The organism is Pseudoalteromonas sp. NEC-BIFX-2020_002 (assembly GCF_013002825.1).
Classification (GTDB): Bacteria; Pseudomonadota; Gammaproteobacteria; order Enterobacterales; family Alteromonadaceae; genus Pseudoalteromonas; species Pseudoalteromonas neustonica.
In genome coordinates this window covers 346,029-459,529 of the sequence record NZ_JABEPJ010000002.1, presented here as the reverse complement: position 1 = coordinate 459,529, position 113,501 = coordinate 346,029, and the positions used below count along the sequence as shown (strand labels likewise).

Below are 113,501 nucleotides of genomic sequence, written 5' to 3'. Positions count from 1 at the left end.
TCTCTGAAGGGCCGTTGGAGACTACAACGTTGATAGGCAAGGTGTGGAAGCATAGTGATATGTTAAGCTAACTTGTACTAATTACCCGTGAGGCTTAACCATACAACGCCAAACGCGTTTTATGTGACTGTTTAAGCGCAGAAGTTAAGATTGTAGGTCGTGATTTATCGCGACAACTAAAGTAGATTTACTGGCAGTTTTAAGCGATAAGCTTGAAGGTGTAAGAAGACAATTATCAGCATTTTCAAATTTTAGTTAGTGCGTAGAGATACGAACTGACACCCAATTTGCTTGGTGACAATAGCGTTTTGGACCCACCTGATCCCATGCCGAACTCAGTAGTGAAACGAAACAGCGCCGATGATAGTGTAGCATTTGTTATGTGAAAGTAGGTCATCGCCAGGCTCCAAATTAAAAGTCGCATTGCGCAAATATAAAAATAAGAAAATAGAAAAGAATTTTCTTGGTGACAATAGCGTTTTGGACCCACCTGATCCCATGCCGAACTCAGTAGTGAAACGAAACAGCGCCGATGATAGTGTAGCATTTGTTATGTGAAAGTAGGTCATCGCCAGGATTTAAATTAGAGAAAGCCGCTTCAGAGATGAAGCGGCTTTTTTTCGTTTGGAAGAAAGTGATGCAACCGGTCAATTAAAAAATAAACAGACTCATACTAATCGGCTTAAATATTTAACCATTCTAGCGGACTAAATAAAGCGCTAACTGCGTTAGTAATTTTTCATGTACGACTGCATGTATGCAGGAGGTAGAGCAATGCAGGAGCAATTGCCGAGAACAACACCATGTCAAAATATCTGCCTTGTTATCACTGTATTTATCTTTCGCTATAAATGGTCATTAACTTAACACGATTGGTATCAGTCGTAGCATGAGGGATTGCGGCCGAACACGAGAGAATTGAAAGGAAGGTTATTATACCAATCTGCATAAATATTTGAACAATTTAACGAATTAAATCAAGACTATAATGTCGTTAAAGATTTTTTATTTAGAACAACTAGATATAAAAATTTTTGTCTAGTTATAGCGCAATTTTCTTGTCATTAAATAGACCCCATATCTACGCTGATTGGTATTACATCAGAGATATACCCTATAACAGGATGAAGGGTGATGTAGCTTTTTAATTTTGAAGAACTTTTTCTTTGTGAAATTTACAATTAGAGTAACAAAGTTACCTCGTTTGAAGTTAACATGATAGAATTTTATCTCTCTTTACAATTCCAGTGAGGGTCAAATTGCCTACCTCTGATTATCAACAAGTATTAAATGACATCACCGCAGATGTACAGCCATTACTCTCACAGGGTAAAGTTGCTGATTATATTCCTGCGTTAGCTGAAGTGGATGCTAATCAATTTTCAATTGCGATTTACACAACTGACGGTCAGACATTCTGTGCTGGTGATTGCTCCAAACGTTTTACAATTCAATCAGTCTCCAAAGTGATGACTTTAACGCTAGCGTTACAACGCTATGGTGACGAGTTATGGGAGAGAGTAGGTAAAGAGCCATCAGGAACTGCATTTAACTCGCTAACGCAGCTTGAGTTTGAAAAAGGTATACCACGTAACCCTTTTATTAATGCAGGTGCGATCGTGACCTGTGATGCGCTATATAGTCGATTATCGGCACCGATGCATTCCATGTTAGAAGCGTTTAGAGCTTTATCAGGAAATAAAATGATTCGTATCGATAAAAAAGTTGCTAGCTCTGAGTATGAGTTTCGTCACCGTAATGCCGCGATGGGGCATTTGATGAAGTCCTTTGGTAACTTTAATAATGAAGTTGATGATGTATTGTGGGCATACTTTAACTTTTGTGCGATAGAGTTAAACTGCATTGAACTAGCTAAAGCGTATAATTTTTTAGCAAATAAGGGGGTTGATAATACTTCAAACCGCCAAGTCCTTTCTAGCCTTCAGAGTAAGCAACTAAATTCATTGTTGTTTACGAGTGGCTTATATGATGCAGCTGGGGACTTTGGTTATAGGGTTGGAATGCCTGGTAAGTCAGGTGTGTCAGGAACAATTTTAGCCGTTTTACCTAATAAATTTACAGTGGCTGTGTGGTCCCCTGGGTTAAATTCATTTGGTAATTCTGTTGCGGGAATAGCAGCATTGGAGCTGCTATCTAATAAGCTTGATATCTCTATATTTTAAATAAATACCAAGGGGGCTATTGTTCCCAATAAACTTGTTCAAGGCAATCTTCTCGCTCCGGTAAGCCACGAGATAGACGAGGGGAGTGCTGAACCAATACTTCAAAGCTAGCTCGGTTAGCATACTTACTTATTTGTGATAATGATGAGTAAGTCATTGCTGGTTGTTGGTGCTTAGCTGAATTACCTACATTGAGTTTATGATAAACATTTGCAGATAAGTCATGTAATACGGCTGCTAATGCGCAATCACCTGCACCATTGGTATTTTTAATCGAGTCTGGGCCACCCATAAATGGTGCTGTGTGGCTATATGCACGGGTAGGCTGTTGACAGTCAACTTTGCGCATAGCACGAGAAAATTCATAGCGATTGAAATCTGGTATTGCGCCAGGTAATAATGGGTACTCAGTTTCTCGTTTAAACTGCTCATCGATATAGCCCGCCATAAATAAGCCTTTCTCACCTGCGGTACAGATCACTAAATCGACCCAATCAAGTGCTTTATCTGCGGCGAGCAGAGGGTCTTCAAAGCCTGTTATTGCAAGCCCTTCTTCCTCATTCATTGCCAAAATATCAACGTGCTTATCGACAAAGTTCGCCCACCAAGTAGGGTCTTGTTCGATTAAGAATTTAGTCCCTAATGTAAGTACTACCGGTACGTCGGCATCATTGGCATATTTGACCGCTTGCATTGTAGCTTCGGTCATAGTTTCATTGCCTTGTGTACGCATAAGGTAAGCACTTATCACTAACGCAGATGAGTTTTCGATGAGGTTTTGATCGATTGATTCAGGACGTAAATGATTCATTAAACCTGCGCTGATCGCAAAGGTACGTTCACCAGTATCGTCAATGAGTGTGAAACAACGACCGATTGGACCATCTACAGGTTGCAGATAATCTAGATCTACGCGACTTGAGGTGTTGCATAAAAAACGATAGGCGTAGCTACCAATTTTAATATTTTCGCTCATCACGCCCAACAGTACAGAGCGATCATCTGCTAGTACTGAGTAGTTGTGCATGGTATTGCCAATGGTACCACCGGCAAACTCATAATCGATCATGTCGTTGAGTTTTAAACGATCATATAATGCATTGGTTATGTCATTATCAATAACCTGCGACATACCTCGGCGCAGTTGAAATTCGTCTAGGAAAGCTTGATCGACTTTAGCTTCTATATCAACTACGATTTGATCTATACCTGTGATGTAGCTGCGGTGCAACCTATCACTGGCATTGAGTTGATTAGTAAGTGGATCTTTTGCTTCCACTGGAAAATAATGTTTATGCCTGCGGCGTCCAGGAAATTTCATTTGCTACCCGTGTGTTGTGAGCTAAATAAAAAAAGCGAGGGATTATATCGCAAGTTGCACTGTATGAGCCATGCTAAAGCGGTTTTAATTTGTTTTATTTTTATCACTAATCAGTATGGTTATGATTTTATATCTCTAAATGAGTATAATTAAACAATAATTAGCAAAAGATTAAGTTAATGAGTGAGCTATTGAACGACCAATACTGGATGACACAGGCCTTAGAGTTCGCAAAAAAAGCTGAGCAGCTAAATGAAATTCCCGTCGGTGCGGTGCTGGTCAAAGACAACCAGTTTATTGCTGCTGGTTATAATCGATCTATTACAGATAATGATCCTTCAGCACATGCTGAAATGATTGCGATACGTGAAGGCGGTAAGGTGCTTAATAATTATCGCCTTATTGACTGTACGTTATACGTAACCTTAGAGCCTTGCTCTATGTGTGCAGGATTATTGGTACACAGTCGGATTAAGCGTTTGGTATTTGGTGCGGCGGATGAAAAAACAGGATCTGCCGGCTCTATAATGAACTTATTGCAAGATTGTAGATTAAACCATCAAGTTGAAGTTGAAGCTGGGGTATTAAGTGATTTATGCGGTCAAACCATTTCAGATTTTTTTAAACGTCGCCGAGGAGAAATAAAAGCTGCAAAGCAGGCATTGCGAGACCTGAAGGTTTAACCTACAGGGGCTGCAACGTTTAATTCCGCCATTTGTTGCATGGCAAACATTCTACGACGCCAAATTACTTTTTTCTGCAGGTTACGCAGCATTATTCTGCGACGGGTAGATGATGAATAAATAACATTCCGTTTAAACGAATGTGTGCGACGACGTTTCAGCATGGTTTCCCCTGAAAATGTGAGAGTGAGAAAGATATAATTTAATTATATACTTGATACTACACATTAGTGATCATTTGGTGACAAGTAAATAGATATTTTAGTTTGTACTGTTTTATCTTATTTAAAGTTGTGTGAGTCGCACTATGCTCTACTTTATTGCTTACTTTTAGTCATTGCAGGTGCTTTTATTTGATCTTTTTTAGGTTCCGCCTTGTCATTATTTAGATCTGTAGGAGCTAGCAGTATTGGTGCTTCATTAATCGCATTATTTTCATCCAACCAAACTAACGCATCATAATAGCGACGAATATTGTCTACATACTTAACTGCAACATCACCGCGAGAATAGCCATACTTGGTTTTTCGGTAATAACGCTTTTTAATGAGTAGCGGCAATCGTTTTTTCACATCAGCCCATTTATCAGGGCTGGCGCCTTGTTGCTCCGTTATTATGCGGGCATCATTTACATGACCCCAACCAATATTGTATGAGGCTAAAGCCAACCAAGTACGATCAGGTTGTGGAACTCTATCTGGAATTCTTTTTACAAGTTTAGCTAAGTACTCAGAGCCTCCTTTTATATTTTGCTCTGGCGCTAGGCGGTTAGTTACACCCACTTGTTTTGCTGTATTACGCGTTAGCATCATAATACCGCGCACACCTGTCGGCGACCTCGCTCGTGGATTCCACATGGACTCTTGATAGCTTAAAGCCGCTAATAAGCGCCAATCTAGGCTGCCAGCATATTGCTCAAACCAAGGTTGATATTTAGGGAGTGTTTCTTTAATTGCCTCTATATAGGCAAGCGTATTCACATAATTGAACTGACGTACATGACCAAAGTATTTCTCTTCTAAAACATATAGTTGATTGTTTTGTTTGGCATCACCAAAAAATGGCACCATTAACGCATATAAGGAATCATCACCATCTTTACGCAATAACCACGCAATAGGATCGTTGCGAGTAACAGAAAAACCAATACTTAGATTGGGGTGGTAACGTCGAAATAGTGAAAGCGTATGAGAATCTGCAAGTGTGTAATCTATTTCGCCATCTATCACTGCTTGTAATAGCTCTTCTTCATCAAGATCTTCAGTTTCTTGCCAACTAATATCTGGGTGCGTGTTTTTTATCTGCTGCAATGCTAATGAATGGCTACTTTTTGAAAGGACAGTTAGGTTACCTGTTAGATCATCAAAGTCACGTGGGCGAACTCGACCTTGTTTATAAACAAGCTTTTGACTTATTGTGCGGTAGGTTGGACCAAATCGATAGTCTTGGGCTCTGACTTTATTATAGGTTAAACCAGAGGCTATTAAATCTAAATCACCACTATCAAGGCGTGAGAACATATCTGATAAATTAAAAAACGGCACCATTTCCAGTTCAACACCAAGGTGATTAGCAAACTCTTGCGCAAGTTCGTATTCAAAGCCTTGCTCACCTTGGACTGCTTGGTAATAGTTACTTGCGCCCGCGAGGGTGCCTACTCTGATTTTATTTTGAGTTTTTATCTGGCTGAGTTGAGATTGTTGCTGCTGCATATCGCATGCACACAAAAACATTACTAACGTAATGATTGTAATTAGCTTTTGTTTGAACATAGCGAGCCCCTTAAATCCAATAATACACTTATATCAAAACTAAGTGATGACGTCACTTGGCGATTGGTTTTATTGCGTTTATTCCCTGTAGTATAAAATTTAGAAGATAATTTGATGAAAAGTGTAATTTTGAGTTAAATATGAACCCTATTTGAACTATAATGGCCGTCTAAAATATCGTTCAATCCCTAACCCCGGATGAAAATACCTATGTTGATCCTTCGTGGTGCACCAGCACTTTCCGATTTTAGAGTTCAGAAAATTTTAGCCCGTTGCCAACAGGCGCAACTTCCAGTCACTAATGTATACGCTGAGTATGCACACTTTGCAGATCTAACTGCAGAGCTTTCAAGTGACGAGCAAATTAAGCTTGAGAAGTTACTTACCTATGGTCCAACGATTGCCGAACATACACCAGCAGGAACATTGGTGTTAGTAACACCTCGTCCTGGCACAATCTCGCCATGGGCTTCAAAAGCGACGGATATTGCACATAATTGTGGGTTAACTCAAGTACACCGTGTTGAGCGTGGCATTGCTTATTATGTTGAAGGCGATTTAAACGCCGAACAATTAAACCAAACTGCCGCTTTATTACACGATCGTATGACTGAGGCAACGCATAGCGCATTTGATGACGCTGCTAAGTTGTTCCGTACCGACGCACCGAGCCAAATGTCATCGGTTGACATTTTAGGTGGTGGACGTGAAGCACTTGCTAAAGCAAACGTTGAGCAAGGTTTTGCGCTTGCTGATGATGAAATTGATTATTTGGTAGAAAACTTCCAAAAGTTAGGGCGTAACCCGAACGACATCGAATTATTTATGTTTGCACAAGCAAACTCAGAGCATTGTCGTCATAAAATATTTAATGCAGATTGGACTATTGATGGTGTAGTACAGCCAAAATCACTGTTTAAGATGATTAAGAACACTTATGAGCTTAACCCTGAAAACGTGTTATCTGCTTATAAAGATAACGCAGCAGTAATGAAAGGTTCTAAAGCAGGTCGTTTCTTCCCAAATGTTGAAGGCGAATACGCGTATCATCAAGAGAATATTGAAATCCTGATGAAAGTTGAAACGCACAATCACCCAACAGCAATAGCCCCATTCTCTGGTGCAGCAACGGGGTCTGGTGGTGAAATTCGTGATGAAGGCGCAACGGGTCGCGGCTCTAAGCCTAAAGCGGGTTTAGTTGGCTTTACTGTATCTAACTTACGTATCCCTGGTTACGAGCAACCGTGGGAAACTGATTTTGGTAAACCTGCGCGTATCGTTACTGCGCTAGACATTATGACAGAGGGGCCATTAGGTGGCGCTGCGTTTAATAATGAATTTGGTCGTCCAAACTTAGTTGGTTACTTCCGTACCTATGAAGAAGAAGTGACAAGTCATAATGGTCTAGAGGTACGTGGTTACCATAAGCCTATTATGCTGGCTGGTGGTTTAGGTAATATTCGTACTGATCATGTGCAAAAAGGTGAAATCCCTGTTGGCGCTAAGCTGATTGCACTCGGTGGCCCTGCGATGAACATTGGTTTAGGTGGCGGTGCTGCTTCATCAATGGCGTCAGGCCAATCAAATGAAGATTTAGATTTTGCTTCAGTACAACGTGAAAATCCAGAAATGGAACGCCGTTGCCAAGAAGTAATCGATAAGTGTTGGCAGTTAGGTGATGATAACCCAATCGCGTTTATCCATGATGTGGGCGCAGGCGGTTTATCGAATGCATTCCCTGAACTTGTAAATGACGGTGGCCGTGGTGGTAAATTCCAGTTACGTGATATTCCGAATGATGAGCCGGGCATGGCACCACATGAAATTTGGTGTAACGAATCTCAAGAGCGCTATGTACTTGCTGTAGGCGTTGAAAACTTTGACCGTTTTGAAGCTATTTGTAAGCGCGAACGTGCACAGTATGCCGTGATTGGTGAAGCCACTGAAGAGCGTCATTTAACTGTTGCTGACAGTCATTTTGATAATAACCCAGTTGATTTACCATTAGATGTATTACTAGGTAAAGCACCTAAAATGCACCGTGAAGCACAATCAAAGCAAGTTGTAGGTCAAGCACTAGACACAACAAGTATTGATGTAAGTGAAGCGGCAACACGTTTATTACGTTTGCCAGCGATTGCTGAAAAAACGTTCTTAATTACCATTGGCGACCGCTCAGTAACAGGTCTAGTAGCACGCGACCAAATGGTTGGTCCGTGGCAAGTACCAGTGGCTAACTGTGCAGTGACAGCTGCTACATATGATACTTACCATGGTGAAGCTATGTCACTTGGTGAGCGCACACCAGCGGCATTACTTAACTACGGTGCATCAGCACGTTTAGCTGTGGCTGAGTCATTAACTAATATTGCGTGTGCTAATATCGGTAGCCTTGAAAACATTAAGCTTTCAGCAAACTGGATGGCTGCAGCAGGTCACCCAGGTGAAGATGCTGGTTTGTATGAAGCAGTCAAAGCTGTGGGCGAAGAACTTTGTCCTGCGCTTGGCTTAACAATTCCAGTGGGTAAAGACTCTATGTCGATGAAAACCCAATGGGATGAAAGTGGTGAGCAAAAATCAGTAACCGCACCATTATCATTGATAATCACTGCATTTGGCCGTGTTGATGATGTGCGTAAAACGGTTACTCCGCAACTACGTACAGATAAAGGCGAAACGTCACTTATCTTAGTTGACTTAGGCGCGGGTAAAAATCGTATGGGCGCATCAAGCCTTGCGCAAGTTTATAAGCAATTGGGTGATGTAACACCTGATGTTGATAGCCCTGAGTTATTAAAAGGCTTCTACAATGCAATGCAAGCGCTAGTCGCCGATAGCAAGCTACTTGCTTATCATGACCGTTCAGACGGTGGTTTATTTACCACTGTAGCTGAAATGGCATTTGCGGGTCACACCGGCGTTACTGTAAACCTTGACGGTTTAACAGGTTCAGATATCGAAGCGCTTTACAACGAAGAGCTTGGTGCTGTTATTCAAGTAGCTAATAGTGATTTAGCTGCTGTGAATGCGGTATTTGCAGAGCATGGTATTACTGCAATCAGTCATGAGATTGGTACGCTAAACAAAGATGATACCGTGGTATTTAATCGAGGTGGCAACGCTGTATTAAGTAATACGCGTACAGAATTACGTACTATTTGGGCTGAAACAACGTACCAAATGCAAGCACGCCGTGATAACCCTGATTGCGCTAAGCAAGAATTTGATGCCAAATTTGACGCAACAGACCCGGGCCTTAACGTTAAACTTAACTTTGACTTAAACGAAGATGTTGCAGCACCCTATATTGCTACAGGCGCTAAGCCTAAAATGGCCATTTTGCGCGAGCAAGGTGTTAACTCGCATTTAGAGATGGCAGCAGCGTTTAACCGTGCTGGTTTTGCAGCCGTTGATGTACACATGAGCGACATTCTTGAAGGGCGTTTAAGTCTTGAAGAGTTTAAAGGTTTAGTGGCATGTGGTGGTTTCTCTTACGGTGATGTACTCGGCGCTGGTGAAGGTTGGGCTAAATCAATCTTGTTTAATGATATGGCACGCGATCAGTTCCAAAGCTTCTTTGAGCGTCAAGACTCATTTAGCTTAGGTGTATGTAATGGTTGTCAGATGCTATCAACACTTAAAGAATTGATCCCTGGTACTGAGCATTGGCCACGTTTTGTGACTAATAAATCAGAGCGTTTTGAAGCACGTTTTAGCTTAGTCGAAGTGCAAGAAAATCCGTCTGTATTCTTTAATGGCATGGCTGGTTCTCGTATGCCAATCGCTGTTTCACACGGTGAAGGTCATGCTGAATTTGCAAACGATGCAGCTGTTAAAGCGGCGCTTGAGTCTGGTACTGTGGCAGTGAAGTTTGTTGATAACCACGGTAAACCAACAACGCAATACCCTAACAACCCGAATGGCTCGCCAGAAGGTATTACAGGTATCACATCAGCGGATGGTCGTGCAACAGTAATGATGCCGCATCCTGAGCGTGTTTTCCGTGCTGTTGCTAACTCTTGGCACCCAGATGAGTGGAAAGAAGATAGCCCGTGGATGCGTATGTTCCGTAACGCACGTAAAAATGTAGGTTAATTTACATTTATACAAGCTAGGTTCATACTTTAGCGATAAAATAAAAGGCTGCATTGTGCAGCCTTTTTTGTTTAACTTGTACAAAGGTCAACGTGACTATTTTAAGGATAATATGCTAAAGCGTGTTGGTTGGGGGTTATTAGTTTTATTGATGAGTGTGATCACACTTGGCTATGTTTTTCGTATGCCGATCACTTTACATTTTATAGCGCCAACATTGAGTGGCTCTGGCGTCGAGCTGCATTGCTTAGACTGGTCATTAACGACTAAATTAGATTTACACGTGCAACGGGCATGTGTGATTTATCAAGGGCAACAGTTAGAGTTAGCAGATATTACAGTAAATACCCAATACATTACGATTGACCGTGCGAATTTAATACTCTCAAATTCTGATACTTCAACAGAGTCATCAACAGCTAAAAAGCTTGTATTGGCGTTACCGCAAAGTCGCCCGTTATTACATATAAACCGATTAGAGATCACGCAAGCTCAGTTACAAAAACCGTTAACTCTCAGTATTAATGAGTCAGTGATCAATGAGTTTTTTGTAGCTGGTGACGTAAAAGCGGATGTTAAAATAACAAAGACTAAAGTATCGGGGCATATTGAGCTTAATGATACGCTACTAACTAAAATGAAAGCGACAACAGCAAATTCACTCGCAGGCCTTAATTTCACGAGTCAACATAGTTTTACTTTTGATGGTATTGAGTTGAAGTTAAAGTCTAAGCTAGATGCTGGTTTCTCCTCTGTCATTGATAGTTGTCCGATGACCGTTAAAAGTAACGGCGATGTAAGTAGTTACTATCACTTAAATACTAAATTAATAAATGTAAATGCTCAGCAATTAACAAGCACATTCAATGTTAAAAACGAGTGCTTACAAGGTTTAAACGGTGTTATTACTAATCCTGCGCAGCAGCAATTTATCGCTGACCAAATACCGTTAAGTTGGCAATTAACTTTACCCAAAAAAATCACTCTGCAAGGCACTCAATTGACAGCGAATGAACTAACTTTGCAGGGAGAGTCACACGTACAGATGCGTATTCAGCAGTTAGCTGTGGACATCAATAGCGCCTTGGAGACTCTATCAGCACAAGTGGATTTACTATTTACCAGCGATGATATTACCCAATTGAAAATAGCCGCGAATACTAGCAACAATCATGTTGATGGTAATTTCCAATTAAAAATGGCTACGCTACCTGATTTTATCGCTGTTGATTTACAAAAAGTGAATACGCAAGGGCATTTTTTAATAAGTAACGCATTGGGCGAACAACCCAAAGTTGAGTTATCAGCAGAGCTGGCGCTAGCGCAACTAAAAGTGGACGATATCCGCCTTGATAATTACCACGCTACATTTAAAGCTAAGTTGCAAAGTGATCAGTATTTAACAGCGAGTTTATCAAGTAAGTTAGATATCGTTAAAGTAGGGAGTATTAAACTGACTCAACTTACTAATCAGTTAACCGCAGCGGGAAGTTTATCTGTTGGGGAGCTGTTTTTTGATTTAACCAGTGAAACTAAGTTGGCCATGTTGCAAAGTGACGAGTTCAAATTTAAAAACATTCGCATTAGTTCACAAGGTTTGCAAAGTAGAGCTTTACAAGCGTCACATCACATATTTATAGACGGCATCGAGTTAGTTGCCAGCCATAATATGAGCAGTACTGCTCACCCTTTTGAAGTTATAATATCGGATCAATTAGTGACTAAGCTTAATCCGCTGCTTCATCAGTTTGAACCGTTAGCAACCTTAACTGATGGGACTATCAGCGGGCGTATTACTGGCGATATAAACCTGCAGCAGGCAGATATCTCCTTACAGGTTACGGGTGTTAGTGGTTTGTACACAGACTACCTTGCTAAGCAGCTAAATACTCAATTTACGGGGCGGTATGATTCAGGGCAGCTTAATGTTGAACCTACTACATTTGAGCTAAATGAATTACGTGCAGGCGCAGTTGTTGAGCAACTTAATGGGTATTGGCAAGTTCAGGAAAGCGTGCCTGCGCTTTTAAATGTCTCTGGCAATGTTATGGGTGGGCATTTTTTACTTGATGAGTATCGTTTAACAAATCAACCCCAACAAGCGTTGGTTAAGTTTGATAATATCGACGCAAGTAAGCTGATCACACTTGATGAAAAATCGGGGATCAGTTTAACAGGTAGAGTCGCAGGTCAACTACCTGTTTACTTTACTGACGCAGGCATTGAAGTGCGAGGCGGTGAACTTGTCAATAAAGGAACAGCAAAGTTGCTGATCACAGATAACGCAGCATTCAATGCGGTTAAAGACCAGCAGCAAGAACTTGGCCCAGTACTGGGCTTGCTGGAAGATTTGGACATTAAAAAAATTAATAGCAGTGTTAATTTAAAGCCTGATGGTTGGATGACTTTGGGAGTAAACTTACAAGGTTATAATCAACAGCAAGCGCAACAAGTTAACTTTAACTACAATCATGAAGAGAACGTTTTTACTTTACTCAGAGCCTTGCGTTTAAGTGACGAAATTACGCAAAAAGTTGAACAAGAGTATTCAACAAAAGGAAGCAAGAATGACTAGATGGTTAGTAATTATATCGGCGTTGGGGCTACTAAGCGCGTGCACACACCGCGTTGAAGTGGCAGCTAAAGAACCAATAACAATTAACTTAAATGTGAAAGTTGATCATGAAATTCGCGTTAAAGTTGATAAAGAACTCGACAGTTTATTTAGTGATGACAGTGAATTATTCTAAGGAGCAATGATGAGTATATTTAAAAATAAAAAGCTAAATTTTATCACACTTTTGAGTGCCGCTTGTTTGTCGTTCTCTGCATGGGCTATTAGTTTAGATGATGCAAAAAGCCAAGGCTTAGTCGGTGAAGATAGCTCTGGTTATTTAGGATTAGTAGTTCAAAACGCTGAAGCTAAAACAGTCGTTGATGAAATTAATGCAAAGCGTAAAGCGCAGTATTTAAAACTCGCTAAAAAGAACAATCTATCACTTGCGCAAGTAGAGGCGTTGGCAGCTGCAAAAACGATTGAAAAAACCCGAGCAGGGCACTTCGTTGAAGTTAATGGTGAATGGGTTAAAAAATAAACTCAGTGATTACTTAAGGGCATTAAAAACCGAGCTCACATGCTCGGTTTTTTACAGTTCTCTAATAAGGTTTGCCAAAAATCGATACCTTTACGACGTGCTAGGTTAATGTTGTGCTCTGGAATTGACTCAGGCTCGTTGTACTCATCTAACGCGGCACTCATACTCGCCTCGCGAATTAAATGTAAGGTTGGGAAGGGCGCGCGGTTAGTATAATTGGCTGCGTCGCTATCATCACTGTCTGCAAATACATAGTCAGGGTGAAAGTTCGCTATTTGGTATTTACCTTCAAACCCTTGAGCGACTAACAGCGCATTAGCTAAATCAACGAGATCTAAAAATTCTTCAAAATCAGTAAAACCTTGTTCAAACATGAGCAATGTAGTTTCACGCTCAGGCAGCTGATCGAGTTCAATACATTGCTCAATCATTTCCATAACAGCATCATCAATGCTAATGGCATTACTTGTTTGATAATGTATGCAGTTACTCTCAACTTCTTTACGGGCAAATGGGCAAAAATTGTATTTAACAATGACGCTTGAAACCCACTCGCGGGTTTGTTGCTCTGGTAAACTTAGGTTTATTAATTCAGTCATTACGTGGCTCTAAATGTTCATTAATGATAGCGGTAGTCTTAGCGATAGCACCTTGGTTATTTGCAACACACTGTGCAGCGCGTTCGCCTAGCTGTATACAAAGTAAAGGTTGCTGACAAAGTGTAATAAGTTGCTGGCTTAATTCCTCGGTACTCGTGATTTTTTTAGCGCCACCCAGTGCAATTAGCTCAGGGTAAACATGATTAAAGTTATAAGTATGAGGGCCAGTTAAAGCGCCAACTGAAAAAGCGGCAGATTCGAGCGGGTTATGCCCGCCGCGCTCAATTAAACTACCGCCAATATAACTTATATCAGCCATACCGTATAAACACTGTAGTTCACCTAGAGTATCAGCAAGAAGTACGTGTTCGCCCTGGTAGTCATTGTTACTACGGCGGCTGAAGCTCAATGCTGAGTCTTCAAGTAATGTAGCTACTTTATCAAACTGCTCTGGGTGGCGTGGTGCAATAACCAGCAATGCATCTGGGGAGTGCTTTAAAAGCTGTTTATGAGCATTCAAAATTAACGCATGCTCTATAGGATGCGTTGAGCCTGCCACCCAAATGAAGCGCTGGTTGTTGTATTGCTTTTTTAAGTGTTTTACCTTATCTAATTGCTCGATTGTTGGGCTAATATCAAACTTAATAGAACCAGTGATATGAATATATTCTGCATTTAAGCCCAGTTTAATAAAACGGTTTGCATCATCTTGGTTGTGGCTTGCTAAAGCGGTTATTGAGTCCATGATAGCTTTACTTAATGGAGCAACCTTTTGATAACCTTGCAGTGATTTTTCTGAAAGGCGAGCATTGAGTACAAGTACGGGAATACCTTGTTGCTTACACTGAGCCATTAAATTAGGCCAAAGCTCGGTTTCTAAAATACACAGCATGGCGGGCTTCGTACGTTTTAAAAAACGGGCTGTTGCGCATGGAAAATCCATCGGTAAGTAAGATAGGTGCACCGATGAATTAAAATTATTCTTTATTTGCTCTCTGCCAGTCGGTGTATTACACGTAATAAGTAAAGGCGTGTTTGGTAATTGCTGTTGTAATTTTTTAATGAGAGGCGATGCGGCAAGTACTTCACCTACTGACGCACAGTGAATCATAACAGGAGGATTAGTGGAGAGATTAGCGTTTATAAAACCAAAGCGCTCCATAAAATGATCACGATAGGCGGAATTTTTTCTACCGCGCAGTATATAGACGTAAAAAACAATAAGTGGGCTTAGTAGGTAAAGAACAAGCGAATAAAAAAAACGTGCCATTTTTAAGCCTCAAATAATAAAGTGTAATGATAACGTGGATAACCGAGAAGCAAAATATGAAATTGTTAAAAAGCGTTATATCAAAGAGTTTTGGGTGTTTAGTTAGCGCTAATTTGGTAATATTTCGTTATCTTTGCAAAAATAATAATAGTGTTGGTATTTAAATTCGCTATAAAAAGCCGAAGCTCGCTTTGAATGCATCATTATAGGGCTCCTAATACGACAAACCATTTTAGTAATAGCCGCAAATAAAATATATAAAACTGCTTCGCACACAGTGATAGTGGTTTAGTGAAGACTATGCTTGTTTATCAGTAGCGCCTTTTTGATAGTAGCTAGTCAGACTAATTTTGAGAGGATTATAAATGTCTAATGTTGATTCAGTAGCAAGCAGCTACCTTGAAAGTCTAGCACGTCACCAAGCATTGTTTGAAACAATGCAAATGTACCATCCACAAGTCATGCAATTGCTTGAAGTGTGTCATAGCGCACTCGAAGCTGGTGGCAAAGTGGTATGGTTTGGTAATGGTGGCAGCGCAGCAGATGCGCAGCATTTAGCCGCAGAATTTGTTGTGCGTTATAAATTAGAGCGTGGGCCATTGGCATCAATGGCACTAACAACCGATACGTCAATTTTAACGGCGCATAGTAACGACTATCATTTTGACACTGTATTTGAGCGCCAAGTTCTTGCACTGTGCAAGCCTGAAGATTTAGTTATAGGTTTAACAACCTCAGGTACTAGTGCCAACATTAATTTAGCGTTAGCGGCTGCAAATGAGATTGGTGCTTACACCGTTGCGTTAACTGGGCGTGATGGCGGTAAAGTAAAAGATATTGCTAAGCTACCGATCATAATTAAAGATGATGAAACCGCCCGTATTCAAGAGGCGCACATGTTTATTGGCCATTGGCTTTGTGAAGCGATTGATATGGTTGTAGCGGGGAAAAGTAAATGGATTTAGCGCTATTTAAACATTTATCAAATGCGAGAATACTGGTTGTTGGCGATGTAATGCTCGATCGCTACTGGCATGGTGATTCAGGACGTATCTCACCTGAGGCTCCAGTTCCCATTGTTAAAGTTAGTAAATTTGAAGACAAAGCGGGTGGCGCTGCCAATGTGGCAAAGAACATTGCTCGTTTAGATGGCAAGGTAGGTCTGCTTGGGTTGATTGGTGAAGACGAAAGCGGTCAAATCCTTGAAAATATACTGGCAGATGAGCGTATTGACTCACAACTTGTGAGTGTATGCGATTTGCCGACTATTTCAAAAATGCGTGTTATTAGCCGTCACCAACAAGTAGTGCGCTTAGACTTAGAAGAAATGTTTACAGAGCAGCATAGCCAGTTGTTGTTGAATCGCCTAGAGTTGGTACTAGATCAGTATGATTTTGTATTGTTCTCTGATTACAACAAAGGCTCACTTTCGTTGATCCAGCAAATGATCACAATGGCAAAAAAAGCAGGTAAAACGGTATTAATTGATCCTAAGTCATCGGATTTAAATCTTTATCGTGGTGCTGATTACATTACTCCTAACTTAAATGAATTTAAGCTAGCTGGTGGTAAAACTGACTCTGAGAAAAACCTTACTGACAGTGCGCGTCAGTTAATCAAAGATGCGGGCGTTGCAGCAATGCTACTGACTCGTTCAGAGCAAGGAATGTCGCTTATTAGTGCTAATGAAAAACATGATTTTGCAGCACAGCAGCTTGAAGTGAGTGATGTAACTGGCGCGGGTGATACTGTAATTGCAACCCTCGCTGTTATGCTTGGTGCGGGCATGAAGCCTAAAGATGCGGTAGAAATAGCGAACCTTGCCGCGGGGATTGCGGTGAGTAAATTAGGCGCTGCAACCGTGTCGCCTGAAGAGCTGAGCCGTAAACTAGGTCAGTATTTACAAAAAACGGGTGAGCATTATCAAACCCCATTTGATGATGTGCTTCAGCATATTGAATTTGCTAAGCAAAATGGCGAAACAATTGTATTTACGAATGGCTGTTTTGATATTTTACACGCAGGTCATGTACGTTATTTAGCACAGGCAAAAGCACGAGGTGATCGTCTCGTTGTTGGTTTAAATAATGACGAATCAATTACTCGCTTAAAAGGCCCTGAGCGCCCAATCAATCCGCTTGATGAGCGCGCAATGGTGTTAAGTGCACTGGCTTCAGTTGATTGGGTTATACCATTTGGTAGCTTAGATGAAAACGACACCCCAGCTAAATTAATCGAACAGATCAGTCCTGATATTTTAGTGAAGGGCGGCGATTACACGGTTGATCAAATTGCAGGTGCGGAGCACGTACTGCGCCATGGCGGAAAAGTAGAGGTGCTTGAATTTTTAAATGGCTGTTCTACATCTAAAGTGATCAGTAAAATTAAAGCTTAACTATTTTAATTAGTTACCTTGGGCAATTAGCTTAAGTTAATCCCTTAAGGCTGACTGGTACGCATATTCAAGATGCTGCCAGTCGTTTTGCTGCCAATGCATCACTTGGTTACGACCTTGCTCTTTATTGAACGAACGAGCAAGGCGGGCCATATTAGCTTGCTGCCATTGTTTTGTCGGTGTTTTTAGTTCGCCGCGATCAAAGTCGATAATATAGACCTCACCAGTTTCATCAAACAGGATGTTATTGATATTTAAATCTGCGTGATACACGCCATGGTTATGAAAGTTAGCAATCGTATCTGCTACTTTTGTTAACTCTTGCTCGGTGAAAGGGCGTTGCTTTAAAACATCAAGTACACTTTGTGCGCCAGCTATAGCTTGGGTAATAATATCACCACGGTAAATTAAACCACATTTTGAAACTTTAGCTGCAATTGGTTTTGGTACATTTAGGCCTAACTCAGTGAGTTTTATCATCAAATTAAACTCTTGATAAACGCGTGTTTTTTCAAGGCCTAAATACAAGTATTGATCGCTCAATACTTTACCTACTAAACCTCCTCGCCAATAGTGCCTGAGTACCGCTGTTAATTTGTCATGACAAAAAAACCATGCTGTTGCGCGGCCTTTTTTTGTACCGACAATTTTTTTTTGCTGCTGCCAATATTCATTATCAAACCAGTTTAAGCTAACTTGGGCGCTGTGCTCTGGATGACTTAAAAGAATGTGTTCATTAATGGTTTGTTGGTTAAACATAGCGTATTTACTTTATAACAACCGATAAGGGTATATTAACCTGTTTTAAAGCGGAGCATAAGTGCTTGCAATAGCGAGTGGTTAATTTAAGATCAAGCCATAGTTTATTGTTAAGTGAAGAGCGCCAGTGAGCCAAATTCCTAGTTATTCAGACATCTGTATTTTAAGACTTTCAGCAATTGGTGATGTGTGCCATGGCGTTTCAGCGGTACAAGCAATTCAAAAAGCACACCCTAATGCCAAAATAACTTGGGTGGTAGGAAAAGTTGAGGCGATGCTCTTAGCTGGTTTACCTGGCGTAGAGCTGGTGGTGTTTGATAAAAAGCAAGGTAAAGTGGCTTATCAGCAGTTAAAGCAACAATTTAAAGGTCGCATGTTTGATGTTTTGCTGCATATGCAAGTTGCATTGCGCGCGAACTTAGTGGCACGTTGTATTCCTGCAAAAACAAAAGTGGGTTTTGATTGGGCGCGGTCAAAAGAGTTACATAGTTTATTTATTAATAAGCGTATAGCACCTGCGCAGCAAGCACATGTATTAGAAGGCTTTAAAGGCTTTACTCACGCCATCGGCGTGCCTGATTATCAGCCTACTTGGAAGATGCCCGTAAGCTGTGAAGATCAGGCTATTGCGGATCAATTACTTGGCGCTGAGCGTTTAGCTGGGCGTATTTTTGTGATATCACCAGCGGCCAGTAAAAAAGAGCGTAATTGGTTGGCAGAGCGTTACGCAAAAATGGCTGAACATGCACATAGTAAAGGGTTTAATGTCGTTATTACGGGCGGACCTACTCCTTTAGAAATTGAGCTTAGCGCGCAAATTATTGCTAATACGCAAACACCTATTTTAAATTTAGTGGGTAAAACGAAGCTCAAAGAACTTTTATGTGTATTAAAACGTGCTGAATTGGTGCTTGCTCCAGATACGGGGCCTGGACATATGGCGGTTACAGTGGGTACTCCAGTGATAGGCTTATATGCACATTCAAACCCAAAACGCACTGGGCCGTATTTATACCAAGACTATGTGGTTGAGGTGTATCATCAAAATTTACTTAAACAAACAGGCAAAACAGCGGAACAATTACCTTGGGGCACGCGCATTAAAGGCAGTGAGTTAATGAGCCAAATACAAGTTGATGATGTGATTGTCATGTTTGAAAGGGTTGTTCTTGAAATAAATAATGATATAGAGCCACCATTATGAATCCCAATAAAGCATTGTTTTTAGACCGTGATGGCGTGGTTAACATTGACCATGGCTATGTTTATGAGCCTGAAAAGTTTGAATTTGTACCCGGCGTTTTTCAAGCCTGTAAAGCATTTGTAGATGCTGGATATAAATTAATTATAGTGACTAATCAGTCAGGTATTGGCCGTGGATATTATAATGAGGCGGACTTCAACGCTTTAACACACTGGATGATTGCACAATTTAATCAGCACAATGTGCGAGTAACCGATGTGTACTTTTGCCCACACCACCCTAAAAACGCACAGCCAAATTATCTTAAAGAGTGCGACTGTCGTAAGCCGGCTCCAGGCATGTTATTACAGGGTATTAAAGAGCATAATATCGACCCTGCGCAAAGTATTATGGTGGGGGATAAGATCAGTGATATGCAAGCGGCAAGTGCCGCGAGTATTGCAACGCGAGTACTTGTACGATCTGGGCAACGTTTTGAGATGAGTGTTATTGAGTCTGCGCACCATGTTTGCGATTCATTAGCTGATTTGCCTCATATATTGTTACCTCAATAATGATCATTAATGGCAGCCTATTTTTTCTGCGACGAACTACAAACAGTGCATTTGTTTAGCTAAACTTTTACAATAGCCACAAAGATGAGCTGCGCGTTATATTATTCGCGCTAACCCCGTTCAATAAATTGGAGACTACAGATGAGAGCATCTGCATTTTTTAGCCAACTTCAACAGCAAATTGAAGATGTTAAAGCCGAAGGCCTATATAAAAACGAACGTATAATTACCTCTCAACAGCAAGCGCAAATTGAAGTTGCTTCTGGAGATAAAGTAATTAACTTTTGTGCAAATAACTACTTAGGCTTAGCCAATAGCCCTGAATTAATTCAAGCTGCGCAAAATGGCTTAAATGATCATGGGTTTGGTGTGGCATCTGTTCGCTTTATTTGTGGTACACAAGATATTCATAAAACGTTAGAGAAAAAAATCAGTGAGTTTTTAGAAACTGAAGATACCATTTTATATTCTTCATGTTTTGATGCTAACACGGGATTATTTGAAACGATTTTGGGTCCTGATGACGCGATTATCTCTGATTCATTAAACCACGCCTCAATTATCGATGGCGTACGTTTGTGTAAAGCTAAGCGTTTTCGTTACGCTAATAACGACATGGTTGACCTTGAAAAACAACTTATTGCAGCAGACGAAGCCGGCGTTAAAAATAAATTAATTGCAACTGATGGCGTGTTTTCAATGGACGGTGTTATTTGTAATTTAGAAGCCGTTTGTGACCTTGCTGATAAATACAATGCATTAGTAATGGTTGATGATTCTCACGCAGTAGGCTTTGTTGGCGAAAACGGCAAAGGAACACCTGAATATTGCAATGTGTTAGATCGTGTTGATATTATTACAGGCACATTAGGTAAAGCGCTTGGTGGCGCATCGGGTGGTTATACATCGGGTAAAAAAGAGATTGTTGAATGGCTACGTCAGCGTTCACGTCCATATTTATTCTCTAATTCACTAGCCCCTTCAATTGTAACGGCCTCAATTAAAGTGCTTGAAATGTTAGCTGATGGCAGTGAGCTTCGTGCTAAATTATGGTCAAATGCTAAGTACTTCCGTGAACAAATGGAAGCCGCAGGTTTTACGTGTGCAGGTAAAGATCACGCGATTATTCCAGTGATGCTAGGTGATGCAAAAGTCGCATCAGCTATGGCTGATAAGTTATTGGCTGAAGGTATTTATGTTACAGGTTTTTCATTCCCTGTTGTGCCAAAAGGCCAAGCACGTATCCGTACGCAAATCTCTGCGGCGCACAGCATTGAACAACTAGACACCGCAATTGCAGCCTTTACCCGCATTGGTAAAGAAATGGGCGTTATCTAATTTATTATTTTAAGCCGCGCTTTTGTCGCGGTTTTTTATTGAGTGTGATTCATGAAAGCATTATCTAAATTAAAAGCAGAACCCGGTATTTGGATGACAGATGCGCCAAAACCTGAAGTTGGCCATAACGATTTATTAATTAAAATCCGTAAAACTGCAATTTGTGGTACCGACGTACATATTTATAAATGGGATGAGTGGGCGCAAAACACCATTCCAACACCTATGGTTGTTGGCCATGAATATGTAGGTGAAGTGGTTGATATGGGCCAAGAAGTCCGTGGTTTTAGTGTTGGTGATCGCGTTTCAGGCGAGGGTCATATTACATGTGGGCATTGTCGTAATTGCCGTGCTGGACGAGTACATTTATGCCGCAACACCACGGGTGTTGGTGTAAACCGTGAAGGTGCGTTTGCCGAGTATTTAGTGATCCCTGCATTTAATGCATTTAAAATACCGGATAATATCAGCGATGAATTAGCCTCTATTTTTGACCCATTTGGTAATGCAGTGCATACCGCATTGTCGTTTGATTTAGTGGGTGAAGATGTTTTGATCACCGGTGCTGGCCCGATCGGCATTATGGCTGCTGCCGTTGCTAAACATGTGGGTGCTCGCCATGTAGTTATTACAGACGTAAACGAATATCGCTTGGATTTAGCACGTAAAATGGGTGCTACTCGCGCCGTTAATGTTGCCAATGAAAAGCTTGAGGATGTAATAAAAGAGCTAGGTATGACAGAAGGCTTTGATATTGGTCTTGAGATGTCAGGTGTACCAGTTGCATTTAATGGTATGTTAAATAACATGAATCATGGCGGTAAAATTGCCATGTTGGGTATTCCTCCATCAGATATGGCTGTTGATTGGAACCAAGTGATCTTTAAAGGCTTGGTGATTAAAGGTATTTACGGCCGTGAAATGTTTGAGACATGGTACAAAATGGCCAGCCTTATTCAGTCTGGTTTAGACCTTAATCCAATTATCACTCATCAGTATTCAATTGATGACTTCCAAGCAGGCTTTGATATGATGATTTCAGGCCAATCAGGTAAAGTTATTTTAAATTGGGATTAGCTCAATTTAGATTTTAAAAAAGGGCGGCTTAGGTCGCCTTTTATATTTAGAGAGTATTATGGCATTTAAGCATATTTCAATTACACAGACGCAAGCACTCCTTAATAAAGAGGATGTAGTGATTGCAGATATTCGTGATCCTAACTCATTCCAAGCAGGGCATATCCCTGGCTCTGAGCATTTATCAAACGCGAGCATTAGCGAATTCATGATGAATAAAGAGTTTGATCAACCTATTATTATCGTGTGTTATCACGGTATGAGCTCACAAGGGGCTGCCAGCTATTTAGCAGAGCAAGGGTTTGAAGATGTGTACAGTATGGATGGTGGTTTTACGCAATGGGAGGCACAATTGCCGGAGAATGTAGAGCGATGATTGAATTAGGCAGTATTAATAATCCCCGCGCGGCACAAGGCTTTATAGATTACGTAAAAAGCAAAGGCCTTGATGCGCAGTTACGTTCTAGCAATGGACAAGCAGTGATTATTTGTATTGCCTCAAGTGATTTTCATCAAGCCCAACCATTATGGGAAGAGTTTGTTGAAAACCCTCATCATGAACGCTACCAGGCTGCTTCATGGCAAGTGGGCAGCACGCAATCTGTTTTAAGTTACCAAGGGCAGTCGCTTAATTTAAAAGCGCGCTTTAAAGCGCTAAGCTGGTTAAATCAGACGGTAACGTTATTATGTGTTGCTATTTATATCGCGTTTACACTCGGTGGATTTGAGCCAATTTATAGTGTGTTGCAGTTTAACCCAAATCAGCCACTAACATGGTTAACGCCTGCTATAGTGCATTTTAGTGCCGTGCATTTGTTGTTTAATATTATTTGGTGGATAACCCTTGGTAATGGTATAGAAAAACTGGCAGGTAAGAGTACTCTAATAGGCCTTTTTCTTATTACAGCGCTATTGAGTAGTTGGGCTGAGTTTATTATGGTTGGCCCTAATTTTGGTGGCTTGAGTGGGGTCGTATACGGTTTACTTGGCTATTGCTGGATTTATCGCGAATTTAATCCTAAACAACCGGAGTTAGTCAGCAATGGTATTATTGGATTTATGCTTGTGTGGCTAGTACTAGGCTTTGAAGATATGTTATTTGTAAGTATGGCCAATTGGGCGCATTTAGGCGGCTTATTAAGCGGTATGGCTTATGCCTTCACCGCTCAATTATTTACAGTAAAAAAATCTAGTGATAAAGATATTTAGTAAAGAGCACTTCGCGAATAACTTCTTGCCCTGTTTCTTGCTTTAATAGGGCTTTTAGTTTTTCAGCACAGCGTTTACGGATCTCTTCACGACCGGTAAGTGACTTTACTTTTTCTTCAGGTTCTTTCGATAAAATCCCTACAATCGCATCACGTAACAGCGGTGTGTGATGTTCGACGATGGCAATGTTTGCCATATCGCTCAGCATTAAATCGACGGTAATACGCACATAACCGAGTTTTTTGTTACTTTGGCCAATATAGTTGGTAATAATGTCTGGTTCAAAGCCAAAATAGCCTACCGTTGTTTCTGCACGACTCGCAAAGCTGCCAAATAAACTAAGCAACAAGGTGCTAATTAATATACTAGCGTAAAGCGTTTTTTTCATATTAAGTAAAGAGTCCCGTATTTAATTACCATTAGTTTATACGTAATACTGGTCAAGATACAGGCTGAAGGGGTTATTATATTCATTAATCATCACTTTTTCCAAACCGCAGGCAGTGGTATCATTTATCTGGTTATTATTAAACAGAGCTATCGTGATCACATACCCACTACCACTCACTGCCAATTGGCAGCGGGGCGCAGCATTAAATTCATTGTCAACAACTGAGCAAAGCTGGTTGCTTGAACCCGGTTCACTGACCGCTAAATTAAAGTCCCATGGGCGTGATTTTTCAGTACAGGTTTTAAGTGAGTTACAGTGTATTTTAACTCTTGAGCAGCAGCAATTATTGGATTGTTCACATGAAAAAATAATAAACCGTGAGGTACTACTGTGGTGTGATGGCCTGCCTATGGTCTATGCACAAAGTTGGTTGCCGGTTACGGATGATATGCAACAGCAGCAATTACTCGTGCTTGGTAATAAACCTCTGGGCGACATTATCTTTCAACACCCAGATTTAAAACGAACAGAAATTGAAGTTGCATGTTTTGATCGTCAGCATTGTATCCAGCAGCTAGTGAGTCAATATTCTTCAACAGCCACGGATTTGTGGGGACGCCGAAGTGTTTTTTCGTTAATGAAAAGCCGATTCTTGGTCTCTGAAATATTCTTACCTGGAGCCTTTATTTACACATGAAATTAGCCGCATTACAGCAAGCCCACATTCCTTATTACAAACAACTAATGCGCACAGATAAGCCAATTGGCACGTTGTTGTTGTTATGGCCAACATATTGGGCTTTATGGTTGGCAAGTAATGGAACGCCTAGCTTGGTTAATCTAATTGTGTTTAGTTTGGGTGTATTTGTAATGCGCAGTGCGGGTTGTGTGATCAATGATTATGCCGACCGCGAAATTGATGGCAGTGTAAAACGTACTGAGCAACGGCCACTTGCCGCAGGACTGGTGTGTAGTGGTGAGGCACTAAGTTTATTTTTGTTATTGATCATTATTGCCTTTGGTTTAGTTTTACTGCTGAGCTGGCCAACAATGCTATTATCCGTAGGGGCGCTGTTATTGGCCTTTAGTTATCCATTTATGAAGCGTTATACGCATTTGCCACAAATGGTTTTAGGTGCTGCGTTTGGTTGGGCAATACCGATGGCATATATGGCGGCCACAGGAGATGTCCCCCTTCAAGCGTGGTTATTATTTACTGCTAATGTCCTGTGGACTATGGCGTACGATACTATGTATGCAATGGTCGACAGAGATGATGATTTAAAGATCGGGGTTAAATCTACCGCTATCTTATTTGGTCATTTTGATAGGTTAATCATCTTTATCCTTAATACGGTGTTTATTGTTTTATTAGCTGTAGTCGGGGTTATTAATGATTTAGATACCCCCTATTGGCTAGGTGTTTTAGTTGCATGTGGCTTTTTAGTCTATCAACAATCTCTAATTCATACTCGTGATAGAGAGCGTTGTTTTAAGGCTTTTTTAAACAACCACTATGTTGGTATGGCTGTTTTTGTAGGCTTAGTGGCATCCTTGCCACTTAATATATAATTTAGCGTGGTGGATCTATAACACCGCTGATTGATGCATTTTTCCTGAACCATCCAGCGATAGAATAGCGATCATTTGCCGTTGGAAGTACTTCATGCATAAAGCGTTCGCTTTCAAACATTACAAGCGTACCCGACTTTGGTTTAAGGGTTATTTCAGTGTCTTTACTTTTAGGTTTATAAATAACTAACTCACCACCTGATTTTGGAGTGTTTAAGTAAAGTACAGTTGTAAATACACGGTTGGAGCGGCCTTTAAACGCATCGTAATGTTTTTTATAAAAATCGCCTTGTTGATACTTTGCATAATGGCACTCGTAATCAAATAAGCCGAGAAAAAAATAACGGTTAAGGTTGTTACGCATCTCTTCCATTGTGTTCAGATATGCTGTTTGTGCTTGACTACTATGATCAAACCAATAGGTCTTATCGGTACGAATAGATTTATCGACTTGTAAATTTTGCTGACGACCAATACCCGCTAATTTAAACTTAGGGTTAATACGGTGACAGTCATCTAATAACGCATTTATAAAAGTACTATCAAAAGCGTCTTCAATGACAGCATAACCTTTGATTTCAATATCATCTAGGTAGCATTGTGAGGGGGATTTTAAAGTCATTATTTACAGAGTGAGCTTAAGGTGCGTAAGTTTAGCGTAAGGGGGAGGATAAGCTAGCTTTTTCGCTTTTAAGTCCCCTAACCAGATAAAGACCCATGGCTGAGTTTTAGTGAGTAGATGTTTAGTTTTACAGGGTGCTATTGTAATAGGGAATGGTTTTTTAAGTTATTGAAAATAAATTAAAATAATCTTATTGCTGTTGAGGTGTTCACTCTGATTTCGATTGTATTACTTCTAGATTGAACAAATTTTAATTCTGAAAAGTCAACACACCCTAAATAATATGTAACTACGGCAGATGTGCTTGTTATTTATAACTAAGCACATCATTTGAAACGCTAAAATACCGCGGTTATAACCAACTAAGATTATGAATTAGCTGACAGCGCTGTCTTTTCGATTAGTGACAGTAATTGATTCACGTGATCGCCAGGTGTTACTTGTTGGCTCGTTTGTACAATTAATTGTTCATGAGCTAAATCTTTATTAGTTTTCAGTTGTACTAAATCGTTGTTTTCAGCAACTGTATTTGCATGTTCGATACTTGCAATCGCAAAATGGTTCGATTTACATAGGCCATCCATAACTTGGTCAATGCTACCGACTTTTATACTGGCGGCTTTATTCATACCATCGATTGCTTCATTGAGCATAGTTTGAATTTGTTTTGACTGTGAAAAGCAGCCAAACATTGGGTAATCGCTTAAGTCTTGTTTACAAATATCACTTTTATTTGCGAGCGGGTGAAATTTAGAAACAAATAAAATAAGCTGATCCGGTAAGTGGATATCGCTACCGATACTGTTTATTGCTTGAGAGCATACGCTAATATCAATTTCGCCCAATTGTAGCTTACGGACTAATTCACTTTGTTCTTGCAGTTGCATTTCAATTTTAACGTGTGGATATTGTGCTAAAAATTGACCACATGAAATAGGAACTATTGCACTGGCTTTGGTCGTATATCCAATAATAAGCTTTTCATTTGAGCAACCATTAAGAGATTTAAATAAGCGCTTTTTTGTATCTTCTAAGCCTGATAGGGTTTGCTGTGCATATTCTAAAAACAGCTCCCCTTCAGACGTTAGTTTTACCGATCTAGTTGAACGCTTGACTAATTCATAGCCAACTTCATCTTCAAGTGTTTGAATGCTGCGAGTTAAGGCTGATGTGCTAATTTTTGTCGTTTCAGCCGCTTGGCGAAAATGTCGTAGCTGGCCCAAAGCTACAAACTGCTCTAATTGTTCAAATCTCACTTTTATAGTCCTTTGTATAAGTAAGCCGCGCTAATGGCGAACATAAATAGTATTATTTTAATAGATAGTAATGCATTGTACCTAATTTGAAAAGTGCATTTTACACAATTGTTACAATATTTAATCAGGGTAACGTTCTTTTATCTCGAGGAAAAGCTCTAAATTGTTAATAAATATGTCGACTAACTTAGGTTCAAACTGTTGACCACTTTGCTGTTTTATTAAACTAAGTACATCATCTAATGGCCATGCTTTTTTATAACAGCGGTCACTGCCCAGCGCATCAAATACATCTGCAAGAGCTGTAATTCTTCCTACAATATGTATATCTTTACCCGAAAGCTGGTTAGGATAGCCACTGCCATCCCATTTTTCATGATGTAAATGCGCGATCATAGAACCGCATCGTAGTACCTCATTAGACGAACCTCTGAGAATTTCATAACCCACTTGCGCATGAGTTTGCATGATCTGCCATTCTTTAGGATCAAGCTTGCCAGGCTTATTTAAAATTTGATCAGGAATACTTATTTTTCCAATATCATGCAGTGGTGAAGCTAGTTTAATTATTTCCGATTCAAAATTATTGAGTCCATATAATTTTGCGAGCAGCTCACTATAAAGCGCAACACGCTTGACGTGTGAACCTGTTTCCTTGGAACGTTTTTCAACAGCTTCACCTAAAATATAGGAAAGTTCTTTTTGTGACTCTTTGACAATTTCACGCAGTTTTAAATTATCGTAGGCTAGGGCAATGTTATTTGCGAAAAATTCCAATAGCTGATGTTCAGTTGGGTCGAGTTGTGACCCTTTGTGAACATAGAGCATCGTTTCAAGGCCTGCTTGTGTTGGAAAGTAGCCAATATAATCATGCGAGGTTGCCTGCGTGGATTTACGATTGTGAGCTTCTACAAATAAATTTTTAACATTTTCAGGGATTGTATTGTTACTAGGTTGAGTCTCTACACCTGAAACCGCAAGTAGTTTAAAATCTGTAGCTGGTGAAGTTTGTTGGTTTACAGCGGCTGCACAATATATTTCAGCATCATCAAGGCCCATTACGCTTGTGACATGGGATAAAATCGTTGATGCGAATTCATGGACACTTTCACACTTTAAAAAAGAGCTTGAGGCATTAATAATTTTTTCCAAGCCTTTTTTATGTCGTTCAATAATTTGAATATCTCGGTGGGCACGAAGAGCGGAATACAATAATGTTTTCATCTTTATGGCTGTTAATTCTGTTTTATTTTTATAGTCATTGATGTCGTACTCACGGATCACTGACTCTTCAGGTGCCTCACCAGGTTGGCCTGTACGAAGTATTAAGCGGATATCGTGGTTATTAATTTCATCACGAATAAATTTAATAAGATCAAGACCAGCATGGCTGGTTTCCATAACTACATCAATTAACCCAACTGAAAAATCGAGATCTTGTTTAAGCAACTGCTTTGCAGCTTTAGCCGAGTAGGCATGATGAAAACGTAGTGCTTTATCTTCAAATGTGAATCCAGAGAGCACTAGTTTGGTTACTTGGTGGATGTCATCTTCGTCATCTACGACTAGTATTTCCCAAAACGCATGCTCAGTCTGGGCAGTCGACTCTTCAGTAACTACATCTTCAGAAAATAAAAAGTCGTTCACATCTACACCCTTAGTTTTATCATTCACCTAAGTAGTATAGTGCTTGTTTTTTAGTCTGCCTTATTGCTTAATGGTTTTTTTTCAATGTTTTTAAGTTCTATTTCAATTGCATCACAAGAAATATGTATTTCATATAACGAAGTCAATAAAGAGAGGGCGAGGCAGGCTAAGCTGGTGCCAAATAAAATGACACCGGTAGTGTCAAACTTTATAAATAATGCAAACATTGAAAACGTACACATTAAAAATGAAGCAACACCATATACTTGCATTGTTCTTATGAGCTTAATGCGTTTCCTTAGGTTTGTAATTTGTGCTACAACGAGAGGGCGAATAGTATCACCTTCGCGGGCGTTTAATTCCCGAATTAATTGTGCTAACACTAAAAACCGGTTGGTGTATGCCAACAGCAGTAAAGAAATAGCAGGAAAAAGTAGTGCAGGTGTAGTGAGGGTCATGATGACTTCCTAGATAATAATTACCTTGCTTAGAGTAGCTTAGGGTCAATTAATCACAAAGTAAAAAGAGGTTCGTATTGCAAAATAAAATAACGAATGACAGCGCAGAACAAGCACCTTTTGAATGGTTAACGGTCTATTCTGCAGCTGATGCTATCGAAGCGAACATAGTTAAAGGGTTATTACTAAATAGCTCCATTGAATGCCAGTTACTCGGTGAGTCTTTGCAAGGAGCTGTTGGAGAAATCCCTTTAGATCAAACTCAGGTGAGGGTACAGGTTTTTGCGATAAAAGAGCGCCAGGCGCGCCAAATATTGGTAAACTACGCACAAGTAAAACAATCCGCTCCTGATTGGGTATGCCCCAATTGTAATGAGCATAATGGACCAACATTTGAAATATGTTGGTCTTGTAGGGCGTTACAGAATGACTAAAGCGAATAATTTTCAGCGTATACGAGAGCTTAACTATTTACAACAAGCGGTATTAGCCGGTGCACTTATTGAGCGTATGCTCCCTAATTACGGTTTGTTCAGTGAGGCAACAGGGTTTGGTGACGAAGCAATATTGCGCAGTGCGCTTAACGTATGTTGGGAAAAAATTCTCTTACCAAAAAGTAAAATCGATTTAGAAAAGCAAATTGAGAAAATAGAGCCTAATGTTCCTGAATTAGCCGATTTTGATATGTTTGGTACTTACCCAGCGATTGATGCAGCTACCGCTTTATTGAGTTTGATGCATGGTTTGATGGCTCAAGATGAGCAAGAATTTATTAGCATTAGTAAAATATCACAAGCGACAGTTGCTCGATTTATTGAGTATCAACTGACAGTAGAAGGTGAGATTGCTGATAATCAAACTATTAGAGAGCATCCGTTAATGCAATATGAAATCGAAGTGCTAGGTGAAATGATCGATTTTGTAGAGCAAATGGGGCGAGTGACATCTGAGAGCACTAAAGCATTAAAGCAGTTGGCAATCGCTGATGGTCAAACCAATATTGGCATAGCTTTATAAAATTAAGCAAAGTATTTGCAAGAGAATAGATTTGGTTTAGGAGAATACAGTCGTGCGAATTTTAGGTATTGAATCATCGTGTGATGAAACTGGTATTGCAATTTACGATGATGAACAGGGTTTACTTGCCCATCAGTTATATAGTCAGGTTAAAGTTCATGCTGATTATGGTGGTGTTGTTCCTGAGCTTGCATCACGCGATCATGTTCGTAAAACGTTACCATTAATAGATGCTGCATTTGAGCAAGCAGGATGCGGCCCTGAAGATATTGATGGTATCGCTTATACCGCAGGTCCTGGGTTGGTAGGGGCATTATTAGTGGGTACTTCTATTGGTCGTTCACTTGCGTACGGCTGGAATATTCCAGCCGTTGCAGTACATCATATGGAAGGGCATTTATTGGCACCAATGTTGGAAGAAAACGTTCCTGAATTCCCATTTATTGCTTTGTTGGTATCTGGTGGGCACACCATGATGGTTAAGGTTGAAGGTATTGGCCAATACGACGTTTTAGGTGAATCAGTAGATGATGCAGCTGGCGAGGCATTTGATAAAACAGCAAAACTACTGGGCCTGGATTATCCAGGTGGCCCAAGGTTAGCTAAGCTTGCAGAGCAAGGTGTTGCAAAGCGATTTGTTTTTCCGCGTCCGATGACAGATAAACCAGGATTGGATTTTAGTTTCAGTGGTTTAAAAACTGCAACAGCAATAGCCATTCGTAATAATGACGATGATGAGCAAACTAAAGCGGATATTGCACATGCGTTTCAAACGGCAGTGATCGATACGTTAGTGATTAAATGTAAGCGAGCGTTAAAGCAAACGGGCATTAAACGTCTTGTGATGGCGGGTGGGGTAAGTGCAAATGTGCAATTACGCGCGCAATTAGCACGTGTGATGCAAGGCATGAAAGGTGAGGTTTACTATCCGCGTACAGAGTTTTGTACTGATAACGGTGCAATGATTGCTTATGCAGGTATGCAGCGTTTAAAAGCAGGGCAGTTTGCAAGCCTTGATATGAAAACTAAACCTCGCTGGCCAATTGATAGTTTAGATCCTATTTAGTCGGTGTATTATTAGGTGGCGACTTTTTCTTGTCGCCAATCTTAGGTTCTTCACCACTAAATAAGCGTTTAATATTTGCGCGGTGGCGAAAAATAATCAAAATAGTTAAAAATGTAACTGGCAGAGTGTAAAGTGGCTTAATCCACCATGTGTAGAGTGGCGCTAAAGAAACAGCGACAAGAGCACCTAAAGATGAGTAACGTGTAATTGCAACTATAACAACCCATGTTGATATTAGTAACCCACCGAGAGATAAGCCAATTGGTAGTAATGTGCCAAAAGCGGTTGCAACAGCCTTACCGCCTTTAAAATGAAAAAACACAGGGTACATGTGGCCTAAACATGCAGCAACACCAATTAAGCCCAGTGTTAATGGATCTAATTGTAAAAAATAAGCACCCCATACCGGAATGGTACCTTTTAGGATATCAAAGACTAAAACTAAACAAGCGGGTAATGTTCCCCCTAGACGGTAAACATTCGTTGCGCCGGGGTTATTTGAACCATGAGTACGAGGATCGGGCAGTTTGAATAGCCGTGACACTAGGATAGCCGATGAAATCGACCCTAGTAAGTAGGCTAAAACTAACATTAAAACGGCTATCACGCGCTTCCTTATTTTTAAATCATTCTTTTTCGGCTATCATTGGCCGCAAAAATAGCCTTGCATATATTTGCGATTTCAATATCCGCGTACTTAATTGTGCCTATAGGCTATTGTATGGTTAATTTTTACATAATAAAACACACTTGAAGTGTATAAGCGTTATAAATACAAAATATAGCGTATGTAAACTCTTAAATAGAGTTTGAATCTTTGTAAGTTGGAGCAGTTATGGATAAGGTTTTTATATCGCAACTACATGTTGACACTATCATAGGTGTATACGATTTTGAAAAAGAAACTAAGCAGAGTTTATATTTTGATATCGAAATGCTGTGTGATATTAAACCCGCGGCAAAAACAGACGATATCAATTTAGCACTTGATTACTCAAAGGTGAGTGAGCGTGTTATTGCTCATACAACAGCAAAACCATTAGAGTTATTAGAAACATTGGTTGAACAATTGGCTGCAATTATTTTGGCTGAGTTTAATACTGATGAAGTAACTATTCGAGTTAGTAAGCCGGCAGCGGTAGCACAGGCAAACACTGTAGGTGTGCAAATTACCCGTCGCAAGGCAAGTTAAGATGGCACAGATTTATATTAGCCTTGGTTCGAATGTTAATAAAGAACATTATATTCAACAAGCGTTACTTGCCCTTAAATCGTATTTTACTCCTATTGAGCATTCTTCAGTGTTTGAAAGCGAAGCTGTTGGCTTTGCTGGTAATAATTTCTTTAACTCTGTAGTTGGCGCGCAAACAGATATGCCGTTATTACAGCTGTGTGAGTTATTAAAAAATATTGAACGAGATAATGGCCGTACTCTAAACGATAAAAAGTTTAGCCCAAGAACACTCGATCTTGATCTACTTTTTTACGATGATATAGTTTGTGATTCGCCAGCTCAGTTGCCTCGTGATGAAATAACAAAAAATGCATTTGTACTTCAGCCGCTGGCTGAGATAGCCCCTGATTTTTATCATCCTGTAGCTAAGCAAACGATCGCGCAGTTATGGGGTACATACAACAACCCCAAGCAAAAACTATGGAAGGTGGAGTTTATTAACCCATGAGCATTATTGAAATTATTGTTTTAGCCCTTATCCAAGGATTGACCGAGTTTTTACCTATATCAAGCTCCGCTCATCTTATTCTTCCTTCACAAATTCTTGGCTGGCAAGATCAAGGCTTGGCCTTTGATGTAGCTGTACATGTTGGAACGCTTATTGCAGTTGTTATTTACTTTAGAAAAGAAGTCGTCGAAATACTCGGCGCATGGTTTAAATCATTTGGTGCGCAAGGCACAACAGACGACAGTAAACTAGGCTGGTGGATTATTTTAGGGACTATACCAGCTGCAGTACTGGGTTTACTTTTTAAAGACTTAATTGAGCTTTATTTACGCAGTGCCTGGGTTATCGCCATCACCACAATTTTATTTGGCTTATTACTGTGGTATGCGGATGCAAAAGGCAAGCAAACCAAAACAATTTACCAGTTAAATTGGAAGTCGGCACTAATGATAGGTATGGCGCAAGCCATGGCCATGATCCCGGGTACATCACGTTCAGGCATAACCATGACGGCAGGCTTGATGCTCGGTATGAATAAGCAAAGCGCAGCGCGTTTTTCATTTTTGCTGGCAATTCCTGTCATCACGATGATGGGGCTTTATTACACAGTAGAGCTTGCATTAGGCGATGAGATAGTTGATTGGACTACGTTAATTTTAGGCGCTGGTTTATCATTTATTTCAGCGTATGCCTGTATTTTCTTATTTTTGAAAATCATCGAGCGTATGGGAATGATGCCGTTTGTGATCTACAGATTACTACTCGGTGTAGGTCTAATTGCTTTTTTGATGATTTAACAGTATTGGAATTGAGATAAAATTAGGCAATTTATCTGAGAAAAAACACCTCGATTTCGTAGGTGTTTTTTTTTACTTTTTTGGCTAAACTGAAGTGGTTTTTAATAATTGATTATAAAAGGGATACAAATGGAATTTAAAAAATCATTGTTAGCATTAAGTGTAGTTGCTGTTCTATCAGGGTGTGGAGGGTCTTCAGACAATAAAAAACCAGAAATAACGGATCCTGTTGTTACCGATCCGGTCACCCCAGTTGTAAGTGAAGCACAAGTAAAAGGCGTGGCCTCTAAAGGGACATTAAAAAATGCACAGCTGACATTTTATAAATATGAAAACGGTGAAGCTATTGAATTGACGGCCGATGAGCTTGGAGATTCTAGTTTAGTTACAGATGAAACGGGTCACTATAGTGTTTCGTTGAAGGGGGGAGCAGGGCTTGTTAAAGTGAAAGTATCAGCCAGTCAAGACACCGCATCACCGACAATTATGGTATGTGATGCCCCCGTAGGTTGTGGGAAAAATGAAGCAGATCAAACGATAGCTTATGGTGATGACGTTAATTTAACGGTTCAAGATCCTGAGTTTTCACTTACATCAATATTAAACCTGCCGCAAGGTGAAAGTAATAGCGAGAACACATCTAACATCACCCCACTAACGCATATTGCCACTGAGCTTGCGCAAAGTCGTGGTGCAATTACTGAGCAAACAGTAAGTGATGCACATTCTCAAATTGCGAATGTATTTGGTCTGATCGGAGCATTAAATTCATTAGCGCCTACCGCAATTGAAAATCCTTCAGCGATTTTAAACGAAGAGAATATCTCTGCAGTACGTTATGCGTTGATCAATGCTGGTATTGCAAACGCATTATACTCTGATGCTGGGACAGATAACGTAAGTGCTAAATTGAGCTCAGCAATTACTGATTTAGTCGCCGCTGATGGCGGTATTTTAGTTACTAATGCAGCAGATGATGATGACGAGTTTGAATTTTCAGTCGAAGATATTTTGTCTGGTGCTGAGCAAGCTACATTGCAATTAATTGAAATAATAAAAAAAGACCCTCAATTAGTTACAGAGTTAAGTGGTTTAGATGCGCTTGAACAGTTAGTAACAAATCTCGTAAACGAAAAAAAGGCTAAGGCCGCAGAAGCGGGCGACAGCGGTCGTATTAAAGGCAAAGTTAGCGATCAAACACAAGGTGATGCTATCGCAAAAGCCGCGGCTATGGTTAATGATATTCGCCTGTTTGCTAATCTATTTGATGTGACTAAATCGTCAGGAGCAGACTTTGAATCTGAAGGTGAAAAGTTTGTTTCTTTAGTTGAGTCTGCAGGAGATATGGTTGCAGAGCAGGGTGATAGCTTTGCGTTATTAAGCGATGTAATAGAGGCAATTACACAAATTAATCAACAACGACAAGAAACTGATAATTCAGCAACTATGTTTGATTTAAAAGATTACTTATCAACAGGTGGCACAGGTACAGTCATACTTGATGAAGAAAATCTAACGTTTAAAGTAACCGCAGCGGCAGGTACAGAGTCACTGACACTTGATATCGCGATCAATGCGTTACAAGATAATCAGCAATATCAATTAGCGCTGTCTGGTATGGCTGAAAATGATGCAGTTAAATTTGAGATTACACAGGGTAGTTATGCAAAAATCAGTTTAGACCGTGCTGTAACACGCGCGCAAATTGAAGCGGGCGATGTGGATGCAGAGCCTACAAAAGGAGAGCTGAGTCTAACTGTGGAGCTTGCACAAAAGTCGACAGAGACAGTAACTAACCCAATTAGTTTTAAAGGGGCGCTCACTGGTGAGCTCTTACCTGTCAATGTTTATAGCGCGGATACTTCTAACTATGATGCAGAAACTGCATGGGATTATACATTAGAGCAAGACACACTTATCTTACCAAAAATGGTTAGCTTAAGTGGCGAGTTTTCATCACAACAAGGTGAAATGATCAAAGCGACCGCAACGGTTAATATTAAAGATTTAGCAACTTATACACCGCCAGAGCTGAAGGGTTTTGGTAAGTTGAAAGAAGATATTGCAGCAGTCACTGTTGATAATGCCGATGCAGAGTTATCACTATCAGTTAATAACGGTGAAACTGTGACTAATTATACTTACAGTAAAACCAATGAGCAGTTAGGTAACTGGCAAGTGAAAGCTCAAAGAACCACTGAAATTGAAGGGTACTTTCAAGGTTCATTTAGCCGTGAAGTATTTGTGTTTGAAGGCACTCAATATTACTTTTATAGTTACGAGAATCAAGTTAATAATTTGACTTATGGCTATGTAGAATACATAGAAAAATCATTAGAAGATGAATATTACCAGCCGTTTGTTATAAAGCGCGTTAACCAATACTTTACTGATTATAATAATGGTTTATTTACCACGCCAAATGGTGAGCAAATAAGTTTAAGTGCACTCAATTTTTATGAGCAACAAGGTGAGTTTTATAGCTACGAAGAAGCCGTTGAAAGCCTCTTTATCGGGATCCAAGTCGACCCAACTACAATTAAAGGTGTGAGTGATTATTTTAATGACGCCTTAAATGGTTGGTTTGGCGTTGCTGTTGGTGGTGAAGGAGATTATCGTTTAATTAATGATGACGTTCAGGTCAGCGCCGGGGCTAACGTAGATTTAGATGCGTACCTTGTATCGCCAATTTTAGATGAATTGTTGACTATAAGTGTTAGCAATAACGCCAATAATCTAGCAGCTACAGTAGAGGGCGGTAGCCAAGATGTTGTTAGCGTAGTGCGCACCGATGAGTTCAATGTTAGCGTTAACAGCACGCGAACCTATTCAGATGGCGGGTCAACTCAATCACAACTTGTGTCATCAAGTAAAGAAAGTGACTTGGGGGATGAATTGTTAGTTGCTTCATGGGACTCTTACAATGATCGAATTAGCCCAAAATTAAGTCGGCTGTATCGCCCAATAGATACCAATACAGATAAAGTTGCTGATTACTATCAATGCTATGACTTAGTATATATGAATGATAATGGTGAATACGTTGATGGTAGCGGCCAAATAATAGATTTTGATACCTATGAATCCTATTGCGGTGAATATGAGTCGTTAGCTTCAGCGATTCGTTATAATAGTGAGATTGGCAGCTTTGGTATTAACAGTAATTTCGCAACGTTTACGGCTGTTGATATTTTTACTGCTCAAATTGGCGGTTTCAGAGGGCAATGGATTTCAGATCCAAATGAACCAGGTGTATTTCAGTGGCGCACTTTTTATGGGTATGTTGATGGTTTAGGAAAAGTTGCAGCTGATTTTACAAGACCTGAACACATGGATTGGGCTGTCGATGGTGAATATAAAATCGATATGTATTTGGCTCAACCTGAACTTGGAACGGTTGTTGAAGATGAAGATACATTCTTAGATATCAATGCTGCACTTAATGTACAGGTCAAGGTCGGTGAATATAATGTTGATTTAAATCTGAGCGGCGAAAGAACGGACCTTGATGATGGTAAGCTGGTTCTTGATGTGAAGTATCAACTTCCTAATAGCGATAAACAAAGAAGCTTCATGGTCAAATATGATACTAAACTTGAAACTTTATCTGCAGTGAACGCTGAAAATGTGACTTTGATGTTAGCTGAATCTGACGGTGGTGATACAGCAGAGCAAGTGTTAGGAACTATTATGGTTGGTGATGAAAAGGCAGCTGAAATAGTTAAGCGAGAAGGGCTTGTTCTGATTGTTTATACTAATGGTACAGTTGAAAGTTTATAGTTAGCTTATTGTGAGTCTGGGCCAGCTTTAGCTGGCCTTTTTTATAAGAAATAAAAAATGAACATTAAGAGTTTTTTTAGTTGTACTTTATTGTTTAGTTCAATGCATGTAATTGCGCAGCATGAAGTATCAACCTATGTATATTCAAATAGCTTTAGCAATATAGCGCCTGTTTTGGAGCTTGCTAAAGATGAATGGCAAACACCACCAAAAACCGACGCAGACAACGGTTTTTCACAAACGCGGATTGGCTTAAGTTATCAGCCGAGTGATTGGCAGCAATTTACTTTTCATATAGAGCAGCGGTTGGACTACTTTGTAAAAAGTAACCCCGACACTGCTTTAGGCTACTATCAAGAAAGTAATAAAACGCCCTTACTGAGCAAAGAAAACTACCAGGCTAAACTAGACTACTTTGCAAACCGCAGTAAAGGGCTTGGTATTACATTTGAACATCAGTTCGAATTATTTCTACTTGGTGTAAAAGGGAGTTACTGGGGGGTTGATTATTTTAGGCACTCATTCGTGAGCGGCAATGTTCAAGGTCGCGAAGATAATAGTTTATTAGGCGAGTTAAATTACCAAGAGTACTACACGCACAATAACTTTTTAAAACGTCCAAATAATGGAGGGTGGGATAACAGTGGCAGTGGTTATTCATTTGATGTATTCACAGAGTTTATGCCATGGGAAAATGTGTTAGTTCGCGCAAGTTTTATTGATATTTATAACCAATTTACAGTTGATAATGTCGGTTTTACGCGTGCCAATATTAATACAAAAGGTAGTTTTGTTGATAACCAAGGGTTTAGTAGTTTTCGCCCACTCCTAAAAGGATTTGAGGGAGAAAGTGAACATGATTTTAGGATCCCAGAACACGTTGCTATTGAGTTGTCATATAAACAGCGAGAGCTGAGTTATGTTGCCAACTTACTCCGTCAAGGTGATATCAATTTTGTACAGCTTGGTGTTCAGCTGCCCTGGGGAGAAAGCCAGATTAAACTACTTATAGACCCTGTTAACTTAGTACCTAAACTGGGTTATGAAAGTGAGTGGTTTGATTTTTCGCTTGCCATGGATAAGTTAAACCCGAATAAAGCGATGCAGTTATCGTTAGCTGCGCGTATAAGCATCTTATTTTAATAAGCTTGCTGTGATTAAAATAAAACGCCTTACTCGACGAGTAAGGCGTTTTTTATTGCTCTAAAACACGTTTAAATTAGAACGTGTATTTAGCACCTAGTGATATACGGCGTCCTTTCACGTCAAAGAACTCACCATCATCGTAAGTGAACGGATTACGTGGTGGTTCACGGTCTAGAATGTTGTTAACACCTACACGTAATTGTAGCTCATCTAAGATGTTTGTTTTATACATAAAATCAAACGTCGTGTAAGATGGGATATCATTATAGTTATTCTGTTCAATGCTCCAGTCGTTGTCATTAACAGTTGCATGACGATAATTCATTGTTAATACGTAAGCTGAGTCATCATGTGAGTACACAGCATTAAAACGACCTTTCCAACGTGGAGAGGCTATTTCACCTACATCACTACGAAAATCTTCAGCACGACCAGTTGAGTTACTGTTGTCGTCAATTAGGTAGGTTGCAGTTAATTTTAGTGCTAAGTCACCAGAGAACAACTCAGTACGGTATGCTGATTCAACATCAACACCTTTTTTATTAATAACAGCGGCATTAATTGGGCGAGTGAAGAAGTTTTCAATTTCACCCGTTTTTTCATTACGCACAACGTTACTACAGAAAGGGTTATCTAAAGATGATGACTCATAACATAGTTCAACACTATTACGGCCAAAATACTCAATGGCGCCTTCCACTTCGAATGACCAATAATCAAGAGTTAGATCTAAACCTTCAACAAACTCAGGAGTATAAATTACACCAACGGTGTAATCGTTAGATGTCTCATTTTTAAGGTTTTGGTTACCCTGAATATAGCCCGGTAAGCTGCCGGCTGCTAGCCATGCGTCCGAAGGTTTCCATCCTTCAGCTAAACCTGCTGCTTGACAGTTTTTAATTACGTTTGCTTTATACTTACTACCTGATGTAGCAATTGAGTCAGCTCTACAGACATCCGCGCGGCCTGAGCTAAATGTTTTTGAGTTAGGTGTAAATAAATCACCTATATTTGGTGCACGTACTGACTTAGAGCGATTTAAACGAACGCGAAGTTCATCTGTTACACCCCAGTTAAGCGCCAATTTCCATGCATTATCTTCACCGGTGACTGAGTAGTCCATGTAACGTAAAGCTGTTTCAAATGTTAAGTCAGTTGCTAGAAATACATCCTCTAGTAACGGGATGGAAATCTCAGCTGATAACTCATTGACATCAATTTCGCCATCCATTGGTAAGCTTGAATTACCAAAGATTAAGCCTTTTTGCATATTCTCAGATGGTGTTGTAGTTGCTGATTCACGACGGTGCTCTGCGGTGAATGCGGCTGCAACGTAACCAGCTGGAAGTTCAAAAAGTGAACCGTCTACAGTTAATGCAAAAACAACTTGGTCGTGTTGTGCAAAGCGGGTTGCGGTAGTACCAATATAATCTACTTGTGCTTGCGTTGCTGATGTAGCCCCCATAGTATTAAATGGTGTACAGCCTTCAATTGCGCCAATTACTTCGCCATCATCATTACGTTTAGCACAAACAACATTACCTTGATATTCAACGGCATCAATAGAGTTTGCTAGATTTTGCGTTAATACTTCACCAGTCCACAGTGTGTCTTGCTCAATACGACCAAACTGCGCATATGTTGAATAGCCCCAATCATCGCTTATGATGCCTTCAACGCCAATAGAGGTACGGAACACTTCACGCTCTTGGTTATATGCGCGGTCGCCCCATAGATTTTCATTGGCTTGACGAAGAGTGACTGATTTTAGTTCGTTATCATCCATTAACTTAGCCATGTCATTTTTTACAAATGCATTATCACGGCGAATAGTATGACGGAAGAAAGCCGGTGTACTTTCAGTAGTCGATTCAGTGTTTGAGTAAGTAAAGTCAAACGTTAATGTATGATCATCATTTAGTTGATAAGTACCGTAAGCAGAAGCAATAAGGCGCTCTAAAGGAGTTTGAAAGTAGCTTTTATAACCATGACCAAATACGCCGTCACCATTGCCGCCTTCAAAATAGCTATTTGATGGATTTGCAAGCTTGTTCTCGTGATCAATCAATGCTTGGTTTGGATTTGGGATGCGACCAGAACCCATCTGAAAAGGACGAATATTTCCATTTTCATCAAAGGTATAGTGGTGGTTGTTGTAACCATCATCTGTAAAGGCACCTTTTGAGAAGAAATCACCGCCTTCAGAATAATAAGCAAGGCCTGTAGGTTTACCTAAAATAATACGCTCAGGAATACCATCTGTACCATTTAAATTGGCAGGATTAATGTATGTGTTAACTGGATTTCGGTAAAAGTCACGACTTAGCTTGCCGTAACTTTTATTCTCAGTGTAGTTAACTGATGCAATGAACGATAATTTATCACCTTCCATACCACCGGTGATAGAGAAGTTATTTTGCTCACCACCACTTTGCTCAGGGCGAACAGTTGAAACGTCAAACTCAATACCATCCATAGATTTTTTAGTGATGATATTTACAACACCGGCAACAGCGTCAGCGCCATATACAGCTGCAGCACCACCGGTTGCAATTTCAATGCGTTCGATCATCGTCGTTGGAATGTTATTTAAATCAACAGCGGTGTCGCCAATAGAGCCTGGAACAAAGCGACGACCATTAACAAGCACTAATGTACGTTCTGAGCCTAAACCACGAAGGTCAGTAGTATTTAAGCCTGACGCGTAAATTGAATCGGTTGTTGTCTCTGGTGAAAAGCCAACAGTCGCTTGCGGCATGTCTGCAAGTAAATCATTTACATTGGTGATACCTTGGTTTTCTAGCTCAACACCGCTTATCACAGTAACAGGAGTCGGAGAGGTCAAATTAAAACGTTTTATTTTTGACCCTGTTACTTGAATGCGCTCAACGGGTTTTACGTCAGTAGTTTCTTGTGCAAATGCACTTGATACGCCAATTGTGCCAGTAATTAATACTGCGTTAACTGCTGCTGTAATAAGATTTAATTTTTTCAACATAACACCTTTTTATTTTGACAAGGTTTGCCCGCAGGGCAATTAAACTTGATTGAACTTGCAAAGGGTCAACATTGTTAGCCATATTAACTTTGACGTTAAATATATGCCTTTCAATGTAACCAAATGTAATTTAGCGCTATGTTTTATCACAGTCCCTAAATGGAGTCTTTTATGTGGCGAATGTGAGTTTTGTTGCTAAAAAGTGCTTTTTGTTTTTATTGTGGGTATATGTTGGTATTGCATTGTTTTTTATTAATATTATTTGTAATCATAGATTTACACATTTACTTTTTGTAATTTCTTAAGTTGTTTTTATATTTTGCAATTAACTATTTTGCAATTGTACGTCAATAACCTTGCTTTAAAATTGAACTGCAATGTTAATTTTGCTCAAAAAGTGACGAGTGATATTTGAGCAGTTGAGCAAGAGTAGGGGAACTTTTTAGTTTATATGCTATTAGTTACCATCTAGCACAAGTGTTGTGTTAGATGATAATGGTAACTGAGCACTATTTTTGGCATTATATCAGCTTCATTTTTTATCTCTTTTTTAGTGCTGCATAAGCTATTTTTAGCGGCAAAGGAATAATATGCATATTCATATTTTAGGTATTTGTGGCACTTTTATGGGCGGTATTGCGGCGATTGCTAAGTCGCTTGGGCATACTGTAACGGGCTCAGATCTAAACGTGTATCCACCAATGAGCACACAACTCGAAGAGCTAGGTATTAAATTAATGCAGGGCTATGATGTCTCTCAGTTAGACCCTGCGCCAGACATGGTTGTGATTGGTAATGCAATGAGTCGCGGTAACCCATGTGTTGAATATGTATTAGATAAAGGGCTACCTTATACCTCAGGCCCTGAATGGTTGAAGCATAATTTGCTGCAAAATTCATGGGTACTGGCTGTTGCAGGTACTCACGGTAAAACCACTACCGCAAGTATGCTGGCCTGGATTTTAGAATATGCAGGTTTAAAGCCGGGTTTTTTAATCGGTGGCATTGTGCAAAATTTTGGCTTGTCTGCCCGAGTTGGCGAAACGCCATTTTTTGTTATTGAAGCCGATGAGTACGACACTGCATTTTTTGATAAACGCAGCAAGTTTGTTCACTACCTACCACGCACGCTTATTTTAAATAACCTTGAATTTGATCATGCGGATATTTTCGACGATTTAAACGCCATTAAAAAACAATTTCATCATTTGATGCGTACACTACCAAGTAGTGGCAAAGTAATTTGGCCCCAGCAAGATAACGCATTGCAAGCTGTGGTAAAGCAAGGCTGTTGGAGTGAAAGTGAAACACTCGGCGCAGATTGGAACTATCAGCTTATCAAGGCTGATGGTAGCGAGTTTACTGTGTTACTTAATGATCAGAGTCAAGGCACTGTAAAATGGCAAGCGTTTGGTGAGCATAATGTGAAAAACGCGATTATGGCAATTGCTGCCGCACGTCATGTAGGTATTGCTATCCCGCATAGTATTGCGGGGTTAGGAGAGTTCATTAGCCCAAAACGCAGAATGGAGCTTAAAGCGGATATTGCCAATATTAAAGTGTATGACGATTTTGCTCATCACCCTACGGCTATCACTACAACACTTGCAGGGCTGCGCGCAAAAGTGGGTGATGAAAAAATTATCGCTATACTCGAGCCGCGTTCAAACACTATGAAAATGGGTGTGCATCAACATACCTTATTAGCGTCGTTAGTCGATGCTAATGATGTGTATCTATTTGAGCCTGACAATTTAGCATGGTCATTAAGCGAACAAGCAAAACAAGCAGAAATGGTATGCTTAAGTAATACCAATGAGATTATTGAGCAAGTCGTTGCAAGCGCTCAGCCACAACAACATATTTTAATCATGAGCAATGGCGGCTTTAACGGCCTTCATGATAAGTTAATTACCGCTTTGCAGCATAAATTTATACAGTAATAAACCGGAGCGACAGTGCAATATAAAGAAACTATTACGCTTGCCTTTAGTGGCGCGTCAGGTGCGCCATATGGCTTACGATTACTTGAAGTATTGCTCGCGCAGCAGTTTCGCGTGTATGTGTTGATCTCAAGTGCTGCTCGTGTAGTACTTGATACTGAATCAAACATAAAGTTATCAGGTAATGAAGATAAGGCGACCGAGCAATTAAGTACATTATTTAATGCACCAGCAGGTCAGTTACAAGTATTTGGTAAAGATAACTGGTTTAGCCCGGTAGCGTCAGGCTCTGCCGCACCGAAAAAAATGGTTGTATGCCCGTGTAGTGCAGGGTCAGTCTCTGCGATTGCAATGGGGGCGTCAGATAATCTATTAGAGCGTGCAGCAGATGTAGTGATTAAAGAGCGCGGTCAGTTAATTTTAGTGCCACGAGAAACACCATTTAGTGAAATTCATCTTGAGAATATGCTAAAACTCGCCAAGCTTGGGGTGACCATAATGCCTGCGGCACCAGGGTTTTATCATCAACCGCAAACCATTAATGACTTAGTTGACTTTATGGTTGCGCGTATTCTAGATCATTTAAATATTGAACATACCCTCACTAAACGTTGGGGTTATGGGGAAGGGAAATCATGAGTAAAGCACTTGCTTTGAATATTGAAGGTCTTACTAAGGTTTATAAAAATGGTGTTGAAGCAGTCAAAGGCATTGATCTGCAAGTGTATGAAGGCGATTTTTTTGCATTACTTGGGCCTAATGGCGCGGGTAAATCAACGACCATAGGCGTGATTTCGTCATTGGTTAATAAAAGCCAAGGCAAAGTGGAAGTATTTGGTCATAACATTGATACCGATTTAGAAGCCGCTAAATCGCAGCTTGGTCTTGTACCGCAAGAATTTAACTTTAGCCAGTTTGAAACCCTTACACAAATATTAGTTAATCAAGCCGGTTACTATGGTGTACCGCGAAAATTAGCCCATCAGCGAGCTGATAAATACTTAGCGCAATTAGGCTTACTCGAGAAAAAAGACAAACAAGCGCGTACTTTATCGGGCGGTATGAAGCGTAGGTTAATGATTGCCCGTGCGTTAATGCATGAACCAAAACTGCTTATTTTAGATGAGCCAACAGCGGGTGTTGATATTGAGCTGCGCCGTTCTATGTGGGATTTTTTACGCCAAATTAATGAGCAAGGTGTAACGATTATCCTTACTACACATTATTTAGAAGAAGCTGAATTATTGTGTAAAAATATCGCTATTATTGACTCAGGTATTATCGTTGAAAATACCACGATTAAAGCATTGCTTGCCAAATTAGATAAAGAAACGTTTATTCTGGATTTAAAACAACCAGTACAGCCGGTTACAGTCACGCTTGATGGCTATAAATTTACAATGGCTGATGATCATACCATTGAAGTAGAAGTGGCAAAATCACAAGGTTTGAATGCGGTATTTACAGCATTAACTGAGCAGGGTAATACCGTACTTAGTATGCGTAATAAAGCGAACAGGTTAGAAGAGTTGTTTGTCGGTTTACTAGAGCAAGGGCGGGGCAAGTAGATGTTTAAATATGGCGTAGCCTTAAAAAGTTTATGGTTTAAAGAATGCATTCGATTTTTACGTATTTGGATTCAAACCTTAGTGCCACCTGCGATTACCATGAGTTTATATTTTGTGATTTTTGGTAATTTAATAGGCTCTCGTATCGGTGATATGGGCGGTTTTAGCTATATGGAGTTTATTGTTCCTGGTCTAATCATGATGTCGGTGATCACTAACTCCTACTCTAATGTGGCTTCAAGTTTTTATTCAACCAAGTTTCAAAAAAGTATTGAAGAGCTATTAGTCGCGCCAGTGCCTAATTATATCATTGTGCTGGGTTACATGGGCGGCGGTATGACGCGTGGTATGCTGGTGGGGTTAATTGTTACGTGTGTATCTTTGTTATTTGTTGATATTCAAATCCATAACGTATTTGTGATCATAGCGACGGTAATATTAACATCAGCGGTATTTGCATTAGGTGGTCTGATTAATGCTATTTACGCGAATAGCTTTGACGATATTAGTATTATTCCTACCTTTGTTCTAACACCGCTGACTTATTTAGGTGGGGTATTTTACTCAATCACGTTATTACCAGAATTTTGGCAGGGGGTATCGCAGATTAACCCAATTATTTATATGGTTAATGCCTTTAGGTATGGCTTTTTAGGCGTATCAGATGTTGATTTATCTGTTGCATTTGGTGTGTTGTTGTTATTTATTACAGCACTATTTACAGTCGCGTTGACGTTAATTAAAAAAGGTGTGGGGTTAAGACACTAATGAGTGATGCAAATTCACGAAGTATTGTATCTAATCAACAAGGCTTGCATGAAAAGCTGGATGAGATAGTTAATAAACATTTAACTGCTGAGTTTAAAAAACCCATTGCAGCGCATACGCAAATGGCATTTGATCAAGTAAATGAAAAAGTGCAGGCTTTTGCTGGACCCATTATTTTAGATTCGTGTTGTGGCGTAGGCGAAAGTACTGCTAATTTAGCAAAGCGTCACCCAGATGCGTTAGTGATAGGTATTGATAAGTCATCACATCGTTTAGATAAGCATGACATTGAATACAAGCAAACAGACTCGGGCCAGTATATTTTAGTGCAAGCTGACCTTAATGATTTTTGGCGTTTAGCTGTTGCTGCCAATTGGCAGCCAACGCACCATTATTTGTTGTATCCAAATCCATGGCCTAAAGCTAAGCATATTCAACGGCGTTGGCACGGCGCTGCTATCTTCCCATTCATCGTTAAGTTAGGCGGGTTACTCGAAGTTCGCAGTAACTGGGATATCTACGTAAAAGAGTTTGCTCAAGCATTACAGTTGACTGGGCAGCATTGTGAAGTAGAACTATTTAGTAGCGATACCGCCATTACTCCGTTTGAGAGAAAGTATTGGGCGAGCTCTCAGCAGAGCCACCGATTAGTGATTGCGCTGTTATAGTCTTTTTTAAACGACTACTTATTTGTGGCGCTGGTTCGGCAAAGTAATAACCTTGCATCAGCGTCACATTTGCCTTTAACAAGGCATCGACAATCGCTTTATTTTCTACCCATTCAGCAATCAGTTGTAAGTTTAGTTGCTTTGAAAAGCTGGCAATGTGCTCAATATAGAGATATATATCTTTATCGTGAATTATTTGTCTGATCAATGTACCGTCTAGTTTAATGCCATCAACTTCTAATTTTAAGACATTAGATATATTAGAATACCCAGTACCAAAATCATCAATGAAGACCTTTACGCCTCGTTGCCTAACCATTGCAATAAACGCTTTAACTTCAGAAAAGTTAGCGATAGCTTCTGTTTCGAGTAACTCTAAGGTGATATTTCTAGGTTGAGGATAACGTTTTAGTTCACTTTCTAAAAACTCACTTAAACCGGGGTCAAGCATATCTTGGGCGGTAATATTTATACTCCAGCATATACTGGTTTTTCGGAATCGTTCAAAGCATTGCGTTAGCATAGATCGCGTTAACATGCCGTCCATGCGCGAGCGGTTTACAACATTTAAAAATGCGTCAGGTTTTAATATTTCACCTTGGCAAGTAATCATCCGAGCTAAGCATTCATATTGGATTATTTTGTTATGCGTACTGTCATAGATTGCTTGAAAATAGGGAACAATGCGGTTGTTTTCAAAGGCCTCTCTAACTTCTTTTGCCATTTCAACATTGTATTGGTATTGGCTTTTTACATCATGTAGAGCTTTTGAGTAATTAACAACAGTATGACGCCCTTGCTTTGCTTGTAGTGCGGCAATGTGGGCATTCTCAAGTAGCATAGATTTATTGCCGTTAGCGATACCAGCGCATAAAGTAATATAAATAAATGGGTTAGTAAGTAGTGGAGTGCTGCAATTATACTCTTCAATAATGTTAACAAAGCTGTTGTTATTATCATCGAATGAAGTAAGTAGAACAATCTTATTCGTTGCTAAACGAAATATTCGGCTGTCGGTTGGCCGACGTTTATTAAAATGCTCTAACAGGTTTTTCATTACTCTGTCGCCAACTTCGGTGCCATAAAAGCTATTTATATCTTCTATTTCATTGACCCAGATAACAGCAAGTTGCATATGGTGAAGTGGTGATTTTTTGATGAAATATTCAAGCGCAATATGATTGGCAAAGCCACTAGCTGAATCAGTCGATATGGCACGTTTTAATAAAAATATATAAATGCCAGCAACCAATAACGCAATGAAAAAGAAAAAGCTAGCCATAGCAGCTGCTTTTGAAGCACTTAACTGTAGACGTTGATTTAGGTCATAAATAGTAATATCGGCACCAGTAATATAAGTAACACCATTACTATCAACAAAAGGAATAAAGATTGTTTTAAAGTGGCCCCATTGATCTTTTGATATTTCGAATATAGGTTCAGTAGAATAAAAAGCGCCTTTATTAGCATCGGTTGCTTCAGGATAGAGGTCAAGAAGCTGTGTTACTTTCCCGGTATTTTGATCCTTTTGGGTATAACTTGAGGCGCTGAAATGGACTTGTCCATCTTTTAAAATCATCGCGTAAACATAGGCAATATCGAGAGTATTGGCAAACTCTGATAGTTGGCGACTTTTTTGTTGATATTCGCTGCGGCTGACATGTAGCCCCGCATTGAGTTGACGATGATAATCATCACCCAATATATGCTTTACACTTAGTGCCGCATTAAGCAAACGAGTATCAACACTTTGCATAATATCATTACGCGTGCTGTGGTATGTGTAGTAAACGTAAGCAAGTAAGCTGATAACAAAAACGACAAAACCGGCCATTATCCATTTGGTTCGTATACTTCCTTTTATCATGTGTGCCTCTTTTGTGGTCGCTACACCATTATACAAAAAATGGCTGTCTCAGCTATAAATAAATTACGGCGCATTTTAGCAGCAAATATTAATCAATTTATCATTAATTTGTCATGCAATTGACTGCTTTTATGGCTTTATACGAGACATTACTACTCTATTGCAGTAAAGTTAACGCATTTCGTAGAATCATTGTAGCTGGCGTTGTTTATGCTAAGGGCCTTTAATTGGGTCTTTGGATAAAAGAAAGCTACATTTACTGGGTATAAAGATGGATCAAAAGCGTTGTGCCGTCGCCTCTAAAGAAACTCTGATGCGTATATTTACCGTGCCTGAAGCACCTGACTCAACTTTGAGTAAAATCGAACTTGAGATCTCGAGCAACTTAGCAGGTTTTTTAAATGAGAACATTGCGGCAATTGAAAAGCCATTGCATGAAATTGAAAAAGATTTTCAATCAGCGGTGATCCCAGAAGATCCAACTTTTGTTTCAGCTTATGCGCAGGACATTATGGAGCAACTTGTTGCTCATTCAGTGCATACAGCCGCGCCAAGCTTTATTGGCCATATGACTTCAGCGCTACCGCATTTTGTGCTGCCACTATCTAAGTTGATGGTGGGCCTTAATCAAAACCTGGTAAAAATTGAAACCTCCAAAGCATTTACTCCCCTTGAACGCCAAGTGCTTGGCATGATGCATCATTTAGCATACGGGCAAGATGACGGTTTTTATAGTAAATGGATGCACAGTGCTAAAACATCACTCGGTGCATTTTGCTCTGGTGGCACAATTGCAAATATTACCGCGTTGTGGATTGCCCGTAACCGTTTGCTTAAAGCGGATGGGGAATTTAAAGGGATTGGTACACAGGGTTTAATTAGTGCCATGCTGCATTATGGTTATAAAGGCTTAGCGGTACTGATTTCTGAGCGTGGCCATTATTCATTGGGTAAATCAGCTGATTTATTAGGTATTGGTCGTGATAACTTTATAGCCATTAAAACGGCTGATAACAATAAGGTCGATGTTGATGCAATGCGCGCGAAAGCACATGAGTTAGAAGCGCAAGGCATAAAAGTGATGGCCATAGTAGGCGTAGCGGGCACTACTGAAACCGGCAATATTGATCCACTTGATGCCATGGCTGATTTAAGTGCAGAGCTTAACTGTCATTTTCATGTAGATGCTGCCTGGGGTGGGGCAACTTTATTATCGCAAACTCACCGATCACTTCTAAAAGGTATTGAGCGAGCAGATTCAATTACTATTGATGCGCATAAACAAATGTATGTGCCAATGGGGGCGGGGCTCGTGTTATTCAAAGACCCCACAGCGACGGATGCTATTGAGCATCATGCTGAATATATTTTACGCAAAGGTTCAAAAGACTTAGGTAGCCATACGCTCGAAGGCAGTCGCCCAGGTATGGCGATGTTAGTGCATGCTTGCTTACGAGTAATTGGCCGTAAAGGCTATGAAATATTGATTGATAAAGGCATAGAAAAAGCACAGTATTTTGCTGAATTAGTTAAAGCGGATGACGATTTTGAGCTGATCTCAGAGCCTGAATTATGTTTGCTAACATACCGTTATGTACCAAAGAAAATTAAGCAAAAAATAGCAGAAGCAGGCGAGCAAACACGGCTAGATATTTTTGCCTCACTAAATCGTTTTACCGCCAGTATGCAAAAACGTCAACGAGAAGCAGGGCGCTCATTCGTTTCGCGTACACGTTTAACACCAGCTCAGTATGATCATCAACCTACCGTGGTATTTAGAGTGGTACTTGCTAACCCACTTACATCACAGAGTATCTTAAAAGATATTTTGGCTGAGCAAAAAGAACTGGCTAAAACAGATCCTGTCTTTAAAAAATACTTATCTAAGTATATGAAGTAATAATTAATGGTGTTAGTTATGTAATTAACACCATTAATGCTTTGTACATTAGCTAAAGCAACTCGCTTTAATCATTTCACTAATAATAGTTTGCGATGGTTTTATTTTTTCCATCGCTAAAAACTCATCCGGCTGGTGAGCTTGATTAATAGAGCCTGGCCCCATAACAATGGTTTCACAGCCTAATTGCTGAATAAACGGTGCTTCAGTACAGTAATTAACTGCGACCGCTTTCTCGCCAGATATTTTTTCTGCCAGTTTAACCAATGCCGAATCAGTGCTGCCGGTGAAAGCGGGAATTGGCTCGTGCATATCGACCACACTCACTGAATCTGGGTATTGATTGTTTATTTCAGCGGCCATTTTTAGCAGCATCATTTGCAATTCTTGTACGCTTAAACCCGGCAATGGGCGCATATCAATGTGCATTTCGCAGCAGCCACAGATACGGTTTGCATTATCGCCACCGTGGATATGACCTAAGTTTAAAGTAGGGTAAGGAATAACAAAATGCTCAACTGCATACTTATTCTTTAATTCTTCTTTTAAAACTAATAATTTTGCAATCACTTTATGCATTACTTCAATGGCGTTTAAGCCGCGCTCAGGATCAGAACTGTGACCTGAACGACCCACTACTCTAATAGCACTGCTCATATGCCCTTTATGCGTGAAAACAGGCGTCATATCAGTAGGCTCACCAATAATACAGCGGGCGGGCTTTAAATTTGAGTGCTTACAAATTTGTTGCGCGCCGGCCATGGTCGTTTCTTCATCGGCGGTGGCTAAAATCAAAATTGGCTGTGTTTGTGCGCCTTTATCTAGTTCATTGATAGCGTGCAATACAAAAGCAAAAAAACCTTTCATATCAATGCTTCCTAATCCATATAATTTATTATCGTGCTCACTTAATTTAAACGGATTATAGTTCCAGCGGCTATCATCAAATGGCACGGTATCAGTATGACCAGCAAGCATTAAACCGCCATCCCCTTGGCCTCGTTTTGCGAGTAAATTAAAACGACCTTTAGCGCCCGACAATTCTGTTATTTCACATTCAAATCCAAGGCTTGTACACCAAGTGGCTAATAAATCAATCACCCCTTTATTACTCATAGACAATGACTCATCCATAGCACTAATTGAAGGCGCAGCGATCAATTGCTGATACATAGATAAAAAAGACGGTAATGACATAAAAAAATCCAAAATAAGTATTCAATCTAATTGCATAACAATATAAAAGTATTTATGATGAATATCAATTCACTTTTTAAGCATAAATATATTAAAGCGACGCAATGAATATAAAACGACGATAACCCAGTTTCATTCCTAAAATAGTGTGTTTATGCACTGTTAAACCCGATTTGAACATAAATGTAGTAATAAAAACCAAAAAGAGTAACGAATGAAAGTAGTGATTATTGGCGCAAGTGGTTATAGCGGCGCAGAATTAGCCAGTTTAGTCGCAAAACACCCACAATTAACCTTAGCTGGTTGCTATGTATCTGAGCAAAGCTTAGATAAAGGTAAATTATTAAGTGACTTGTACCCTGAGCATCTAGGTTTACTAGATTCTCCTTTATTACCGCTGAGCGAAAGTGCGTTTAGCGATATTGACAATACGGCTGACTTTGTTTGTTTATGTACTGATCATAAAGTGAGTGTTGATTTAGCGCCACGTTTTTTAAGCATGGGCAAAAAAGTATTTGATTTATCAGGTGGCTATCGTTTAAGCAGCAATGAAGATTATCAAACCTATTATGGCTTTGAACATCAGCATACAGAGTTATTGAGTGAAGCGGCATACGGATTAGTTGAGTGGAATAGCGAAGCAATTGCAAAAGCAAAGCTTGTGGCTGTGGCGGGTTGTTATCCAACAGCTGCATTAAACGCGTTAAAGCCATTACAACAAGCCGGATTATTGGCTGATCAAACTATTATTATTAATGCCGTATCAGGTGTTACAGGTGCAGGGCGTAAAGCCAGTGTGGGCACGCATTTTTGTGAAGTGTCATTAGCGCCATACGGATTATTTAATCACAGGCACAGCCCTGAAATTGAACAACATTTAGGTCATAAAGTGTTATTTACACCGCATTTAGGTAATTTTCCGCGCGGTATTTTAGAAACCATTTATGTACAACTAAAAGCAGATGTAACGCCAGAGCAAGTTACGCAAGCCTACCAAGTGCTTGTTGATGAGCCACTGATCCGATTACTGGGTAGTAAAATACCATCAATTAAAGGGGTGGCTAAGCAGCCGTTTGTGGATATTGCTTGGCAACAACAAGGGTGCCAACTGATTGTAATGGCTGCCATTGATAACTTATTAAAAGGTGCTGCTGGGCAAGCACTACAATGTATAAATTTAGCGATGGGGATACCTCATAGCACTGGTTTAAAAGGGTAATTAGTAATGCAAACATGGGTCATTAAACTCGGTGGTGCAGTACTCAATACAGAAGACGCGGCAAAAGCGTTATTTGAGGCGCTGGCATCGCAAACTCAAGCGCAATTTGTCATCGTTCATGGCGGTGGCTCACTGGTAGATAATTGGTTGAGCGAGGCGGGGTTTGCCAGTGCGAAACATCAAGGCTTACGCATCAGTCCGAAAGAGCAAATGCCTTATATTGTAGGGGCATTGGCAGGCTGTGCGAATAAACAATTAATGAGCCAAGCAATTATTGCAGGTCATAAACCGGTCGGACTTAGTTTATACGAAGCGGGCATTATTTCGTCACAAAAATTAAAAGCGCTTGGTCAAGTGGGTAATTGTGAAAGTGGTGAGCAAAGCGTGCTCCCTGAGTTGTTAAAGCTCGGACGCTTACCGCTGGTGAGCTCTATTGGCTTTGGTGATGATGGCCTTTGGTATAACGTAAATGCCGATGAAGCTGCTGCGGCAATTGCAAAAGAACTTAATGCAGAAATTATTTTTATGACTGATGTAGAGGCAGTGCTTGATGCAAATAAACAGCCGTTACATCAACTTGACACAAATCAGATCAATACTCTGATTACAGATGGAGTAATTTTGGGTGGGATGGAGGTCAAAGTAAAGACCAGCCTTCTTGCTGCCCAGCACTTACGACGCGGAGTGTATATTTCGAGCTGGCAAAAGCCAGAAAATTTAGTCGCTCTACTTGCCGGTGAGCACGTCGGAACAAAAATTACACCATAGGTTTTTATATGTTTAATCATTTTTTATCGGGTCTTGAACTAGACCAACAAGGCGCACTTAAGTTACTTAATCTTGCGCAAAAAATTAAAGCGAATCCTGCTGATTTTAGTCAAGCCCTAGCGGGTAAATCCGTGGTTACTTTATTTGAAAAGCCGAGCTTACGTACGCGTTTATCATTTGATATTGGTATTAATAAGTTAGGTGGTCATGCGGTGTATCTTGATTCGCAAAATGGTGCCATGGGCGCACGTGAATCAGTGAAAGATTTTGCTTTGAATATCGCCAGTTGGGCAGACGGCATCGTGGCACGGGTATATCAACATAAAACGTTAACTACACTTGCTGAGTTCTCGAGCGTTCCTGTGGTTAATAGCTTGTGTGATTTATATCACCCATGCCAAGCACTTGCTGACTTTTTAACACTGCAAGAAGTGTATGGTGATGTAAGCCAACTAAAACTGGCTTATTTAGGTGAAGGTAACAACGTAACTCATTCACTAATGTTGCTTGCAGCTACTTTAGGTACTGATTTCGTTGCTGTATGCCCTAAAGGCAGCTCACCGGATTCGCAAATTTTAAAGCAAGCAGAACAAATTGCAGCAATGAATGGTGCATCAGTGATGGTCAGCGACCGTGTTGAAGCGGCTGTAGGTGCTAACGCTGTGTATGCAGATACATGGGTATCAATGGGTGATGAAACGCCACTTGATCAAGTAAAAGAAAAGTACATGCCGTATCAATTAAACAAGGCGTTACTTGAACTAACAGGGGCTGACACTGTACTGCATTGCCAGCCTGCACACCGTGAGTTTGAAATTACTTCAGAAGTAATGGATGGTCCGGCGTCAAAAATTATACAACAAGCAGAAAATCGTATGCATGCGCAAAACGCGTTGCTTGTTTCATTATTAAATCCAAATTTTGTGTAAGGTATCACCAATGCGTTCTATTAAAAAAGTTGTATTAGCCTATTCTGGTGGTTTAGATACGTCGGCCATTGTGCCATGGTTAAAAGAGAACTACGGCTGTGAAGTCATTGCTTTTGTGGCCGATGTAGGTCAAGGCGCAGAAGAGCTTGAAGGTGTTGAAGCAAAAGCGATCGCATCAGGTGCATCTGAGTGTTATGTCGTTGACCTAAAAGATGAGATGGTAAGTGACTATATTTATCCAACGCTTAAAACAGGTTCAATCTACGAAGGTACTTATTTATTAGGTACGTCAATGGCACGTCCTATTATTGCAAAAGCGCAGGTTGAAATTGCTCGCAAAGTAGGTGCTGATGCACTTTCTCATGGTTGTACTGGTAAAGGTAATGACCAAGTACGTTTTGAATCGTGTTTTGCCGCGCTTGCTCCAGATCTTCAAGTGATTGCGCCATGGCGTGAGTGGGATTTATCAAGCCGTGAGTCATTACTTGATTACTTAGCAGAGCGTGATATTCCATGTTCAGCGTCTGCAACTAAAATCTACAGTCGTGATGCAAACGCGTGGCATATTTCGCACGAAGGTGGTGAGCTTGAAGATCCGTGGTGCCAACCAAGTGAGCAAGTTTGGACATGGACTAATTCACCAGAGCAAGCGCCGAATGAACCTGAGTTTGTTACCTTAAAGGTAGTTGAAGGTGAAGTAGTTGCGGTAAATGGCGAACAACTTAAACCGTATGACTGTTTAGTTAAACTTAATGATATTGCATCCCCGCATGGCGTTGGTCGTGTTGATATCGTTGAAAACCGCTTAGTGGGCATGAAATCACGTGGTTGTTATGAAACACCAGGTGGGACAGTGATCATGGCTGCATTACAAGCGATTGATGAGCTAGTACTTGATAAAGCAAGTCGTAAATGGAAAGAAGTATTGGGCGGCGAGTTCTCACACCTAGTCTATGACGGTCGTTGGTTTACACCACTTAAAGACTCAATATTAGCGGGCGCAGAAGCATTATCAACTGTTGCTACTGGCGAAGTTATTCTTAAGCTTTATAAAGGCCAAGTAACTGCGGTTCAGAAAAAATCACCAAATAGCTTATACAGCGAAGACTTTGCAACATTTGGTGCAGATGATGTGTACGACCAATCGCATGCAGAAGGTTTTATTCGTTTATTCTCGCTTTCAAGCAGAATTTCAGCACTCGCGAAGAAGTAATTTTACAAAAGCCCCGTACATAAAGCGGGGCAATTTCAGGGTTTGGAGATATTTCATGGCATTATGGGGCGGACGTTTTTCTACGGGTCCAGATGAGGCGTTTAAACAATTTAACGACTCACTTCCCTTCGATTATCAACTCGCAGAGCAGGACATTGTTGGCTCTGTTGCATGGGCTGGTGCCTTAAAGCAAGTTGATGTATTAAGCAGTAGCGAGCATCAATCGCTAGTAGCAGCATTAAATGAATTACTCGACGAAGTAAAAGCTGATCCACAAGCAGTGGCAACTTCGGGCGCTGAGGATATTCATTCTCATGTTGAAGCTGCTTTAATCGAAAAAGTGGGCGATTTAGCTAAAAAACTACACACTGGACGTAGCCGTAACGACCAAGTTGCTACAGATTTTCGTCTATGGTGTCGTGATACCGCCGATCATTTACTTGAAGCGCTAGCGCAGTTAAAAGGTGAATTTATTGCTTTAGCTGAACGTGAGCTAGGAACTATTTTACCGGGTTACACCCATTTACAACGTGCTCAACCATTGCTATTTAGTCATTGGTGTATGGCGTATGTTGAAATGCTTGAGCGTGATGAAAGTCGTTTAGCTGATGCTAAAGCCCGTATGAATTTTTGCCCATTAGGCAGTGGCGCACTTGCCGGTACGGCGTACCCAATAGATAGGCAAACTCTTGCCGCAGGGCTAGGTTTTACCGCTGCGACAAAAAATAGTTTAGATGCTGTGTCAGACCGGGACTTTGTTGTTGAGTTATTAAGCTGTGCGTCAATCTCCATGATCCATTTATCGCGTATGTCAGAAGATTTGATCTTCTACAACTCGGGTGAAGCCGGGTTTATAGAGTTGGCAGATAATGTCACTTCAGGCTCATCATTGATGCCGCAAAAGAAAAACCCCGATGCACTGGAGCTTATTCGTGGTAAAACAGGCCGTGTATTTGGTGCCTTTAGTGCCATGATGATGACCTTAAAAGCCCTGCCACTTGCTTATAATAAAGATATGCAAGAAGACAAAGAAGGCTTATTTGATGCAATGCCTACATGGCTTGCGTGCATTCATATGGCTCAGGCGTGTCTCAAGGGGGTTAAAGTTAACGGCGAACGAACTTTAGCAGCAGCTAAGGGTGGGCACTCAAATGCAACCGAACTTGCAGACTACTTGGTAGCTAAAGGTATACCCTTTAGAGAGGGGCATCATATTGTGGGTGTGCTTGTGCAAATGGCTATCGCACAAGGGAATAACTTAGAGGATTTAAGTTTAGAACAGTTCCAATCAGTGCATAGTATTTTTGAACAAGATGTATATGCTGTATTAGAAATAGACGCATGTATAAAAGCACGTCAAGCATTGGGTGGCACATCGTTAGAGCAAGTTACCATTGCAGTTAAAGATGCCAAAAAAAAACAGCAAATAACGGTACGCGACGCTAATCTTGATGATGTTGAAGGTATTGCGAAGCTAATACAACACTGGGCTACCGTAGGTGAAAATTTACCACGTGCTAAAAGCGATATGGTGCATTCTATTAATGAATTTGCTGTGACACAAGTGAACGGGAAAGTTGCAGGCTGTGCGTCATTGTATATTTATGATACCGGCCTTGCTGAAATACGCTCCTTGGGTATTGACCCTGATACAGGCGTAACTGGACAAGGGCGGCAGCTGGTGGAGCATTTACTAACTAAAGCCAAAAAGTTGGCGCTTAATCGTATTATCGTTTTGACGCGAGTCCCTGATTTTTTTGAAAAACAAGGCTTCACATTCTGTACTAAAGACAGCTTACCAGAGAAGGTAATGAAAGATTGTGAACTGTGTTTACGTAAAGATAATTGCGATGAAGTCGCAATGGAATTTATTTTGAAGCTAAGTAATAGTGCGGAGATCCCGTGTAAAAACGTGGCTTAAAATCCCTGGATATAAAAGACGTACGGTTATCCCTGTGCGTTTTTTTATATTTGACACAAACTGGTATGACCTCACCTCTGAGTTTTCAAGTTGCAAATCGGCTATTTAAATTTACTAGATCAAAAAAGATCAATTTTATAAAAAGTTGGATCGTAAATTGCTATTAGGTACATGAGATGGATAAAAATTGATTCATCTTTACAAAAACGCCAAAAATTTAACAGAGCGTTATCAACAGCGACTTAAAACTGCTTAGGTCACTATTAACATTAAATGAAAGGAATAGTCTCATGCAAGTTACAGGTAATAGCCAATTACAAATGCAAGCATACAGCTCTATGCAACAATCAAAGCCCGCTTTAGAACAAAGCGCTAGCAATAAAACCCTACAATCTGATACAGTGTCTATATCTAATGAGGCTTTGCTTGCATCGAAAGGCGAAGCTGAAATTCAACGTGGCGGTGGGATTATCGTATTAGACCCAGATAAGCGCCCAAGATAGATTACTATGAGTGGCAGATGTATTTAACAGAACATTTTGGTTTGTCTTTAGGAGCCCTTGTAGTTTGGGGCTTTATGATGGCTTTCTTTTTTAATCTATTTTTATGGTTTGCTGATTTAAAGCGAGATAAAGTTCTGTTAATTACGTCTTTTTTTGCTTTTATATCTTATTTTGTTAGTGATCACCTATTTACTTGGTTTGAAAGTTCTCAAATCTACTTACAATGGGCACTTTATGATATTGCAACATTAGGGGTCATATTCGCTAGTGCTTTCATGGTTAAACCTAATCTAAAGAGCCCTGCATTTTTCTATGTCGTTTTAGGGCTGATAGCGAACACGTTTCTTTTTTTCAGTATGTATTATGATCTTCATGTTATTGAAAATACAAAAACTTGGATTCTCTGGGACATATATTCTTTTGGTGTGAATATTATTGATTTTACAATGATAGTTGCCTTGATTGTCGATCGTGATATTTTAGGTTTAATTAAGCTTAAACATGTAGTTATGTCTTTCTTCAAAACTCGCCGTATTAACCACTCTATCTAAATTATGGTTATTAATGATGTAATAGGCCCTTACATCGGTGTGTTTATCGAGTGGGGCTTTTTAATGGCTTTTCTCTATAATTTAGTGTCAAGGCTTAACAATCCAGATAAAGCAATTGTGCAGGTTGCTTTTATTATGGCGTCTTCATACCTATTGAGTGATTTATATAAATTTACTCATTCAAATTATTTGAACTGGTTAATATACGATATATTAACTGTTTTAGTGTTAGTTATGTGGCACTATCATATTATTAAAAAAGATATTTCCATTATTTATTACCTCTATATTGGGTTAGCTTTCAACTCGATATTAATGATCGCAATCCATACTGATATTTACATATTAGACAATAAAGAGCAGTGGTGGCTCTGGTCAGTCTACTCGCTAGGAGTTAACTTATCCGACATCATGATGATTATTGCTCTTGTGCTGAATAAGGACTTTCTTGGTTTTGCTAAGTGTTATAAATGGATTTTAAAGAACAAAACACTCTCCCAATCGCGCTGCATTTAATAGCCCATGGCTATGTTGCCACAAGCTCATCATTATTTACTTTTTAAAAATAAACTGCTGAGCTTCCTTAGCCCAAAGATGGCTGCGGAAACTCATTATTGTTTAAAGGCTGTTTTAGCCATGTAGCTTATCTTGTAATGCCTTGACTACTAAAGGACTTACAAACTCGCTTACATCTCCTTTGTGACGCGCTACTTCTTTAACTAAGGTTGAAGAGATAAATGAATTTTTCTCAGCGGGTGTGAGAAATACACTTTCTAAATCGGGGTTTAATCGCCTATTCATATTGGCGAGCTGAAACTCATAATCAAAATCAGACACCGCCCGAATCCCTCGGATCAATACATTGGCATTATGATCACGGGCAAGATCAGCAAGTAATCCTGAGAAACCAATCACGCTTACATTATCAATATGAGTTAATAAACTATTTGCTAGGGCTACCCGCTCATCTAAGCTAAAACATGGTTTTTTACTGGGGTTATGAGCAATGGCAACAATGACAGTATCAAACATCTTAGCTGCCCGTTGAATTAAATCTGTGTGCCCATTCGTTAATGGATCAAAGGTTCCTGGGTAAATTGCAGTGACTTTCATAAGTATCGGCTTAATGTTATGTTTGCGGCTATATTAACAGCGTTTGTAATCCAAATCAGCCTTTCCAATTGAGGGATAAGTGACACGTATGTAAATTAGTTTATTTCAATATGACGTAAACAATACGAATTATGGGTTAGAAATTTTCATGATGGTATTTAATTGTTTATTTATTGTTTATACTGCGCGGCTAATTATATTTGAGTAAACTTTGAGCATTTGCTTTAAAAACAACCTAGAGTAGCAGGATATGAGTACCAAGGATAAAATAATTCAGACTAGCATTAAGCTATTTAATGAGCACGGGGAACGTGCGATTACTACCAACCATATCTCTTCTCACATGGGGATAAGCCCTGGGAACCTTTATTATCACTTTAAGAATAAAGAGGACATTATTCGTCATATTTTTTCACTTTACAGTGAGCATTTACATACCCAGTTTCTTCCTATAGTCAAAGGCGATGAAGCACTTTCGCATTTGTCTGGCTATTTGGATGCATTATTTGAATTGATGTGGCGTTTTCATTTTTTCTATGACAATTTAGGGGATATTTTATCTCGAGATGAAGTGTTGAAAAAAGATTACATTGATTTTCAAGCCGCTTTGCTTGGTCAAGTTAGAGAAATTATAATAGGCCTGCGTGAAGGCGGGGTTATTACAATTGATGACGAAGATGCGGTTGAGCTTGCTCATATGTTGAAGATTACGGTGAGCTTTTGGACGCCCTACATCAAAGCTCGTCGTTTAAGTGGTGAGCTTATGCAGCAAGATATTTATAATGGAATTTTAAAAATATTATTGCTCGTTAAAGCATATGGGACTGAGCAAAGTATCCCAAAAATTAACTTGTTACGTGAAAAGTATAGTGAATTAGCGCAAGAAGCCGAACCTGCCTGATGGGGATTTGAGGTTTGTTTATTTCCTAGACGTTATATTTTTTGCTATAATCGCGCGCCCAACACGTGGGTGCGTGAATTCTTAAAATTGTCTAACGAGTGAACTATGCTTAAATTTATCGTCAAACTCCATCCTGAAATAGCCATTAAAAGCCGCTCCGTGCGTAAACGTTTTACAAAGTTGTTAGAGAACAACATTAAAATTGTATTACGTAAGCTTGACGAAAAAGTACAAGTTCAGAACAACTGGGACAATATATCAGTTGTCACTAAATCTGATGACGCACAAATGCGCATTGATTTTATTGATGGTCTGCAGCGCATCCCTGGTATTGTGCAATTTATTGAAGTAACTGAGACAAACTACGAAAACCTTCACGACATTTATGAGAAAGCACTCGATCTGATTGGCCACACCGTTGTTAATAAAGCATTCTGCGTACGCTGTAAGCGTCAGGGCAAGCATGACTTTACATCAACAGATGTTGAACGTTATGTTGGTGGTGGCTTAAATCAGCATGTTGAAGGGGCAAGTGTAAGGCTTAAAAATCCAGAAGTAACAATACGCCTAGAAATAAAAGATGATAAAGCATATATAGTAACGCAAACTCATTATGGTATGTCAGGTTTCCCACTACCAACTCAGGAAGATGTATTGTCACTTATGTCAGGTGGTTTTGACTCAGGTGTTGCAAGTTATCAAATGATCCGTAAGGGGGCTCGTACTCACTTTTTGTTCTTTAATCTAGGCGGCGCAGCACACGAAATTGGTGTTAAGCAAGCAAGCTATTATATCTGGAAGCAGTTTAGCTCAACGCATAAAGTTAAATTTATTAGTGTCGATTTTGAGCCAGTTGTCGCTGAAATATTAGAAAATGTTGAAAACAGTCAAATGGGCGTAATCCTCAAGCGTATGATGATGCGTGCGGGTAGCCAAATTGCTGAAAAATTAGGTATACAAGCACTTGTTACTGGTGAAAGTTTAGGTCAGGTTTCAAGCCAAACACTGGCAAATCTCAGCGTCATTGATCGTGTTACAGAAACACTTATTTTACGCCCGTTAATTCAGCATGATAAACAAGAAATTATCGATATTGCCCGTAAAATTGGTACTGCCGAGATGGCAGAGACCATGCCTGAATATTGCGGGGTTATCTCTAAAAAACCAACAGTTAAAGCAAAAATTGAGGTTGTAAAAGCAGAAGAGCAAAAGTTTGACTTTGATGTACTTAATACTGTTATTGAAAATGCACGTGTTATGGATGTGCGTGATATTGACCTTGAAGCCAAGCAAGAGCTTAAAGAGGCTGAGTCAGTTTCTGACTTACCTAGCGATGCAGTGGTTGTTGATATTCGTTCTCCAGAAGAAGAAGACGCTAAACCACTTGAAATTGATGGGATTGAAGTAGTGCATTTACCCTTCTTTCGCTTAGCAACAAAGTTTGGCGATTTACCGCAAGATAAAGACTATTACTTATATTGTGCGAAGGGCGTAATGAGCCAACTACAGGCACTTATTTTACATGATAATGGTTTTGCCAATGTAAAAGTATATCGCCCTTAAGTAAGGCCTACCTGATTGAAAAAGCGCGATTTAAATCGCGCTTTTTTTATGCCTGATGGCATCAAGAAGAGATTGATTATGTGGGGTGTTTATATCGAGTATTTTAGCCTGCTGGCAAATATAGCCACACATAGCATCGATTTCTGTTACTCGACTATGGGCAACATCCTGCTGCATTGATGAAAAGTTATTTTGTGTATCACTCATCACTTGATAAGCCGTTGCAAGCACGTCAGCAAGAGTTACATTAACGCCCATTTTTTTGGCAACGTGACATGCTTCATTTACTGTATTTAAGATTTTACGGCTAAATATGGGGGCTCTAAGGGCACCATTTTTTACGTTATAAAGTGCGGAAAGCGGATTGATGGCAATATTTATTAATAACTTTTGCCAACGAAGTTGGTTGATATGCTCACTAAAACGAATATTAGGTAAATTATTTAATTGTGATAATACCGCTTTATAGCGTGTTGCTGCAATTGCATTACAGCTGCCTAAAATACTCTCCCCGTAACCCGTGTGCGCAACCTTTATTGGCGTTACTTTAAAGCCCGCCAAACGCGTGGTTAAAAAGTATAAGCCTTGTTGGCTTTGTAATTGGCACAATAAAGGGTCTAAATCACTGAGCCCATTATGTGATAACACAATATTGCAGTTATCGCTTAAGTAGGGTTTTACAAGTGAGAAAGCGTCATTTACTTGGTATGCTTTTACTGCAAATATAACCGTGTCGAGCGCCTTGGTTTTTAATCGATTTAACTGTGTTGTATTTAATACCGTTGCCGAAATTACCTGTTGCTGCTCATTATATTGGTAGTAGTAATTGCTTTTGCAATCCCCACTTCTCGTTATTAATGTGATCTGATTATTTGCACTTAAAAAGTGGCTATATAACAGCCCTATAGCGCCATCACCGATAATTACGATATTAGCCATGGTTGGGTTTTTTACCAATGTGAAATATCAATTTAATCGTAAAATAACTTGCTGCGCCTGCAAAGTCGGCAATAAAGTCGGCAACTGAAGCTTGGCGATAAGGTAGCATTCCTTGCATAACTTCAATAGCTGCGCCATACCCAGCAAGTAAAAATATTTGTAAGAGCAAAGGAATTTTAAAAGCTTTATCCATGACAACTGCGAGTATGAAAAAAATGCCAAAATGAGCCACTTTATCAACATGTGGAAATAGATTAGCAGCACCTTTAACTTCTTTAGCAAATAAAAATGTAAAGGCCACTATACTGATTAAAAATAGGGCTTGGTATACACGCCGAGTCACAGTTAATCCTAAAATAGCTTAAAAATAGAGCCGCAGTATATCAAACATATTTAGTATCGCACCTGAACAAAGCGCAGAAAAATGTAAAGATTTATGAAATAGACGGTATAATTGTCGTCAAATCCAAATTTAAATTAAAAACATTTTGTTAGGAGAGACACATGCCTTCATTTGATATCGTTTCTGAAGTAGAAATGAACGAAGCAAAAAACGCCGTTGATAACGCTAACCGCGAATTAGAAACACGCTTTGACTTTAGAGGCGTAGATGCGTCTATTGAGCTTAATGATAAAACAATCAAACTAAAAGCTGAAGCCGACTCACAAGTAATGCAGTTGTTTGATATTTTAGCTAATAAAATTTCAAAGCGTGGCATGGACGTTTCAAGCCTAGAGCTACAAGATATTAGCCGTGCGGGTAAAAATGTATTTCGTAATGTTGCGCTTAAGCAAGGCATTGAAAAAGATATGGCTAAAAAAGTAGTTAAAGCGATTAAAGACTCAAAAGTAAAAGTACAAGCTGCTATTCAAGGTGAAGAAGTACGCGTTACGGGTAAAAAGCGTGATGACCTACAAGAAGCAATGCAAGTAGTTCGTGCTGCCGATCTTGGTCAACCGTTCCAGTTTAAAAACTTTCGCGATTAAAAGCTAGTGAGATGCTAGGGCGTATTTAAAAAGCCAAATAACATTGATGTTGTTTGGCTTTTAGTTTGGCTTACGGTTTAGCTATATCTTTGTTAAACCATAGCGCTTTATTTTTTCAATTAACTCTCTATGCGGGATAAGCTGTTGCTGACAGTAATTGGCGGCTTGCGCTATTTGCTCCATGCTGAATGCTGCCTGTTGGTGCGCTTCAAAACGTGTGGCTATGGGTTGTAAGTTGGTGGGAAACTCCATACCGTACAACACATACAAGTAATTTTCTAAGTTAAAGCCTTCTAATGCACTGGTGAAGTTATATTTGTTTGGCACAGTGTCACGCCATAAGGCTAAATTACTTTGCAGCGAATCGCTAATTGAGCTTGATGCTCGGTTATCTAGCCAAAACTGGCTGTCGTCACGACGTGAAATACAATAATGCAGCTTAATAAAATCAATTACTTTTTGCCAAAGCCCAGTAATATTGTCATTAAAGCGCTCGCTTATCGCGGGAATTGCTTTACGCGTTGCTGGGAAATTCTGCGCCAGCATCCGCGCCGTAATATCAAACACTAATAACCCTGTTGCTTCTAATGGCTCAACAAAACCTTGTGATAAACCAATGGCGATACAATTATTTTTCCATGGAGTTTTACGATAGCCTACTTGCATGGCAATTTTACGGGCGGTTAAATCATCTGCCTGTGGGCCGATATAGTCACGTAGTGTTTGCTCTGCTTGGTCATCACTGGTGTGATTGCTTGAATAAACATGGCCAATACCGCGGCGGCTAGATAAGCCAATATCCCAAATCCATCCAGCCTCTTTTGCCGTGGCGTTAGTGTAGGGGTTAATAGGATCATCTGGATTTTGATAAGGTACTTGAATTGCAAGGGCTGTATCGGCAAATAAAATATGGCTCTGGTCAATAAAAGGGACTTTAAGTTTATCGCCAAGCAATTTAGCGGCAAAGCCTGTGCAATCAATAAAAATATCGCCAGAGACCGTGCCAGCACACTTTGTTTGTAAACTTTCAATATCACCTGCAACATTGAGTTTTGCATCTAATACATCGGTTAGAATATGTTTAACGCCTAGCTTGTTGACAGCGTTGTCAGTGAGTAGCGCTGAAAACTTAGCCGCATCAAGGTGATACGCATAACTTGCCATCCCTTCAAATTCACGATGAGTCATATTTTTAGGACCAAGCCCTTGATCGCACATATAGCCTTGAGTTGATACGCTATTGGCATAGCTGGTGTTATTTTTATTAAGCAGCCAATACGGAGTCAGATCGAGCTCTTCAATATTTGGATAGTTGAATAAATGGTGAAAGTAATTTTCTTTTTTGTTATCGGTAGGGTTATCTAACCAATCAATAAACTTAATGCTGTGTTTGAAGGTAGCATCACACTGACGGATAAAATCTGTTTCGCTGATGCCAAAATGCGCTAATGTTTGACACATAACAGGCACTGTTCCTTCACCTACACCAATTGTTGGAATATTTTTTGATTCAATAAGTGTAATTTGTACGCTTAATGGGTTGGTGCAGTTAAGCGTTTTAGCGAGGTGATTAGCAGTTAGCCAACCAGCAGTGCCGCCGCCAACAATGATAACTTGTTTAATTTGTTCCACTTTTATTTACTCCAACTTTAATTACTCAACTTAAACAATGGCTTAGTTATTTTTGGATATGTACTATCACAACGATAAATAAAATTATCAGCTTTGAATGAGGTTACTTGATTAATTTACCTTTTTTAATACCCAATAGGTAGGATGAAATTTTTCAGGCTTTCTCAGTCTTTGGCTGTAAGTTGTACATGTAGACCTTGATAAAGCCAGTTTAGCTATATAGACGTCCATTGACTTTCATCTCTAAAATAATCACAATAGCGGCCTATTTTCAAGGTGCTTGCTTACCCTCTCAGTAGATATTTCAAAGAATTGAAACTAACAGCAAGATAATCGGGAAGTTGGTGCGTGTTCATGATGATCACAACCCCAACACTGCCCCCGCAACGGTAATGTGCACAGCACAGAGTCCGGAGACCGGCCTTGAAGTAAACTTAAAATAACTTGTGCGGCGGGCGCAGGTCAGGGGATGTCATGTTAATCAAATCTACTTTAGGTGTAGCAATTGCTGCTGCATTATCTTTTTCTGCCTCAGCAGAACAATCAATCGAACGCATTACCGTTACAGCGAATAAATTTGAGCAATCAATCACTGATGTACTAGCAAGCGTTGCCGTTATCGAGCGAAGTGATATAGAGCAAGCTAATTACAGAGATTTACCATCAATATTAAACACAATTGCTGGATTAGATGTTGTTCGTAATGGTGGTTTTGGCCAAAAAGCGGATGTGTTTGTACGTGGTGCAAGTGCAAAGCATGCTTTGATTTTAGTCAATGGTGTACGAATTAGTGACGGCAGCTCGGGCAGCGTATCATTAACGAATATACCCGTTAATAGTATCGAGCGAGTTGAGATTGTAAAAGGCGCAAGGGCTGCAATTTATGGCTCTGATGCAATGGCTGGTGTAATTAATATTATTACTCGCCAAGCAAGCAATAATACCGTATCAGCGACTCTAGGTAGTGATAGTTACTCTAACTATCAAGTGGCGGGTGGGCTTGTAAAAGATGCTATCACTTTTAATTATAACTTAGGTTATGAAGATACGGATGGTTACGATGTAACGGGTAAAGACCCATCAAAGCCCGTCACTAAAGACCATGATGATGACGGTTACACGAATAAAAACATTGGCTTTAACCTAGCATATAAAACCGATAATGTAGGTGAATTTAGTGCACTTAGCCAATATAGCGAAGGCCAAGGGGAATATGATAGCGCGCGGGGAAATGATGCATACGATTTTGAAAACTATATAGCTAAATTAGGTTGGAAAAAAAGTTCAGCTACCTACACGCAAAGTGCATCTGTGAGCTTATCACAAGAAGAAAATATCCAAACGGGCACAGATGTTCAGCAAATTTATAGCACTGAACGTATTGAATTTGAATACAGTGGACTCTACACCGTAACTGAAGAGTTAGATGTGACGGGGGGTTTTAACTACTTAAATGAAGATTTATCGGAATCGTCAGCTACATCATCTAAAGAAAAACGCGATAATGGAGCGTTGTTTGTGGGTGTATTTTACGACAATGATACATGGCTAGGTAATGCTGTAGTTAGAACAGATGATTATGATTTTCATGGACGTGCTAATACCTACACTACAGGTATTGGCTACAGAGCAAATAAGTCTGTAACCGTTCGTTTTAATCACGGCACTGCATTTAGAGCACCGTCATTAATCAACGCATTTGTAACCGAGAGCCAATGGTACGTACAGAATAAAAACATTAAACCTGAAGAAGCCGTTAATAATGAGCTTGGAGTTACGTTAGAAACCAAGTGGGGTCGTTACGATATTGCCATCTTCAATAATAAGATTACGAATTTAATCAGCAATATACAACACCCTGAGCTTAGTGGTAAATATGTTGCCACTAATATTGATAGAGTATCAATGCAAGGTGTTGAACTGTCGGCTGATTTTGAAGGGTTAGGTTTTCAACATAACGTTAACTTGAGCTTTTTAGATGCGAAAGACGAAACAACTAATAAAGATTTACCGCGTAGACCTTCGGAAACATTTAATTATACGCTAGGTAAAAATTGGGGTAATTTTGATGCTAATATAGCAATGCAGTATCGTTCATCACGTCCTTCAGCTTCATTTTTAGCGACTGAGTTACCAGCATTTACTGTGTTTAATATCGCTGCAAATTATCAGTTGTTAGATGAGTTATCTTTCCAAGTTCGCATTGAGAATATAACAGACAAAGCGTATTTTACTGCAGGAACTGGTACTGCTGAAAACGGTCAATTATTAGGTTATAACAGCGCAGGGCGACAATTCTTTATTGGTGCAAGTTACCAGTTTTAATCAAGTTTGAAGCATAAATATACAAGCCCGATACGTTACTGTGTCGGGCTTTTTTTGTGTATAAAAATGCGGTTAACTAACTAGGTATTTTTTATAGTCTTGCTCAAACTTTTTCAGTTTAGGTGCAATAAGCAAGCTGCAATAGCGTTGCTCTGGATTTTCGCTGTAGTAATCTTGGTGATACTGCTCTGCAGGATAATAAGTAACAGCAGGGCTTACTTCTGTCACTATGTCCTCACGTATTTGGCTTTGCAATTTTGCAATGTATGCATTTGTCTGCGCTTGCTGCTCATTATCATGATAATACACAACACTGCGGTACTGCGTGCCTATATCGTTACCTTGGCGGTTTAGTTGAGTTGCATCATGTAACGTAAAAAACATTGCTAATAAGGTTTCAAAGCTTACTACAGTGCTATCAAATTCAATCTGTACGACTTCAGCATGACCGCTCAATCCCGTGCATATTTGTTTGTAGCTAGGATCCGTCGTATCGCCCCCCGTGTAGCCTGAGCTTACATTTAAAACGCCTTGAACTCGTCTAAATGCAGCATCGATACACCAAAAACAGCCACCACCAAATGTTGCGGTTTGATTTGTTGTACTCATTATTTGCTCCTCAAAATTATTAACTGACGCAGGTTATCTAGCGTATCAGAAGAACGAGTAAGCTGGGCTTTTATTTCATCGAATCTGTGACGCAAAAATAGCGTTGCGACTAGCAGACGCAACGCTATTTTAATATTAAAGCTCTTTAAGAGGCTTTTCAGCTGCTTGTTGATTGATTTTTTGTTGTAAAAACTCTGGTGATTGCGTGTTACGAGCCAGTGCATAATAGGCCGCAGGAACGACGAATAGCGTGAGTATTGTCGCGACTATAACTCCCGTAAATACAACAACACCAATAACCATACGACTTTCTGCGCCGGGGCCTGATGCAAGCACTAGTGGTACGGCACTCATAACGGTCGTTAGTGAGGTCATAATTATAGGGCGTAAACGTTGGCTGGCAGCTTGTATAATTGCTTCACTAAATTCTACGCCTTTGTCACGTAGCTGGTTCGTAAACTCAACGATCAAAATACCATTTTTAGCACTGAGACCAATCAACATTACAATGCCTATTTGGCTGTAAATATTTAAAGTAAGCCCTGTTGCCCATAAACCAAACATCGCGCCCATTAATCCTAAAGGTACGGTTAGCATAATAACAAAAGGATGCATAAAACTTTCAAACTGAGCTGCTAATACCAAGAAGGTTACAGTCAGCGCTAGAATGAAAACATAGGTCATTGCTGATGCGCCTTCGTAATAAAGCTGCGACTCGCCTTTGTAATCAACGGCACCATCAATGTCATTTTCTTCCATCGCCACTTTGTTTAGAAAGTTAAGTGCTTCTTCTAGTGTGTAGCCATCCGCGAGGTTGGCACTGAGCGTGATGGCACGCATACGATTAAAGCGATTTAAACGCGACGCGGTGGCTTCTTCTTTAAGGCTTATTAAGCTATCAAGCGGGACCAGTTCACCACTGCGTGATTTTAAGTAAATATTGGCTATGTCGGTAGGATCTTTAAAGTCTGCTTTAGTTCCTTTTAAAATCACATCGTATTCTTCACCACGGTCAATAAACGTGGTAACGCGACGCTGCCCCAACATGGTCTCAAGCGTACGGCCCACATCAGAGACCGACACACCTAAATCAGCCGCTTTATTTTTATCAATGCTAACTAAAAATTGTGGGAATGTTTCTTTGTAATCATGATCGATTCTTACTAAGCCTGGGTTTTCCTCAGCGCGTTTAATAATGCGATCACGCCAATCGGCCAGTTGATCATAATCATTGCCTTGGAGTACAAACTCAATAGGGCGTGATGAGCCACCTCCGCCAATACCGCGGCGCATAATTGCAAAAGCGCGCACGTCAGTGACCTCGCGCATTTTACCGCTTATCTCATCCATGACTTCCCACGTTGAGCGTTTTCGTTCATCCCAGTCAGCCATGCCGATGATGGCAACACCGCCACTACCACCCCAACCAGGGACACGGACAAGCACACGACTTAACTCGCCTGACTCTGAGTAAGGCATTAAGCGTTCTTCAATTTTTGCCATGTTGGCGGCATTATTTTCGTAGCTTGCGCCTTCAGGGCCACTCATCATGATAAAGAAAGTTCCGCGATCTTCTTTTGGTGTTAGCTCAGATGGGATCTGTTGGAATAATGAATAACTAACAAAACCGGCAAGTAATAAAGTTAATGCTAACCCGCCAGAGCGAGTCATATTAGAGCGTAAAGCGTTTTGATAGCTGCGTTCTATTTTGCTAAATAGGCGATCCATGCCTTGGCTAAATTTACTTGGTTTTTCTGAGTGCTTTAATATTTTAGAGCATAATGCAGGGGAGAGTGTTAAGGCTGTTACGCTAGAGAAAAATACCGCAGCACTGACAGCCATAGCAAATTCAGTAAACAGCGCGCCAATACGGCCATCCATAAACACCAGTGGCACAAATACCGATATAAGCACTAATGTGGTTGCGATTATGGCAAAGCCAACTTCACGCGCGCCACGATAGGAGGCTAATAACGGTGGTTCACCTAGCTCGATACGGCGGTGAATATTTTCAAGCATCACAATCGCATCATCAACCACCAAGCCAATGGCCAGCACTAATGCGAGTAGAGTTAATAAGTTGATAGAGTAGCCCATCGCCAGTAAAAACATAAAACTACCCACTAATGCCACCGGTACTGTTACGGCAGGAATAAGTGTTGCACGAATATTACCTAAAAAGATGTAGATCACTAATACGACTAAGCCCATTGAAATAGCGAGCGTACTGTATACTTCGTTAATCGATTCATTGATGAAAATAGATGAGTCGTAACTGTCTTCAATTGTTGTACCTTCAGGGAGGTTGCGTTTGATTTTTTCAAGTTCGGCACGGGCATTATCAACAACGGTCAGTGTATTTGCTTTAGCTTGTTTTACAATACCAAGACCAATCATGTTGCGGCCATTACCGCGAAATAAACTTTCATCGTCAGCAGCTTCTAGGTGCACATCAGCGACTTCACCTAAACGCACAAGGTAACCGTCCTCACCGCGTTTTATGACAAGGTTTTGAAAGTCGCGCTGATCTTTATAGCTGCGAGCCGTTCGCACAGTAAAGTCACGGTCAATGGATTCAATTTCACCCGCAGGCAATTCAACATTTTCAGTACGTAGCGTATTTTCAATATCAACGCTGGTAATACCACGTGCTGCCATGGCTTGACGATTAAGCCATACCTTCATCGCATATTTACGCTCGCCGCCAACACGTACATTAGACACGCCATCAACGACGGCTAAACGGTCAACAATAAAGCGCTGGGCGTAGTCAGAAAGCTGCAATGAATCCATAGTGGTACTATTAAGTACAAACCAAGCAATAGGGCTTTCATCACTGTTAGATTTAGACACTTCAGGTGGGCGCACTTGCTCTGGAAGACTATCAAGTGCACGTGCTACTCGCTCACGTACGTCGTTTGATGCGGCATCAATATCGCGGTCAATATTAAACTCAATAGTAATATTTGAGCGCCCATTACGACTTGAAGAGTTAATACTTTTAATGCCTTCAATACCTGAAATACGATTTTCAAGTACTTGCGTTATTTTGGTCTCGATGATCTCAGCCGATGCACCAGAATATTGTGTGCTTACGCTAACAATAGGTGATTCAATATCAGGGTATTCACGCAGTGGCAGCATCGAAAATGCCACTAAACCAAATGTGAGTAACAATAAGTTGATAACAATCGCGAAGACAGGGCGTTTAACACTTGTATCAGTAATTTTCACAGATCACCCCTTCACTGTAACTTTACTGCCTGAACGAATTTTAATAATTCCTTCAGTCACAACAAGCTGGCCTGCACTAATTCCTTCATCAATTGCAACCCAGCCATTATGACGACCTGTTACATGCACCTCAACTTTAGTTGCGACACCATCCGTTATCTGAAAAACATAATGTTTGTCTTGTTGCGGAATAATCGCTTTTTCGGGCACCATTATTGCTTGATTTGAACTAAGCTCTAGTGCGGTATTAAGCAGCATACCAGGGCGTAATAAAGTATTGTTATTGGCAAAACTGGCTGTTACTTCAACACTGCGAGTTACGGCATCGATACGAGAGCTTACATGCGTTACTTTTCCTGTAAAGGTTGTGCCTGGGTAAGCGTCATTCTGTGTCATAACTTTCATACCAAGCTGTAATTGAGCTAAGTATTTTTCTGGTACTTTGAAATCAACTTTAATGATGCTGATATCATCTAAGGTGGTAATGGCGGTACTGTTATTAACGTATGCACCGACAGATATTTGACGTTTACCTAACACACCAGCAAACGGGGCTGTAATTGTCATTTCTGCTAATTTTGTTTTGGCATTATCTAATTTCGCTTCGGTAGCATCAACGCGTGATAACTGTTCTTCTAACAGTGATTTTGCCGTAGCTTGTGAGCGGGAAAGTTCCGTTAAACGTTGGAGTTGGCGCTTTTCTTCTCGTAGATTAATAGCTAGCTCTTTAACCGTTAGCTCTTCTTGTTGTGATTGTAACTGAGCGAGCTTTTGGCCTTTATTAACTAGATCACCATCTTTAAAGTAGATGTGAGTAATGTAATCATTTTGTGCGCTTTTTATATAAATTGCTTGATTAGCGCGTGCACTGCCGATAGCCTCAATAAGAATCGCATTTTCTTCACTTGCGACTGCGTGAGCCGTTACTTGTGTTGCCGAGTTTGTAAACCCAGATTGCTTACCTTGGCTGCTGGGTAAATAAAGATAAACCGATAACCCAATAAGTAGGGTAATAATAAATGGAAATAGCGCCTTGCCTGATTGCTTTGAGTACATCTTAGTAATACCAAAAAATTAATTGTATGTAGTGTACGAAATAACGGCGACAAAGAGCTGTCACGTATCTCGTAAATTTGTGCATTAGGCGTAAAAATAAAATTAATTACCTATTTGTACCTGTTTTTTATTTTAAAAGAGAGTGTTATGAAGTTTTCTACTACCTGTCGTCGTTGCTTGAAAATGCGAAAAATAGTACTTTGGGCAATTATTATGTTTGTTTTTTACATGGTTTTTTATCGTTATGGCTAAACTTAAGTCTGACCCTGGGGTTTTAAAGCTACGGGCTCAAGGTGCTTGTCATGGCATAGAAATTTTGCTGGTTGGTGCTTTTGGTGTAATATTTATTATGCTTTTTAACTTACTGCGCCCAGGTGAGATTAGTATCGTCGAAATATTTTTAATAAGTATGTCGATTGCCGCTGTGTTTGTTGGTTTTTTGAAAACCCAAGAACCTTTTTATAGTTTAATAATGGCAGAACAGTATCTTAGGTATGAACATAAATACGGGTATTGGGCTTTAACGCATGCTAATTTTAATCATGCGGGTATACCTAAAACCGACCAAACATTGGAAAAACTTGAGTTAAATGCTGTAGGTATTAAACTTAACGATACAGATGAATTTTTATTGCAGCTATCTCCAAGAATTGCTGGTAAATTATTAATTGAGCAGCGCCATCTTTTTATGCAGGCAGTCCAAAAACATTGCAAAAATGGCAATTGCCCATCAGAATGGTTAAGTGAAGATAATTTTTATACCTCTACCAATGGTCGCAACTTTAATGGATTAATCGCAATGTTCGCAAATAGAATGCGACATTTAGAGCAACTTACAGGGTATGATTTATTGTTGCCCGCGAGTGTATTAGACAGAAATATCTGGGATTTCTGCCAAAGTTTAAATACCTGGAAAAGAAACCCTAGGGTATTTATTGAGTCCCAATTAAAGGCGAAAAGCCAAAATAGATGTTAGTAGGATGAAGCGATGAGTCAAGATAGATCTTTTATTAAAAGTGGCCGAAATACAATAATCCACAAAGAGAAAAAACTCGATTTAGTTATCGTGAACTCTGAAACTCACCCTAAAATAAAAGTTACTCAAAACGGTTTAGAGCCATTTAAAGAAGATCTGCCAAAAAATCGCCGTGAGGCAAAAGAGCGTTACTTAGACATGGTTTATATTGGCAGTGCTGATGTGTTTGGTGAAGAAAAACGTTTATTGTTCATTCAGGCATTGGATGGGCGTGAATACAAAGTAGATTATAGTAAAATCGGTACTAAACTGTTTGTTCGTATTCATCAAGATAGTTATTTATAGTATTTACTTCTTACTGGCACTGTAGTTGCTTAATATATAAATTAGCGTAGATTTTAATACTACGGAATTTATTTGGTTAAGATGAGGACGCAGTGTATGAAATCCCCTTTAATGGTTTGTTCACTTTTAGGTTTATTGACAGCGTGTGGTGGAGGCGGAGGAGGTAATGATAACCCCGTTATTGCTGCATCAGTGAATGCAGGTGTTGATCAACAAATTATCGAAAAAAGCGAATTTACAATCGAAGCGAAAGGCTCTCCTGTTGACGGTACATACACGTGGCAAAGAGTGAGTGGTCCAATAGTTGAAGGTTTTCCTTTAGAAGGCGCTTCTCAAACCGTACTTGCCCCTGACATTAAAGTCGACAGTGAGCTTGTGCTGCGTGTTAACTATCAAAGTCCAGATGGTAAGTTAGTCAGCGATGATGTGCTGATTAGTATTCAGTCGAATAACCAACTTCCTCAAGCAGTCGTAACCCAAACTGCACCCACAATACTGCCGTCAGTTTATCAAGATACAATTACTTTAAGTGCAGCTACATCAATCGATCCAGATGAAAATGGCAGTATTAGTAGCTACAACTGGCAAAAAATTGCAGGTCCAACACTCGAAATCAGTGATTATAAAAGCCAAACTATTAGCTTTACTCATCCGTTGTTGGATAAAAACACCACGGTAATATGGCAGTTGACCGTTGTTGATGATGAAGGCGGTGAGGCAAGTACGCAGCATACTCATATACTTAATAAAACAAATAATGTGGTGATAGCTAAAGCGGGTGAAGATCAAAGTGTTATTGAGCTTGAAAAAGTAACGTTAAATGCAACGAATAGCGAAGTAGTGACCACAACATTTAATTGTCAGTGGGAGCAAACCGTTGGAAGCGTTTCATTAGATAACCAAGATCAATGTATAACTTCGTTTATAGCCCCGACAACCGATGCAGTTAATACCATGACATTTGAAGTGACGGTTACAGACAGTCAAGGACGTTCGGATAGTGATACCGTTGATGTTGTTGTGAACTCAAAACCACTGGGCTTGATCAATGATACTGGTATGGCAAAATGCTTTAATAATACCCAAGAAATAGCGTGTACTAGTCCTGACTTTCCACGCCAAGACGCCGCGTTAGGACGCGATAGTGTTGTGGGTACGCATATAGATAAAGTTGGCAAAGGCGAGCTGGCATTTGATTTCACCAAACTCAATGAATTCGCCGATGAAATTGCTGACGATGCAGCGGACTTTAGCTGTATTCGCGATAATGTTAGTGGCTTAATTTGGGAAGTGAAAAGCCCTAACACAGGCACACTGCCAAGTAGTACACAACTTCGAGAAGGGCAAAATCACTACACGTGGTATTTAACAAGCAGTAATGGCATACAGCAGGGCAGTGTGGCGGGCTCTTCAGATACGTGTTCAACAATATCTCATTGTGGCCTACAAGCTTATGTTGATGCCGTTAATAGCCTAGATTACTGTGGCGGAACAAACTGGCGTGTACCAACTTACCCGGAGTTATTGAGTTTGTTAGATTACTCAAAACAGGGGCAATCTGTGCTTATTGATAGTGATTTTTTCCCTAATACACCAAGTGTCAGTTTACTCACTCATTTACGCTATTGGAGTGCGCAAACAGCTGCTGATGGCACCAGTTTATCGCAGGCTTATATTATTGATATGAATGATGGTAATGACTTGGCGTATCCAAAAAATAATACTGCATTTGTCCGCTTAGTAAGAACAGCAGGAGAATCACAATGAAAATAGCCTTAATCAGTCTTTTACTCTTGAGCCCTGTAATGGCCGTTGCGCAATCTTGTTATGATGGTATCCCAGAAACAACACCCACAGAGCGTTTTACAGTTAATACGGATGGTACGATAAGTGACAGCGTTACAGGATTAATGTGGCAAAGCTGTAGTTATGGACAAACTTATAATAGTGATAGTGGTTTATGTGAGAATAATGCACTAAAAATTACTTGGCAAGAAGCATTACGGGGAGCTGTAAATGATCGCACCGGTAATTATAGCGATTGGCAAGTACCAAGTATTAAAGAACTCGCTAGTATATTAGAGCACCGCTGCGTTACCCCTAGTATTAATGAGAGCGTTTTCAAAGGCAATAAAAGTGAAAACTACTGGACTAATACGTCGGGGATAGCTGATAAAACATTTGCATGGGTGTATCAATTTGATAAAGGGCTTAACAGCCTACATGCAAAAACTTCTAATGTTTATTTGCGCTTTGTTCGTTATGAAAAATAAATATCTTTAACGAAAGTAACGTTTAAATACTTCTAACCGCGCATGTTCTAGCGCGGTTTTTATATCTGCGCCTTTAATGCCTTGGTCAATAAATTGCTTTGGGTTGATTGCTCTTGCTTCTTTGCTGGCTTGAAGCAGTAATTGCTGATTTTTAATTACTGAACAATTAGCTATCTCTATGGCCTTAAGTACGGCACTAAAGCGTTCAGGACGTCGCCATAAATCAAGCTTATTACAGCTAAATAAAAGCTGTTCAGGGTGTATTGTAGCGCTTGTTAAAACATCTTGATGCTGCGAGGCATGCAGGGCAAGATCACGTACATCATTAGGTAACCTAATTGCTTTAGCGATTGCGCTTATTTCATCGCTATTGAGTTTGCTCGTGGTTTGGCTAAATAGCAGCGCATTGTCGGTAATATTATATTTTTTAGCATACTCAAAGCGTGCTTGCAGCTTTTGGAATAGCTGATCATTCCATATATTTGCTAAAGCGGGGCTAATCACACTAAGCGCGTTGAGATGTGCCAGCGTATTTAAAAAATGATCAAAAGCACCATCGGTCAATGACTTTTCGCATTCTAGCCAAATGCGTTCAGGTGTTAGAGTATTTAATTCACCGCGTTCGACCATTGCCTTTAATAAGCTTTGTGTCTCTTTTGCAATTGTAAAACCAAGATAGTGATAACGCGCAGCAAAGCGAGCGATGCGAAGTATACGTAGCGGATCTTCACTAAATGCTTGTGAAACATGACGTAAAATACGAGCATCTAAATCTCGTTTTCCGTGATAAGGGTCTATTAAGCTACCATCTTCTGCTTTTGCAATTGCATTTACAGTTAAATCTCTACGGCGCAAGTCATCTTCAAGGGTTACATCGGGAGAAAACTCACATACAAAACCTGTGTACCCTTTTCCTTGTTTACGCTCTGTGCGGGCGAGCGCGTATTCGTCTTTGGTTTGTGGGTGCAAAAAAACAGGAAAATCTTTACCGACCTGTTGATAGCCTTGCTTGAGTAGTTGCTCCGAAGTTGCACCGACGATTACATAGTCACATTCCTTGATGACCCGCCCTAATAGTTCATCACGAACTGCTCCACCGACCAAATAAACTTGCATATTTCACCCTAAGTATTAACTGTGCAGGTTATTTTACGTTATTTCACGAATAAAATGCTAACAAGGTTTTCACTTAGCGCATTTTTTTGCCATTATAGACGCTGATTTACTAAGCAAGGATATTTAGGGTGTATTTAAGCTATTTTGGCTTGTCAGAAAAACCGTTTTCAATCGCGCCGAATCCACAGTACTTATTTTTAAGTGAACGCCATAAAGAAGCTTTAGCGCATTTGACCTATGGGTTAGGCGAAGCGGGAGGGTTCGTTTTATTAACTGGCGAAGTGGGTACGGGTAAAACTACGCTAACGCGAAGCTTGCAAGATCAGTTGCCTGAAAATACCCAAGTGGCATTAATTTATAATCCCGCACTTTCTGAATTAGAGTTATTAGCCAGTATTTGTGATGGATTTAGTATTGGTTATGATGAGCAAAATGCGACTCTAAAAACGTTAACAGATGCAATTAAAAAACACTTAGAAGCAAATCATGCTAGTGGTGGCCATACAATTTTAATCATTGATGAGGCACAGCTGCTATCGCCCGATGTATTAGAACAGCTACGTTTGTTAACGAATATAGAAACGAACCATAAAAAATTATTACAAATAGTATTAATTGGTCAGCCTGAATTAAACGATTTACTTAAACGTAATGAGTTGCGTCAATTGGCACAGCGGATCACGGCTCGCTATCATTTACTGCCATTAACGCAAGGGCAAACATTTGCCTATGTAAAACACCGACTTTACGTTGCAGGTTGTGATCGTACAATTTTCACTCAAGATGCATTAAAGGCATTATACTTGCTGACCATGGGCGTTCCACGGTTAGTTAACTTATTGTGTGAGCGATGTTTAGTAGGCGCATTTTCTAAGCAACTCATGATGATAGATAGCGATATCGTGATGCGTTCAGCACAAGAGGCTTTGCCGCCAACAACGTTAAGCAGTGAACTAAAGACTGATAAAACATCTTACCATTGGCTTTTCCCTGTGGCTTTTTTAGTCGTGCTTAGTATGGGTATTGGCTTGTCGTTTATTTTTTAGTAGTGGTAATTTATGTCGTATTTATTAGATGCATTAAAACAATCGCAACAACATGATGAAGCTGCAGCGCATGATCGCACTGCTGAGCAAGAAAAACAGCAAAAAGAGTTACAGCGTTATCGTTTCATTGCTATCTCATTGGGTTTACTAGTCGGCTTTATATTGACACTCATGGCTGGCTTTTCAATTGGTAAATGGTTGCAGAACAGTCAAGGTGATGCACTCGTAGCGTCAGATAAAATTATTGCTGTTGGCGTAGAAGAAGAAAAGAAAAACGATGCGGTCCCAAAAATAACGAATCAAGTGCCCGTTAATAACACTACGGCGCAACCAACAGTCAGTGCGGTTGTGCCGCAAATTGTAGCACAGCCACAACCACAGATAGTTCAGCCAATTAATCAGCAAATACCTCAACAAAACTCGGGTCAATACCAGTGGGTGCAAGTACCTGTAAATACAGTGCCGACTTATTCGCAAAGTCAACCAATGCTAGTACAAACACCGAATGGCTATCAGCAGGTTTATACCGCGCCACCTCAGCAACAATATAACCCGAATGTAATGCAAGTACAGCAAGCACCAAATACCAGCGCTAGCAGTATCGATATGAGCAAATACAAAGTATTAGGTAAGCCGTTAGGCGAACAAGCACCGGCCAAACCTAAACCAGTAGCTACCGTGACCGAAGAAGAGTTAGAGATTGTACCTACAGCCCTTAAAAATGCATTTGCACGTGCCATTGAAGATACGCAAAATACGCAGACTCATCAAATAACGCAAGGGACTAAAAATTCATCTTATGCAGAACCGATAGAGTTGTTACCCGATGCTTTATTGGCTTTAATACCACAGATTAAGTATCAAGCGCATATCTACTCATCATCACCGGATAAACGTTGGGTGAAACTTAATAACCGTGAGTTATATGAAGGCGATAGAATGGGCGACTTTAGAATTTTAGAGATCACCCCCGAGCAAACCGTATTGAGCTTTGATGATTATGAGTTTAGCTTAAAGGCGCTGCAAGATTGGCCACAGTAGGGGGATTAACTCCCGAGTATCTACATGGATGTATAGACGTGAGCAGGACATGGAAGCTTTGCTCGACTTTTACTTAGCCCACTCGATTACAAATTACACGCCGCGATTAAATCGCCCTTAGATTGAACAAATTTTAATCCTGACGGGTCAATGGATCTTAAGGCAAAATTGAATGTTTAAAAAAGCGAATTAAATCAATATTAAAATCTGCGGGTTTGACTGCACCTTCTAACGCATCTTGGTTGCGACTGTGAGCAAGATCAATATCTTGCACTTCAGTATAGCGTGCGTGTTTGGCATGATAAAACGTTTTTACTTGAGGTTTGAGTGGGCTTGCAGGGTTACTTTTAGTAACCAACCCCACTTTTTGACTCGATAGTTTAACTAAGGTGCCAACAGGATGAATACCTATGCATTGAATAAACTTAGTGAGTAACTCGCCATCAAAACTGTCAGGGCAACCGTCTTTTAATATTTTAAAGGCTTTTATTGGCTCCATACCTGCTTTGTACACACGCTCAGCTGTAAGTGCATCATATACATCAACAATAGAGGACATACGCACGTATTGGCTTATTTCATTCGCAGGTTTACCAAATGGGTAACCGCTGCCATCTAAACGCTCATGATGAAAACCTGCAATATCGACAGCGATCCCGGTTAGTCCTGCTTTTTCTAAAATTTGCTTACTAAAGAGTGCATGATCTTGAATAACTTTATATTCTTGTTCGGTTAGCTTACCAGGCTTATTTAAAATTTCATCGGGGATCTGAATTTTTCCAATATCATGTAGGAGAGCGCCTGTAGCGAGCTCTTCGATGAGATCTTTTTCAAAGCCTAAGTGTTTGGCAAAAATACTTATTAAAATAGAAACATTGATTGAATGCTCTAATAGGTAGGTGTCTTTTTCACGCATACGAGTGATACATGCAAGCGCATCTTGATTGCGAAATACAGAATCTATAAAGCCGTTCGCTAATTCTTTAAATGGTGCAATATCAATTGTATTACCTGCTTTAATATCGGTAAATGCTTTGCTTTGCAGTTGTTTTGCTTCTGTATAAAGCCTATTGGCTTTATGCATTTCTTGTTCGACACTATTAGCTGTTAGCCAAGGATCACGTTGCTTGGGGGTATCGTCAATAATTTCATCACAAGCATGCTCTGTACTCGGATCTACGATGGTTTTATCAGGATCAATTTCAACCTCTAATATACCGGCTTTAATAAGTTTATCGATCCCTGTTTGCGTTTTAACCCAACCTTGGTTTTTGATCTTAATTTTTCCAGTTTGTTTCGTCACGTTCTGAACAAACATACCAGGGAGAAGTTGATTAATAGGGATGGTCTTCAAATTATTTACTTCGTTAAAGTGGTTGTTCTTTAAACCTAGCAAACTTTTGCTTATAACTGTAGTAATAGACATGAAAAAGGGCGCTATTTAGCGCCCTTTAGTACTTATTACGTATTTATTCGTCGTCTTCTACTAACGTCATTAGCGATGTATTACCGCCAGAGGCTGTTGTATCAATACTTATAGTCTTTTCTGTGACTAAGCGCTTGATTAGCGTGTCGTAGTATTCTGAGCTTATCACTGGCAATATCGCACCTTTGCGTCCTGCAAGCTGTTGGCTAAAGTAACCTAAACGAGAAGAACGAGCGGCAACTACTGCGCCGGCTAAATGAGGGTGTGCTAAAAGCGCTTGCAACTGGTTAGGTTTAGCTACTTGTAAAACACCTTCAGCAACGCCGGTAGAGATAAATTTATCTTTAAAGGCAACCGCTTCGTCATAGAATATTTCAGAGGCTACAGTGATTACAGTATTACCGGCAGCGAGTGCTGTGATAATTGAAATTGCCCAGAAATTAAATGACGTGCTCTTATCCGCATAACACACTACACAACCACGCGCTTCAAGGTGCAGGGTATTTGATTCACCCGTTGGCCCAGGCAACGTTGTATGTTTGCGCATGTGTTTTTCAAGACGGTTAAGCTGTGCACGTGCATCGGCAAGTGTAAGGGCTAAATCGTCCGCAAGCTCGTCAATAATGTCAACAGTTGCTATTTTAGCCAGTAGTTGACGTACCGCAGAAACGCGGTCATTAAGAGGTGTTGCGCGCCAGATTTTCTCGTCACGCATTGAGTTGGCCATTAACTTTTCAACTTGCTCATTTGCACCCGAGTAGTGGTGTAAATCAAGCTCGTCAGGCGTTAGGTTAGTCATTTGTACGTTATCTGGCGATGCTTTTTCTTTCACTAAACGTTGTAGGTAGTTAGGGCCACCTGCTTTAGGACCTGTGCCAGAAAGGCCACGGCCACCAAATGGTTGCACACCAACGATTGCACCAATCATGTTACGGTTAACGTAAACATTGCCCGCACGCGACATTTTCGCTAAGTATTCACAACGCTCTTCTATGCGTGAATGAATACCCATTGTTAGGCCAAACCCAGTGTTGTTAATTTGATCAATTACGTTATCAAGGTCTGAACCTTTAAAGCGAATGATGTGAACACATGGGCCAAATACTTCACGTTTAAGCACTGACAAATCTTTGATTTCGTATAAACGAGGAGCAAAGAAATACGCGCCATTTTCGCTATTATCTGGAATATCACATTGATAATGCAGTGTTGCGTTACCTTTTAGGTACTCCACATGATCGTTTAAGTTCTTAAGCGCTTTTTCATCGATTACAGGACCAATGTCGGTTGATAGCAATGAAGGGTCGCCTACGTGTAACTCTTTAAGCGCGCCTTTGATCATCTCAATCACGCCATCAGCAATGTCTTCTTGTAAAAATAATACACGAAGCGCAGAACAACGTTGGCCGGCACTTTGAAAGCCAGAACTGATCACATCATCAACAACTTGCTCAGGTAGCGCTGTAGAATCGACGATCATACAGTTTTGGCCACCTGTTTCGGCAATGAGTGGTACTTGAATATCGTTACGAGCAGCAAGAGTTTGCGAAATGATTGTGCCGGTTTCAGTTGAACCAGTAAACATAACAGCTTGAATACGTTCATCAGGAACAATTGTTTTACCCACATCGCTACCGCGAGCTACTACAGCCTGTACAACAAACTCAGGTAAGCCAACAGATAACATAAGTTCGATAGTACGTAGTGCAATATAACTTGTTTGCTCAGCTGGTTTTGCAATTACGGTGTTACCCGTTACGATTGCAGCGGCAACTTGACCTAAAAAGATTGCCAGTGGGAAGTTCCATGGGCTGATACATAAGATCACGCCACGGGCTTCAAAACGCTCATCTTCACTTAGCTCTTCAGCGCGTGCTGCGTAGTAGCGACAAAAATCAACGGCTTCACGTACTTCATCAATACCGTCTTGCGCTATTTTACCAGCTTCTTTGATACAAATAGCCACAAGCTCATCGTGATGACGCTCTAAAATATCAGCAATGCGGCGCAGTAAATTAGCACGATCTTTTACAGGTGTTTGTGACCATGATTCAAACGCTGTTTCAGCATTGCTTAGCAAGGTCAGCATGTCATCACTAGAGTGTAGTTTGACGTGACCAATGATTTCTTGATGATTTGCAGGGTTTTTAACGGCTAATGAACCTTCAGGTACATCAGTTGCTGCAATACGGTGCTCTGTAAACCAAGTATCAAGATTTTCTTTGAATGGCGTAATGATATTGATATCAGTTAAGTCCATGCCTTTTGAGTTTGCACGTTCTTCGCCATATAAATCAATTGGCATTTTGATTTGTGTATTGTACTTGTTACGTAAGCCTTGGAGTGTTTCAACCGGATCCGGCAGTAACGATTCAACAGGTTTAGTAGTATCAACAATCGCATTTACGAATGAAGAGTTTGCACCGTTTTCAAGTAAACGACGAACCAAATAAGCAAGTAGATCTTCGTGTTGGCCTACTGGAGCATACACACGACACTGGATTTTTTCTTCAGTAACGATTTGATCAAATAATGATTCGCCCATACCGTGTAAACGTTGAAATTCAAAACCTTGGTTATCACCTTTTGCAACTTCTAAAATAGTCGCTGCAGTGTAAGCATTGTGTGTTGCAAACTGTGGATAAAGCACATCACGTGCTTCAAGTAATTTAATTGCACAGGCTTTGTAAGAAACATCAGTGGTTGCTTTACGTGTAAATACAGGAAAGTGATCTAAACCATCTTGTTGTGTGGTTTTGATTTCGGTATCCCAGTATGCGCCTTTAACTAAACGTACCATCATCTTACGGCCAACGCGGCTGGCAAGTTCAGTTAACCATTCAATCACAAAAATTGCGCGTTTTTGGTACGCTTGTACTGCTAAGCCAAAACCATTCCAATCAGCTAGGTCATCATCGCTAAATACAGCTTCGATGACATCAAGCGAGATATCAAGACGGTCAGCTTCTTCAGCATCAACGGTAAAGCCAATGTCATAGCTTTTAGCAACCATTGCTAGCTCTTTGAGCTTAGGCACGATCTCGTTCATCACGCGTTCTTTATGCGTGAATTCATAACGAGGATGAATTGCAGAAAGCTTTACAGATATGCCTGGACTTTTTACTGGACCACGGCCATTAGCGGCTTTACCTATGGCATGAATCGCATTCATATAGCTATTGAAGTAGCGATCCGCATCTTTCATGGTGCGCGCGCCTTCACCTAGCATATCGTATGAGTATACATAGCCTTTTTGTTCTTTTTCAGCAGCACGTTCGATAGCTTCGTCAATCGTACGGCCCATAACGAACTGCTTACCCATGATTTTCATGGCAAAATTTACTGATTTGCGAATAACCGGTTCGCCTAAGCGACCAATCGTTTTCTTCAATACACCAAACTGCTGTTCTTTGGTTTTATCAGTGTAGTTAACCATTTTACCGGTAACTAATAGACCCCAAGATGATGCGTTTACAAATAACGAATCACTGCTACCTAGGTGAGAGCTCCAGTCGCCTTTTGCAAGCTTATCGCGGATCAAGGTATCTTGAGTTGCTTTATCTGGCACACGTAGCAGGGCTTCTGCTAAACACATTAATACCACACCTTCTTCACTCGAAAGTGAGAATTCATTTAATAGTGCATCAACACCGCTTTGACCATCTTGATCACGACGAATATTGTGAACTATCTGACGAGCACGTTCCCATGCGCGGCTACGGGCTTTAACGCCTACTTCGGCAAGGGGTAAAATGTGATCAATTACAGCATTTTCGTCAATGCGGTAAAAGTCACGGATCTTTTGTCGAATTGGACACGTTGTTGTCAAATCGCCGTTGAATAACATAAGTAACCTCTGGTGTGTGGAGTCTTGCAGCTAAAAAAGTATGCTGCTCGATTATCATGTTGCGTAATGCGTGCATTCTAATTAAATTCCAGCAGAATATGCTGGTTAAATTTGGCGTTTTACGATAATTTACAGGGCATACCTTTAACTTATCCGCATAAAATTCTGTTATGACAAGTTCGAATAGATTACGCCTGCTTGATCGTATCGATTTAGCAATATTAGATGTACTGCAAAAAAATGGCAGAATATCTAATGTTAACCTCGCAAAGCAGGTTAACTTAAGCCCTAGCCCTTGTCTAGATAGAGTAAAACGACTCGAACAAGAGGGCTACATAGAAGGCTACTTTGCTAAATTGAGCGAAGCCAAGCTAAACCAAAGTTTGCTTGCGCATGTGCAAGTATCTTTAGTGACCTCCAACACTGCGGTGTTTAAAATATTCCGTGAGCATATTTTAAAAATTAATCAAGTTGTTGAGTGCGATATGGTCGCTGGTGGCTATGATTATTTACTGAAAATCCGCGTATCAGATATGGATGAGTACCGCCAAGTATTAGGTGATTTAGTTGATATCCCTGGGGTTGGTACACATCACACTTATATGGTGATAGAGAAAATCAAACAAGACAGCGGACTTAGACTCGACACTTAAATTTAACTCACTGCTACCAGCATGTAGGCGGGGGGTTATCCCGCGTAATATTAATTACATCGCATATAAAAAAAGCACCCAAGGGTGCTTTTTTTATATCTAATATATTATTTAACGCTTACGCCCAGCCGTCATAGCGCTTACGACGCGATAATACGATAGTAAGAATAATGCCTAAAAATAAACCGATGAATGCAATTGCACCGCCGTAAGTTAGTAGCTGACGTTTTTCTTTCGCGCCTGCTTGCTGTTTTTGGGTGCGCTCAGCTTCTAAGGTGCTTTTAAGTTTAATTATTTGCTCAGAAAGAACATTATTTTGGTCTGTCAGCGTTTGGTTTTGTTCTTGAAGCTGAGGTAATTCAATTTGAGCTTGACGAAGTTGCTCTTGCATTGATGTCATTTCAGAGCTCAAAGTACGATATTGTTGATGGATACCAGCTGTTTGAGAAATGAATTTGGCTTCAACCCAACCTTCACGTTCTTTATCATCGATTACTTTAAAAAAACCATTTTCTTCCGATGAAGTAAGAGTTAGCTTAGTACCAGCATCAACAGAGCCAATAATACGGTAATTTTTACTCGAACCTGAATGCATAAATGTATAAAGGTTATCAACTATATAAGCGGTTTTTTCATCGGCCTGCTCTGCGTGGCTCATAAATGTAGCAGCTGCAAGCAGCAACGCTAATAAAGAATGTTTTAACATCAATCTACCTTGTTAATGTAACCGTGACTGCTACGGCAATAGTGTTTTTCATAGTTAAGTAGTGAGATAGTATGGATTTAACGCTCTAATAGCAAGGCTGATATTGTAATCGTGTATGTGAGCATAAAGGCTCAATCAGCTAAAATATTTGCAATGTTGGGCTGCTTTGTTTATTTTGAGCTCTTATTTATTTTAAAGGTAATCCTCAAGCCTAATGGATACTGAGATAGAACTGAAGTTTTTGGTGTCAGATGCCGTTATTCCACTGATCCCCGCGTTAATTACTCAATTTGCTAAAACCGTTACCAATAAGCCATCTCGTAGTTTGCAAAATGCTTACTTTGACACGCCGAGCCGTGAGCTTAGGGCATTAGATATAGGCTTTCGAACACGTTGTGCTGACAATCAATGTGAGCAGACAATTAAGCTCGCAGGTGAAGTTATGGGCGGTTTGCATCAACGTCCAGAGTACAATTTACCTTTGGACGGTTCTCGTCCAGATTTAAGTGCATTCGATGCTAATATTTGGCCGCATGGTATGCAAGTAAATGTAATTGCACAAAACCTTTATCCTATTTTTAGTACTAACTTTATTCGCCGCACGTGGTTAATAGAAACAAACAGTGGCGCTAAAATTGAGGTCGTCCTAGATAAAGGCGAAGTAGCAGCATCTGCAAAGGTAGAACCGATCTGTGAGCTTGAGATAGAGCTTGTAGAAGGAAGCCGCAATGAATTGTTTACTTTAGCCGATATACTAGTTGGACAAAGTAATATTCGTTTAGGGTTATACTCAAAAGCGGCACGAGGCTATCGCCTTGCGGATGAAAAACCACTTAAGCCGAGTAAATCAATTGGTTTTGTTTCTTTGCCTAATAATGCAACACAAGAGCAAGCTCTCATTGAGGCTATAAGTTTTGGCATTCGTTTTGTACAAAAGCATGAGCAATGCTATTTTGACAAACCAAGTTTAAAAACTCTCAAACGTGTGACTGACGGTATTAGCTTGATACGTCATACCTTCTGGTTATTTGATGATATTGTAGATAAAAACACCACGGAACGATTACGAACAGAGCTTAAATGGCTCCTAAGTGAGTTAGCGTGGGTAGAGAATGCAATTCAATTAAAAACATATACCTCTAAACGTCATGCCTATTATAAAAAAATTAACAGCGCGCCAGAACTAACACAAGTCATAAATGACTTAAAAGAGCTGCAACCTAGCATTGAAGATATTAATCGACTGTTTCACAGTGCACGCTACAACCGCTTATTGTTATCACTTACAACATGGTTGGTTGATAAGCAATGGCGAAAGAGTTGGGGGCAAACACAATTTCAAGCCGCAGAGCAGCCCGTTGCTGATATTGCGCCTCGATTATTTGATAAAGATTGGAAAGACCTACACCAATTACTGCCAGAACAAAAAACACTGACTTTTAAAGATTATTTAAATTTACGTACTCGCTTAGAAAACAGTTTGCTCAGTGGTAATTGCCTTGGCTCTTTGTTTGAAAAAGACGATCGCAATGAGTTCCGCATTCCTTGGCTTGATATTTCTCATGGTATGTATGAACTCAGTACGCTTGAGTATTTAAAGCAGTTATGTGCGGGGCAAGATGATGACGAACTTGCAAAAATTCAAAACTGGCTTGAGAAAAAATCGGAATATTTAGTAAGCGCAATGGAACAAAGTCGATTAGCTTCATATAAAATTTCACCTTATTGGTTATAACCATATTTAGCGAGTGCATAGGGATAGTGTATGTGGCAAAAATTATTATTTATTGCGCTGTTTTGCAGTGAGAGTGCAATGGCCGAAGTAAAGTCATGGCAATTATGGAAGCATCAGAATGGTGTTAGCATTCACTACAAAAAACATGATAATGGTATTTTTGAAGTACGCGGTACAGTGACTGTTAGTAACACGAATGCTGGTGATTTTATGGCGTTACTTAGTGATGCAGAGAATGCGCCGCAATGGATTGAAAATGTTAAGAGTGTCAAAATTTTAGCAAGATTAAGCCCCTCAGAAACTGTCGTGTACACTCAATTAGACTCACCATGGCCTGTCTCAGATCGCGATATGGTGAGTTATTCTTGTTATAAGCGATTAAACAATACGGACACTGAGCTGAAAATTTCGGCATATCCGGATTACTTTGATGAACAGCCTAATATGATCCGCATTACTGAAATAGAAGGTAGTTGGCTTTTAAGCGAAAAAATAGTCCAAGGGTTGCCACAATTAACGATTGTTCATGAAATATATGCAGATCCCGGTGGCGCTATACCGCATTGGATAAGTAATAAGGTTGGCCTTAAAAGTGCTCTTTTAACTATGCTCACGTTAGAGAAAAAGTTATTAAGCAAAGATTTTCAGACCAATAACACCGTTAGCAAAATCGGTGAGTGCACCGCCAAAGCAGCATAAAAAATTTAAATTATTTATCAGATTAACTTTATTACCATGAAATTATAGTAAAAGTCATTAAGTACAAATGGATAGAGTTTACGAGTATAAAAAAAGCGCCAGAAGGCGCTTTTTTTATTCATACAGAGGCTGAAATTATAGGCCAGCTGCTGCGCGAAGTGCGTCTGCTTTATCTGTGCGTTCCCATGGGAATTCATCACGACCAAAGTGGCCGTAAGCCGCTGTTGGTAGATAAATAGGGCGCTCAAGATCAAGCATTTGAATTAAGCCGTAAGGGCGTAGGTCAAAATGTTCACGAATAAGTTCGATTAAACGTGACTCTTCAAGCTTACTTGTACCAAACGTTTCAACACTGATAGACGTAGGCTCTGCAACACCAATTGCGTAAGACACTTGTAGCTCACACTTGTCAGCAAGACCAGCAGCAACAATGTTTTTAGCAACGTAGCGTGCAGCGTATGCCGCGCTACGGTCAACTTTTGATGGATCTTTACCAGAGAATGCACCGCCGCCGTGACGAGCCATGCCGCCGTAAGTATCAACGATGATTTTACGGCCCGTAAGACCACAGTCGCCCATTGGTCCACCGATAACAAAACGGCCAGTAGGGTTGATAAAGAACTTAGTCGCACTTGTAATTAGTTCAGCAGGTAGTACTGGCTTGATGATAGTTTCCATCACCGCTTCTACTAAATCTTTTTGTGAAATATCTTCACTGTGCTGAGTAGAAAGAACAACGGCATCAATGCCTACAGGTTTGCCATTTTCGTATGCAAAGGTAACTTGAGATTTTGCATCTGGACGTAACCAGTTAAGCTCGCCGCTTTTACGTACTTGCGCTTGGCGCTGTACTAAACGGTGTGAGTAAGTGATTGGTGCAGGCATAAGTACTTCTGTTTCGTTACATGCGTAACCAAACATTAGGCCTTGGTCGCCAGCGCCTTGTTCTTCAGGGCTTGTACGGTCAACACCTTGGTTGATATCAGGAGATTGCTTACCGATAGTGTTTAAAATTGCACACGAATCAGCGTCAAAACCCATATCAGAATGAGTGTAGCCAATTTCACGTACAGTTTTACGGGTGATTTCTTCAATATCAACCCATGCGCTAGTAGTGATTTCACCACCAACCATAACCATACCAGTCTTTACGTAAGTTTCACACGCAACACGTGCATGAGAATCTTGCTCTAAGATGGCATCAAGTACCGCGTCAGAGATTTGATCCGCAATTTTATCCGGATGACCTTCAGAAACTGATTCAGAAGTAAATAAATGTTTTGCCATTGTCTTTGTGCTCACAAATATTGCGCTTCACAAACGTCGGTAAGAGCGCTAAAAAATTAAGGGGCGTATTTTATCTAAAACAACGATAGTTGCATAGTATTTTTACGCCTAGACGTCTAAAAAAAATTACTAATAACTTTTAGTTCTGAATAAAACTCCTTTGTACCTATAATTTATAGGGATTTTTAATTGCACACAGCACCCAGAATAAGTAAGAATGGGCGTTCAAAGTTACATACACACAAATCAGCGCAAATACAGTAAAGGTAGGAGAATTCATGCCGTCTCGCAAAGAACTTGCAAATGCTATTCGCGTCTTATCAATGGACGCAGTACAACAGGCCAAATCTGGTCACCCTGGAGCCCCTATGGGCATGGCTGATATCGCAGAAGTACTATGGCGCGATTATCTAAACCACAATCCAACAAATCCAGAGTGGGTAGACAGAGATCGATTTATACTTTCCAATGGCCACGGTTCAATGCTTATTTATTCTCTATTGCATTTAAGTGGTTATGATTTACCAATTGACGAAATTAAAAACTTCCGTCAAATGCATTCTAAAACACCAGGGCATCCAGAATACGGTTATGCGCCAGGTATCGAAACCACTACGGGCCCACTTGGTCAAGGGATCACAAACGCGGTAGGTATGGCGATTGCAGAAAAAGCACTCGCTGCCCAATTTAACCGCGAAGGTCACGATATTGTTGATCACCATACCTATACATTCCTAGGCGATGGCTGCTTAATGGAAGGTATTTCTCATGAAGCATGTTCACTTGCTGGTACATTAGGCCTTGGTAAGTTAGTAGCATTTTGGGATGACAACGGTATTTCAATTGATGGCGAAGTTGAAGGTTGGTTTAGCGACGACACCCCAGCACGCTTTAAAGCCTACGGCTGGCATGTAGTGAGCGGCGTTGATGGCCATGACTCAGATGCTATTCGCGCAGCAATCGAAGAAGCGCGTAGCATCACTGATAAACCAACACTGATTTGTTGTAAAACAGTGATTGGCTACGGTTCACCTAATAAATCAGGTAGCCATGATTGTCACGGTGCACCACTAGGTGAAGACGAGATCAAAGCCGCGCGCGAGTTCCTTGGTTGGACTGGTGAAGCATTTGAAATCCCAGCTGATATTTACAGCGAGTGGGATGGCAAAGAAAAAGGCAAGCAACTAGAAGCAAGCTGGGATGAAAAATTTGCAGCGTATGCAAGCGCACACCCAGAACTTGCTGCTGAGTTTAAACGTCGTACTCGTAGTGAGCTGCCAGCTGATTGGGCTGAAAAGTCACAAGCCTACATTGAGCAGCTTGATGCAAACCCAGCAAATCCTGCATCACGTAAAGCGTCGCAAGATGCATTAAACGCATTTGGCCCGTTACTGCCTGAATTTATGGGCGGATCTGCCGATTTAGCAGGCTCTAACCTAACAATTTGGAAAGGCTCTAAAGGCCTTGAAGCAAATGATGCCAGCGGTAACTACATCTACTACGGTGTACGCGAGTTTGGTATGTCAGCCATTATGAATGGTATTGCACTACATAAAGGTTTTATTCCTTACGGTGCTACTTTCTTAATGTTTATGGAATACGCACGTAACGCAGTACGTATGGCCGCGCTGATGAAAGTGCCAAGCATATTTGTATACACGCACGATTCAATCGGTTTAGGTGAAGATGGTCCAACCCACCAACCAGTTGAGCAAATTGCGAGTATGCGCTTAACGCCTAACCTAGTTAACTGGCGCCCATGTGACCAAGTTGAATCTGCAATTGCATGGCAACAAGCGATTGAACGTAAAGACGGTCCAACCTCACTTATTTTTACTCGTCAAGGCTTAGCTCAGCAAACACGCTCAGCGCAGCAATTAAGTGACGTGAAAAAAGGCGGTTATGTACTTAGCTGTGATGGCGAGCCTGAGCTTATCTTTATCGCGACTGGTTCTGAAGTGCAATTAGCACAAGACTCAGCGGCTGAATTACGTAAGCAAGGTAAAAAAGTACGCGTTGTATCAATGCCATCGACTGACGTGTTTGATGCACAAGACGCCGCTTATAAAGAAAGCGTATTACCGGCTGCAGTTTCACGCCGCGTAGCAGTAGAGGCGGGTATTGCTGATTACTGGTACAAGTACGTAGGGCTAAATGGCGCAGTAGTAGGCATGACCACCTTTGGTGAGTCAGCCCCAGCTAACGAGCTATTTGAGCACTTTGGCTTCACGGTAGAAAACATCGTAAGCAAAGCAAACGAATTGTTTTAATTTTTACGGCTAAAATTTAAAAGCCCGCACTGTGTTTACGCCGTGCGGGCTTTTTTTGTATGGAGCTTTCAGCCGTCAGCCGTCAGATAAACATAATCCGAGGCACAGTGCCAATGAAAAGCCGTAGGAGGGTGCTTTAGCCCCGATTATATTGACGCTTCAGCCCCCAGTTATTCTTTACACTATATTCTCGTTTATTTTTTAATTCTTGTTAGCGTGAAACTTGTTTTGCACGCTGTTTTTGTAGGTCGTGCTTTAGCGCGTTGGTCTGGTAGAGCGGAGCGAAACTCAGGATCTTGACCTAAGCAGAACAAAAGCTTTTTGATAGTAATACCTTAGGTAATTTGTTAAAAGTATATAAATTAGAAAAATGAGCGTTAAGCCAGCAGGAATATGCGCGGTGATCGTACTATAAAAATGTTAGGCTCAAGGAATATCAAATGACAACATGCATAATTTGCAAGGGTGAAAACCCAATATCAGAACTGAATTCATTAACAGATGAACATATCGTTCCAGAATTCATTGGTGGTTCACTCAAAGTAAAGAATGTTTGTAAAGTTTGTAATAGTAAAATGGGAGCGGGGTTTGAAGGAAAATTAGCTAACAGCCTTTTCTATAAACTTCCTCGTTTTCTTCATAATATCGAAGGTAAACAGGGGAATTTATCAACACCATTTTCTGGAGTTTATGAGGATGTTGATATTGGGAAATTTCAGACTCTTCCAAACAGGAGGCCTGTACCTCATTCCAGATATCAAAATTAATAACACTGGAAGTGGTGTCGAAATATTAATGTCAATTGACAAATCCGACCTGACTAAAGCCGAAAAATATTTAGAAAAGAAGTTATCGAGACATTTTAAAACTGAGGGAAAAGAAGTAAACAAAGAAAAGTTATCTAAGCTAGTAAGTGAACTAATCGAAAATGCAGAAAAAGGACATAAGAAAAAAGAAAGTCCTCAAATAGCAGGTAAGATCTCTCTAGATTTTATTTCTCAAGTAATGCTTTGCACAAAAATTGCGTACGAACTTGCGATATACCACTTCGACGAAAAATATATCAAGATCCAATCGCAAATAAACTTCGCTTGGTTATAAAAAATCAAGAACCTGATAAAACAATATATTGGCAATTTCCAGCTGAAAAGCAATCTTACAATGTATTCTTCGATGATGAACATCATTGGATTTTGTTTTTTCATAACGTATGCTTTATTAAATTATTTGGCTTGTCTGCATTAATTGAGTTTACTGAAAAGGGTTCCTCTTTTGTCGAGAAAGAAGGCGTGGTATATAAATTTTGTTACAAGACACTTTCGTTTATTAAATTACCGCTTATGGAGCAAATAAGTCAAACAAATCAAAGCACTCGGTCAGTGTAAACGCTGCTGGTGTTTGAGGTGTTGCCACTATCTACCAATGGTGCATAATCGGTGATTAAATCATTTATTAAACCCTTAACTACTTGACGCGCTAAAGCACGACCTACAATGTAAGCCTGAAGCCCATGAGTATTTTTCACATCACTACACTTGCAAGCACATAGGGTATCAGGCACTGTGAATGTAATTAAATATTATAAATAAAACAGGAGTGAGGATGTCTCAGTTTGATAATGTAAGTGTGATCAAAAAAGCCAACGTGTATTTTGATGGCAAAGTTTCAAGCCGTACGGTGGTTTTCGCTGATGGTAGCACTAAAACATTAGGCTTTATGCAAGCGGGTGAATTTGAATTTGCGACCAGTAAAAAAGAGCTTATGGAACTCAATGGTGGGCAATGGAGTGTTCTACTGCCAGGCGAGAGCGAATGGCAAACTATGCAAGCAGGTGAATCATTTAACGTTGATGCCGACGTTACATTCCAAGTAAAAGTAACCGATTTTGCCGATTACTGTTGCTCATATACTTAATCTTCAATATTAATGATTAAGCCCAAAAGCCCACGTTGCGTGGGTTTTTGCATACTTAATGTGCAGTAATTAAGCTTAATCACAATGAATAACAAATAAATGTCATATTTGTGGTTTTCTGCCTTGTGTTAATCTAAATAGCCCCCAATACTAGTTATGAGGTAACATAAAAAAGGATACCCTATGAAAATTAATCTTTCTGGTCACCATGTTGACGTTACTGACTCTATTAGAGAGCACATCAACGAAAAATTTTCAAAAATTGCGAGTCATTTTCCATCTCTGATCGCACTAGATATAATTCTTTCAAAAGAGCACCATAAGCTTCAAGCTGAAATTAGCACAATTTATGAAGGCGCGCGTTTATCGGTTAAAGGTGAGAACGAAGTTCTTTACCCAGCTATTTCAAACGCAGCTAAAAAACTCGATGCGGCACTAAAACATCGAAAAGGGCAAATCAAAGCCAACTTACATGAAAAACCAGTGAGCACGACACCTGAAATTGCACACGAAATTATTCAAGAAATGGACCTACGTTAAATATTAAACGTAAGTACAGTTACAAAAAGAGCCTAAAGGCTCTTTTTTTATTTCTGCATTTTTTATCGCCACTTGTGCACCTTCCATTTTTAAATAAAACGCTGTAACTTATTTATTACTAATAATAAATATTAAGCATATCAATGCAATCAACCCGCACAAATTGGAAAGTTCGTTTAAGTGCTTTAGGCCCCGGTATTTTAATGGCCACGGCCGCTATTGGTGGCTCTCACCTTGTTGCATCAACCCAAGCTGGCGCTATTTTTGGCTGGCAGCTATTTTGGCTAATTGTTGTTGTAAATGTGCTTAAGTATCCATTTTTTCGTTTTGGTATTGAGTACACTCTAGCAACTAAAAAAAGCCTCGTTGAAGGGTATAAAAGTAAAGGCCCATGGTTTTTTTATAGTTTTATCGGCTTAAATATTATTGCTGCGGTGGTTAATACTGCTGGGGTTTTACTGTTAACCGCAAGCTTACTGCATTATGCGTTGCCTGTAAGTGTATCGGTAACATTACTATGTTGGTTAATTTTAGCTGTGTGCTTAGTTATATTATTACTTGGTCATTTTAAAGCGTTAGATAACGCAGCTAAAGCGATTATGGTGCTGTTAACATTGGCAACCGTGAGTGCATTAGTTATCGCGTTTAGTAATGGCGCTATGAACCATGGAATAGTAGCACCTGTTGATTATATAGGGCCATCGCCTTATGAACTTGCCATGCTTGGTTTTATGGTTGCGTTAATGGGCTGGATGCCAGCACCGATTGAAATTTCAGCACTAAGCTCACTTTGGCTTAAAGAAAAGCAAAGTCAACAAACGGTAACACGAACACAGGGCTTGTTTGATTTTAATGTAGGTTATTGGCTAACCGCTGGGCTTGCGCTGGTGTTTTTCTCATTGGGCGTATTAGTGCAATATGGTCAAAGCGCGAATATAGAGCTAGGTGGTGTGGCATTTGCAAAACAGCTTATTGATATGTACGCGCTTACTATCGGCGAATGGGCGCGTCCGCTTGTATCGGTTATTGCCTTTTTATGTATGTTTGGCACGACACTAACAGTGCTAGACGGCTACGCACGTACGTTAAACGAATCTCACAAGCTACTTGGCTTCAAGCAAAGCAAGCATAGCTTAAAAATATGGCTGATAATACAAGCTCTCGCTGGCATGGCGGTGATCTTATTTTTTAAATCAGCCCTCGGCCCCATGCTTACCTTTGCCATGACACTCGCGTTTATCACCACCCCGGTATTTGCGTGGCTAAACTTTAGTTTAGTGCGATCAGAGTCAAGTATTGAACACTCAATTTTAGTCAGAGCGCTGAGCTGGGTTGGCTTAATTTATTTGGTGAGCTTTGCAGTTGCCTTTGTGGTTTGGAAACTGTTTTAACCGTAATGCTAAAGCTTAAATTTCTAGGCGTGTGTGTTTAAAGTTGAGTGATTAACTTCATTTAATTATTAGCGAAGATAAAAACATTTAAATAGGGACAAAGACAGTTGTTTTTTGTTCCTTCTTCGCTTATTTTAACCGACAATTTTTAGCCTAGTAATGAAGTGTTCGGTAATTTTTATTTTCGAATAGCAAAAGGATTTAAGTGAAAAAATTTATTTTAGTATTGGTGATCAGCCTTTTTATTTCTGGTTGTGAAACAACGGAGCCAGTTGATACAAGTCATTGTATTGAGATAGCGAATACAGCAGATAATAATGGGCAAAAATCTGCGGATGAATTATACCAAGAATGCCTTGACGAGCATTATAAAAAACAAAGAGCTAACATGAGCTTTTGGGAAAGTGCTGTGGAAGGCTTATTAATTTTTGTTGTAGAAGTAACAACATCTTAATGCCGCGTTATTTCTCTTTCGAGGTTGCGTATGTTTGGTTGTTAGGCAAAGCAGAGCTTATATAGTGGAGTTATTCCCCATAAATAGGGGATAACGCCGTATATAAATAGCAAGCACTGTCCAGTGGCTATGCCTAAAATAGCTGTCTCAATTATTGCTTGCTTCTTACTTTTATAAAAAGTGGCTAATTTAACGCTTGATACTTTGCTGCTAATGAAAATAAAACTTGTATACCTTCCTCGCAAAGAGCACTTAAAGCGTTTAACTCAACTCCCTTATCGCATTACTTATCCCATCTAAACTCAGTGGGTACATACGGTTATCCATCAACTGTTTTATAAAATCAATTGATTGATAGTAACGCCAGTGTTCAACGGGTTGCGGGTTGAGCCACGCGACTTTATCAAAGTGATCGGTGATACGGTTTAACCATGCACTGCCGGGTTCTTCGTTGTAGTGCTCAACTGAGCCGCCGGGGTAGGCTATTTCATACGGGCCCATAGTGGCATCCCCCACAAATATCACTTTATAGTCGCTGGTGAACTTGTTGATCAGCGTCATGGTGTCGATAACGTTTGAGTGGCGGCGTTGGTTATCCTGCCAAACGTGTTCGTATAAGCAGTTATGAAAGTAGTAAAACTCTAAGTGTTTAAACTCGCTGTGGGCGGCGCTAAATAGCTCTTCGCAGGTATGAATGTAATCATCCATTGAGCCGCCAATATCAAACAGCATTAATACTTTTACTGCATTATGACGCTCTGGTGCCATTTTTACATCAAGCATGCCGCCTTGCTTAGCTGTGGCGCGAATGGTCTCATTTAAATCAAGCGTATCACTTGCGCCTGTGCGAGCAAATTTACGTAGTTTTTTAAGGGCGAGTTTAATGGTGCGCGAGCCTATTTCACGGTCAGAGTCTAAATTACGGTATTCGCGTTTATCCCACACTTTTACAGCGCGGCGGTTACGGTTGCCGTCTTGGCCTATGCGCACGCCCTCAGGGTTGTAGCCATAGGCGCCAAAGGGCGATGTACCGCCTGTGCCCACCCACTTATTGCCACCAGCGTGGCGTTTTTGTTGTTCTTCTAGGCGCTCTTTGAGGGTTTTCATGAGTTCATCAAGACCACCCATCGTTTTGAGTTGCGCTTTTTCTTCATCCGTCAGGTGTTTTTCAAACTCTTTACGCAGCCAATCATTAGGTAAGTCATGCTGTTGCTTTAGACTTTCTAATAAATCGAGATCGGCAATACCAGTAAAATAATCGCTAAAGGCTTTATCAAAGCGATCAAAATGGGTTTCGTCTTTAACCATAATAGTGCGGGCTAAATAATAAAAACCGTCAATGTCGGCAAATACCGCGCCTTTTTTTAGCGCGTTGATCAAGTCAAGTAGCTCACGCAAACTCACTGGTAAGCGGTATTCCCGTAGTTTGAAGAAAAACGCAATCAACATCTTAGCGGCGACTCATAAAAGCAAGTTTTTCAATTAAGCTAATATCTTGTTCATTTTTTAAAAGCGCACCAAACATTGGCATTAAGCCGCCTTTTTGGCTTTTGTCATGCAGCGTTTTTGCGTCGATGTCTTCGGCCATTAAAAGTTTAAGCCAATCAAGTAGTTCGCTGGTAGATGGCTTTTTCTTAATGCCGTTGACTTCACGTAAGCCAAAAAATACTTCCAGCGCTTGGCGTACTAAATCTTGTTTAACATACGGGTGGTGTACATCAACAATTTGTTGCATTTCATCGCTCGATGGAAAATCAATGTAGTGGAAAAAACAACGACGTAAGAAGGCATCTGGTAGTTCTTTTTCGTTATTTGATGTGATGATCACAATAGGGCGTAGCTTAGCGACTACACGTTCACCGGTTTCATAAACATGAAACTCCATTTTATCGAGCTCTAATAATAAGTCGTTAGGGAACTCGATGTCGGCTTTATCTATTTCATCAATTAATAATACCGGGCGTTTGTTATGTTCTTCACCATAAGTAAATGCCTGCCACAATTTACCTTTAACAATGTAGTTACCAATATCATGAACGCGCTCATCGCCTAATTGACTGTCGCGTAGGCGCGATACCGCATCATACTCATACAGACCTTGCTGTGCTTTGGTGGTCGATTTTATATGCCATTGAATAAGCGTGGTATCTAAACTTTTAGCGAGTTCTTCAGCCAGCATGGTTTTACCTGTACCGGGTTCGCCTTTTATAAGGAGTGGCTTTTCAAGCAAAATAGCCGCATTAACAGCTTGTTTTAACGAATTACTTGCTATGTAGTTATCTGTAGAATGAAATTGCACGGTAATACCTATCTGGTCTGAGCAGTAATAATGTTAGCCATGATGCCATATCTAAGTGGTCTCGCCAAGATAAGCAAAGCGGGGGATGGTTTGGCCGTCTTTTTCTACGGTCTCTAAAAACATACTCAGTGGGCGTGCCCACATGCCAAACTCGCCGTAAAGGGCTTGATAAATAACAAGCTGCTCGTGTGTTTCGCTATGAGTGGCAACATAAAATACTTTGTATTTAGGGCCTTTGTAGTGTTGATATATGCCTGATTTGAGGGAATGTGGTTTTATTGCTGTAGTCATGTTTTGATCTCTTGTATAATTTGCGCTTGCACTTTTAATGCTAACTAATTTGCTACTATTATGAACTATATACCGTTAGATGATTACAAAAAAGCGTGGGTTTTTCGCCATAAAGATGCCCCTGTTAATGAGCAAGATCTTGCTTTAATAAAACCAATGAGCCATGAGCGCGCTGCGGTTTTATGGAGTACAATGGTGAGTCGCGAGCATGATCATCCCGATTTTTTTGAAAAAACAGATTGGTGTGGCAACGAAGAAAACTTTACGCAAACTATCCATTGGGAAGCTGCATGGGAAGAAGGCGCAGATCAACTCCCTCAAGACATTCTTGATCACTTAGGCTGGCAAGCAAATACCACGGTGTATTTTTGTATTGCCCGCGATAATATTATCGAAACCAGTTTTGATGTATTTAAGCGCAATTGGCAAAACTTTATGTTTTTAGCTGATGGTAGTTTGCTATTAGGCAAAAAGCGCGACGAGGTTGTTCAGTTTTTAGAAACGGGTGACGCTAAACTAGGCGCAAAGCCACAAGCGAAGTAAATAGCTTAAAATGCGGTCAGTACTGTGCTATAAAATAGTTAACTAAACGTTTTTGAGTATAAGTGTTGGCTGCAAGTGATCCCCATCAACAAGGTGATATTTGGCAATCAGATGCGCAGCGTGTGCTTTATGCACAGCTGTGTAACGCTTTTTATGCGCGAGAAATAAATCGCCTTACGAATGAGCTCAATGAATCGCGCTTACGAAAAACACTAAAAAGCCTGCCTTATTATGTTGAATGCGCAGCGACACATATCGTAAATGGCCAAGTGCCTTTTCAATTAGATCCACAAAATGGCTGCTGGCTTGAGAAACAAACAGCGCACCCGCCCGACGAAAAAAAGAATGGTACTTTTTATCAAACAGATAAAAAAACGGGTTTAATAGTGCCGTTATTGGTTAATAACGATAATCATACTCGTGTTGCAATAGACAGCATCGACCAAGTAAGCGACAATAAACTGCATTGTAATGAGCACGGTTGGTTTGATTGCGCAGGGCGCTCACTTGATGGGTTAGCTGTTGTGTTACTTAAGCCCAGCAAAGCCACAATGGCTGCTGCATGTTGTGGTCACCAATGGCATTTTGCTAAACGTTGTACACCGCGAACTCTATCACTGAGAGAAATGCTGCTTGCTGGCAATATCAATTGGCGTAATTTAAAACGCCCGTATGTTCACGTTAAAAAAATATAATACCAGTTGCCTCAATCGCATTAAATTTGTACTGGTAAAGATAATCAAGGAGTGTTTAATGCGACTATTTCAATTTACTTTGCTGTGTTTAGCACTGTTTGTGCAGTATCGTTTATGGTTTGGTCATAATGGCTTACAAGATTATAGTCGCTTAAAAAATGCGGTAATTTCTCACCAAGATACTAATGCCAAGCTTATTAAACGTAATAAAGTGCTCAAAGCTGATATTGAAGATTTAAAGCTTGGTCAAGAAGGGGTCGAAGAACGTGCCCGTAATGAACTTGGGATGATTAAACCCGCAGAGACATTTATACGTGTTTTACCGAGCCAGCAATATAATGAAAAATAATCAAACAATCGCTGCCATTGTTCCAGCCGCAGGGGTGGGAAGTCGTATGCAGCATAGTATGCAGCATAGTATGCCAAAGCAATACATTATTTTGGCAGGGAAAACGATTTTAGAGCACACACTGGCGAAATTAGCGCAGCTTACGCAGTTAAGTAAAATAGTTGTTGCGGTGAGTGACAATGACCCTTTTTATCAAAATATAGGGTTTATTGATGTCAAAATTATTAGGACTGTGGGCGGTAAAGAGCGCGCTGATTCAGTGCTAAATGGTTTATTGGCTTTGTCAGATAACCCCCCAGACTGGGTATTGGTGCATGATGCCGCAAGGCCACTCGTTGCTATTGATGACATTGAAAACCTCATCGCGCAATGTACGCATGCAAATGAAGGCGGGATTTTAGCCAGTAAAGTAAAAGACACCATTAAGCGCGGTAATACTCACAGTGAACAGACTGTTCCGCGCGATGATTTATGGCAAGCATTGACTCCTCAACTTTTTAAATATCACGAACTCAAAGCGGCATTAGAGGGCGCATTACAACAAGGTGTAACCATCACCGATGAAGCATCAGCTATTGAGTGGGCCAATAAGCCTGTCAAACTTATCGCTGGACGAAGCGATAACATTAAAATTACCACGCCTGAAGATTTAGATTTAGCCCATTTTTTACTCCAAAAACAACACAGTGAGAAAGCATCATGATTAGAATTGGCCATGGCTTTGATGTCCATAAGTTTGGTGGCGAAGGCCCGTTAACAATTTGTGGTGAAAAGATAGAGTATCCACAGGGTTTTCTTGCTCATTCCGATGGTGATGTTGCGATCCACGCATTGTGCGACGCTATTTTAGGATCGCTGGCGATGGGCGATATCGGTAAGCACTTTCCGGATACAGCCAGTGAATATGAAAATATCGATAGCCGGATTTTACTGCGCCATGTTGTCGACTTAGCTAAGCAGCAAGGTTATGTACTTGGTAATGCAGACGTAACCATTGTTGCGCAAGCACCAAAAATGTTGCCGCATATTCAAGCTATGCGAACAAACTTAGCCACAGATTTAAACGCAGAGCTTAGTCAGGTAAACGTAAAAGCAACGACCACGGAAAAGCTAGGTTTTGAAGGGCGTAAAGAAGGTATATCGAGTCACGCCGTCGTGATCATGAGCAAAGAGCTGTTATGAGTGAATTAAATTATCTATATGGCACGCCATTATCAAAAGCTGATTTTAAAACCACTGCTGAAGACTTTATGGTTGATGAAGACTTAGGTATAGAGTTTACGGGTAGCGGTGAGCATGTGTGTTTGCAAGTGGTTAAAAAAGGCGAAAACACCCAATATGTTGCCAAATTGCTTGCTCAAAAAGCCGGTATTTCACCGCGCGATGTAAGTTACGCAGGTATGAAAGATCGCCATGGTGTTTGTAGCCAATGGTTTAGCGTGCCAGTGCCTATTAAAAAAGACATTGATTTTACAGAGCTCAATAGTGAATCACTGTTTATTATTTCTCAGCAACGCCATAACCGTAAACTTCGCACTGGTTGTCACAAAGGTAACAAATTTACTATAACCTTGCGTAATGTGACTCAGCCGCTTGATATTCTTTGTCGAATAAATGCAGTACGTGCTGGTGTGCCCAATTACTTCGGTGAACAACGTTTTGGTCACGACGGGCATAACCTAGTGATGGCTAAAAAAATGTTTGCCGGTGAGCGTATCCGTGACAAAAAACTGCGTGGTTTAATAATCTCTGCAGCGCGCTCGTATGTGTTTAATCAAATAGTGAACCTGCGAGTCGCTGAACATGGTTTGGCTAAAACCATGCACCGCGAAGTATTTATGCTCAGTGGTAGCAATGCTTTTTTTGAAGATGCAATCAGTGATGAAAACATAGCAAGGCTCGCCTCAGGCGATATTATGATGTCAGCGCCTCTGGTAGGCACTAGCGAAAAAGGCCTTACTGAACAAGAAAAAATATGGCTAGAACCATATAAAGAATGGTGCGAAGGGCTAGGTGAATTAGGGCTTAAAAACGAACGCAGAATGCTGCGTTTGATACCACAAGATTTAGCGGTTGAAACGGTTGATGAAACCACCATTAAATTGAGCTTTGGTTTACCAAAAGGGACTTTTGCAACGGCATTATTACGTGAGCTGGTGGATTACACAGACGCCAGTCCACGCGTACATAAAGAGAAGGACGCTTCCAATGAAAATTCTGCTAAGTAATGATGATGGCGTAAATGCTAAAGGGATTACGGTGCTTTATCATGCGCTGTCACAAATTGCCGATGTGACACTTGTTGCGCCTGACCGTAATTGCAGTGGAGCAAGTAACTCATTAACGTTGATGAACCCATTACGTGCAACAGCACTAGAAAATGGGTTTATTTCTGTCAATGGAACTCCTACCGACTGTGTGCATTTAGGGGTTAATGAACTACTTGATGAAAAACCTGATTTGGTTGTTGCAGGTATAAACCATGGTGCTAATTTAGGCGACGATACCTTGTATTCAGGCACAGTTGCGGCGGCAACTGAAGGGCGTCATTTAGGTTTGCCTGCGGTGGCAGTCTCATTATGCTCTAAAGAGGGCAACCATTTTGAAACGGCAGCGGCAGTTACGGTCAGTATAATTAAAGAGCTTGCATCGCACCCCCTTCCTAAAGATCAGATCATTAATATTAATGTGCCCGATATACCATTAAGTGAACTAAAAGGTGTGCAGGTAACGCGCTTAGGCGCACGCCACAAAGCTGAAACTATGACCAAGCAACAAGACCCTTGGGGACGCGATATCTATTGGTATGGTGTGTTAGGGGCCGAAAGTGATGCTGGAGTTGGCACCGACTTTTTTGCTATCAATAATGGTTACGCATCAGTCACACCTTTAAGTGTAGATATGACCGCAAAAGATAGTTTAGCAGCGGTAGGTGATTGGCTCAAAACAATGGAGATCAACGGTGCTAGCTAATTATACACGCAGTGCACATGGGCTCGCTGAGTTATTACAGCGCGAAGGTGTTGAAGATAAAGACGTATTGGCTGCTATTGCAGATGTTCCACGTCACGTATTTATTGACGATGTACTCAAGCATAAAGCCTATCAAAATACAGCATTGCCTATAGGTCAGGGGCAAACAATTTCACAGCCTTATATCGTTGCACGAATGACAGAATTGCTGCGTTTAGCCGGTGTGCGTGATAAAGTTCTTGAAATAGGTACGGGCTCTGGTTATCAAACAGCAATACTGGCTAAAACCTTTACCAAGGTATTTTCAGTAGAACGTATAAAAGCGCTGCAATGGCAAGCCAAACGTCGCTTACAGAACCTTGATTTATATAACGTTACCATGAAACATGGTGATGGTTGGCAAGGATGGGAGTCGCAAGCACCTTTTGCAGGAATAATTGTGACTGCGGCAGCGTCACACGTGCCACAAGCACTATTGGATCAACTTGCTGATGGCGGTGTGATGATTGCCCCTATTGGTAATGAAGATCAGCAACTAGTGATGGTTGTGCGTGAAGGCGAAAAATTTACTCAACATGTAATTGCGCCAGTGAGGTTTGTACCTCTTATACCTGGCGATATTGAATAGGAAGCTACTTTGAAATTGTTTACTAAGTTATACGATATGGCATTAGTGTGGGCAAAACATCGCCACGCAGAGCGTTATTTAGCAGGGATGAGTTTTGCTGAATCAGTTATTTTTCCTATACCGCCTGATGTAATGCTTGCGCCTATGTCGCTTGCTCAACCAAGCAAAGCGTGGCGTTTTGCTACACTGACTACTATAGCTTCAGTTATTGGTGGGGTATTTGGCTATTTACTTGGTTTTTGGTTATTTGAGCCTGTTGTTGAACCGCTTATTGCGCAAATGGGATGGCAAGATAAATTTAACGTTGCTTTAGAGTGGTTTAAAAATTACGGAGTTTGGGTTGTATTTTTAGCTGGGTTTTCTCCTATCCCCTATAAAGTGTTTACTATTGGCGCTGGTTTATTGCATATGGCGTTTTTGCCATTTTTATTGGCGTCGGCGGTAGGTCGTGGCGCGCGCTTCTTTTTAGTTTCTGCTTTAATGAAATGGGGTGGAGTTAAAATGGAGCAGAAATTACGTCAATATGTTGAAGTACTTGGCTGGGGACTCGTGGTTTTAGTTGCGATAGCGTACATTTTGCTACGTTAAGCATTGAAAAATCACTTTTTGGTAATTAAGGGCAAAACACTATGAATAAACGACAAATTCTCTATGTTACTTTATTTACAAGTGTTTTGCTCAGTGCTTGCTCATCTCGCCAAGCGCCAGCCCCAGTAAGCAGTTTAAATACAAATGTAAAACCTTATACAAGCAAGGTTAATATCACAGGTGATCGCTATACAGTCGAAAAAGGCGATACATTATATTCAATCGCGTTTAGTGCCAAACAAGATTTTAGAACCCTAGCGAAAAACAACCGTATTCCAGCCCCTTACATTATTCAACCGGGGCAAATAATAACGTTTAAAAAACCATCAGAAAAAAAGAAAAAGCAGAAAAAATATACGAGTTCGAGTAAAAAGTCTACAAAAGAAATACAAAAAAATAACAAAAAATTAAAGAAAGAGCTTGATCAGCCAAAACAACGAGAGTATGTTCAAAAACAGACTAGTAAAAAAGTTAGCAATTCCAATAGCATGTACGATAAAAGGGTACATTGGTCTTGGCCAGCTAAAGGAAAAGTAACTCAGCGCTTTTCTACTAAGGAAAATGGTTTTAAAGGGTTACAAATTGCTAATAAAAAAGGTTCGCCTGTTTTAGCCGCAGCCAAAGGAACGGTTGTTTATGCGGGGAATGCGCTAAGAGGTTACGGTAATTTAATCATATTGAAACACAATGATGATTATCTAAGTGCTTATGCACATAATTCAAAACTGCTAGTTAAAGAAAAACAGGATGTGAAAGCAGGACAGAAAATTGCAGAAGTCGGTAACTCTGACTCAGAAGTAACGGCTCTACGTTTTGAGATTCGTTTTCGGGGTCAAGCAGTCAACCCTGCAAAGTACCTGCCTTAGCTATCGGGAATATATATAAGTGGTCAATAAATCACTTATTTGCTTGAGGGTACGCTCATGGGTAACACAGCAAAAGTAGAAAAATCAAAAGACGTAATTGATGATAAATTCGATGATGTAGCGGTTGAAGAACCAAATAAAGCATTATTGGAAGAAGTTGATAGCGAAGATGAAATATTTGCTAAAGAGGAAGTAACTAAAAACTTAGATGCAACCCAACTATATTTAGGCGAGATAGGTTTTTCACCTTTACTGAGTGCTGAAGAAGAAGTGTTTTTTGCCCGTAAAGCGTTAAAAGGCTGCGAAGCTTCTCGTAAACGTATGATCGAAAGTAATCTACGTTTAGTTGTTAAAATTGCCCGCCGTTATAATAATCGTGGTCTTGCGTTACTTGACCTTATTGAAGAAGGTAATTTAGGTTTAATTCGCGCGGTAGAGAAATTTGATCCTGAACGTGGATTTAGATTTTCAACTTACGCAACGTGGTGGATCCGTCAAACGATTGAACGCGCTATTATGAATCAAACTCGTACCATCCGTTTGCCTATCCATGTTGTTAAAGAACTTAATGTATATTTACGCACCGCACGTGAATTAACGCAAAAGCTAGATCATGAGCCAACAGCGGAAGAAATCGCTGAGTGCTTAGATAGACCTGTTGAAGACGTAACAAAAATGCTGCGTTTAAATGAAAAAATCACCTCAGTAGACACCCCGATTGGTGGTGAGAACGATACTGCTTTACTGGATATTATTGCTGATGAGAAAGGCTTTGGTCCAGAAGGCGAAGTACAGAATAACGATATTAATAAGCATATTGTAGATTGGCTTGGTGAGTTAAACCCCAAGCAACGCGAAGTACTTGCTCGTCGTTTTGGCCTGTTAGGTTATGAACCATCAACCCTTGAAGATGTAGGTCGTGAGATTGGTTTAACTCGTGAGCGTGTAAGACAAATTCAAGTTGAAGCGCTGCGCCGTTTAAAAGATATTTTACAGCATGAAGGTTTAAGTACAGATAGTTTATTTGACCAATTCAATTAATCTGCTTTATTACATACGTAAATAGAATTAAAAAAGCTGAAGGGTGTCACTCTTCAGCTTTTTTTGCTTTCAGAATATTAAAGCAGTGCTTTTAACTTATAAAGTAAGTCTTGGGCTTGGCGTGGGCTTAGGTTATCTAAATCGATTTCAGCCAGCTGAGTTTCTACCTCACTCGGCTCGCTTTCAAATAACGATGCCTGCTGAACATTAAGATCAGCGGTAACGGGTTGATGATTCTCAAGCATCTTTAGCTTTTGTTTAGCTTGCTTAATCACAGCTTTCGGTACGCCAGCTAATGCAGCAACTTGTAAGCCAAAGCTTTTGCTGGCAGCGCCATCAAGCACGGTATGCATAAACGCGATAGTATCATTGTGCTCAATCGCATCTAAGTGAACATTTACGAGCCCAGCTTGTTGCTCAGCTAATTCGGTTAACTCAAAGTAATGCGTTGCAAATAAGGTTTTGGCTGATATTTTTGATGCTAAATGATCAGCCGTTGCATACGCTAAAGATAAGCCATCGTAGGTACTTGTGCCTCGTCCAATCTCGTCCATTAAGACCAATGATTGCGCTGTTGCATTATTTAAAATAGTCGCCGTTTCGGTCATTTCGACCATAAACGTTGAGCGTCCTGATGCAAGGTCATCGCTGGCACCAATACGTGTGAAAATACGATCAATATGACCAATATGTGCGCTGTCAGCGGGGACGAAACTACCAATGTGCGCCATTAAAACAATGAGTGCAGTTTGGCGCATGTAAGTTGATTTACCACCCATGTTTGGCCCTGTAATGATCAACATTTTACGTTGTGCATTGAGTTCAACAGGGTTGGCTATAAACGGGTCTTTCATAACTTGCTCTACGACAGGGTGGCGGCCTTGCTTGATACTTATATCGTCATTGTCGCATAGTACGGGTTTGGCGTAGTTAAGTGTAACAGCACGCTCTGCGAGGTTATTTAGCACGTCTAAATCAGCTAATGCGGCGGCCATCATTTGCAGCTGTTCTATGTGGGGAGCTATAAATTCAAATAATTGTTCATAAAGTTGTTTTTCAAGTGCGAGCGCTTTTGATTGGCTACCTAGCACTTTGTCTTCGTGCTCTTTAAGCTCTGGAATGATGTAACGTTCATTATTTTTAAGTGTTTGGCGACGAATATAATCAGCAGGTACTAGGTGGGCGTTGGCGCGGCTCACTTCGATAAAGAAACCATGAACACGGTTATACCCTATTTTAAGAGTGCTGATCCCTGTGCGTTCACGCTCACGCAGTTCCAGTTGTTCAAGTACATCGGTTGCGCCTTGGCTTAACGCGCGCCACTCGTCTAACTCACTATTATAACCGGGGGCAATTACGCCACCATCACGAATAAGTACCGGTGGATTATCAATCACGGCTTGCTCAAGCAAATGTTGTAAATCTGGTAATTCAGGTGACTGCATGATGATTTGAGTGATGCGCGGGTCGCTGGCATCCGTTAATAACTCATGCAGTGGTACAAGGGCTTGTAGAGCGCTGCGTAGGCGCGTTAAATCGCGTGGGCGGGCAGTACACAAAGCAAGGCGCGCAATAACACGTTCAATGTCACCTATTTGCTTTAAAGAATCATGCAGCTCACAGTAGAGCTGAGCATCGATAATGGCACTAATCGCATTAAGACGTGCATTTAGTTCAAGCTTAGAACGAATTGGCGTATGAATACGACGTTTTAATAACCGTGAGCCCATGGCTGTCGCGGTTTTATCGAGTACTTGCGCTAGGGTATTTTCAAAGCCACCTGATAGGTTAACAGTTAGCTCTAAGTTTTTGCGTGTGGCAGCATCTAAAATAACAGCGTGTTCATTATGCTCAAGAGTAATGGCGCGAATATGCGGTAAAGTAATACGCTGAGTATCTTTTACATATTGCATTAAGCAGCCGGCAGCGACTAATGCCGCTTTGGCTTTATCAACTCCAAAGCCAACTAAATCCTTAGTGCCGAACTGATCGCATAATAAGTGTTGTGCAGTATCTAAATCGAATTCCCATTCAGGACGACGACGCACACCTTTAACATGCTCAATTAAATGAAAGTTAGCAAAGTCTTCACTATAAAGTAGTTCTGCAGGCGCCAAACGTTGCAAGGTTGAACTAAATGCTTCGTCGGTATTTACTTCAACAATGTTAAACACACCAGAGTTAATATCTAAATAAGCAACACCGTATACACCTTTTTTGCTTTGCCAAACACTGGCGAGCAAATTATCTTGGCGTTCTTGTAATAGCGCTTCGTCCGAAATCGTACCAGGTGTAACTATTCGCACAACTTTTCGTTCTACAGGCCCTTTGCTTGTGGCTGGATCGCCTACTTGTTCACAAATAGCGACCGATTCGCCCATCTGCACTAATCGCGCAAGGTAGTTCTCAACAGCATGGTAAGGTACACCGGCCATAGGTATAGGATCACCGCCAGCTTTACCGCGATGAGTTTGCGAAATATCAAGCAGTTGAGCCGCACGTTTGGCGTCATCAAAGAACAGCTCATAAAAATCACCCATCCGATAAAACATTAGAATATCGCGATGCTCAGATTTTATTTTTAGATACTGCTGCATCATCGGAGTTTGTTGACTTATAGTGTGTGGTGCATAAAGATCAAACGACATGTATTTACCCAAAGGCTGAATATGGAATTACATCAAGAGATTAAAACACTTGCTGCGCAATTAGGTGCTATTTTAACGGATAAATGCTTATGGATCACTACCGCTGAATCATGTACTGGTGGCGGAGTGAGTTATGCGCTTACAGATACCCCCGGAAGCTCTGCGTATATTGACCGTGCATTCGTAACTTACAGCAATAAAGCAAAGCAAGATTTACTGGGGGTTAATGCACAAACATTAACACACTATGGTGCAGTGAGTGAGCAGACTGTTTTGCAAATGGCAGAAGGTGCAAGTAAAGCTGCACATGCAGATATATCAGTCGCTATATCAGGAGTCGCAGGCCCAGGTGGCGGCACTAATGACAAACCGGTCGGTTTAGTATGGTTTTGTATTAAAATTGGCAATAAAGTGCATTCTAGCCAACAAATATTTGCGGGCAGCAGAGCCGAAGTTAGGTCGCAAGCTATTGTTTATGCATTGAAAAGTGTTATTGAAAAGATAAATTTATAAAATAAGCTTGATACTGTGATTTCATACAGTATACTTGTCTGCATTAGCCGGATTTGGAGAGTAAAATGAACGATAACAAACAAAAAGCATTGGACGCTGCTTTATCTCAAATTGAGCGTCAATTTGGTAAAGGCTCAATTATGAAATTGGGTGATAACAAAGCGTTAGATATTGATGCTGTATCAACAGGCTCACTAGGCATTGATATCGCGTTAGGCATAGGTGGTTTACCTATGGGGCGTATTGTTGAAATATACGGTCCTGAGTCATCAGGTAAAACAACGCTGACACTACAAGTTATCGCAGAAGCTCAAAAAGAAGGTAAAACATGTGCCTTTGTTGATGCTGAGCATGCTCTTGATCCAATTTACGCACAGAAACTAGGCGTTAATATTGATGAGTTATTAGTTTCACAACCAGATACCGGTGAGCAAGCACTTGAAATTTGCGACATGCTTGTACGCTCAAGTGCTGTCGATGTAGTCGTTGTCGATTCTGTTGCTGCACTTACACCAAAAGCTGAGATTGAAGGTGACATGGGTGACTCACACATGGGTCTTCAAGCACGTTTAATGTCACAAGCATTACGTAAGCTAACGGGTAATATCAAACGCTCAAACACATTATGTATCTTCATAAATCAAATTCGTATGAAAATTGGTGTTATGTTTGGCAACCCTGAAACAACAACAGGTGGTAATGCACTTAAGTTTTACGCATCTGTTCGTTTAGATATTCGTCGTATTGGCTCTGTTAAAGAGGGCGATGAAGTCGTTGGTAACGAAACCCGTGTTAAAGTGGTGAAAAATAAAGTTGCACCGCCATTTAAACAGGCTGAGTTTATTATTATGTACGGCCAAGGTATCTCTAAACACGGCGAGCTTATTGATTTAGGCGTTAAACATAAATTGGTTGAAAAAGCCGGTGCATGGTACAGCTACAATGGCAGTAAAGTTGGCCAAGGTAAATCTAACTCAATTAAGTTTTTGAAAGAGAATCCTGAGATTTCAGATGAGATTGAAGGTAAGTTGCGTGATTTATTGCTATTAAAAGCAACCATTAAGCCTGACGATGAAGATGCTCTTTTAGCTGATGATGCAGAGCTTTAAACAGACTCAATAAGCTCGACTTGACCCGCGCTTAATATTAAAAAACCGCTAAATATAATTATTTAGCGGTTTTTTATTTTTACTTTTTGAGTAATGAGCTAGGGCGTGTTGACCTTTCGTGATTGATTTTGCAGCAGTATGTTTGGTATTTAGGCAAGGCAGAGCCTATGTCGTGTGGTTGTTCCCCATAAATAGGCGATAACGCAGTATAAATGCCAAACATGCGCTGCCCAAAGGGTTCTTCCTAGGGGCGATTGACTCTTTGTTGCTCGGTTTTTACTTAGCCCACTAGGTTACAAACCTCGCGCCGCGATTAAATCGCCCCTAGATTGAACAAATTTCAATCCACAAAGGTCAACACGCCCTAGAGCTTTTTAATAAATAAAAAGCGTGTTAGTCATTATAGTTGCCAATTTACAGAGATGGCGTAACTACGTGGTGCACCGTAATAGCCTTGTGCCCAGTATAGGCTGTTAATGTATTTTTCAGAGGTAACATTATTAATGTTTAAAGTGACCCCTACGTTATCAGTAATTTCGTAAGTGGCCATTAAATCTAGTAGCCCATAAGCGTCTTGCTTTGTTGTAACGAGTGCATTATTGTTGGCATCACGCACTTGTACGCGCTTAGTATCATCTTGCCAGCGGTAATTTAAACCAAAGGTTAGACCTTCAATCGTTGGTACTTGATGAGTAATAGCAAGCTTAAATTGATTCTCAGGGGTGTAATCTTTAACTAAGTCATCACCTTCAATATTTACGCCACTGTAGCTAAAGCTTGCACTTAGATCGTCAGTCAATTTACCGCTGAGCTCTACTTCAAACCCATCACTATTAATGCCGTCAGCGCCATAAAAGCGCGTATCATCTGGCGATGAATTAGGAATAGCTACAGCAAGTCCTACTTGTTTGGCATCAAAGTATGCCAAAGTAATAAATAGATTATCTTCAAGTAATTGAGCTTTTAGGCCAACTTCACTGCTTTTACCAGTAATTGGATCTAAGTAGTCACCGTTAATGTCGCGTTGTGTTTGTGGCACAAAAGTTTCGGTGTAGCTAGCATAACTAGAAATACTCTCGTTGAAGTCATAAACAGCACCGAAGTAAGGCACTGTTTGCTCACTATCTTTCGCTTTATTTACGCCATAAGAAATACCATCAGTTTGCCAGTTAACTTGGCTTATACCCGTTAAGAAGTTAAATGAATCGGTGAGACTAAGTCGTGCTGATATATAAGCCGAGCGTTGTCTGTTTTTTACATCCCCACCACGTAAGCCTGCATTTAAAGTGGGTACTGGCGCTGATCCGTCCCAAGTATTTAAGTGATCAATGCTAGGTGCTGGATTAGGGTGCTGCTGGTTTGCATCATATAGCGATGATTCGGTTTTTTTCATATCGGCTTGGTTTACGCCAAATGATAAATCATGCTCACGTGAGAATAAATCAAGTTTACCTGTGGCATATAAATCAAAAATATCATGCTCATCTTTATAATTATAATTACTTGCTAAGCCAGATAGACCTGTTTGAGTTTCTTTATTTGGTGTGCCGTATACGTAAAATAAAGCCGACTCTTGCTCATTTTCTATATGGGCATAATTCGCTTTTATAAACCAACTAGCAGCAATACTTTGCTCAATAGATACAAATATTTGTTCAGCGGTATTGTTCCAGTATGACCAATCAGCGGCAGTGCTGGTTGATGAGTCATAATTTGTTGCTGTACCGTCAGTGTAATAAAGTGGCAGCGCACCCCATAGAGGACTATCAGCATCCTTTTTTTGATTAACGTAGTTAACAGATAAAAGAGTACTATCGGTTAGCTGTCCTTCGTAGGCTAGGTAATAAATAGTTTTATCTTGTTCATAACGATCTAGGTA

General features: G+C 40.3%; 102 protein-coding genes, 3 rRNA genes and 1 riboswitch (1 of these 106 only partly in view). Of the genes, 73 read left to right on the top strand and 32 right to left on the bottom strand.

The features are described from left to right. From HJP15_RS04285 to glsB, 4 genes are all read left to right on the top strand, one after another. Nucleotides 1-102, top strand: a 23S ribosomal RNA gene (locus HJP15_RS04285); the annotation flags it as partial. Between the two features lie 188 nt (nt 103-290). Beyond that, a 5S ribosomal RNA gene (rrf, locus tag HJP15_RS04280) occupies nt 291-405 on the top strand. A gap of 57 nt (nt 406-462) precedes the next feature. After that, nucleotides 463-577: ribosomal RNA gene (gene rrf / locus HJP15_RS04275) — 5S ribosomal RNA — on the top strand. A gap of 682 nt (nt 578-1,259) precedes the next feature. Beyond that, nucleotides 1,260-2,183 (top strand): glutaminase B, encoded by a 924-nt coding sequence (glsB, locus tag HJP15_RS04270; RefSeq protein ID WP_170173132.1) that lies wholly within the window; start codon nt 1,260-1,262, stop codon nt 2,181-2,183. Between the two features lie 16 nt (nt 2,184-2,199). Here glsB and HJP15_RS04265 read toward each other — a convergent pair whose 3' ends face one another. Continuing rightward, the gene (locus HJP15_RS04265; protein ID WP_054204373.1) at nt 2,200-3,504 is read right to left on the bottom strand and encodes an inosine/guanosine kinase; all 1,305 of its coding nucleotides are present in this window, start codon (nt 3,502-3,504) and stop codon (nt 2,200-2,202) included. 179 nt (nt 3,505-3,683) lie between these two features. On the opposite strand from HJP15_RS04265, the gene tadA reads away from it, so the two are divergent. Further along, the gene (tadA, locus tag HJP15_RS04260) at nt 3,684-4,187 is read left to right on the top strand and encodes a tRNA adenosine(34) deaminase TadA (protein ID WP_054204372.1); all 504 of its coding nucleotides are present in this window, start codon (nt 3,684-3,686) and stop codon (nt 4,185-4,187) included. 317 nt (nt 4,188-4,504) lie between these two features. Here the strand turns inward: tadA and mltF are convergent, their stop codons facing one another. Beyond that, a complete protein-coding gene (gene mltF, locus HJP15_RS04255) occupies nt 4,505-5,959 on the bottom strand; it encodes a membrane-bound lytic murein transglycosylase MltF (RefSeq protein ID WP_249365785.1) in 1,455 nt (484 codons plus the stop codon). A gap of 210 nt (nt 5,960-6,169) precedes the next feature. Here mltF and purL point away from each other — a divergent pair, with 210 nt between their 5' ends. The 4 genes from purL to HJP15_RS04235 all read left to right on the top strand — a co-directional run bounded on the left by purL (nt 6,170) and on the right by HJP15_RS04235 (nt 13,149). Then, a complete protein-coding gene (purL, locus tag HJP15_RS04250; RefSeq protein WP_170173131.1) occupies nt 6,170-10,054 on the top strand; it encodes a phosphoribosylformylglycinamidine synthase in 3,885 nt (1,294 codons plus the stop codon). A gap of 112 nt (nt 10,055-10,166) precedes the next feature. Next, complete coding sequence (locus HJP15_RS04245) at nt 10,167-12,629, top strand: intermembrane phospholipid transport YdbH family protein (RefSeq protein WP_170173130.1); 2,463 nt, start codon at nt 10,167-10,169, stop codon at nt 12,627-12,629. Continuing rightward, entirely contained in the window at nt 12,622-12,804 is a 183-nt protein-coding gene (locus tag HJP15_RS04240; protein ID WP_054204369.1) for a YnbE family lipoprotein, read from the top strand. The genes HJP15_RS04245 and HJP15_RS04240 overlap by 8 nt, the downstream gene beginning before the upstream one ends. 9 nt (nt 12,805-12,813) lie before the next feature. After that, nucleotides 12,814-13,149, top strand: a complete 336-nt coding sequence (locus tag HJP15_RS04235; protein ID WP_054204368.1) for a YdbL family probable chaperone protein — start codon at nt 12,814-12,816, stop codon at nt 13,147-13,149. A gap of 35 nt (nt 13,150-13,184) precedes the next feature. Here the strand turns inward: HJP15_RS04235 and HJP15_RS04230 are convergent, their stop codons facing one another. After that, entirely contained in the window at nt 13,185-13,748 is a 564-nt protein-coding gene (locus HJP15_RS04230) for a DUF1415 domain-containing protein (protein WP_170173129.1), read from the bottom strand. Next, on the bottom strand, nt 13,741-15,018 hold the full coding sequence (gene waaA / locus HJP15_RS04225) for a lipid IV(A) 3-deoxy-D-manno-octulosonic acid transferase (RefSeq protein WP_170173128.1): 1,278 nt from the start codon (nt 15,016-15,018) through the stop codon (nt 13,741-13,743). Before waaA ends, HJP15_RS04230 begins: the two co-directional genes overlap by 8 nt. Before the next feature lie 365 nt (nt 15,019-15,383). Between waaA and HJP15_RS04220 the strand changes: the two genes are divergently transcribed. Further along, the gene (locus tag HJP15_RS04220; RefSeq protein WP_170173127.1) at nt 15,384-15,983 is read left to right on the top strand and encodes an SIS domain-containing protein; all 600 of its coding nucleotides are present in this window, start codon (nt 15,384-15,386) and stop codon (nt 15,981-15,983) included. Then, nucleotides 15,974-17,413, top strand: coding sequence for a bifunctional D-glycero-beta-D-manno-heptose-7-phosphate kinase/D-glycero-beta-D-manno-heptose 1-phosphate adenylyltransferase HldE (gene hldE, locus HJP15_RS04215; protein WP_054204364.1), 1,440 nt, complete (start codon nt 15,974-15,976; stop codon nt 17,411-17,413). Before HJP15_RS04220 ends, hldE begins: the two co-directional genes overlap by 10 nt. Before the next feature lie 36 nt (nt 17,414-17,449). Here the strand turns inward: hldE and HJP15_RS04210 are convergent, their stop codons facing one another. Continuing rightward, nucleotides 17,450-18,172 carry a 3-deoxy-D-manno-octulosonic acid kinase gene (locus tag HJP15_RS04210; protein ID WP_054455093.1) on the bottom strand — a complete coding sequence of 241 codons (723 nt, stop codon included), beginning with the start codon at nt 18,170-18,172 and terminating at the stop codon, nt 17,450-17,452. 127 nt (nt 18,173-18,299) lie between these two features. Between HJP15_RS04210 and HJP15_RS04205 the strand changes: the two genes are divergently transcribed. The 6 genes from HJP15_RS04205 to glpG all read left to right on the top strand — a co-directional run bounded on the left by HJP15_RS04205 (nt 18,300) and on the right by glpG (nt 23,554). Next, nucleotides 18,300-19,376, top strand: a complete 1,077-nt coding sequence (locus HJP15_RS04205; protein WP_170173126.1) for a glycosyltransferase family 9 protein — start codon at nt 18,300-18,302, stop codon at nt 19,374-19,376. Beyond that, entirely contained in the window at nt 19,373-19,930 is a 558-nt protein-coding gene (gmhB, locus tag HJP15_RS04200) for a D-glycero-beta-D-manno-heptose 1,7-bisphosphate 7-phosphatase (protein ID WP_054204361.1), read from the top strand. The genes HJP15_RS04205 and gmhB overlap by 4 nt, the downstream gene beginning before the upstream one ends. Nucleotides 19,931-20,071: 141 nt before the next feature. Further along, a complete protein-coding gene (locus HJP15_RS04195) occupies nt 20,072-21,268 on the top strand; it encodes a glycine C-acetyltransferase (RefSeq protein WP_054204360.1) in 1,197 nt (398 codons plus the stop codon). 51 nt (nt 21,269-21,319) lie between these two features. Next, a complete protein-coding gene (tdh, locus tag HJP15_RS04190) occupies nt 21,320-22,345 on the top strand; it encodes an L-threonine 3-dehydrogenase (protein ID WP_054204359.1) in 1,026 nt (341 codons plus the stop codon). Between the two features lie 58 nt (nt 22,346-22,403). Then, complete coding sequence (gene glpE / locus HJP15_RS04185; protein WP_170173125.1) at nt 22,404-22,721, top strand: thiosulfate sulfurtransferase GlpE; 318 nt, start codon at nt 22,404-22,406, stop codon at nt 22,719-22,721. After that, nucleotides 22,718-23,554 (top strand): rhomboid family intramembrane serine protease GlpG, encoded by an 837-nt coding sequence (gene glpG / locus HJP15_RS04180; protein ID WP_170173142.1) that lies wholly within the window; start codon nt 22,718-22,720, stop codon nt 23,552-23,554. Before glpE ends, glpG begins: the two co-directional genes overlap by 4 nt. On the opposite strand, the gene HJP15_RS04175 is transcribed toward glpG, so the two are convergent. After that, nucleotides 23,535-23,942, bottom strand: coding sequence for a flagellar basal body-associated protein FliL (locus tag HJP15_RS04175; protein WP_054204356.1), 408 nt, complete (start codon nt 23,940-23,942; stop codon nt 23,535-23,537). The genes glpG and HJP15_RS04175 overlap by 20 nt on opposite strands. 154 nt (nt 23,943-24,096) lie before the next feature. Between HJP15_RS04175 and HJP15_RS04170 the strand changes: the two genes are divergently transcribed. Next, nucleotides 24,097-24,642, top strand: a complete 546-nt coding sequence (locus tag HJP15_RS04170; protein ID WP_170173124.1) for a chorismate lyase — start codon at nt 24,097-24,099, stop codon at nt 24,640-24,642. Beyond that, nucleotides 24,639-25,517 carry a 4-hydroxybenzoate octaprenyltransferase gene (gene ubiA, locus HJP15_RS04165; RefSeq protein ID WP_054204355.1) on the top strand — a complete coding sequence of 293 codons (879 nt, stop codon included), beginning with the start codon at nt 24,639-24,641 and terminating at the stop codon, nt 25,515-25,517. Before HJP15_RS04170 ends, ubiA begins: the two co-directional genes overlap by 4 nt. A 1-nt stretch (nt 25,518) precedes the next feature. Here ubiA and HJP15_RS04160 read toward each other — a convergent pair whose 3' ends face one another. From HJP15_RS04160 to HJP15_RS04145, 4 genes are all read right to left on the bottom strand, one after another. Continuing rightward, nucleotides 25,519-26,139: a 2OG-Fe(II) oxygenase gene (locus HJP15_RS04160; protein WP_170173123.1), complete on the bottom strand. Its 621-nt coding sequence runs from the start codon at nt 26,137-26,139 to the stop codon at nt 25,519-25,521. 368 nt (nt 26,140-26,507) lie between these two features. Then, on the bottom strand, nt 26,508-27,395 hold the full coding sequence (locus HJP15_RS04155; RefSeq protein WP_054455105.1) for a LysR family transcriptional regulator: 888 nt from the start codon (nt 27,393-27,395) through the stop codon (nt 26,508-26,510). A 120-nt stretch (nt 27,396-27,515) separates the two neighbouring features. After that, nucleotides 27,516-29,042 carry a DUF3369 domain-containing protein gene (locus HJP15_RS04150; RefSeq protein ID WP_054204379.1) on the bottom strand — a complete coding sequence of 509 codons (1,527 nt, stop codon included), beginning with the start codon at nt 29,040-29,042 and terminating at the stop codon, nt 27,516-27,518. 50 nt (nt 29,043-29,092) lie between these two features. Then, the gene (locus tag HJP15_RS04145; RefSeq protein ID WP_054204352.1) at nt 29,093-29,500 is read right to left on the bottom strand and encodes a DUF2721 domain-containing protein; all 408 of its coding nucleotides are present in this window, start codon (nt 29,498-29,500) and stop codon (nt 29,093-29,095) included. Between the two features lie 77 nt (nt 29,501-29,577). On the opposite strand from HJP15_RS04145, the gene HJP15_RS04140 reads away from it, so the two are divergent. The 3 genes from HJP15_RS04140 to tsaD are packed head-to-tail and all read left to right on the top strand — an operon-like array spanning nt 29,578 to nt 31,583. Then, nucleotides 29,578-29,934 carry a putative signal transducing protein gene (locus HJP15_RS04140; protein ID WP_054204351.1) on the top strand — a complete coding sequence of 119 codons (357 nt, stop codon included), beginning with the start codon at nt 29,578-29,580 and terminating at the stop codon, nt 29,932-29,934. Then, entirely contained in the window at nt 29,927-30,517 is a 591-nt protein-coding gene (locus HJP15_RS04135) for a YjaG family protein (protein ID WP_054204350.1), read from the top strand. Before HJP15_RS04140 ends, HJP15_RS04135 begins: the two co-directional genes overlap by 8 nt. A gap of 52 nt (nt 30,518-30,569) precedes the next feature. After that, nucleotides 30,570-31,583 (top strand): tRNA (adenosine(37)-N6)-threonylcarbamoyltransferase complex transferase subunit TsaD, encoded by a 1,014-nt coding sequence (gene tsaD, locus HJP15_RS04130; RefSeq protein WP_054204349.1) that lies wholly within the window; start codon nt 30,570-30,572, stop codon nt 31,581-31,583. On the opposite strand, the gene plsY is transcribed toward tsaD, so the two are convergent. After that, nucleotides 31,576-32,190 (bottom strand): glycerol-3-phosphate 1-O-acyltransferase PlsY, encoded by a 615-nt coding sequence (gene plsY / locus HJP15_RS04125; RefSeq protein ID WP_054204348.1) that lies wholly within the window; start codon nt 32,188-32,190, stop codon nt 31,576-31,578. The genes tsaD and plsY overlap by 8 nt on opposite strands. Before the next feature lie 228 nt (nt 32,191-32,418). Here plsY and folB point away from each other — a divergent pair, with 228 nt between their 5' ends. From folB to HJP15_RS04100, 5 genes are all read left to right on the top strand, one after another. Continuing rightward, on the top strand, nt 32,419-32,775 hold the full coding sequence (folB, locus tag HJP15_RS04120; RefSeq protein WP_054204347.1) for a dihydroneopterin aldolase: 357 nt from the start codon (nt 32,419-32,421) through the stop codon (nt 32,773-32,775). A 1-nt stretch (nt 32,776) separates the two neighbouring features. After that, nucleotides 32,777-33,265, top strand: coding sequence for a 2-amino-4-hydroxy-6-hydroxymethyldihydropteridine diphosphokinase (gene folK / locus HJP15_RS04115; RefSeq protein ID WP_170173122.1), 489 nt, complete (start codon nt 32,777-32,779; stop codon nt 33,263-33,265). Further along, a complete protein-coding gene (locus HJP15_RS04110) occupies nt 33,262-34,062 on the top strand; it encodes an undecaprenyl-diphosphate phosphatase (protein WP_054204345.1) in 801 nt (266 codons plus the stop codon). The genes folK and HJP15_RS04110 overlap by 4 nt, the downstream gene beginning before the upstream one ends. 129 nt (nt 34,063-34,191) lie before the next feature. After that, on the top strand, nt 34,192-37,842 hold the full coding sequence (locus tag HJP15_RS04105) for a hypothetical protein (protein ID WP_170173121.1): 3,651 nt from the start codon (nt 34,192-34,194) through the stop codon (nt 37,840-37,842). A gap of 57 nt (nt 37,843-37,899) precedes the next feature. Further along, nucleotides 37,900-38,985, top strand: a complete 1,086-nt coding sequence (locus tag HJP15_RS04100; protein WP_054455118.1) for a hypothetical protein — start codon at nt 37,900-37,902, stop codon at nt 38,983-38,985. Nucleotides 38,986-39,061: 76 nt separating this feature from the next. Here HJP15_RS04100 and HJP15_RS04095 read toward each other — a convergent pair whose 3' ends face one another. Continuing rightward, the gene (locus tag HJP15_RS04095) at nt 39,062-41,986 is read right to left on the bottom strand and encodes a TonB-dependent receptor plug domain-containing protein (RefSeq protein ID WP_170173120.1); all 2,925 of its coding nucleotides are present in this window, start codon (nt 41,984-41,986) and stop codon (nt 39,062-39,064) included. Between the two features lie 590 nt (nt 41,987-42,576). On the opposite strand from HJP15_RS04095, the gene mpl reads away from it, so the two are divergent. The 5 genes from mpl to trmB are packed head-to-tail and all read left to right on the top strand — an operon-like array spanning nt 42,577 to nt 46,933. Continuing rightward, nucleotides 42,577-43,929 carry a UDP-N-acetylmuramate:L-alanyl-gamma-D-glutamyl-meso-diaminopimelate ligase gene (gene mpl, locus HJP15_RS04090; RefSeq protein WP_054204341.1) on the top strand — a complete coding sequence of 451 codons (1,353 nt, stop codon included), beginning with the start codon at nt 42,577-42,579 and terminating at the stop codon, nt 43,927-43,929. Nucleotides 43,930-43,944: 15 nt separating this feature from the next. After that, nucleotides 43,945-44,568: a flavin prenyltransferase UbiX gene (locus tag HJP15_RS04085; RefSeq protein ID WP_054204340.1), complete on the top strand. Its 624-nt coding sequence runs from the start codon at nt 43,945-43,947 to the stop codon at nt 44,566-44,568. Then, complete coding sequence (locus tag HJP15_RS04080; protein WP_054204339.1) at nt 44,565-45,497, top strand: ABC transporter ATP-binding protein; 933 nt, start codon at nt 44,565-44,567, stop codon at nt 45,495-45,497. Before HJP15_RS04085 ends, HJP15_RS04080 begins: the two co-directional genes overlap by 4 nt. Continuing rightward, nucleotides 45,498-46,265 carry an ABC transporter permease gene (locus HJP15_RS04075; protein ID WP_054204338.1) on the top strand — a complete coding sequence of 256 codons (768 nt, stop codon included), beginning with the start codon at nt 45,498-45,500 and terminating at the stop codon, nt 46,263-46,265. Next, the gene (trmB, locus tag HJP15_RS04070; protein WP_054204337.1) at nt 46,265-46,933 is read left to right on the top strand and encodes a tRNA (guanine(46)-N(7))-methyltransferase TrmB; all 669 of its coding nucleotides are present in this window, start codon (nt 46,265-46,267) and stop codon (nt 46,931-46,933) included. The genes HJP15_RS04075 and trmB overlap by 1 nt, the downstream gene beginning before the upstream one ends. On the opposite strand, the gene HJP15_RS04065 is transcribed toward trmB, so the two are convergent. Further along, nucleotides 46,863-48,800, bottom strand: coding sequence for a bifunctional diguanylate cyclase/phosphodiesterase (locus tag HJP15_RS04065; protein WP_054204336.1), 1,938 nt, complete (start codon nt 48,798-48,800; stop codon nt 46,863-46,865). The genes trmB and HJP15_RS04065 overlap by 71 nt on opposite strands. Before the next feature lie 271 nt (nt 48,801-49,071). Here HJP15_RS04065 and panP point away from each other — a divergent pair, with 271 nt between their 5' ends. Continuing rightward, nucleotides 49,072-50,700, top strand: a complete 1,629-nt coding sequence (gene panP, locus HJP15_RS04060; RefSeq protein ID WP_170173119.1) for a pyridoxal-dependent aspartate 1-decarboxylase PanP — start codon at nt 49,072-49,074, stop codon at nt 50,698-50,700. A gap of 48 nt (nt 50,701-50,748) precedes the next feature. Here panP and argE read toward each other — a convergent pair whose 3' ends face one another. Continuing rightward, nucleotides 50,749-51,897 carry an acetylornithine deacetylase gene (gene argE, locus HJP15_RS04055; RefSeq protein WP_054455129.1) on the bottom strand — a complete coding sequence of 383 codons (1,149 nt, stop codon included), beginning with the start codon at nt 51,895-51,897 and terminating at the stop codon, nt 50,749-50,751. A 214-nt stretch (nt 51,898-52,111) separates the two neighbouring features. Here argE and argC point away from each other — a divergent pair, with 214 nt between their 5' ends. The 7 genes from argC to HJP15_RS04020 all read left to right on the top strand — a co-directional run bounded on the left by argC (nt 52,112) and on the right by HJP15_RS04020 (nt 59,001). Continuing rightward, nucleotides 52,112-53,116 carry an N-acetyl-gamma-glutamyl-phosphate reductase gene (gene argC / locus HJP15_RS04050; protein WP_170173118.1) on the top strand — a complete coding sequence of 335 codons (1,005 nt, stop codon included), beginning with the start codon at nt 52,112-52,114 and terminating at the stop codon, nt 53,114-53,116. Nucleotides 53,117-53,122: 6 nt separating this feature from the next. Further along, nucleotides 53,123-53,884 (top strand): acetylglutamate kinase, encoded by a 762-nt coding sequence (argB, locus tag HJP15_RS04045; protein ID WP_054204332.1) that lies wholly within the window; start codon nt 53,123-53,125, stop codon nt 53,882-53,884. An 8-nt stretch (nt 53,885-53,892) separates the two neighbouring features. Then, on the top strand, nt 53,893-54,813 hold the full coding sequence (locus HJP15_RS04040) for an ornithine carbamoyltransferase (RefSeq protein ID WP_054204331.1): 921 nt from the start codon (nt 53,893-53,895) through the stop codon (nt 54,811-54,813). Between the two features lie 10 nt (nt 54,814-54,823). Further along, nucleotides 54,824-56,026 (top strand): argininosuccinate synthase, encoded by a 1,203-nt coding sequence (locus tag HJP15_RS04035; RefSeq protein ID WP_169326553.1) that lies wholly within the window; start codon nt 54,824-54,826, stop codon nt 56,024-56,026. A gap of 55 nt (nt 56,027-56,081) precedes the next feature. After that, entirely contained in the window at nt 56,082-57,947 is a 1,866-nt protein-coding gene (gene argH, locus HJP15_RS04030; protein WP_170173117.1) for an argininosuccinate lyase, read from the top strand. Between the two features lie 290 nt (nt 57,948-58,237). Beyond that, complete coding sequence (locus HJP15_RS04025) at nt 58,238-58,450, top strand: hypothetical protein (protein ID WP_170173116.1); 213 nt, start codon at nt 58,238-58,240, stop codon at nt 58,448-58,450. A gap of 17 nt (nt 58,451-58,467) precedes the next feature. Continuing rightward, a complete protein-coding gene (locus HJP15_RS04020) occupies nt 58,468-59,001 on the top strand; it encodes a hypothetical protein (protein ID WP_249365784.1) in 534 nt (177 codons plus the stop codon). Between the two features lie 630 nt (nt 59,002-59,631). On the opposite strand, the gene coaD is transcribed toward HJP15_RS04020, so the two are convergent. After that, entirely contained in the window at nt 59,632-60,114 is a 483-nt protein-coding gene (coaD, locus tag HJP15_RS04015) for a pantetheine-phosphate adenylyltransferase (RefSeq protein ID WP_054204325.1), read from the bottom strand. Between the two features lie 250 nt (nt 60,115-60,364). On the opposite strand from coaD, the gene HJP15_RS04010 reads away from it, so the two are divergent. Further along, complete coding sequence (locus tag HJP15_RS04010) at nt 60,365-61,015, top strand: TetR/AcrR family transcriptional regulator (RefSeq protein ID WP_054204324.1); 651 nt, start codon at nt 60,365-60,367, stop codon at nt 61,013-61,015. A 105-nt stretch (nt 61,016-61,120) separates the two neighbouring features. Next, nucleotides 61,121-62,578, top strand: a complete 1,458-nt coding sequence (gene thiI / locus HJP15_RS04005) for a tRNA uracil 4-sulfurtransferase ThiI (protein ID WP_054204323.1) — start codon at nt 61,121-61,123, stop codon at nt 62,576-62,578. Nucleotides 62,579-62,608: 30 nt separating this feature from the next. Here thiI and HJP15_RS04000 read toward each other — a convergent pair whose 3' ends face one another. After that, nucleotides 62,609-63,517 carry a ketopantoate reductase family protein gene (locus tag HJP15_RS04000; RefSeq protein ID WP_054455143.1) on the bottom strand — a complete coding sequence of 303 codons (909 nt, stop codon included), beginning with the start codon at nt 63,515-63,517 and terminating at the stop codon, nt 62,609-62,611. After that, nucleotides 63,510-63,860, bottom strand: a complete 351-nt coding sequence (locus HJP15_RS03995; protein WP_054204321.1) for a VanZ family protein — start codon at nt 63,858-63,860, stop codon at nt 63,510-63,512. The genes HJP15_RS04000 and HJP15_RS03995 overlap by 8 nt, the downstream gene beginning before the upstream one ends. A 161-nt stretch (nt 63,861-64,021) precedes the next feature. On the opposite strand from HJP15_RS03995, the gene HJP15_RS03990 reads away from it, so the two are divergent. Beyond that, nucleotides 64,022-64,504, top strand: a complete 483-nt coding sequence (locus HJP15_RS03990; protein ID WP_054204320.1) for a YajQ family cyclic di-GMP-binding protein — start codon at nt 64,022-64,024, stop codon at nt 64,502-64,504. Nucleotides 64,505-64,585: 81 nt separating this feature from the next. Here HJP15_RS03990 and HJP15_RS03985 read toward each other — a convergent pair whose 3' ends face one another. Further along, nucleotides 64,586-66,136, bottom strand: coding sequence for a tryptophan halogenase family protein (locus HJP15_RS03985; protein ID WP_349304608.1), 1,551 nt, complete (start codon nt 66,134-66,136; stop codon nt 64,586-64,588). A gap of 258 nt (nt 66,137-66,394) precedes the next feature. Beyond that, a riboswitch (cobalamin riboswitch) is annotated at nt 66,395-66,576 on the top strand. A gap of 34 nt (nt 66,577-66,610) precedes the next feature. On the opposite strand from HJP15_RS03985, the gene HJP15_RS03980 reads away from it, so the two are divergent. Next, on the top strand, nt 66,611-68,461 hold the full coding sequence (locus HJP15_RS03980; RefSeq protein ID WP_170173115.1) for a TonB-dependent receptor domain-containing protein: 1,851 nt from the start codon (nt 66,611-66,613) through the stop codon (nt 68,459-68,461). Nucleotides 68,462-68,533: 72 nt separating this feature from the next. Here the strand turns inward: HJP15_RS03980 and msrA are convergent, their stop codons facing one another. The 3 genes from msrA to HJP15_RS03965 all read right to left on the bottom strand — a co-directional run bounded on the left by msrA (nt 68,534) and on the right by HJP15_RS03965 (nt 73,360). After that, the gene (gene msrA / locus HJP15_RS03975; RefSeq protein ID WP_054204317.1) at nt 68,534-69,070 is read right to left on the bottom strand and encodes a peptide-methionine (S)-S-oxide reductase MsrA; all 537 of its coding nucleotides are present in this window, start codon (nt 69,068-69,070) and stop codon (nt 68,534-68,536) included. Nucleotides 69,071-69,205: 135 nt separating this feature from the next. Beyond that, nucleotides 69,206-72,304: an efflux RND transporter permease subunit gene (locus tag HJP15_RS03970; RefSeq protein WP_170173114.1), complete on the bottom strand. Its 3,099-nt coding sequence runs from the start codon at nt 72,302-72,304 to the stop codon at nt 69,206-69,208. A 3-nt stretch (nt 72,305-72,307) separates the two neighbouring features. Beyond that, nucleotides 72,308-73,360, bottom strand: coding sequence for an efflux RND transporter periplasmic adaptor subunit (locus tag HJP15_RS03965; RefSeq protein WP_170173113.1), 1,053 nt, complete (start codon nt 73,358-73,360; stop codon nt 72,308-72,310). A 244-nt stretch (nt 73,361-73,604) separates the two neighbouring features. Between HJP15_RS03965 and HJP15_RS03960 the strand changes: the two genes are divergently transcribed. The 4 genes from HJP15_RS03960 (at nt 73,605) to HJP15_RS03945 (ending at nt 76,954) form a co-directional block, all read left to right on the top strand. Further along, nucleotides 73,605-74,336 carry a DUF2982 domain-containing protein gene (locus HJP15_RS03960; protein WP_170173112.1) on the top strand — a complete coding sequence of 244 codons (732 nt, stop codon included), beginning with the start codon at nt 73,605-73,607 and terminating at the stop codon, nt 74,334-74,336. A gap of 12 nt (nt 74,337-74,348) precedes the next feature. Next, entirely contained in the window at nt 74,349-74,681 is a 333-nt protein-coding gene (locus tag HJP15_RS03955) for a hypothetical protein (protein ID WP_054204313.1), read from the top strand. Between the two features lie 96 nt (nt 74,682-74,777). Continuing rightward, a complete protein-coding gene (locus HJP15_RS03950) occupies nt 74,778-76,448 on the top strand; it encodes an Lcl C-terminal domain-containing protein (RefSeq protein WP_170173111.1) in 1,671 nt (556 codons plus the stop codon). Continuing rightward, on the top strand, nt 76,445-76,954 hold the full coding sequence (locus HJP15_RS03945; RefSeq protein ID WP_054204311.1) for an Lcl C-terminal domain-containing protein: 510 nt from the start codon (nt 76,445-76,447) through the stop codon (nt 76,952-76,954). Before HJP15_RS03950 ends, HJP15_RS03945 begins: the two co-directional genes overlap by 4 nt. A gap of 6 nt (nt 76,955-76,960) precedes the next feature. Here the strand turns inward: HJP15_RS03945 and HJP15_RS03940 are convergent, their stop codons facing one another. Next, nucleotides 76,961-78,070: a tRNA nucleotidyltransferase/poly(A) polymerase-related protein gene (locus HJP15_RS03940; protein ID WP_170173110.1), complete on the bottom strand. Its 1,110-nt coding sequence runs from the start codon at nt 78,068-78,070 to the stop codon at nt 76,961-76,963. A gap of 128 nt (nt 78,071-78,198) precedes the next feature. Here HJP15_RS03940 and HJP15_RS03935 point away from each other — a divergent pair, with 128 nt between their 5' ends. Together HJP15_RS03935 and HJP15_RS03930 are read left to right on the top strand one after the other, a co-directional pair. After that, nucleotides 78,199-79,116, top strand: a complete 918-nt coding sequence (locus HJP15_RS03935; RefSeq protein ID WP_054204309.1) for an ExeA family protein — start codon at nt 78,199-78,201, stop codon at nt 79,114-79,116. A 12-nt stretch (nt 79,117-79,128) separates the two neighbouring features. After that, the gene (locus HJP15_RS03930; RefSeq protein WP_170173109.1) at nt 79,129-80,157 is read left to right on the top strand and encodes a general secretion pathway protein GspB; all 1,029 of its coding nucleotides are present in this window, start codon (nt 79,129-79,131) and stop codon (nt 80,155-80,157) included. Between the two features lie 157 nt (nt 80,158-80,314). Here the strand turns inward: HJP15_RS03930 and HJP15_RS03925 are convergent, their stop codons facing one another. Next, nucleotides 80,315-81,511 carry a cyclic di-GMP phosphodiesterase gene (locus HJP15_RS03925; RefSeq protein ID WP_170173139.1) on the bottom strand — a complete coding sequence of 399 codons (1,197 nt, stop codon included), beginning with the start codon at nt 81,509-81,511 and terminating at the stop codon, nt 80,315-80,317. Nucleotides 81,512-81,626: 115 nt separating this feature from the next. Continuing rightward, the gene (putA, locus tag HJP15_RS03920; protein ID WP_170173108.1) at nt 81,627-85,430 is read right to left on the bottom strand and encodes a bifunctional proline dehydrogenase/L-glutamate gamma-semialdehyde dehydrogenase PutA; all 3,804 of its coding nucleotides are present in this window, start codon (nt 85,428-85,430) and stop codon (nt 81,627-81,629) included. A gap of 170 nt (nt 85,431-85,600) precedes the next feature. On the opposite strand from putA, the gene HJP15_RS03915 reads away from it, so the two are divergent. Next, on the top strand, nt 85,601-86,083 hold the full coding sequence (locus HJP15_RS03915; RefSeq protein ID WP_054204306.1) for a winged helix-turn-helix transcriptional regulator: 483 nt from the start codon (nt 85,601-85,603) through the stop codon (nt 86,081-86,083). A 118-nt stretch (nt 86,084-86,201) separates the two neighbouring features. On the opposite strand, the gene HJP15_RS03910 is transcribed toward HJP15_RS03915, so the two are convergent. Then, entirely contained in the window at nt 86,202-86,789 is a 588-nt protein-coding gene (locus HJP15_RS03910; protein WP_054204305.1) for a TIGR04211 family SH3 domain-containing protein, read from the bottom strand. Between the two features lie 214 nt (nt 86,790-87,003). Between HJP15_RS03910 and HJP15_RS03905 the strand changes: the two genes are divergently transcribed. After that, complete coding sequence (locus HJP15_RS03905) at nt 87,004-88,524, top strand: CYTH and CHAD domain-containing protein (RefSeq protein ID WP_054455156.1); 1,521 nt, start codon at nt 87,004-87,006, stop codon at nt 88,522-88,524. 30 nt (nt 88,525-88,554) lie between these two features. Next, entirely contained in the window at nt 88,555-89,223 is a 669-nt protein-coding gene (locus HJP15_RS03900) for an START domain-containing protein (protein ID WP_170173107.1), read from the top strand. A 135-nt stretch (nt 89,224-89,358) separates the two neighbouring features. On the opposite strand, the gene metK is transcribed toward HJP15_RS03900, so the two are convergent. Then, nucleotides 89,359-90,510, bottom strand: coding sequence for a methionine adenosyltransferase (gene metK / locus HJP15_RS03895; RefSeq protein WP_054204302.1), 1,152 nt, complete (start codon nt 90,508-90,510; stop codon nt 89,359-89,361). Between the two features lie 278 nt (nt 90,511-90,788). Between metK and tkt the strand changes: the two genes are divergently transcribed. From tkt to HJP15_RS03880, 3 genes are all read left to right on the top strand, one after another. Beyond that, nucleotides 90,789-92,780, top strand: a complete 1,992-nt coding sequence (gene tkt / locus HJP15_RS03890) for a transketolase (protein ID WP_054204301.1) — start codon at nt 90,789-90,791, stop codon at nt 92,778-92,780. Nucleotides 92,781-93,220: 440 nt separating this feature from the next. Further along, a complete protein-coding gene (locus HJP15_RS03885) occupies nt 93,221-93,547 on the top strand; it encodes an HNH endonuclease (protein ID WP_170173106.1) in 327 nt (108 codons plus the stop codon). A gap of 28 nt (nt 93,548-93,575) precedes the next feature. Further along, on the top strand, nt 93,576-93,881 hold the full coding sequence (locus HJP15_RS03880) for a hypothetical protein (protein ID WP_170173105.1): 306 nt from the start codon (nt 93,576-93,578) through the stop codon (nt 93,879-93,881). A gap of 262 nt (nt 93,882-94,143) precedes the next feature. Here the strand turns inward: HJP15_RS03880 and HJP15_RS03875 are convergent, their stop codons facing one another. Beyond that, nucleotides 94,144-94,305: a hypothetical protein gene (locus tag HJP15_RS03875; RefSeq protein ID WP_170173104.1), complete on the bottom strand. Its 162-nt coding sequence runs from the start codon at nt 94,303-94,305 to the stop codon at nt 94,144-94,146. 77 nt (nt 94,306-94,382) lie between these two features. Here HJP15_RS03875 and ppnP point away from each other — a divergent pair, with 77 nt between their 5' ends. The 4 genes from ppnP to HJP15_RS03855 all read left to right on the top strand — a co-directional run bounded on the left by ppnP (nt 94,383) and on the right by HJP15_RS03855 (nt 97,079). Beyond that, nucleotides 94,383-94,694, top strand: coding sequence for a pyrimidine/purine nucleoside phosphorylase (gene ppnP / locus HJP15_RS03870; protein WP_054454931.1), 312 nt, complete (start codon nt 94,383-94,385; stop codon nt 94,692-94,694). 183 nt (nt 94,695-94,877) lie between these two features. Beyond that, nucleotides 94,878-95,234 carry a ribosome hibernation-promoting factor, HPF/YfiA family gene (gene hpf / locus HJP15_RS03865; RefSeq protein WP_054204298.1) on the top strand — a complete coding sequence of 119 codons (357 nt, stop codon included), beginning with the start codon at nt 94,878-94,880 and terminating at the stop codon, nt 95,232-95,234. A gap of 143 nt (nt 95,235-95,377) precedes the next feature. Continuing rightward, on the top strand, nt 95,378-96,625 hold the full coding sequence (locus HJP15_RS03860) for an NRAMP family divalent metal transporter (RefSeq protein WP_170173103.1): 1,248 nt from the start codon (nt 95,378-95,380) through the stop codon (nt 96,623-96,625). Between the two features lie 205 nt (nt 96,626-96,830). Continuing rightward, nucleotides 96,831-97,079 (top strand): hypothetical protein, encoded by a 249-nt coding sequence (locus tag HJP15_RS03855; RefSeq protein WP_054204296.1) that lies wholly within the window; start codon nt 96,831-96,833, stop codon nt 97,077-97,079. Nucleotides 97,080-97,340: 261 nt separating this feature from the next. Here HJP15_RS03855 and HJP15_RS03850 read toward each other — a convergent pair whose 3' ends face one another. Genes HJP15_RS03850 through HJP15_RS03840 form a run of 3 tightly spaced genes read right to left on the bottom strand, consistent with a single transcriptional unit; the run spans nt 97,341 to nt 99,669 of the window. Next, on the bottom strand, nt 97,341-98,528 hold the full coding sequence (locus HJP15_RS03850; protein ID WP_054204295.1) for a vWA domain-containing protein: 1,188 nt from the start codon (nt 98,526-98,528) through the stop codon (nt 97,341-97,343). Nucleotide 98,529: 1 nt separating this feature from the next. Continuing rightward, entirely contained in the window at nt 98,530-99,378 is an 849-nt protein-coding gene (locus HJP15_RS03845; protein WP_054204294.1) for an AAA family ATPase, read from the bottom strand. Nucleotides 99,379-99,429: 51 nt separating this feature from the next. Next, entirely contained in the window at nt 99,430-99,669 is a 240-nt protein-coding gene (locus HJP15_RS03840) for a DUF1653 domain-containing protein (RefSeq protein ID WP_064435241.1), read from the bottom strand. Nucleotides 99,670-99,729: 60 nt separating this feature from the next. Between HJP15_RS03840 and HJP15_RS03835 the strand changes: the two genes are divergently transcribed. The 11 genes from HJP15_RS03835 to rpoS all read left to right on the top strand — a co-directional run bounded on the left by HJP15_RS03835 (nt 99,730) and on the right by rpoS (nt 107,352). Further along, complete coding sequence (locus HJP15_RS03835) at nt 99,730-100,212, top strand: DUF2947 domain-containing protein (protein ID WP_054204292.1); 483 nt, start codon at nt 99,730-99,732, stop codon at nt 100,210-100,212. A 65-nt stretch (nt 100,213-100,277) separates the two neighbouring features. Further along, nucleotides 100,278-100,907, top strand: a complete 630-nt coding sequence (locus HJP15_RS03830; RefSeq protein ID WP_212760621.1) for a hypothetical protein — start codon at nt 100,278-100,280, stop codon at nt 100,905-100,907. Nucleotides 100,908-100,965: 58 nt separating this feature from the next. Beyond that, a complete protein-coding gene (gene ftsB / locus HJP15_RS03825) occupies nt 100,966-101,256 on the top strand; it encodes a cell division protein FtsB (protein WP_054204290.1) in 291 nt (96 codons plus the stop codon). Beyond that, nucleotides 101,246-101,959 (top strand): 2-C-methyl-D-erythritol 4-phosphate cytidylyltransferase, encoded by a 714-nt coding sequence (gene ispD / locus HJP15_RS03820; RefSeq protein ID WP_170173101.1) that lies wholly within the window; start codon nt 101,246-101,248, stop codon nt 101,957-101,959. Before ftsB ends, ispD begins: the two co-directional genes overlap by 11 nt. Next, complete coding sequence (gene ispF, locus HJP15_RS03815) at nt 101,956-102,438, top strand: 2-C-methyl-D-erythritol 2,4-cyclodiphosphate synthase (RefSeq protein WP_054204288.1); 483 nt, start codon at nt 101,956-101,958, stop codon at nt 102,436-102,438. The genes ispD and ispF overlap by 4 nt, the downstream gene beginning before the upstream one ends. Then, nucleotides 102,435-103,484 carry a tRNA pseudouridine(13) synthase TruD gene (truD, locus tag HJP15_RS03810; protein WP_170173100.1) on the top strand — a complete coding sequence of 350 codons (1,050 nt, stop codon included), beginning with the start codon at nt 102,435-102,437 and terminating at the stop codon, nt 103,482-103,484. The genes ispF and truD overlap by 4 nt, the downstream gene beginning before the upstream one ends. Next, on the top strand, nt 103,465-104,229 hold the full coding sequence (gene surE / locus HJP15_RS03805) for a 5'/3'-nucleotidase SurE (protein ID WP_169326530.1): 765 nt from the start codon (nt 103,465-103,467) through the stop codon (nt 104,227-104,229). Before truD ends, surE begins: the two co-directional genes overlap by 20 nt. After that, nucleotides 104,219-104,857, top strand: coding sequence for a protein-L-isoaspartate(D-aspartate) O-methyltransferase (locus tag HJP15_RS03800; RefSeq protein ID WP_054204285.1), 639 nt, complete (start codon nt 104,219-104,221; stop codon nt 104,855-104,857). Before surE ends, HJP15_RS03800 begins: the two co-directional genes overlap by 11 nt. A 9-nt stretch (nt 104,858-104,866) precedes the next feature. Further along, complete coding sequence (locus HJP15_RS03795) at nt 104,867-105,445, top strand: YqaA family protein (RefSeq protein WP_054204284.1); 579 nt, start codon at nt 104,867-104,869, stop codon at nt 105,443-105,445. A gap of 41 nt (nt 105,446-105,486) precedes the next feature. Beyond that, nucleotides 105,487-106,311, top strand: a complete 825-nt coding sequence (locus tag HJP15_RS03790) for a peptidoglycan DD-metalloendopeptidase family protein (protein ID WP_054204283.1) — start codon at nt 105,487-105,489, stop codon at nt 106,309-106,311. Nucleotides 106,312-106,368: 57 nt separating this feature from the next. Beyond that, the gene (gene rpoS, locus HJP15_RS03785) at nt 106,369-107,352 is read left to right on the top strand and encodes an RNA polymerase sigma factor RpoS (RefSeq protein WP_054204282.1); all 984 of its coding nucleotides are present in this window, start codon (nt 106,369-106,371) and stop codon (nt 107,350-107,352) included. A gap of 77 nt (nt 107,353-107,429) precedes the next feature. On the opposite strand, the gene mutS is transcribed toward rpoS, so the two are convergent. Then, nucleotides 107,430-110,000, bottom strand: coding sequence for a DNA mismatch repair protein MutS (gene mutS, locus HJP15_RS03780; protein ID WP_169326528.1), 2,571 nt, complete (start codon nt 109,998-110,000; stop codon nt 107,430-107,432). Nucleotides 110,001-110,021: 21 nt separating this feature from the next. Between mutS and HJP15_RS03775 the strand changes: the two genes are divergently transcribed. Together HJP15_RS03775 and recA are read left to right on the top strand one after the other, a co-directional pair. Then, the gene (locus tag HJP15_RS03775) at nt 110,022-110,513 is read left to right on the top strand and encodes a CinA family protein (protein ID WP_170173099.1); all 492 of its coding nucleotides are present in this window, start codon (nt 110,022-110,024) and stop codon (nt 110,511-110,513) included. Nucleotides 110,514-110,578: 65 nt separating this feature from the next. Beyond that, entirely contained in the window at nt 110,579-111,622 is a 1,044-nt protein-coding gene (gene recA, locus HJP15_RS03770) for a recombinase RecA (RefSeq protein ID WP_170173098.1), read from the top strand. Between the two features lie 400 nt (nt 111,623-112,022). Here recA and HJP15_RS03765 read toward each other — a convergent pair whose 3' ends face one another. Then, nucleotides 112,023-113,501 carry the 3' portion of a TonB-dependent siderophore receptor gene (locus HJP15_RS03765; protein ID WP_054454921.1) on the bottom strand. Its footprint extends 651 nt past the window's final position, so 1,479 of the gene's 2,130 nt are visible here — the last part of the coding sequence; its start codon lies beyond the right edge, outside the window; the stop codon is at nt 112,023-112,025.

What these genes read in the sequence shown, in the direction of transcription:
- HJP15_RS04110 (WP_054204345.1), top strand. Translation starts at nt 33,262, where the DNA reads ATGAGCATTATTGAAATTATTGTTTTAGCCCTTATCCAAGGATTGACC.
- HJP15_RS04105 (WP_170173121.1), top strand. Translation starts at nt 34,192, where the DNA reads ATGGAATTTAAAAAATCATTGTTAGCATTAAGTGTAGTTGCTGTTCTA.
- HJP15_RS04235 (WP_054204368.1), top strand. Translation starts at nt 12,814, where the DNA reads ATGAGTATATTTAAAAATAAAAAGCTAAATTTTATCACACTTTTGAGT.
- hpf (WP_054204298.1), top strand. Translation starts at nt 94,878, where the DNA reads ATGAAAATTAATCTTTCTGGTCACCATGTTGACGTTACTGACTCTATT.
- ubiA (WP_054204355.1), top strand. Translation starts at nt 24,639, where the DNA reads ATGAAATTAGCCGCATTACAGCAAGCCCACATTCCTTATTACAAACAA.
- tdh (WP_054204359.1), top strand. Translation starts at nt 21,320, where the DNA reads ATGAAAGCATTATCTAAATTAAAAGCAGAACCCGGTATTTGGATGACA.
- HJP15_RS03900 (WP_170173107.1), top strand. Translation starts at nt 88,555, where the DNA reads ATGTGGCAAAAATTATTATTTATTGCGCTGTTTTGCAGTGAGAGTGCA.
- HJP15_RS03960 (WP_170173112.1), top strand. Translation starts at nt 73,605, where the DNA reads ATGGCTAAACTTAAGTCTGACCCTGGGGTTTTAAAGCTACGGGCTCAA.
- HJP15_RS04160 (WP_170173123.1), bottom strand. Translation starts at nt 26,139, where the DNA reads ATGACTTTAAAATCCCCCTCACAATGCTACCTAGATGATATTGAAATC.
- HJP15_RS03980 (WP_170173115.1), top strand. Translation starts at nt 66,611, where the DNA reads ATGTTAATCAAATCTACTTTAGGTGTAGCAATTGCTGCTGCATTATCT.
- HJP15_RS03955 (WP_054204313.1), top strand. Translation starts at nt 74,349, where the DNA reads ATGAGTCAAGATAGATCTTTTATTAAAAGTGGCCGAAATACAATAATC.
- HJP15_RS04195 (WP_054204360.1), top strand. Translation starts at nt 20,072, where the DNA reads ATGAGAGCATCTGCATTTTTTAGCCAACTTCAACAGCAAATTGAAGAT.
- HJP15_RS03965 (WP_170173113.1), bottom strand. Translation starts at nt 73,360, where the DNA reads ATGTACTCAAAGCAATCAGGCAAGGCGCTATTTCCATTTATTATTACC.
- folK (WP_170173122.1), top strand. Translation starts at nt 32,777, where the DNA reads ATGGCACAGATTTATATTAGCCTTGGTTCGAATGTTAATAAAGAACAT.
- HJP15_RS03880 (WP_170173105.1), top strand. Translation starts at nt 93,576, where the DNA reads ATGTCAATTGACAAATCCGACCTGACTAAAGCCGAAAAATATTTAGAA.
- HJP15_RS04265 (WP_054204373.1), bottom strand. Translation starts at nt 3,504, where the DNA reads ATGAAATTTCCTGGACGCCGCAGGCATAAACATTATTTTCCAGTGGAA.
- HJP15_RS03835 (WP_054204292.1), top strand. Translation starts at nt 99,730, where the DNA reads ATGAACTATATACCGTTAGATGATTACAAAAAAGCGTGGGTTTTTCGC.
- recA (WP_170173098.1), top strand. Translation starts at nt 110,579, where the DNA reads ATGAACGATAACAAACAAAAAGCATTGGACGCTGCTTTATCTCAAATT.
- argC (WP_170173118.1), top strand. Translation starts at nt 52,112, where the DNA reads ATGAAAGTAGTGATTATTGGCGCAAGTGGTTATAGCGGCGCAGAATTA.
- HJP15_RS04040 (WP_054204331.1), top strand. Translation starts at nt 53,893, where the DNA reads ATGTTTAATCATTTTTTATCGGGTCTTGAACTAGACCAACAAGGCGCA.
- mutS (WP_169326528.1), bottom strand. Translation starts at nt 110,000, where the DNA reads ATGTCGTTTGATCTTTATGCACCACACACTATAAGTCAACAAACTCCG.
- panP (WP_170173119.1), top strand. Translation starts at nt 49,072, where the DNA reads ATGGATCAAAAGCGTTGTGCCGTCGCCTCTAAAGAAACTCTGATGCGT.
- tadA (WP_054204372.1), top strand. Translation starts at nt 3,684, where the DNA reads ATGAGTGAGCTATTGAACGACCAATACTGGATGACACAGGCCTTAGAG.
- HJP15_RS03940 (WP_170173110.1), bottom strand. Translation starts at nt 78,070, where the DNA reads ATGCAAGTTTATTTGGTCGGTGGAGCAGTTCGTGATGAACTATTAGGG.
- hldE (WP_054204364.1), top strand. Translation starts at nt 15,974, where the DNA reads ATGGATTTAGCGCTATTTAAACATTTATCAAATGCGAGAATACTGGTT.
- tkt (WP_054204301.1), top strand. Translation starts at nt 90,789, where the DNA reads ATGCCGTCTCGCAAAGAACTTGCAAATGCTATTCGCGTCTTATCAATG.
- coaD (WP_054204325.1), bottom strand. Translation starts at nt 60,114, where the DNA reads ATGAAAGTCACTGCAATTTACCCAGGAACCTTTGATCCATTAACGAAT.
- HJP15_RS04080 (WP_054204339.1), top strand. Translation starts at nt 44,565, where the DNA reads ATGAGTAAAGCACTTGCTTTGAATATTGAAGGTCTTACTAAGGTTTAT.
- HJP15_RS04230 (WP_170173129.1), bottom strand. Translation starts at nt 13,748, where the DNA reads ATGACTGAATTAATAAACCTAAGTTTACCAGAGCAACAAACCCGCGAG.
- folB (WP_054204347.1), top strand. Translation starts at nt 32,419, where the DNA reads ATGGATAAGGTTTTTATATCGCAACTACATGTTGACACTATCATAGGT.
- gmhB (WP_054204361.1), top strand. Translation starts at nt 19,373, where the DNA reads ATGAATCCCAATAAAGCATTGTTTTTAGACCGTGATGGCGTGGTTAAC.
- HJP15_RS04095 (WP_170173120.1), bottom strand. Translation starts at nt 41,986, where the DNA reads ATGTTGAAAAAATTAAATCTTATTACAGCAGCAGTTAACGCAGTATTA.
- argB (WP_054204332.1), top strand. Translation starts at nt 53,123, where the DNA reads ATGCAAACATGGGTCATTAAACTCGGTGGTGCAGTACTCAATACAGAA.
- HJP15_RS03945 (WP_054204311.1), top strand. Translation starts at nt 76,445, where the DNA reads ATGAAAATAGCCTTAATCAGTCTTTTACTCTTGAGCCCTGTAATGGCC.
- HJP15_RS03915 (WP_054204306.1), top strand. Translation starts at nt 85,601, where the DNA reads ATGACAAGTTCGAATAGATTACGCCTGCTTGATCGTATCGATTTAGCA.
- ftsB (WP_054204290.1), top strand. Translation starts at nt 100,966, where the DNA reads ATGCGACTATTTCAATTTACTTTGCTGTGTTTAGCACTGTTTGTGCAG.
- HJP15_RS03910 (WP_054204305.1), bottom strand. Translation starts at nt 86,789, where the DNA reads ATGTTAAAACATTCTTTATTAGCGTTGCTGCTTGCAGCTGCTACATTT.
- HJP15_RS04145 (WP_054204352.1), bottom strand. Translation starts at nt 29,500, where the DNA reads ATGACCCTCACTACACCTGCACTACTTTTTCCTGCTATTTCTTTACTG.
- rpoS (WP_054204282.1), top strand. Translation starts at nt 106,369, where the DNA reads ATGGGTAACACAGCAAAAGTAGAAAAATCAAAAGACGTAATTGATGAT.
- HJP15_RS04245 (WP_170173130.1), top strand. Translation starts at nt 10,167, where the DNA reads ATGCTAAAGCGTGTTGGTTGGGGGTTATTAGTTTTATTGATGAGTGTG.
- ppnP (WP_054454931.1), top strand. Translation starts at nt 94,383, where the DNA reads ATGTCTCAGTTTGATAATGTAAGTGTGATCAAAAAAGCCAACGTGTAT.
- HJP15_RS04025 (WP_170173116.1), top strand. Translation starts at nt 58,238, where the DNA reads ATGCAAGTTACAGGTAATAGCCAATTACAAATGCAAGCATACAGCTCT.
- mpl (WP_054204341.1), top strand. Translation starts at nt 42,577, where the DNA reads ATGCATATTCATATTTTAGGTATTTGTGGCACTTTTATGGGCGGTATT.
- glpG (WP_170173142.1), top strand. Translation starts at nt 22,718, where the DNA reads ATGATTGAATTAGGCAGTATTAATAATCCCCGCGCGGCACAAGGCTTT.
- HJP15_RS03990 (WP_054204320.1), top strand. Translation starts at nt 64,022, where the DNA reads ATGCCTTCATTTGATATCGTTTCTGAAGTAGAAATGAACGAAGCAAAA.
- HJP15_RS04020 (WP_249365784.1), top strand. Translation starts at nt 58,468, where the DNA reads ATGTATTTAACAGAACATTTTGGTTTGTCTTTAGGAGCCCTTGTAGTT.
- HJP15_RS03840 (WP_064435241.1), bottom strand. Translation starts at nt 99,669, where the DNA reads ATGACTACAGCAATAAAACCACATTCCCTCAAATCAGGCATATATCAA.
- HJP15_RS03905 (WP_054455156.1), top strand. Translation starts at nt 87,004, where the DNA reads ATGGATACTGAGATAGAACTGAAGTTTTTGGTGTCAGATGCCGTTATT.
- ispD (WP_170173101.1), top strand. Translation starts at nt 101,246, where the DNA reads ATGAAAAATAATCAAACAATCGCTGCCATTGTTCCAGCCGCAGGGGTG.
- HJP15_RS04220 (WP_170173127.1), top strand. Translation starts at nt 15,384, where the DNA reads ATGTCTAATGTTGATTCAGTAGCAAGCAGCTACCTTGAAAGTCTAGCA.
- trmB (WP_054204337.1), top strand. Translation starts at nt 46,265, where the DNA reads ATGAGTGATGCAAATTCACGAAGTATTGTATCTAATCAACAAGGCTTG.
- HJP15_RS03860 (WP_170173103.1), top strand. Translation starts at nt 95,378, where the DNA reads ATGCAATCAACCCGCACAAATTGGAAAGTTCGTTTAAGTGCTTTAGGC.
- HJP15_RS03775 (WP_170173099.1), top strand. Translation starts at nt 110,022, where the DNA reads ATGGAATTACATCAAGAGATTAAAACACTTGCTGCGCAATTAGGTGCT.
- HJP15_RS04010 (WP_054204324.1), top strand. Translation starts at nt 60,365, where the DNA reads ATGAGTACCAAGGATAAAATAATTCAGACTAGCATTAAGCTATTTAAT.
- HJP15_RS04175 (WP_054204356.1), bottom strand. Translation starts at nt 23,942, where the DNA reads ATGAAAAAAACGCTTTACGCTAGTATATTAATTAGCACCTTGTTGCTT.
- HJP15_RS03885 (WP_170173106.1), top strand. Translation starts at nt 93,221, where the DNA reads ATGACAACATGCATAATTTGCAAGGGTGAAAACCCAATATCAGAACTG.
- purL (WP_170173131.1), top strand. Translation starts at nt 6,170, where the DNA reads ATGTTGATCCTTCGTGGTGCACCAGCACTTTCCGATTTTAGAGTTCAG.
- HJP15_RS04075 (WP_054204338.1), top strand. Translation starts at nt 45,498, where the DNA reads ATGTTTAAATATGGCGTAGCCTTAAAAAGTTTATGGTTTAAAGAATGC.
- argH (WP_170173117.1), top strand. Translation starts at nt 56,082, where the DNA reads ATGGCATTATGGGGCGGACGTTTTTCTACGGGTCCAGATGAGGCGTTT.
- metK (WP_054204302.1), bottom strand. Translation starts at nt 90,510, where the DNA reads ATGGCAAAACATTTATTTACTTCTGAATCAGTTTCTGAAGGTCATCCG.
- HJP15_RS03930 (WP_170173109.1), top strand. Translation starts at nt 79,129, where the DNA reads ATGTCGTATTTATTAGATGCATTAAAACAATCGCAACAACATGATGAA.
- HJP15_RS04000 (WP_054455143.1), bottom strand. Translation starts at nt 63,517, where the DNA reads ATGGCTAATATCGTAATTATCGGTGATGGCGCTATAGGGCTGTTATAT.
- HJP15_RS04210 (WP_054455093.1), bottom strand. Translation starts at nt 18,172, where the DNA reads ATGTTTAACCAACAAACCATTAATGAACACATTCTTTTAAGTCATCCA.
- HJP15_RS04035 (WP_169326553.1), top strand. Translation starts at nt 54,824, where the DNA reads ATGCGTTCTATTAAAAAAGTTGTATTAGCCTATTCTGGTGGTTTAGAT.
- thiI (WP_054204323.1), top strand. Translation starts at nt 61,121, where the DNA reads ATGCTTAAATTTATCGTCAAACTCCATCCTGAAATAGCCATTAAAAGC.
- ispF (WP_054204288.1), top strand. Translation starts at nt 101,956, where the DNA reads ATGATTAGAATTGGCCATGGCTTTGATGTCCATAAGTTTGGTGGCGAA.
- HJP15_RS04100 (WP_054455118.1), top strand. Translation starts at nt 37,900, where the DNA reads ATGAACATTAAGAGTTTTTTTAGTTGTACTTTATTGTTTAGTTCAATG.
- putA (WP_170173108.1), bottom strand. Translation starts at nt 85,430, where the DNA reads ATGTTATTCAACGGCGATTTGACAACAACGTGTCCAATTCGACAAAAG.
- HJP15_RS04065 (WP_054204336.1), bottom strand. Translation starts at nt 48,800, where the DNA reads ATGATAAAAGGAAGTATACGAACCAAATGGATAATGGCCGGTTTTGTC.
- mltF (WP_249365785.1), bottom strand. Translation starts at nt 5,959, where the DNA reads ATGTTCAAACAAAAGCTAATTACAATCATTACGTTAGTAATGTTTTTG.
- truD (WP_170173100.1), top strand. Translation starts at nt 102,435, where the DNA reads ATGAGTGAATTAAATTATCTATATGGCACGCCATTATCAAAAGCTGAT.
- HJP15_RS03790 (WP_054204283.1), top strand. Translation starts at nt 105,487, where the DNA reads ATGAATAAACGACAAATTCTCTATGTTACTTTATTTACAAGTGTTTTG.
- surE (WP_169326530.1), top strand. Translation starts at nt 103,465, where the DNA reads ATGAAAATTCTGCTAAGTAATGATGATGGCGTAAATGCTAAAGGGATT.
- waaA (WP_170173128.1), bottom strand. Translation starts at nt 15,018, where the DNA reads ATGGCACGTTTTTTTTATTCGCTTGTTCTTTACCTACTAAGCCCACTT.
- argE (WP_054455129.1), bottom strand. Translation starts at nt 51,897, where the DNA reads ATGTCATTACCGTCTTTTTTATCTATGTATCAGCAATTGATCGCTGCG.
- HJP15_RS04135 (WP_054204350.1), top strand. Translation starts at nt 29,927, where the DNA reads ATGACTAAAGCGAATAATTTTCAGCGTATACGAGAGCTTAACTATTTA.
- msrA (WP_054204317.1), bottom strand. Translation starts at nt 69,070, where the DNA reads ATGAGTACAACAAATCAAACCGCAACATTTGGTGGTGGCTGTTTTTGG.
- glpE (WP_170173125.1), top strand. Translation starts at nt 22,404, where the DNA reads ATGGCATTTAAGCATATTTCAATTACACAGACGCAAGCACTCCTTAAT.
- HJP15_RS03850 (WP_054204295.1), bottom strand. Translation starts at nt 98,528, where the DNA reads ATGTTGATTGCGTTTTTCTTCAAACTACGGGAATACCGCTTACCAGTG.
- HJP15_RS04240 (WP_054204369.1), top strand. Translation starts at nt 12,622, where the DNA reads ATGACTAGATGGTTAGTAATTATATCGGCGTTGGGGCTACTAAGCGCG.
- HJP15_RS03950 (WP_170173111.1), top strand. Translation starts at nt 74,778, where the DNA reads ATGAAATCCCCTTTAATGGTTTGTTCACTTTTAGGTTTATTGACAGCG.